The following is a 115343-nucleotide window of genomic DNA, read 5'->3' on the forward strand; positions in this document are numbered from 1 at the left end:
TGCGTTTGAAAAAGCACTGCAATACTCCAAGGAAAGAAAGCAGTTTGGCAAGACCTTATCAGAATTCCAGGTCACTCAGTTCAAGCTTGCCGATATGGCAATGAAGATCGAACTTGCCCGGAATATGGTCCACAAAGCTGCTTGGCTTAAAGATCAAGGCAGACCTTTCTCAAAAGAAGCGTCCATGTGTAAGCTTTATGCTTCAGAAATCAGCATGGAAGTAGCAGATGAAGCCATTCAGATTCATGGAGGATACGGCTACATGAAAGAATACCACGTAGAAAGATACCTGCGTGATGCAAAGCTTCTTGAGATAGGGGAAGGAACCTCAGAGGTACAACGCATGGTCATTTCCCGTCTCATCGGGGTTAATAATTAATTTTCTAACAAAAGAGCTTCAGGATGCGTAACAGCACTTGAAAGCTCTTTGTTTAATTTTTGGGTTAACAAGTACAAAACAAGACAGACTTGTTATTAACCGGCACCAGCTGTTGATTGGAGTGCAGGACGAAGACTCCTGCGGGAAAAGCGAGTTAGGTGAGACCCCGCAGGAGCTTTAGCGACGAGGAGGCTCACCAACCGCCCGCGGAAAGCGAAGTCCTGCACGGAAATCAACAACGGTGATTAATGGAAGTAATTTATATAATGTCGACAACAAATACAAACAAATGTGTCTAATTTGTGAGAAAGATGGAAAAGTTAATCTATAGGACTTTTCCTTTGTCGCTTTTTAAAGTAAAATATAAGTTGTTTACTAGCACTATTTTGGATGTTGTACATAAAGGAGGTTAAATCATGAATCGTAATCCAATTATTCCATTCATTCTGATCATGGCTATGGGGATCGGCCTTGTATTCTTCATGTCTTTAGAAGGCCTAAACAATGCTGATGAAAAAGCGAAAGAAGCGGAACACGGTGAAAAAGCAGGTGAGGAGGGCAAACAGCCTTCAAGCGGCGAGTTTGATCCGGAGCAAACTTACAAAGACAACTGTCTATCTTGTCACGGTGCAAACTATGAAGGCGGCATGGGTCCGGCTCTAAAAGGTACAGACAAGTCTGTTGATGAGATCAAAGAGACCATTAAAAATGGTAAAGGCGCAATGCCTGGAGGTCTGGTTCAAGACGAAAATCTTGATGCTATGGCTGAATGGATCAAATCACTTAAATAATGTATACGCTTAAAAAGGTTCTTTGTCTAATGGGGCAAAGGACTTTTTTTATTTAATAATAAAGAAGAAAATTATTTTGAGATTTGTCCAGCTCCAGCACCTAGCCCCTCGAGACGTTTCGGACCGCCCACCGAAGTCAAAGAGCGGCTTCACCGGTCGGTCCTCCAACTTGTCGGGGCTGAACAAGGCTCATCCGCTTTTCTTATTGGACAAAGTCAGATAGAATGAAAAACGTACATACTAAAAGTATCAAATCCATTAAAAAGGTGAAGACATGAATATTGAACAATTATCCAAACGTTTAGAAACAGTCGTTTCATATATCCCTGAAGGATCAAAGATAGCAGACATAGGTTCCGATCACGCATACCTGCCGTGTTTCGCGGTACGAAAAGGAATTGCAGAAAAAGCCATTGCGGGTGAGGTGGTGAAAGGTCCGTACCTTTCAGCTGAGAAGCAGGTGAAAGATGCCTGCCTTCAGGATAAAATTGAGGTTAGACTCGGCAATGGGCTTGAGGTCATCGCTCCTGGAGAAGTGGATTGTATTACCATCGCGGGAATGGGTGGCGCCTTGATTGCATCAATTTTAGAAGATGGCAAAGACAAGCTTACGGGTGTGGAAAGGTTGATCCTGCAACCTAATGTAAGTGCAAAATCAATCCGCATGTGGCTTCTCCAAAACGGCTGGGAGCTGACAAGCGAAGAGATCATAGAAGAAGATGGAAAAGTGTACGAGATTCTGACAGCTGATAGAGGGGAGCCGCAGCGTCCCTACTCCAATGAAGAGCAGCAAAAGGAACTTTTACTTGGTCCATTTTTAATGAAAACGAGAAATGAAGCATTCCGCAAGAAATGGATGCAGGAAAGTGCACAGTGGAAAAATATCCTGGCTAACATGGAGAAAGCGGCACAGACAGATGAATTGAATGAACGAAAAGATGAATTAAAGAATAAAATTCAAATGGTTGAGGAGGTTCTTTCCAAATGAAAACGGTAAATGGACATCAAATCATTCAACTCTTTGAAGAGTTTTCACCGAAATACCTGGCTGAAGATGGTGACCCCATCGGTTTGCAAATCGGCAAACTGAATGAAAAAGTAGAAAATGTCATGATTACATTGGATGTCCTTGAAAATGTTGTCGATGAAGCGATCAAGAACAATGTCAAATTAATCATTGCACATCATCCGCCTATATTCAGGCCTATCAAATCACTTAACACCGACACTTATCAGGGAAGAATGATCGAGAAACTGATCAAGAATGATATTGCTGTGTATGCTGCACATACAAATCTTGATGTTGCTACAGGAGGGGTGAATGATCTTCTGGCTGAAGCTTTGAACCTTCAAGACACTTCAATTTTACTTCCTACCTACTCAGAACAACTAAGTAAGCTTGTTGTTTACGTACCGAAGGAAAACAGTGAAGAGCTCCGGGAAGCATTAGGCAAGGCAGGTGCCGGCCATATCGGCAATTACTCGCACTGCAGCTTTTCGACAGAAGGAAAGGGAAGGTTTTTACCAGGAGACAAATCAGATCCCCATATCGGTCAGCAAGGAAAGCTGGAAGAGGTAGAAGAAGAAAAAATCGAAACCATTTATCCGCGATCACTTGAGAAAAAAGTGTTGAAAGCGATGTTCACCCATCATCCCTATGAAGAAGTGGCCTATGATATCTATACTCTTGAAAACCAAGGAGAACCTTTGGGACTTGGCAGGATCGGGAAGCTTGAGGAAGAAGTCACTCTGAAAGAGTTTGCGGAAACTGTGAAAAAGACCTTCGGCATGGACGGAATCCGGGTAATCGGAGACATGGATTCCAATGTCAGGAAAGTTGCAGTTCTTGGAGGGGACGGTAATAAATTTATTTCTGCAGCCAAAAGACAAGGGGCAGATGCCTTTGTTTCTGGTGATATTTACTATCACACCGCACACGATGCGATGATGATGGGGCTCAATGTTGTGGATGCAGGTCATCATATCGAAAAAGTCATGAAGGATGGCGTGACAAAGTATTTGGCAGAAAAATGTGCGGAAAAAGGGTATATCGTAAATATATTTGCTTCAAAAGCGGATACGAATCCATTTACTTTTATGTAATTTTAGGCGAAAGCGATCCGTTCCTTATGCAGAAAAGCCCCCTGGCAATTGCCAAGGGGGCTTTTCTTTCATTTAACTTAATTTGGACTTTTTCACCTTAGGAAGGATTTTGTTCAGTGGAACACTTTGTTCCCTGGTCCAAGTGGTTTCGTCTTCCGGATCGAAGTCCTGCAGAAACTTGATGACTTCTTTAACGATTGGAGTCGGGGTTGATGCACCTGCTGTAACCGCAGCGACTTTTGCCGATTTGATCCATTCGATATCCAGTTCGCTGATGTCTGAGATCCTGTAGGCAGGAGTACCTGCAATTTCTTTCGAGACCTGTGCAAGGCGATTTGAATTATTACTCTTAGGATCTCCGACTACAATGAGGACATCTGCGTCGCCTGCCTGCTCAGCAACAGCTTCCTGGCGTACTTGGGTAGCAAGGCAGATTTCCTTATGCAGTTCGACATGAGGGAACATCTCTTTTACTTTGTCCATCGTGTCCAGAACGTCCCACTGACTCATTGTCGTCTGATTCGTCACAATGATTTTGTCATTATCAATGGATAATTTCTCTACATCTTCGGCAGTTTCAACAAGATGTACGATATCCGGTGCAACACCTACTGCACCTTCAGGCTCAGGATGGCCTTTTTTACCGATGTAGATGACATCATATCCTTCTGCTTCCTTCGAGCGGATTAGGTCATGTGTCTTTGTTACATCAGGACAGGTGGCATCAAGTGTGACCAGCCCTTTTTTCCGGGCGATTTCTTTGACTTCTGGTGAGACACCGTGTGCGGTAAAGATGACCGTCCCTTCATTTACTTGTTCGATGATCTCTTTTCTATTTTTTCCGTCCAGCGTAATGATGCCTTCTTCTTCAAACGCATCGGTTACGTGCTTGTTGTGAACGATCATTCCTAAAATATAAATAGGGCGAGGCAGCGATTTATCGAGTGCCGCGTTACGGGCGATGACCATCGCATCCACTACACCATAACAATAGCCCCTCGGAGTTATCTTGATAATATCCATCTATGAAAATCCTCCTACATGAGAAAAGGTTGTGTCTCTATTATAAAGGAGAAAGGGATATCTGACAAAGAGTAGGGGTAAGCATATATGGATTTTATTATAAAAGAGAAGGAAAGAGGTGGTTATTTTGTTGGATTAGGGTGTTGAATTGATGAAAAAGGAAAACCCCTGCAAGTAAACACTTAGAGGGATTCGGATTAAATATATAATTTAGGCTTAGAACTTCCGGCAGAAGACTGTCTCTTTGGACGCCGTCCCTCTGCTTCTTCTTCAATAGTAACTTCCTTCTTAACTTTCTTTTTTTTCTTAGGCACCTTTACTTCTGTTTCCTCTAGTTCAGCCTTTTGTTCTGCTTCATCATTCTTTGTATCCCCTGAAGCAGCTTCATCAGCCGATAGATCCTTAAATCCACGGTAGAGCTTCCACAGTGCAGGAAGATTCTTTACCATCGGACCATATTGCTGAACCATCGGGCCGAATTGCTGGGCTGCATTCAGGACCTGCTGTGTATTGGAAAGAAAGGAGCTGATATTGCCGGGATTAAGTAAATTTCCGATAGTGGATGCACCTGCTGCTGCCGATCCTGGTCCACGTTCAAAACCAGCAGCTGCTCCTCTTGAATCACCTCTGCTGAATTGCTCAAGAATGCCTCCCTGTTGATTTCCCCTCTCACCTTTCTTTAATAATTTCGCAAGGAGTCCGCCACCGCGTCCTTTTCTCCTTCCTCCGGGCATTCCTTGCATATTCATGGGTGCGGGACCCTGCTGACCCATAAACCCGTTCATCTGCTGCTGGCCGATCTGAAATGGAGGAGCGGATTGGGATCTCATTCCGAATGGGTTTCTCATCTCACCCGGCTGCCTCAACCCGAATGGGCTTCTTCCGTGTCGGGGCATCATTCCAAAGGGATTTCCCTGCTGTTGATTCTGCATTCTCATACGTCCTCTAGGCGGCATGCTGCCTGCCTCCTTTCACTGCAAAATTCTTTGGTCTTTATAGAGTATGCAAGTTCTAGAAAAAAGGGTAATGTGTTAAATCGAGTAAATCCCTTTAAGTGTAACTAGATGTTTTGTGAAAAGTTTATTATAATGATTAGATGTTCTTTAAAAATAACGCCGACTACTTTCGTTTAAATAAAAGGATATTAAAAATAAGGAGATGAAACAGATGAAGAAGAATTTATTTTTAGATTATGACTTTCAACCTTTTATTGTCCAAGCAATAGAAGAGCTTGGTTTCTATGAGCCGACTGAAATTCAGAAGAAAATGATCCCGCTGATCCTAAAGGGACAAAGTGCGATTGGGCAATCACAGACAGGTACGGGTAAAACCCATTCATATTTACTGCCGATCATCGAAAAAGTGAATGCAGCATCCCAACAGGTACAAGCTGTTATCACAGCACCGACAAGAGAACTTGCTCAGCAGATTTATCACGAAATCCTAAAGCTCACTAAAAACAGTGACATCACTTCGCGCTGCTTTATCGGAGGGACCGATAAACAAAGAACGATTGAAAAGCTTAAAACACAGCCTCAGATCGTTGTCGGGACACCCGGCCGAGTCAATGATCTTGTAAAGGAACAAGCATTGTTTGTGCATACTTCTTCCATCCTGGTAGTGGATGAAGCAGACCTTATGCTTGATATGGGCTTTATCGAAGATGTGGATCAAATTGCCACAAAAATGCCGGAAAAGCTGCAAATGCTTGTTTTCTCTGCAACCATTCCGGAAAAATTGAAGCCATTCATGAAAAAGTATATGGAAAACCCACAGTTTGCTCATGTAGAGCCTGAGAGAATTTCGGCTAAAAATATTCAACACATCATTATTCCGAAGAAAAGCCGGGAAAAAGTGAGCGTCCTATATGATCTTTTAGTGGAAATCAACCCATATTTAGGAATTGTTTTTACAAATACAAAAGCGAATGCGGATGAAGTGGCGGATGCCTTGATTGCCAAAGGATTGAAGGTCGGCAGAATTCATGGAGATCTCTCACCGCGTGAGCGTAAGAAAATGATGAAGCAGACAAGAAACCTTGATTATCAATATATCGTGGCGACAGACCTTGCGGCAAGAGGGATTGATATCGAAGGAGTCAGCCATATCATCAACTTTGAACTTCCTCAGGACCTTGATTTTTATGTGCATAGATCTGGCCGTACAGCAAGAGCAGGAAATTCGGGAATCGCCTATACGATTTACGAGCCGTCTGATGAGGATGCATTGAATCGACTGGAAAAGATGGGGATTTCTTTCAGCCATATGGAGCTTAAGAAAGGTGAATGGATTGAGCTTCCTGCTTTGAATAAGCGAAAAAGCCGCCAAAAGACATCAGCCGATGAAATTGATGTAAAGGCAAAATCCCTTGTACGGAAACCAAAGAAGGTAAAGCCCGGTTATAAAAAGAAAATGAAATATAAAATGGAGCAAATCAAAAAGAAAGAAAGAAGAAAGAAAAACAGAAACAAGTAAGCCATATGACGTGATTCATTTTCACACATTCGATAAAATGGAGAAAGAGATTTTCTTAGGAGTTGAGGAGAATGGTCAAGATTGGATCCCACGTATCAATGAGCGGCAAAAAGATGCTGCTGGCTTCCAGTGAGGAAGCTGTTTCTTATGGTGCAAACACATTTATGATTTATACAGGAGCACCTCAAAACACAAGAAGAAAAAAGATTGAAGACTTAAATATTGAAGCAGGACGTCAACATATGAAGGAAAACAATATCGATGAGATTGTTGTACATGCTCCCTATATTATCAATATTGGGAATACAACCAATCCGGCGACCTTTGAATTGGGCGTTAATTTTCTAAGATCGGAAATCGAACGCACTGAAGCACTCGGCGCCAACCAGATCGTCCTTCACCCCGGAGCCCATGTAGGTGCAGGGACAGATAAAGGAATCGAAAAGATCATAGAAGGTTTGAATGAAGTCCTGACGAAAGATCATACAGCTCAGATTGCCCTCGAAACAATGGCAGGCAAAGGATCTGAATGCGGCAGGTCCTTCGAAGAACTGGCTCAGATCATCGAAGGAGTCGAATTGAATGACAGACTTTCTATCTGCTTTGATACGTGCCACACCCATGATGCAGGGTATAATATCATCGAAGATTTCGATGGGGTATTGGAAAAATTCGATAAGATCATCGGAATTGATCGACTTAAGGTCCTTCATATAAATGACAGCAAGAATCCAACCGGTGCAAGGAAAGACCGTCATGAAAATATCGGATTCGGTCATATCGGATTCAAAGCACTGAATTACATCGTTCATCATCCACAGCTGACAGAAGTGCCTAAGATCCTTGAAACACCATATGTAGGAGAAGATAAAAAGAACAAGAGGTCTCCTTATAAATTTGAAATCGATATGCTTCGCAGTCAACAATTTGATGAAGACGTATTAACGAAAATCGAGAATCAGTAATATGGAGGGAGGCTCTTCTGGAAATTGAAGAGGCCTCCTGTTTAGTAAGTATCTATCTGATCAGCTGCATGAAGAGCTGATTGATTTCCTTTGCTTTGGCAGGACCAATCGCTTTAGCCAGCTCTTTCACCAATTTGCTCCTGCTCCCGACATCAAAGATATTGATGTTTTTTCCCTTGACTTTGTCGACAATCGCATCGGCTTGCTTGGCGGTTAAAGAAATATTGTACTGATTGGCATACTTAAGCAATTCTGCACGGTTAATGGTGTTGATCTTGTGGTTAATCACATTTTGTAATAATTTCATCTATATCACTCCTCAAAAAATACATATGTGACTTCAGAGAAGAAAGTGACATTTTTTTGATGGGAGAAAGGGAGAATGATATGGCAAAACGAGTACATAAAAAAGAAAATCCCCTTCATTTTATTTACCGGCTGGTGTTTATCACCATCGGGGCAGCACTGGCAGGAATTTCAATTGAACTGTTTCTTATACCGAATAATATCATCGATGGAGGCATCATCGGTGTATCACTGATTCTGGATTATTTGGTCTCAGACCGCATACCCCTTCTGAACTTTTCTACATTATTGGTTCTGTTGAATCTGCCATTTCTATATTCAGGCTATAAACAAATAGGGAAAACGTTTGTTGTTTCTTCCTTGTTTGCCGTTGTGGCTTTGGCGGTCATAGAAGGATTTCTTCACCATTTCGATCCTTTTATTAAAGAAGAAATCCTCGCTACAGTCTTTGGAGGATTGATTCTCGGCACGGGTGTAGGGCTGGTCATCCGGCACGGAGGCTCTTTGGATGGAACTGAGATTCTCGGGATTCTGCTAACGAAGAAGCTTCCGTTTTCCGTCGGCGAATTTGTGATGTTCATCAATATCTTTATTTTTGGATGGGCTGCTTTTGTATTTGGAATCGAAGAAGCCATGTATTCCGTTATGACATACTACATTGCCTTTAAGACGATTGACACTGTCATTCAAGGAATGGATGAGACGAAGGCAGTCATCATCGTATCCGATGAGTATGCGGAAGTGTCAGACGCGATCCTGAACAGACTCGGACGCGGCACTACCATGTTAAAAGGCCGAGGAGGCTACACGGATCATGATAAAGAAGTGATTTATGTGGTCGTTACAAGGCTTGAAGTGACAAAGCTGAAATCGGTCGTATCTGATATCGATCCGAACGCGTTCATCACGATCATGAGTACACAGGAAACGAAAGGGGCCAGATTTAAATCTGCGATCCATTAGAAGTTCATCATGAAGAAAGCTGCTCGTTCTTATGGGCGGCTTTTTGTTTGGTAAACACAATAGTTTACAATCGATTTTCCATATTGTATACTTTCCTAAGTGCTTTAAATCGTAATGATTCTTAAAAAGAGAGTTGAGAACTATGAAACAAAATCAAGCTCCTATCATTAACATAGAAAATTTGAATTTCAGGTACGACCGGGAACGTGTACTTGAAGATATTAATCTTTCCATCCCAAAGGGCGCTTTTTTAGGTATTGTCGGTCCGAACGGTTCAGGTAAATCGACCTTATTGAAACTCATGCTGGGTTTATTGAAAATGAAACAGGGGAAAATCGAGCTGTTTGGAACCCCTCAGCAAAAATTCAGGGAGTGGGACCGAATCGGGTTCGTTTCTCAAAAAGCAAACAGTTTCAATACTGGTTTTCCTGCGACAGTGCATGAGGTGGTTGCTAGCGGATTGGCGAAAAAAGCCGGGTTGTTCAAAAGGATTTCTTCAAAGTATCGGAAAGATATACAAGATGCAATCGAATCGGTTGGAATGACCCCTTTTACCGGGAGGAATATCGGTGAATTATCCGGGGGGCAGCAGCAAAGGGTATTCATCGCCCGTGCTCTTGTCAGCAGGCCTGATGTTCTGATCCTGGATGAACCGACAGTCGGTGTGGACAGCAAAAATGTTCAAAATTTTTACGATATGCTTGATCATTTAAATAAGGATCTTGGCATTACGCTATTGCTGGTAACACATGATATCGGGTCCATTTCAAGCAAAGTGACACATGTGGCTTGTTTAAATAAACACCTGCATTTTCACGGAAGAACAGAAGAATTTGAAAAACTTAAAGAAGGTGAGATGTCTTCATTTTATGGTCATGATGTCCACTTCTTAAATCACGAACATCACTGATTGGAGGAAAAGCGGTTGCTCGAAGCTATTTTTCAATATGAATTTTTACAAAATGCTTTTCTTACAGGCATCCTTATCGGGATCATTGCTCCGCTTTTAGGAGCGTTTATCGTCGTGAGGAGACTTTCTCTTATAGCGGATGCACTGAGTCATGTAACTTTATCCGGGATTGCCGCAAGTTTATATTTGAGTAAGGCAGTTCCAGCATTCGGTGGACTCAATCCTTTGTACTTCGGAATGATTTTTTCCGTTACAGGCTCACTGTTCATTGAGAGGCTCCGCACATTGTATAAACATTATCAAGAATTGGCCATTCCAATCATACTCTCCGGAGGAATCGGGATTGGTGTTATCTTTATATCGCTAGCTGATGGTTTTACGACCGATCTATTCAGTTATTTATTTGGCAGTGTCAGTGCTGTAAGCAGAGGAGACCTTTATCTGATTGCTGCGATCAGCATCGTGGTAATCGGAGTGATCTTTTTACTGTATAAAGAATTATTCCTTCTTTCATTTGATGAAGATCATGCAAAGGCATCGGGGATCCCGGCTAAAGCGATTCATTTTATTTTCATGGTGATGGTGGCCTTGGTCATCGCTGCATCCATGAGGATTGTTGGAATCCTTCTGGTATCATCCCTGATGACTCTCCCGGTAGCGGCGAGCATCCGGATAGCAAGAGGATTTAAACAGACAATTGCCTTTTCATTAATATTCGGGGAGGTATCAGTGATCGTAGGATTAGTCAGTGCCTTTTATTTGGACCTTGCCCCTGGCGGAACCATCGTAGTCACTGCCATTCTCATACTATTGATCACAATTGCCGTCAAGAAGCTCAAATCATTCAGGCATACTGAAAAAGCAGAGGTGTAGAAAATGAATGTTACTCAAGCAATGGATCTTTTGAAATCTGAAGGATATAAACATACAGGTAAAAGAGAGGAATTACTTCAACTGTTTTCTGACTCCAATAAATATTTAACGGCAAAAGATGTCCTGGAACACATGAAAAGCGACTACCCGGGATTGAGCTTTGACACAATCTATAGAAATCTGAGCTTATTCGTGGATCTTGGAATTCTTGAAGAGACTGAGCTGTCAGGGGAGAGGCATTTCCGATTTACGTGTGAAAGCAACCATCACCACCATCATTTCATTTGCATGGACTGCGGCAAGACGAAGGAAATTCATACTTGTCCGATGGATGTCCTGAAAGAGAGCATAGAAGAGACGGGTTATGACATTTCAGGCCATAAATTTGAAATTTACGGAAAATGCCCTCAGTGCCAGTGATATACAATAGAAAAAGAGATCCTGATCGGGTCTCTTTTTTGTGTATTGTTATTGTCTCGAAAATGGTTAATTTCAAACCGTACACCTGCTAAAGTAAAAAATGACGCATGCCAATCCATGCGTCATCTGCTATGTTAAAACTTATTTCCCTTCACTCAGCCAGCCTTGAACCCACTGATTTGCTTCCATCCAGTCATTCACACGGATGACCCCTCGAGGGATAGGCTTCTGGTTGTAGGGTGTATTGAACAACACGACGGGGATGTCCAATTTTTCATGTATCATTACTGCATTATCGTGCTTATCTTCAAAAAAGATATCGACATCATATTTCTGTGCGGTCGATATTTTATTATGGGATCCAATCAATTCAATGTGATGATACATGAGATCCTTCGCGTCGAACCATTCTTTCGTCAATTGAAGCAGCTCTGAGGGACGAGCACTGATAAAATACAGTTCATGCTGTTCTTTCCAATCATCAAGGATTTTTTTTGCACCGGAAGCGAGCGGCGATTGCTTATATATAAGCGGTTCGGCTTCTTTGAACCAGGTGCCAAAGACTTTAGGGGAAATATCCAGCACTTCAGTCAACTCGTATTGCGTTATATCATTCAATGTCAGGTTCAATTTGAAATAATCATTTATGTGCGGCAGTAAAGACTCGGGGGACGTTACTGTTCCGTCAATATCGATTCCAAAGCGTTTCATGCGGTATCATGCTCCTCTTATCCAAACTTCTTCAAGTGTACCATATTACAGCTTATCCCATAAGGTTTTGTTTTGTGCAGAATAGGACAATGTTAAAGAACATGATAACAGAAATGACAAACATTAGCATAGTAAAATATGTGCGTCTACAAACAATAAGAAGGCTCCCAAACATCGAAAGTGAGGGATTGCTGTATGGCTGATGAACGACATCGAGATCGAGAAGAGATCGACGTATATTACGACAATCCGGAAGTGTTGGATAGAAATCAAGAATTCAAAGAAGAAACTGCTGCAGAAATCGCTGCTCCGGTTAACGTAAGCCGCGATTTTGAAGAAGATGCAGAAGAGGAAAACACGGCTTCGGGACGAGTACTGGGATATTCAGCACTTGCTCTGTCGATCCTTTCCTTATTCATTCTTCCAGTCATCATGGGGGCGGCCGGGATTGTAATCGGATTCGTTGCCAGAAGACGCGGCGCAGAAACACTTGGATCTTGGGCTATTGGGATTGGAGCAGTATCGATAATCGTAGGATTGTTTGTACTGCCCTTCTTTTAACAATTAAATCACTTTTTTAAAATGGGGAGCGTTTTAAAAAAGTAAAAAAAGAGGACTGAGTGATCAGTCCTCTTTGCTTTAGATTTGGGTTTCTTTCTTTTCTGCTTCTTGCTTATCATAATATTCCTGAGCGATTTTATCGATTTCCTTTTTCAGTTCTTCGACCATCGTTTCCTCAGGGACCTTACGGACGGTTTTACCCTTGCGGAACAAGAGTCCTTCACCGCGGGCACCGGCAATGCCGATATCCGCTTCACGGGCCTCTCCTGGTCCGTTGACTGCACAGCCGAGTACCGCCACCTTGATTGGTGCTTTGATGGTTTGAATATATTCTTCCACTTCATTTGCGATGGAGATCAAATCAATTTCGATTCGTCCACAAGTTGGACATGAGATCAATGTGGCCGCATTGGAAGCAAGGCCAAACGATTTCAATAGTTCACGTGCCACCTTCACTTCTTCAACAGGGTCTGCACTCAGGGAAATTCTCAGGGTGTTCCCGATACCCAGGCTCAGGATGGCACCTAGGCCGGCAGCACTTTTGACTGTACCTGCGAATAGGGTTCCTGATTCTGTGATTCCCAAATGAAGCGGATAATCAAAAGCCTGTGCTGCTTTCGTATACGCTTCGATCGCTAAATTGACATCGGAGGCCTTCATCGAAACGATGATGTCGTGAAAATCAAGATCTTCAAGGATCTTAATGTGATGAAGTGCACTTTCTACCATGCCGTCGGCAGTTGGATAACCGTATTTTTCAAGAATTTTTCTTTCGAGGCTTCCTGCGTTCACACCGATACGGATTGGAATCCCTTTTTCCTTTGCCGCCTTTACGACAGCTTCCACTTTTTCACGGCGTCCGATATTACCCGGGTTGATCCGGATCTTATCTGCTCCGCCTTCGATTGCTTTCAGCGCAAGCTTATAATCGAAGTGGATATCCACTACTAATGGGATATTGATTCTTTTCTTGATATCAGCGATTGCGTTGGCTGCCCGTTCATCTGGGCAGGCGACCCGCACAACCTGACAACCTGCTTCTTCCAGACGATGTATTTCTTTGACTGTCGCTTCTACGTCATGAGTCTTAGTGGTCGTCATGCTTTGTATAATTAATTCGTTGTTTCCGCCAATGGTTAAATCTCCGACTTTTACCGGACGAGTTTTTGAACGATGTATAATTTCACTCAAGTGTAATTCGCTCCTTTAGAAAGGTTCTTCAACTATACATTATAAATAATACGAAGCTATTGTAACAGTGTTTTGTATCAATTGACAAGAATTAGGTGCGGGAGGGTGATGAAGTCAGTCAGTATAGAGGGGGATTTTATACGTTTTCCCTATTTGGATCTTCCCGGGTGATACTTTGTTTAATTCTTCAAAGTCAGAGACGACCTGTTCAATCGAGACAGGAAGATTTCCTTGCAGAGAATCTTCTACAAGGCTTAATACGGTGTCACCAGGCTTGATTTCCCTTTCTATATAGGTTTGTGAGGATTCTGAAACGTCAGGTAAAGTAACCGTTTCGATCTTCTCTTTCTTCACGGTTTGGGGCTGGGCTGTTACGACTGTAGAGTTTGTTTTGGTCAATAGATTCAATGTACCCTTGTTTAAATCATAATAGACGCTGTAAAGAAGAATGATAATACCAAAGAAAATGATCATCCGTTTCATAAAAAAACCTCCTGTACATTTAATGGGATAAAGGAGACAAGGGCAATGGCGAATAAAAAGCTGGTGGGAGTGATCGGATTGCTCCCGATTCTCATGGTATTGGGTAACTCTATGCTGATTCCGATACTGCCCAGTATAGAGAAAGGGCTTCATATCGATGAAAGCTGGTCAGGGTGGATTTTAAGTTCATTTACGATTCCAGCTGCTGTCTGCATTCCGTTTATCGGGTTCTTATCAGATCGATTTGGCCGTAATCGTTTGATCCGTTATTCTTTATGGATCATTTTGCTTGGAAGTATTTTATGTGCAGTAAGTGCCTGGCTGAAGAACCCGGCCTTCCTCTTTATGGGAGGCAGGGGGTTGCAGGGCGTGGGAGCTGCTGGCACTACGCCGCTTGCTATTGCTTTAGCCGGTGACCTTTTCAACGGTGAAGAACGTTCAAAAGTTTTAGGGGCATTGGAAGTATTTAACGGCATGGGCAAGGTTTTTGCTCCAATCATTGGTGCAGGCCTGACCATTTATCTAAGCTGGAATAACGCATTTTGGATATTCCCATTACTCTGTCTTGTGATTTTGTTTGGATTAAAAAAATATAGCAAGATGACAGTAGATGAGAAAGGTTTAATGGGAGTAAGAAAATATGCAGGGGATCTTGCTGCTGTTTTTGCTTCTAAATGGCAGCTGCTTCTTCCGTTATTTACAATAGGTGGAATCGGTCTATTTTTATTATTCGGCATCCTGTTCTTCCTTTCCTACCATATTGAAAATACTTTTCATATTGATGGTTTTTTCAAGGGATTTTCTTTCATGTTTCCGCTTGGAGCCATGACGATTTCATCTACCTGGAGCGGCAAGAGGATAAAAACGGATGAAGAGCGGGGCTGGAACTATATCAAGTGGGGGATCGGGTTGATGACAGTTCCTCTTGGGGCATTGATTTTCTTTCATTCATTGGCTTCACTGCTTTTCTGCATTACAGTCTGTTTCGGTGGATTAGGGCTGATTCTGCCTGTACTCAATACGTTTATTACCGGTAGTGTCGATGAAGGAGAGAGAGGATTTGTCGTAAGTTTGTATGGTGCCGTCAGATTTCTGGGGGTTGCGTTAGGTCCAATTGCCTATTCGGTGTGGAAAGAAGATATAGTTGAGATGTATGGTCTCACTTTTATGTTTTCGGCATTGAATGTACTGTTATATCTTATAATAATGAAACGTAGAAATAGGGTCTTTTGGCCTGGGATTAACTAAAAACAAACACTGCATTTACACTTCCTTAACATTTTTTTGAGAAGATATCTTAGGAAATAGTTGGGAAGGATGTAGAAAAATGTCGAAAAAACCTATCTTGTTCATAAAGCGTAACGTGAATAAATCAAGCAGAATGATAAATTTTTCTTCTTTATCTTTAAAGCTCCGATTAATTATGATTATGCTGCTTACTGTTGTAGTTACGGGTGCCATCATAGGATCGATTTCGTATGTACAATCTGAAAAAAACGCCATCCATTTGATGGAGCAGCGCTTAGAGCGTGAGGTTACGTCGATCAATGATATTGCTCAAAGTTTGATGCTGTTATACATTGGAAACCCCGATCAATTCGATAAGCAGCTAAACAAAATAATAAAAAAACAGGATTCAGCCCTGATTCAGGATGATCTTAAGGGACAATATTTTCTGGTTCAGGATCAAAAAGCGATTCCATTTGCAGTCAGCAGGAATACGAAGCTTCAATTTCCTGAAGAACTCATCGAAGAAATTGAAAAGAAGGAAAAGGGTACTGCACAAACGACCATTAACGGGAAAAAATATACGCTGGCATATCACACCATTCAAGAATTACAAGGAGAATATGTCATTGTCATCCCTCAGGAGAATTATATGAAAGGGATTCACTCGATAGCGGTTTATACAATTTTTACAATCGTTTTGTGCGTATTAGCGGCATGTATCATCGTTATGATCATCGTGAATCGTTTGGTGTCTCCAATTACGGAACTAAGGGAAGCCATGAAAAAAATTCGTGATGGTGATCTGCATACAACAATCTCAATCAATACTTCAGTACCTGAAATTAAATCCCTTCAAAAAAGCTTTCAATTGATGATTGAAAAAATGAGAGGGCTTATTTTTAACATACATCAGACGACAGAGCATTTATATAACACAGGAAGTAAACTTCAATTATCTTCAGGTGAATTACTCGAAGAAAATGCCAGGATGATGGAAGTTGTCCGAATGGTTAAAAAAGGGGCTGAGGAGACAGCCGGAACGTCTGAAGAAAGTGTACATCATTTTTATGAAATGAAAGGATCTGTTGAGTCAGTATTTGCCCATATGGACAATGTACTGACGAATACGACAAACATGAACCGCTCAGCAGGTGAAGGAGAAAGACATGTTGACCAAATGGTGTATGGAATGAAGAACTTTTCGGAAGAGTTGACTTCGATGACACAAGTTATTGAAAATGTTCATCATCATTCCAAGTCCATCGTATCAGTTATTTCACTTATCCATCAGATAGCTGAACAAACGAAGCTTCTTGCACTGAACGCAACGATTGAGGCTGCCAGAGCTGGAGAAGCAGGAAGAGGGTTTGCTGTTGTAGCCAATGAAGTGAAAAAATTAGCGGATCAATCTGCGAATGCGACAGGAAATATTTCTGATACCATACATAAGATGAAAGCAATAACAGAACAGGCAGCTTCACAGTTTTCTCTCTTTTCAATAGAGTTTCATAAGCAAATAAATGAAGCAACGGGAACGAAAGAGTCGTTTGATTTAGTGAAAAAGGACATTGGAGAAGTAACACAGGTACTGGAAAGTATGAGAAATGATTTACGCTTTTTGCAAAATTCTTTGCCAAAAGTAGAAAATTCAACTGATGCTTTTTCCTCTGTCGCCCAAGAGACCCTGGCTGGTACTGAAGGGATGATGACCGCTTTTGATGAGCAGTTAAGAAAACTGAATGTCACCTTTAAAATAGGTGAGGAGCTATTAGGGAATTCCAATGATTTAAAGAAAATAAGTCAACAAATGAATGTTTAATGGAAAACCCCCTTACCCGGGAAAAGGTAAGGGGGTTTTTTTACGTTCTTTTCTGTGGCTGAGGTAATTCTTTAATGGCCAGGGCCATGATCACTGTAACCACAAACCAGTCCAATAAAGGAGCAGCAGCGATAGAGGTTTGCAAAAACTTCATCAGGGTAAAAAACAAGGTAGAAAGAGTTACGGAATACGCGGTAATCCGCCAGCTCTGGCGGTAATTCAATTTCCGCTTCATCAGGTTTGCCATCATTACACCTAACCATCCGAAAATGGTTACTTTCAAAAACATCAAACCGGAAGTGAACAGGTAAAGTATGAAAAGGGCAACAGGAAGCAGTATCCACTTTAAAGAAAGAATGGTATCGATCACATTGACCATCTTTGTTTTCGTAATGACCAAATCACTGAAAGCCGTATAAGAATTTGTCTGCATATTCCGTTCATTTATGACAACCAGGCTGTCTTCGAGGAAAGCCACTGTATTCTTATCTAATTCTAAATCGTCTCTTTGGACTTCACCCGTACTATCAAAAATGATAAGCAAATGATCTTTTTCCATTGTCAATGGCTGATCCTCTTCAGAAGAAAGCGAGCCATCTTCAATAGAGAATGAAGGAAGGTCATTGACCAAGGCGTCCTTGACTGCGTATAAAGAAGTGGAGGCGAACCCAATAAATTGTACAGCAGTCGGGATAATGGATATCAATGTTAGAAGAAAAACATAACTTATAGTTTTACCAATCCCCTGAAACCGGAATTTTACGATATCCTTCGGGGAATAAATACTCTTATACAATTGTTGGAACAGGTTCATCATCATATTCTCCTTTCAGTCAATCCCATATTAATACTAATCGCAGAACGAAACCTTATCAAGAATAATTAAAACGATAATAATTACAGTTTGTAATGTTTTTGTAACAAAAATGCACTTTTATTAACCTATTGTAAATTTGGGGTAAAAACTATTTACGAATACTCTAAAATATATTAATAATGGTATGGGGTTTTTGTTGTTTAATGTCGAAAATTTAAGTAGGGGTTGAAAAAATGGAATTAAATTGGCAAGAGATGTTGTTTCAGTTCTTTGGTGGACTGGGGATCTTCCTCTTTGGGATAAAGTACATGGGGGACGGTTTACAAAAATCTGCAGGAGAACGACTGAAGGATATACTTGATAAGTTCACAACGAATCCATTTATGGGTGTTCTGGCAGGTATTTTTGTAACGGTCTTGATTCAATCAAGTAGTGGTACAACCGTAATTGTCGTCGGGCTTGTAAGTGCAGGCTTCATGACGCTAAGACAGGCAATCGGAGTCATCATGGGTGCAAACATCGGTACGACAGTCACAGCTTTTATTATTGGTTTTGATATCGGTGCTTACGCGTTACCAATTATTGCATTAGGAACAATCTTACTGTTCTTCTTCAAGAATAAGAAGGTTCAAAACTATGGTCAATTGATCTTCGGTTTTGGTGCTCTGTTCTACGGACTTGAATTGATGGGCGGAGGAATGAAGCCGCTTCGTTCGTTGGAAGCATTTCATGACTTGACGGTCAGCATGAGTTCAAACCCGATCCTTGGAGTGGTCATCGGAACATTGTTTACGGTTATTGTACAAAGTTCTTCAGCAACAATCGGTATCCTTCAAGAACTGTACAGTTCAAATCTTGTTAATATAGATGCTGCCCTGCCGGTTTTATTCGGTGATAATATCGGTACGACGATCACGGCAGTACTTGCGGCACTAGGCGCATCAGTTGCAGCAAGAAGAGCGGCTGCGGTGCATGTTATGTTTAACTTGATCGGTACAACGATTTTCCTTATCATTTTGCCGTTCTTTGAAAAGTTCGTTTTATTCCTGCAAGCAGAGCTGAATTTAAACGAACCAATGACAATCGCTTTTGCGCATGGGACATTTAACCTGACGAATACAATTATCCAATTCCCATTCATTGCAATATTAGCGGTAATCGTTACGAAGTTGATTCCAGGTCAGGACACTTACGTAGACTCAAATTCAAAACATTTGGATCCAGTATTCATCGAGCAGTCTCCATCCATCGCGTTAGGACAGGCAAAAGAAGAAGTTCTGCGTATGGGTCAATTTGCTGTCAAAGGTTTACAGGAAACAAATGAATTCCTTAAGACTAAGAGCTCGAAAAATTCTGAGGCTGCTTATCAAATTGAAGGAGCCATCAACAACCTTGATAAGAAAATTACCAACTATCTAGTGGATCTTTCTTCTTCATCATTATCAGAAGGTGAATCAGAGCGCCATTCTATCTTAATGGACACTGTCCGCGACATTGAACGAATCGGGGATCACTTTGAGAACATTGTTGAGTTGATCGAATATCAGCAATCAAACAAAGTAAAGATCACAGATGATGCAATGCAGGACCTTGAGACGATGTTCAGCTTGACAATTGAAACGGTTGAAAAGTCTCTTAAGTCACTTGATCTCAATGACACAGACATTGCACGTGAAGTAGCTGAAAAAGAAGATCAAATTGATAAAATGGAAAGAAAGCTTCGCAAACAGCATATCCTTCGCCTGAATGAAGGCAAATGTTCAGGACAAGCGGGAATCGTATTTGTCGATATCATCAGTAACTTAGAACGTATTGGTGATCATGCGGTAAATATTGCAGAAGCAGTGTTAGGTGTAGAATAATAGAAGGTAGCAGAGTAAAGACTGACTCATAAGCTGAGTCAGTCTTTTTTTGGAAGGGAGGCAGTAAAGAATGGATGTGCTATATTGGACGATCATTATCGTTCTCATGGTTTTATCATTCGTCGGACTTGTTTATCCGATCATACCAAGTGTTCTATTTCTGTTGGCAAGCTTTTTACTTTATGGTGTCTTCTTTGACTTCTCACCATTCAATTGGCTTTTCTGGACCGTCCAGATTCTATTTGTAGTACTATTATTCGGTGCAGATTACTTAGCAAATTTAGTGGGTGTAAAAAGATTCGGCGGCACCAAAGCGGGGATATGGGGCAGCACCATCGGCCTATTGATCGGCCCATTCGTCATACCCGTCTTCGGTATCATCTTAGGGCCATTTCTCGGAGCGATCATCGGTGAATGGATCGTGCACCGTTCCTCATTCAAAAAAACCCTCAAAGTGGGAATCGGCTCAGTAGTAGGATTCATCTCGAGTGTCTTTACAAAAGGATTGATTCAGATTGTTATGGTGATTTACTTTTTTATGGTTATTTAATATCTTGTTTTAGTTTAATGGCTGTATTTGATTTTAGTTCATTCCAGCTGTTGATTGGAGTGCAAGACGAAGACTCCTGCGGGATGAGTAGCTTATAAGATAAGCGGAAGGGCTTTGCTCAGAGGCGTGTGGCATAAGACGAATCGGCCACGAAGGCGTTCTTTGCCTTCTTGGTCGGTTTGGCTTATGACATGTGCCTCTAAGCCCTGTAGCTGGACAAGTGAGACCCCGCAGGCGAAGCCGGGGAGCCTCACGGGCTACCCGCGGAAAGCGAGGTCTTGCACGGAAATCAACAGCGGCGTTCAGAACCGGATTTTAAATTGGTTAATTCCCCACAAAAAAGGGCATTTTATCTTTGTAAGAATAACCAATCAAAATATTTGAACAGATATAGGAGATTTGGTAATCTTATACTGAAACGACCTGAATTTTAGTTCAGGAAACTTACATAGGGAGGAATTTTATTATGGCTTACACATTACCTGAATTACCTTATGCATATGACGCTCTGGAGCCTCATATCGACAAGGAAACAATGAATATCCACCACACAAAACACCATAACGCATATGTAACAAAAGTAAATGATGCGCTTCAAGGACATGACGACCTTCTAAGCAAATCAATCGAAGACCTTGTATCCAACCTGGATGCAGTTCCTGAAGGAGCTCGTACAGCTGTACGCAACAATGGCGGCGGTCACGCTAACCACTCTTTATTCTGGACGATCCTTTCTCCTAACGGCGGAGGAGCTCCAAGCGGAGAATTAGCTGACGCAATCTCTTCCAAGTTCGGCAGCTTTGACAAGTTCAAAGAAGAATTCGCCAATGCCGGTGCAACTCGCTTCGGTTCAGGCTGGGCGTGGTTAGTAGTGAACAATGGTGAGTTGGAAGTAACAAGCACCCTAAACCAGGATAGCCCGTTAATGGAAGGTAAAACACCTGTCCTTGGACTTGACGTTTGGGAGCATGCTTACTACTTAAATTATCAAAACCGTCGTCCTGACTACATCAATGCTTTCTGGAATGTAGTTAACTGGGATGAAGTGGCAAAACGCTATTCTGCTGCAAAATAAATTTCATACCATTTGTTTGAAGAGAGAGGTTCTTTTTAGAACCTCTCTTTTTTCTGCATAACTTCCCGCCCTTTTTCAAAAGATAGGGGTACGTAAAAGGGGAGTTATAATGATGAGCAGCTTTAAAAAGATTTTAGGTGACATTGATTTAACAAGAGACCTTTCGTTGTTATTGCTGATTGGGGGATTATATTCACTCAGTATCGCTTTATCGAATACATTTGTGAATATCTATTTATGGAAACAATCAGGTGAATTTATCGACCTAGGGATCTACAACTTGACCGTTGTGATTTTTCAACCATTGACGTTTATTCTGGCCGGCAGGCTGGCAAAGAAAGTAGACCGTGTGATCGTCTTAAGATTCGGTGTCATTTTTTTGGCTGTCTTTTACATATCCGTCTTATCATTTGGTGAATCTGCCGAGAACTTCCTGGTTGTTCTTGGTGCCCTGCTGGGGATTGGGTATGGATTTTATTGGCTGGCATTTAACGTCCTGACATTTGAAATAACCGAACCCGAGACAAGGGATTTTTTTAATGGATTTTTAGGGACATTGACATCGGCTGGGGGGATGCTCGGCCCCATACTTGCCGGCTACATTATTTCAAGATTCACTTCTTTTAAGGGATATACAATTGTTTTCGGCATCTCCCTTACCTTATTCAGCGTTGCTGTTCTGTTAAGCTTTTTCTTGAAGAGACGCCCTGCTTCCGGCCGTTATCTGTTCATAAGGATATTCGAGGAAAGACAACATAACAATAACTGGCGGCTGATCACCAATGCCCATTTTTTTCAGGGGCTTCGTGAAGGAACCTTTGTGTTTATCATTTCCGTCTTTGTGTTTATCAGCACCGGAAGTGAATTTGCCATCGGTACTTTTGGACTGATCAATTCCGGTATTGCCTTTATCGGCTATTACGTCGCCTCGAGGGTCATAAAAAAACAATATCGTAAGCGGGCCATACTGCTTGGCGGGACGCTCCTCTATCTGTCAATCTTCCTCATCGTGTTTGATGTAACGTACACAAAGTTGTTGCTGTATGCTGCAATGATTGCGATCGCTTACCCAATCCTTTTGGTGCCCTATATCTCAACGACCTATGATGTAATCGGTACAGGGTGGAAAGCGGCGGAAATGAGAATTGAATATATAGTTGTACGGGAATTGTTTTTGAATCTTGGTAGAATTGTTTCTGTGGCAGCATTTATTGTGGCTGTGACTTACTTTGACCAGGAGCAGAGTATCCCGATTTTGCTTTTATTATTAGGAGCCGGACACACGCTGATTTACTTCTTTGTAAGAAAAGTGGAGCTGCCCATATCCTGAATATGTAAATGCATTCAAAGAGAGGGAATCATTTCCTCTCTTTGTTATGTGATTTCTGTTCCATGAGAGTAGAAAAAGCGATTTGTTTTCTATAAAATAAGGGATGGACAGAAGTTAATATGATATTTTTACATAGAGGAAGGACTGGAACGTTTGAAGAAAAGTAAGAAAAAGAAAAAGACACATGTCCCCGTAAGGATGAATTTGCTGTTTTTTGCGGTGTTCTTGTTATTTTCTCTTTTGGTTCTGAGATTGGGACTCGTTCAGATTGTGAATGGGGAAAGCTATAAAAAAGAAGTGGAACGAACAGAAGATGTGGTCGTGAAGACCAGTGTCCCCCGCGGGAAAATCTTTGACCGCTATGGGAATGTGATTGTTGATAACATCCCGTTAAATGCAATTACCTATACACGAACGAACAACACTTCGATCGAAGAGATGTTTGATGTTGCATCCAGGCTTTCAGATTACATCGATAAAGATACAAAAGAAGTAACGGAACGCGATAAAAAAGATTATTGGATCATTAAAAATAAGAAAGAAGCTGAGGCAAAGGTTTCTGAAGAAGAAATAAAAAAACTTCAAAGTAATGAAGAGTTATCAGAGGAAGAGGTAAACGCCAAGGTTTATAAAATGAGGCTGGACCGGATCACCGAAGAAGAACTTTCATCACTGACTGAAAAAGATATTGAAGTGATTGCCATCTATCGGGAATTTACGACCGGGTATGCGCTGAATCCTCAAATCGTTAAAAATGAAGGGGTGACACCCGAGGAGTTTGCAGTGGTCAGTGAACATTTAAGTGAGCTTCCAGGGGTGAACACCACAACGGATTGGAAACGGTCTTATGTATTTGATGACACGCTCCGAACAATACTCGGAAATGTCTCTTCTGCACGGGAAGGTCTTCCTAAGGATTTAGTAGATTCCTATTTAGCTAGGGACTATAACCGCAATGACCGGGTAGGGAAGAGCTATGTGGAATTGGAATATGAAGAAGTTTTGCAAGGACAGAAAGAACAGATTAAGAATGTCACCAAGGGCGGCAGTGTATTGGAGTCACTTCTGATCCAGGAAGGACAAAGAGGTAAAGACCTTGTTTTGACAATCGACATGGAACTTCAGCGTGAAGTCGAGAAAATTATCGAAGAAGAACTGATGAAGCAAGTGGTCAATCGCAGTGAGTCACCTGACCTTGACCGGGCATATGTCGTCATGATGGATCCGAACACAGGTGAAATCCTTGCAATGGCGGGTAAACAATATGTGAAAAACGCCGAAACAGGAAAATATGAGATGCGTGACGCAGCACTTGGCACCTTTACATCCACCTATGAAGTAGGTTCGGTAGTAAAGGGTGCAACCGTCCTGACTGGTTATATGACCGGAAACCTGACTCCGGGTGAAGTCCTGGTGGATGAACCGATCATCATTGGTCAAAAAGGGACACCTAAGACTTCATGGTTCAACCGATATGGCAGTATACCGATGTCAGACTTATTTGCCCTGGAGAAGTCTTCGAACTCTTATATGTTCAAAATAGCCATGAGAATAAATGGACAGAACTATGTTCCTCGTGCCACGATGAGTTTTAATCCGGACGCAATCAAAACGTTCCGCAACCATTTCTCTCAATTCGGTTTAGGTGTCTCGACAGGGATCGATTTGCCAGGTGAGGCAACCGGAATCGAAGGGAATCTGTCAAATCCCGGGCTGCTCCTGGATTTCGCGATCGGGCAGTTTGATACTTATTCAACGATGCAGCTCGCTCAATATATATCCACTATTGCCAATGACGGATACCGTGTGCAGCCGCATATCATGAAAGAAATCAGGGAGCCGACAGATGAAAAGGATAGACTGGGCCCTATTCTTTTCGAAAAAGAAACCAATGTATTGAATCGTATAGAAGCGACTCAGTCCCAGATTGAACATGTTCAAAAAGGGTTTTACCGTGTGTATCATTACCCGGATGGCACCGCCTATACACAGTTCAAGGATGCACCATATAATGCGGCAGGTAAATCAGGAACCGCCGAAACCTACATTGATGGAAAACTGAGCTACAATACAACACTGATTGGCTATGCACCTTTTGATCAGCCGGAGGTGGCCTATGCTACAATGGTTCCTGCCTCACATGTTCAGGCAAGCGGTGTCGCTGATCCTTATGTGAATAAATATATTTCCAAGCGCGTGATGGACAAATATTTTGAACTGAAGAAAGAGCGGGCAGAAGAAGTTGGCGATCCGACCTCTGTCGACAAAAAGATAGAAAATGCTGATGAAGCAGAAAAAAGGCAGGAAGAAGACCGCGAAGAAAATAACTAGGCAAAAAGATGTAAAAAGCAGATTCCAATTGGAATCTGCTTTTTTTTATAAGGATGCATAAATTGTTGGGCTTCAGAAATACTAACATCAATAAAGGTTTGAACATAGTATACTTACAGTTAAATGAGAAGATTGTCGAATTTACAAAACCTTTACAAACGGTTAAAACCCAATTAACACTCATCTATTAATCTAGTACTCGTAGGACAAAACAACCAAGTTTCTTAGGGGGAATTCAGGAATGAAAAGCTTTAAACGTTTAGCAATGACAGCAATGGTTGGATCAGCACTTCTATTAGGTGCATGTGGTGCCAACGGTGGAGCAGAAAGTAACGGAGAACAATTATCAGGAACTGTAAAAGTGGACGGTTCTTCTACAGTTGCACCAATCGCTGAAGCGATAAACGAAGAATATGCTGGAGTTCAACCAGATGTTAAAGTTTCAATCGGTGTTTCTGGTTCAGGCGGAGGATTTGAAAAGTTCATCGCAGGTGAAACAGATTTATCGAATGCATCCCGCCCAATCAAAGATGAAGAAAAGACAAGTCTTGAAGAAGCTGGAATTGATTTTACAGAGTTTAAAGTAGCAAACGATGGACTATCTGTCGTAGTAAATAAAGAAAACGACTGGGTTGAAGAGATGACAATGGATGATCTCAGAAAACTTTGGTTAGAAGATGGCAAGACGAAGAAATGGTCTGACATCAATCCTGAATGGCCGGATGAAGAAGTGAAATTCTACTCACCTGGAACAGATTCAGGAACATATGATTTCTTCCATGAAGAAGTACTGGAAGAAAAGGATATGGTGAGAGAAAACATCCAGCTATCAGAAGATGACAATGTTCTTGTAACAGGTGTGACTGGTGATAAAAATGCAATTGGGTTCTTTGGATATGCCCACTATCTAGCAAACAAAGACCAACTTAAAGTCGTTAAGATCGATGGTGTAGAACCAACAAATGAAACAGTTGAAAGTGGAGATTACCCACTATCACGCCCACTGTTCGTATATGCAAAAAATGAAGCGATGAAAAACAATGAAGCTGCATACGACTACATGAAGTACACGCTTGAAAATGCTGGTGAAATGGCAGAAGCAGTAGGGTATGTAAGCTTACAAGAAGACCAATACAAAGAAGCGTTAGAAACGTTGGAAGGTCTTAAGAAGTAATAAACGGTACTAAGTTTAATGATCAGGGGTGAGAAGCGTTGATCGCTTCTCACCTTGTCATGTGGATGAAAGGGGTTTGCAATTATGGCTTCAGGTTCAAAAAAATCATACTCGGTATCTGAGATGATTGAACAAAATAATAATAAAGGTTTTAATTTAAAAATCGAAAAAGCAATACCTTGGATATTATTTGCAATAGCAGGGGTTTCAGTATTAACAACACTCGGAATTGTTTTTACATTGATTTTTGAAACAATGACATTCTTTTCACGCGTTTCATTATTTGATTTTATCACTGGGACCAAATGGTACCCATTCTCAATCGAAAACCCAAACTATGGCATCCTGCCGTTGATTTCGGGTACATTGAAAATTACGGGGATTGCTGTTTTGGTGGCAGTACCGATAGGACTCGCATCTGCCATTTATTTGAGTGAGTATGCAACAGATCGTTCAAGAAGATTCATTAAGCCGATATTGGAGGTTTTGGCAGGGATCCCTACAATCGTATACGGATTCTTTGCGTTGACTTTCGTTACACCTTTTTTGAAAAATTTTATGCCTGAATTAAGTATTTTTAATGCTTTGAGCCCGGGGATCGTCGTAGGTGTCATGATCATCCCCATGATTGCATCCTTATCTGAAGATGCGATGTCGTCAGTACCAAACTCCATCCGGGAAGGGGCACTTGCGATGGGTGCAACGAAGCTTGAAGTGGCCATTAAAGTGGTACTTCCTGCTGCTGTTTCCGGTATTGTGGCTTCTGTTGTTCTTGCCATCTCTCGTGCGATCGGGGAAACGATGATTGTGACAGTGGCTGCTGGAGCAACACCAAGTCTCTCATGGAATCTGACAGATTCCATCCAGACGATGACATCCTATATTGTGCAGGTAAGTACTGGTGATGCCGGATATGGTACCACAATTTACTACAGTATCTATGCTGTCGGTTTCACACTGTTCTTATTTACGTTAGCAATGAACTTGCTTGCACAATACATCTCTAAGCGATTCAGAGAGGAGTATTAATTTATGAAGCATATCAATCAGGATAATGTTTTGAAAAAAATGTCTTCACGATTAGCTGTCAATCAGATATTCCGTGCACTATTCTTCCTGGCCACTTTATTTGGCCTGGTGGTATTAGCGGTATTACTATATCGGGTATTCACTCAAGGAATTGGCTATCTTGATCTTCAGTTCTTACAAAGTGTTGGGTCAAGATTCCCTGAAAAAGCAGGTATATACGCTGCATTGATCGGTTCGCTGTGGTTGATGGCAGTAGTGGTGGTCGTTTCGTTCATTCTAGCTGTCGGAACAGCCATTTATTTGGAAGAATACGCTAAGCAGAATAAAGTCAATAACTTTATCAAGGTGAACATTTCGAACCTGGCAGGGGTTCCTTCTGTTGTTTTTGGTCTGCTTGGATTGACGATCTTCGCCAGGATGTTTGCATTGGGCCAGAGCGTCCTTGCCGCAGGGTTAACGATGAGTTTATTAATTTTGCCGGTCATCATTGTAGCTGCACAGGAAGCGATCCGGGCAGTGCCGAAAGATCTGCGTGATGCTTCATATGCAATGGGTGCAACGAAATGGCAGACAATCATACGCGTTGTCTTACCTGCTGCAATCCCTGGTATTTTAACCGGGAGCATCCTCGCTTTCTCGCGTGCAATCGGAGAAACAGCTCCACTGGTTGTATTGGGCGTCCCAACGATCCTGTTATTTACACCTGCATCGATCATGGATACGTTCACAGCACTTCCTATGCAGATTTATGACTGGACGAGAAGACCACAGGCAGCCTTCCATGATGTAGCATCAGCAGGGATCATCATACTCTTGCTTCTGCTCTTATTCATGAACTCGGTTGCAGTATTCATACGCAATAAGTTTCAAAATCGCTTCTAATTTTTAAGGATGATAAGGTTTTAATTGGATGAAGGAGGCTTTCAACATGCAAACGATAAAAACAGAAATCAATGATAACATCGTTACTACAGGAACGAAAAAACCGGTCTATCAAACAAAACAATTGAATTTATGGTATGGGACACACCATGCTTTGAAAAATATCGACTTGGATATTATGGAAAATGAGGTTACTGCGATCATCGGTCCTTCAGGATGCGGGAAATCGACTTATATCAAAACATTGAATCGAATGATTGAATTGATTCCAACCGTGAAGACTTCCGGTGATATCATATATCGCGACCGCAATATCTTTGAAAAAAATTACCGTGTGGAAGAACTGCGGACAAAAGTGGGAATGGTCTTTCAGAAGCCAAATCCATTCCCTAAATCAATCTATGACAATATTGCTTACGGTCCCCGCACCCATGGCATCAAAAACAAAAAAGTTCTGGATGAAATCGTGGAAAAAAGCTTGCGCGGAGCGGCCATCTGGGATGAAGTGAAGGACCGTCTGAACACGAATGCTTACGGATTATCAGGCGGACAACAGCAGCGTATCTGTATTGCAAGATGTTTGGCGATCGAACCGGATGTCATCTTAATGGATGAGCCCACATCCGCACTTGACCCGATTTCCACGCTGAAGGTGGAAGAGCTGGTTCAGGAACTCAAGACGGACTACAGCATCATCATCGTGACTCATAACATGCAGCAGGCAGCACGTATCTCAGATCGCACGGCTTTCTTTTTAAACGGTGAAGTTGTAGAATTTGATAAAACGGACAAAATTTTCTCTACTCCTTCGGATAAGCGTACTGAAGATTATATTTCAGGAAGATTTGGATAATAAAATCAGTAATAAACAAGAAAAGTGGGAACAGGAAGGGGTATGACTATGTCAGTAAGAGGTCATTTTGATGCAAATTTAAAAGAACTTCAAACAAAGCTTATGGAACTTGGAAATATCGCGAAGGCAGCTCTTGAAAGAAGTATCAAAGCACTTGAAGAAAAAGATGTGGATACAGCACTTGCCATCATTGAAGGAGATCAGAAAGCGGATGATCTAGAAGAAGAAATCAATGACCTTGCCATTCTTCTGATTGCCAAGCAGCAGCCTGTGGCGACAGATTTAAGAAGGGTCATCGTCGCAATCAAAATTGCATCGGATTTGGAGCGGATCGCTGATTTCGCTGTAAATGTTGCGAAATCCACCATCCGTATCGGAAGTGAGCCATTGATCAAGCCCATACACCATGTCAAAGAAATGCACGGCATCACATCTGAAATGATTGGTTTGACACTTGAATCCTTTGTTGAAGAAGATGTTGTAAAAGCGAAGAAAATCGCGGAAATGGATGACAGGGTGGATGATTTATACGGCGAAACCATCCAGGAGCTTCTTGCGTTAAATAAAGAAAAGCCTGAGTTTACATCCCAGATTACACAATTGTCCTTCATTTGCCGCTACTTGGAAAGAGCGGCAGACCATACAACCAATATTGCTGAAGGTGTCTTTTATTTAGTCAAAGGACGCCGTTATGATTTGAATGAATAGAAAAAACAAGCTGTCCGGGTTTACGGGCAGCTTGTTTTCTGTATGTTTATTTCGTAATCAGTTCTGCGATTTCCTTAACTGTCATCTCAGAGTTAACAAGAAAATCACCGATTTGAATATTATCAGCATATTCATTGTCTACAATATATTGGACAAACTGTTCATCTTCACCAATGATCATTGCTTCTTGCAGTTTTCCTTCGATATCAGCAGGTGTCATTCCAGCTTTAATCGTTAATGTCAATTGATACTTTTCACTTTGAGATGGCGGTATTGTTGTGTCTTTTTCGGTCTTATATGCATCCAGCTGCTCTTTAAGTGCTGAAATTTCATCCTCTTTCGCTTTTATTTCCGATATTTTTACGAGTGTATGGCCTTCAGGTATGGAATCCGAAGATAAAAATGAAGCACTGTTAAAGTAAAAAATATATAAAAAAATGATAGCGGTGGTAAACAAAATGCCTGTTGAAAAAGCTCTGGTTGTTTGTCTGTTCATATGAGCTCCTTTCTAGAGGGTTGAAATGATGTTCTGAACATCCGATTTGGTAAGGGCTGATTGTTTGGCGATTTGTTCTAAAGGGATCCCCTGTTGATAGAGGGCGATGACTTGATTCCTTACGACTTCATGAATCGGTTTCCTAACCGGGGTAGTACGTCTCATGGAGGCATCTCCGTCCATCATAAGTTCTTCCTCCAAAACTCTCAGCCTTTTCTTCATTTGATAATTTTCCTGCAGGATTGTCATCGACAGATCTTCCACTTCTTTTTCAATTGACGCATACCGGTCTTTTTGAAAAAAAGAAAGAATGAATAATAGAATGGAGAAGCTTATTAACCCCAAAAGCAGTATTTCCAAAAATATCACCTCATGCTAGTTTGTTCTTTCTTATTTATAGCATAGAAAGGAATCGTTCTCTAGAGAAGGAAAGCATTATTTGTAAAATAACTATGTAATTTGTCAGATTGGTCACAGCTTTTCTGCTAAAAAATTGTCGTAACTCCAATGAAACCGCTTTATATGTGGTGTTTTGAATATGGTAAGTGATTTTTTGAAAGATTTTCTGCGTACATACCTCGTTGTAATCACCTTTAACAAGATACGACAAAATGCGTTTATTGTAGGTTTTTGAATAGGGTGTTACGATTAATTTAAGAATAATTGTCATAATATTTAGATGAATTCATATACTACTTGTTTAATGCTGGGAGGGTTATTTGTGTTAAATGAAATAATTAAAATGAGAGAGCAGGGAATTTCTTTCAGGAAAATTGCCAAAGAATTGGGTACGACTGTTGGAAAGGTACAATATCAATGGGTAAAGTACCAAAAAGTGATGGAAACAGGAGAGATGCAATCTGCGGAAATACAAACAGAGATAAAGCAATCGGGTAAACGAACGGGAAAGGTAAAGAAAAAGGCTGTCCTAAAAACGGGAAAACCAAAAACCAAACCGTTTATCCATGACTTCACGATTACATATTCAACAGGGTCACGAATTTATTGTTATTGGACGGTTTCAACAGAATGGCTCGATCATACGAAAGCCCACTTTAGCCTGGACGCGGCATCTCCATTCGTTCTCAGATTGTATGATATCACCTCGATCAACTTTAATGGCCACAACCATCATTCCCACATGGACACGTACGTTCCTTGTTCAGAATCTGACTGGTTCATCAATGGCCTTAAAGAAAATAGAAGTTATTGTATAGATTTAGGGCTGCGTTTACCTTCAGGCGAATTCATTGCCATCAGGCGTTCAAATGTCATTCATACGCCAAGGACTACTTGGGATGCGGAATATCATAGTTTGAGAGAATTAAAAGAGTTCGAACAAGGCAGGATGAATGAACCGAAATGGGTGGAACATGTAAGCACCTACTCTTATTATGTGATGAATCAGGAGGATAAAGCATGAGCGCCAGACAGACAGTGATGATATTACCCAAATTTCACGAACCTATTATGGATATGGAAGATAAAAAAGAATCTGAAGAAAGATGTACTGCCCTATTTAAAGAAAATTTAAATCTTATTACTCTACTGAAAGAAAATGATGGTGATCCCATACCTGTCATCATGGACCCATTGGTATTGTGTTTCTTTTCAACTGAAGAGTTCATCGATGCCGCAGATTCATTTATGCAGGGCATGCTCAGAAGGGAAGAAGAAAAAGAAAAGTGGGTCCACATTTACTCCCAATGGATGAGTTGGAACAAAAATCTTTCAGAGGCTTATAAAAACCTGATGGAGGAAGGAAGAACGATTCTCATTCCGACTGCTTTGAATTCAATTCCCATGACCCACTATCGGACATCGCGCGGAATGGAGGTCCAGGTGAAAGTGAGCATTGAGATTTTCAATAAATATTTGGGAGTAAGACCCGAATTTTTCTGGCTGCCACAAGCTGCATATTTGCCCGGGCTGGACCTTTACTTGATCAGGGAAGGTATAAAAGCCTCCTTTATCTCTATCTTTTCTTACAAGTTCAGTGAAAAAGAGAAGGAAGGTGCTGAAATTCTCCGAAGTCCAAGAGGGTTGAAATTGATACCGGTTTTTCCTAAGGATCCTCAAGAACCGTTGAGTAGAGAAACGGACAAAGGGATTTCTCTAGTCACTCTTGAACTGGCTGGCCGTGAAAGAACGGAGCTTAAAGAGCTTTCATCATCATCCATACAAAGATGGCTTAATGCCCCATCTTCGCTTGGGAGAATTGGATTCGGCTATTTAGGGATGGAAGACCAAGCTCCAATACTGCAAGACGCTGCGATGAAGAATATGAGAAAAGTACATGAAATGGAAGAAACATTGGATAAGGTGAATTCTGATGTCATAAACAGTTCTGGATTCCATCAGCTATTGAGGGAATTTATTTCTGCCCTTCAAGGATTGAATGAGAAAGAACTGGACACATCCCATTTTAATCGAATAGCCGCCATCATCTCTGATGGAAACACGGAAGATCATTTCTTTAACCATCGAAACAAAGTAAATCCACTACTTTCAGGAGAATTGCTGGACAATTGCTCTCGGGAACAAACGTCTGTTACAGGGGAGGAAAAGCGTGATGCCGTTTTGATCCTCAGCTGGGAATATCCACCTAATATAGTAGGAGGACTCTCCCGCCATGTATTTGATTTAGCTAATAACCTTGTCAAGAAAGGCAAACGGGTGCATGTTCTCACTGCAAGGTCCAAGGATTCCCTTTCTTATGAAACAGTTGAAGGGGTGACCATTCACCGTGTGCATCCATTACACCCATATGAAGAGAATTTCTTTAATTGGGTGTTCGATCTTAATCAATCTTTCATTCAGTACGCGCATGATTTGATCTCCCAGGAAAAAATCACTCATATTCATGCCCATGACTGGATTGTATCGACATCTGCAATCAAGCTGAAGGAATTTCACTCCCTGCCTTTAATCACGACCATACACGCCACCGAACATGGCAGAAATCAAGGGATCTTTACCGAGCTTCAGCAGAAGATTCATCGCGAAGAACAACATTTGATCACTGCTTCCGATCATCTGATTGTATGCAGTGATCATATGAAAGAAGAAGTAAAATCATTATTCACTTTTAAGGCACCAATCGAGGTGATCCCGAATGGGGTCGAGTTAGATAGACTTGAACATCTGCCTTCACATCATTCAATGGAGGCAAGCAGACCATACTTCTTTTCTATCGGAAGGATGGTGCATGAGAAAGGATTTGAAACGCTCATTCGCGCCGCTTCTCTTTTAAAAGGTGAAGGTCACGAGGTCTCATTCATCATTGCAGGCAAAGGACCGATGCTCGAGCAATACCGCCAGATGGTGAAGAATGAGAATCTCGACGATATGGTGTTCTTCACAGGGTTCATTTCTGATGAGAAGAGAAACAGCTATCTGGAACATTGCCAGGCAGTCATTTTCCCGAGTCTTTATGAACCCTTCGGAATTGTTGCCTTGGAGGCAATGGCTTTTAGAAAAGGGGTCGTTGCCTCAGACACAGGCGGTCTGAAAAGCATTGTAAAGCATGAACAAACAGGTTTAGTGTTTCAGCCTGACAATGAATTCAATCTATATACCCTGCTTCTTTCATTGATAAACGATCCAGGGAAATCCGAACGATTAGGTGAAATGGGTTTCAGGATGGCAAAATCCATGTTCAGCTGGGAGCGGATTGCCGATCAGACGATTCATGTGTATGAGGATGTGCTCCTCCAAACCAAAGTAGAAGGACTACGGTGATGAAGGCGGTCATTTTGGCGGGAGGAGAAGGAAAGAGGCTGAGACCTTACACGATTTCAGTCGCCAAGCCAATGGTGCCGATCCTTAATAAGCCCATCCTTGAGTACAGCATTAATCTGCTGCGTTCCTATGGTATCAAAGATATCCTCATTACGACATGCTATAAAAGCCATACCATCAAGGACTACTTCGGAGACGGAAGCAGGTTTCATGTGAATATCACCTATTTGGAGGAGAGGAGGCCGCTTGGAACCGCAGGCGGAATCTTTTTGGCAAAACATCTCCTGGAGGAGCCTTTCCTTGTACTCAGTGGAGATGCGTTTACCAATATTCCCATAGATCAGGTAATAAACTTTCACCACAGTAAAAAAGCGGCCATGACACTTGTGTCAAAAGAAGTTCCGGACCCAAGGGAATATGGAATCTGTTATACCAATGAAAGCAGAAAGCTTATTGATTTTGTGGAGAAACCTTCCATATGGGAAGGGAATGAAGTCAACACCGGAGTGTATATGGTCGAACCTTTCCTCCTTAAAAAATATTCACGGAAAGGTGCTCTGGATTTCAGTCAGGATCTTATCCCTTCCCTTCTGAAAAACGATGAAGCGGTATACGTGTTCAAAACAAATGCCTACTGGAGAGATATCGGCAACCCGGAAGAATATAAAAAAGCACGGGAAGATCTGATGAGAGGGCAGTTCACTCCGGAGAAGGCATCGAGCTTTGCAAAAAAGTCAGATACAGCCATTCTTGACCCATTCATCACCAGGGTGCAGGTAGCTTGCCCTAAAGTGAAAAAGCCATTCGTACTTGCCAAACTGTTGGAATCAATATCAGTCCCCGCCATGGATGAAGAAGAATTCATGATCGAGCACCGGGATGGCGGCTGGACAAAAATAATCAGTGATCCTGAAAGAGGCTTTATTATTTATTCAAAAGCGGATCGGAGAAATCTGGCGAGAGAGCTTGCCAGGTACTATGGGAAAAAAATAAAAACATGGCAAAAGGTGTAGAGGCTGATGAAAAATAATAATCGGAATAAGAAGTTTCATATTCAAGGAATCGCCTGGAAGGAAGCGGGTTTATATATACCACTTGGGAAAATGAGCACTCCGTTCAATGGAATAAAAGTCAATTTATCTGAAGGGAATGAGAATTGGGGGGAATCTTTATCGTTTGAATTTGAAAATGTGACGAAGGAAACCAGAAAGTTGAAAATATTCTTCCTGGTGGAATGGCTGTCCTGCTGTGAAGAGACGATAGGCGTTCTCTCCCTTTCGAAAAATGCTTTCTATAATTACAGTAAAAATGATATGGCCATGTCCAATGTCGTTTCAAGTGCAGATCATGTTAAAAAATCCGTATATCCTTTGAATTTAAAGGGTTTGCAGCTGTGGAAAAGGTCGTTGAAAAATGGCAGTCTCTCATATTATCCAATCACAAACGGTCTTCATATGATGGCTTATATGCTCGAGTATACATTCAAACCGTTTGAAGTAAAACAAGGGAAGCTTTTCGCTGTGGAAGGAACTGTGCACGGTGAAGGATTAAATTTCACCGATAGAATGAAAAACGGACTAGCATTTCAGCAGGAAAAGTGATATTATAGAAAAGTCGTATGAATAGATGAAGATTGTGAAGTTTGGAGGGAAATAATAATGCGAGTAAACATTACTTTAGCTTGCACAGAAACTGGTGAGCGTAACTATATTACTACAAAAAACAAGCGTAACAACCCAGACCGTCTTGAGCTAAAAAAATATTGCCCGAAATTAAAGCGTGTAACTCTACACCGCGAAACGAAATAAGCAGCCGGATTTTATCCGCTGCTTTTTTTTTATACATAAGTTGCTGCCTTTTAAGGAAAAACTTAATAGCCGGTTCCTCTGTTGCTATAATAGATAAAGAGGAGGAGGGATTTCATGGATAAAAAAGCAATGAGAAAAAATCAGCTTTCAGCATTAATGGCGATTTCTCCATTGGAATATGAACAGAAATGTTTTCGGATTGAACAAAGACTCTTTCAATCTGACGCATGGATAAACAGTGAAGTATTAGCGGTCACGGTTTCCAAGTCCCCTGAGGTCAATACGTGGAACATCATTAAGAGGGGCTGGGAAGAAGGAAAGAAGATTTGCGTTCCAAAATGCAAGCCTTCAACGAAAGAATTAACTTTCCATGAGTTGAATTCTTTTACTGATCTTGAAAAAGTTTATTATGATCTGTATGAACCGATTCCTTCGATTACAAATTCAGTACATAAAGAACTCATTCAGGCAGTGATTGTCCCTGGACTGGCATATACGGAAAAAGGGTACCGGCTCGGATTTGGAGGGGGTTATTATGACCGCTTTCTTTCAGGTTACAACGGACGGACACTATCTGTGGCATTCAATGAGCAAATGGTGGAGAGTCTGCCTGTTGAGTCATTTGATGTTCCAGTAGATGAAATCATCACAGAAAGTGATACGATTCAGTGTGGATAAATCGATGATGATTGCATTATTGATCGTTCTGCTTGTTTCCTATGGAGGATGGAAAACGAAGAACTTGAGTTTCTCAGGAGCACTGTCAGCCTTCCTTATGGGGTGCATCATCAGCTATTTCTATCATTGGAAAGGACTCCTGTTAATAGGGGCGTTTTTTCTGAGTTCCAGCATATGGTCAAAACTATTTTCAGCTTCAAAAGAAGGAATACAAGGGCGGCTGGCAAAAACTTCTGTTCGTGATTGGCAGCAAGTATGGGCCAATGGGGGACCGGCAGCCCTGTTTATCATTCTATTCCATGTCACAGGAAGTGAATGGTGGCTTTACTCATTTGCAGCGGCTGTCGCTGCTGCGAACTCCGATACGTGGGCTTCTGAGATCGGACCTTTGAGCAGGAAAGATCCTCTTTCAATACGATCTTTCAAGATGGTGGAAAAAGGAACTTCCGGTGCGGTCTCCGTGATTGGGACGGTCGCGGCATTAGCGGGTTCCATCTTTATATCCATGTTGTTTTTTATTTTTGAGGGATCTATTCAGTGGTCACATTTCATTCTCATCAGCGCGGCAGGGTTCCTTGGAAATATTTTTGATACAGTGGCAGGGGCATATTGGCAGGAGGAATTTACATGCTCCGTGTGTAAATCTTCCACTGAAGCTGCTCTGCACTGTGGTGCCCCTGCCGTCAGAAGCAAAGGATTTTCATGGGTGAATAATGAAAGTGTCAATTTTTTATCGAGTTTTCTGGCGGGGTTAGCCGCTCTCCTAATCATTCCCTTGTGATAATCTATGGATAAACTGAAGCCATCTGAACCAAACTATTCTCAGGAGGGATTAGTATGAACGGATGGACCAAATGGCTTGTTCTTGGCAGTTTGATTTTGTTCTTGATACCTAACCGCTATCGGATACTCAACCTGCTCCTCAGTAGTATCTTTATTCGCCGATTTGCTGTAAAAGGGGCAATGAGCATCCCGGGGATCCGCGCAAAATTCATGCAAAGTACATTCCGCTAGAAAAAGGCTGTACGGGAGGTTGTTTCCTTTCGTGCAGTCTTTTTTGCATGGAGTGCATTTAAAGGGGCCTTATAACTTTACATCATAAAAATGGAAAGGGTATAGTAGCATTAAATCAGGATGCAGTCAGAACCATCCTGCAACTTCAAAGAAAGTAGTGGATGTAGTGAATTTAAGGTATCATTACCTCTTTTGGAAAATAGCGCTTTTCCTTATTGAACAGAAACAGTATCGGATACTGACTCTATCCCAGGAACAGGACGAAATCTGGTTTGAGAACACTGCTCTGAAAGAGCCGGATATCATCAGGCTTCGCCTGAAAGATCTTGATTGGGGTTCATGGGTTGAAAGGGATATTGAACATACCGTCCAAAATGCAGAGAGAATCCGCAGAAAGAGACGTAAAAGACGTTTGAAGATGAAAAACTTGTACATAAGCACCTATCCGCCTGTAGATGGTGGGGATGGGGTTTTTAATGACCATGCCGCGGCAGAAAGTGATAAATTGATCGTAGTGTCCATGTTGATAGATGAAACGATGGGAAGAGAAAGGTTAAAGAGCGACCCTCTATTCGGCGATGGAGAATGGGACCTTCCTACAGAAGTACTCGAAGCCAACGTAGAATGGGTGAAAAGCAGGGCAGTGAATGCTTCTGCAAAACAGATTCAACGAGAAAGGCAATTGTTTGAGAAGGGGAAACCGTTTTTTACCTATCTATTCATAGCGGTGCAACTGATCATGTTTGCCGTCTTGGAGATGAATGGAGGAAGCCAGAATCCTCAAACGCTGATTGAATATGGGGCGAAATATAATCCGTTAATAATAGAGGGTGAATGGTGGAGACTCGTTACTCCGATTTTCTTACATATCGGGGTACTCCATCTACTCATGAATACTCTTGCTCTCTACTACTTGGGTAACGCGGTCGAAAAAATATATGGGCGCTTCCGTTTTGTTTTCGTCTATATGGGTTCAGGAATCGCCGGCTCCTTTGCCAGCTATCTTTTCACAGCCAATCTTTCAGCCGGTGCAAGTGGAGCGATCTTCGGGTGTTTCGGGGCCCTGCTTTATTTTGGTGTGCTGTACCCGAAAATTTTCTTTCGTACAATGGGCACCAATATCATTGCAGTCATTTTATTGAATCTGGCGTTCGGTTTTACCATTCCCGGGATTGACAACGCAGGTCACCTCGGTGGTTTGGCCGGTGGTTTTCTTGCTGCAGGAATCGTCAGTGTTCCGGGATTATTTCGCCCTTTCAGGCAGATGATCATTCTACTTGCCACCATTGTGCTGATCGGTATGATGTATGTAAGTGATCGGCAGTCTGCTCCTTCCGAGTGGGATATCACCACTGTAAACGGTGTTGCCCAGGAAAAAATCACAGCCGGGGAATGGACGGAGGCAGAAGAATTATTGAATGAAGTCATCGAAAAGGGTTCTCCGAATGCAGAGACCTATTTTTACCTTTCATATGCTGAAATCAAGCTTGGAAAAGCTAAAGAGGCCAAAGAGCATCTGTTGAGTGCCATTGAAAAAAGGGATGATTTTCACGAAGCACATTACAATTTGGCTCTAATCCTGTCTGACAGCGGCGAACGTGATGCGGCTCTTTCCCACTCCAAAAAGGCCTATAGCTTGAATGGATAGGAGGATAAATATAAAAAACTTGTCCAGGAATTAGAAGGAAACCTCTAGGAAAGTGCGATCCGCTGTCTAAGTAATGAAGGGTTTCCGTCTTTATCAATTAGAAGTACAAGAACTTCTTTCTTATCTTTTTTGACTAAAATAAGGGGGATGGTGCTGTCGAGCGAATCGATAATCGTACCATCTTCCTTTTTTATCCCTAAATAATAGTTCTTATATAAGCCTTCCCAAAGGTTTCCGACAAGTCTCTCCCATTCCACTTTGTCAAACCCCTCCAGCGGCTCTTCTTCCAGGCTTGGTAAATCCGTGAGTGGGAAAGCGGTATATTCCTCAATTGGAATACCAAGTGACTCTATCCCTTTCTCCCACAAAAAGTCCAATTGTTGAGATGAGACACGGTCCAGTATGGTCTTCCATTCTTTTTCTGCATCTGTTTCCGGCTGTCTGAAAGAGTTTAGCGGGCTGAAATTAGAATCTATTACATACAGCTTATCTTCCGTCATCTTTTGCGCACTCGTATACTTCTCATCGTTTTCATGAATTTCAGAGTAATGGAATGATAGTGCTTGTAAAAGGCTGCTCTCCTTCCCTTTGAATGATTCTTCCTGGACGATCTGATCAGTATCTTGTTCCCATTCATTCATTTTTCCTTTAAGTCTTCCATTGATAAAAAGAAATCCTACATCCTGCCGCAAGTAGGCTGGCGTATCGAGCTTGGAAGAGGTCTTCCATTTTACTTCATACACATTATCTTTTTTCTCAGGCACAAGCGTGAGAAGGGTTGATGCGGACTCATATGTAACATTTTCATTGATCGGGAAAAAAATAATGCTTTCCTTTGTCCGTGGCTGATAAATGAACTCGATTCCGATTGCTAGAATGAGCATGAGGATCAAGAATGGAATAGCATTCAGTAGCTTATGTTTCATATCGTTCACTCCAATGGTTTGTCCGGTTGTTAATTCATATGTCGCAAGCGGGGGTAATATGTTTCGATGTATGATTTGGCTGTGCATTGTCTAGTATGGTAAAGATGGTAAAACATGTTAACGGATGAGGAGTGAAGGCTCAGAATGACGAAGGAGAAAAAGCCTGTCTCTACGAGGATAGAAGAAAATACAAGTTATCTTAAAGAAGCTTTGGCTGTTGATAAAAGTTTTGATGTCATTCAACTGGATTTAGAATATGCCGAACGGAAAATGGCGATGTTTTTAGTGGATGGTTTCGTTAAAGATGATATTATGCATTATTTAATGAAGCTATTGTCAGGACTGAGTCCAGAGCAATTAGAAGAAGATGCGCTCCAGAAACTATTAAAAACATATATCCCTTATATCGAAATCGAGCAGGTAGACGATCTAAATCAAGTCATTGATTTGGTGCTGGCAGGACCTACTGCGCTCGTGGTGGACGGCATTGATAAAGTCATTATCATCGATGCCAGAACCTACCCGGTCAGAGGGCCGCAGGAACCGGATATCGAAAGGGTCGTCAGGGGATCGAGGGACGGTTATGTAGAGACGATTGTATTCAATACGGCACTAACGAGAAGAAGGGTGCGCGATCCGTCCCTCCGCATGGAATACATGCAGATAGGGAGAAGGTCGAAAACGGATATTGTCGTGTCATATCTTGAGGATATTGCAGATCCCGAATTAGTGAAAAAAATCAAGGATGCCATCTCTAAAATCGATACAGATGGACTTCCGATGGGAGAAAAAACACTGGAAGAGTACATTTCAGGGAGGCATTGGAACCCTTATCCCATGGTAAGGTATACGGAGAGGCCAGACACTGCTGCCGCTCATTTATATGAAGGGCATGTCATCATCATGGTCGACGGTTCCCCGAGTGTATTGATTACACCTACGACATTTTGGCATCATTTGCAGCATGCCGAGGAATACCGCAACAAGCCTTCAGTAGGGGCTTACCTGCGTTTTGTGAGATTTATCGCAGTGTGGAGTTCTGTTTTTTTACTTCCTCTCTACTATTTATTTGCTATCCAGCCCGAGTTGCTTCCAGATCAACTTAGTTACGTGGGGCCCAATGAAACTGGAGAGGTTCCATTATTCCTCCAGTTCTTACTGATTGAGATAGGGATTGATATCCTGAGGATGGCAGCCATCCACACACCATCCTCGCTCGCCACCGCATTAGGACTGGTAGCTGCGTTAATGATTGGGCAGGTGGCTGTTGAAGTCGGGCTCTTCATTAATGAAGTAATTTTATATCTTGCAATTGCGGCAATCGGTACGTTTGCTACACCGAGTTATGAGCTTAGCCTGGCAAACCGTCTCGTGCGTATCTTTTTGCTGGCCGCGACTTCCTTGTTCGGTGTTTATGGGTTCGTGATTGGCGTAATGGCCTGGTTAATTGCATTATCAAGAATGAAATCATTCGACATCCCCTATATGTGGCCGTTCATACCGTTCAATTTCAGGGCATTCAGGGACGTATTCCTGCGTTCGCCAATGCCCCTAAAAAACAGAAGACCGCGCTTCCTGCATCCTAAGGACCCGGATCGTTAGGTGCTTTAATTAAAAGAGGCTGAGACAAAATAGTTTAGTCGCAGGGAAATCCGAACTATTATCTTGAATTCTAGGATTCAAAATAGTTCGGATTCTTTTGTTTTTCTAAAGTATGCATTTAGTCTTTGGTCTGACCAGCGGTTGATTGGAGTGCAAGACGAAGACTCCTGCGGGAAAAGCGAGTTAGGTGAGACCTGTCCAGCTCCAGGGCTTAGAGGCACATGTCATAAGTCAACTCGTCCAAGAAGGCAAAGAACGCCTTCGTGGCCGTTTCGCCTTATGCCACCCGCCTCTGAGCAAAGCCCTTCTGCTTTTCTAACCCGCAGGAGCGAATGCGACGAGGAGGCTCACCAACCGCCCGCGGAAAGCGAAGTCTTGCACGGAAATCAATAGCTGTATTCACAGCCCTCACTTAAATTGTTCGTCTTTAGTTGTTCAAATTTTAGTTTTTCCAAAGCTGTTTGTATTCTCTATAAAATGGAATCCTTGATATTTAGGACGATTCCAGCTGTTGCATGGGATTATGCAGCGGTGGTTTAGAGTGGGTTTTATGAAGAAAGAATTGAGAACAGCCCGGATTTATCATATACTTTAGTGTGAAGAAAGAAAGCAGGTGTAAGAATGAAAACGATTTATGATATCCAGCAGTTTCTCAAATCTTATGGGACGATCATTTATGTTGGACATCGTCTTTCAGACCTGCAGCTAATGGAAGACGAGCTGAAAGAGCTGAATAAATCCCAGTTGATTGAAACGAAAGATTTCCAGACGGCTCTGTTATTATTAAGGCAGGAAATAGCGATAGAAAAAGAAAAACAAGACAAATAAGGGTGATACTATGACGGAAAAATGGCTGGTAGGGGTCGACTTAGGCGGCACCACGACCAAAATTGCATTCTTGAGCAAATACGGTGAACTGTTACATAAATGGGAAATCCCAACTGATAAATCCGATAATGGCAAAAACATCATCGTCGATATAGCCAAGGCGATCGACCGAAAGCTTGAAGAACTCGATCAGACCAAAGATAAACTAGTCGGGATCGGCATGGGTGCTCCGGGCCCGGTAGATATGGCAAAAGGTATTATTTATGAAGCAGTGAATCTGGGCTGGGATAAAAACACCCCATTGAAGGATCTTCTGGAAGTAGAAACAGGTTTGCCGGCTGTCATTGATAATGATGCAAATTGTGCAGCGCTCGGTGAAATGTGGAAAGGTGCAGGCGATGGGGCCAAAGATCTTGTCTGTGTCACGCTTGGAACCGGAGTAGGCGGAGGCGTCATTACAAATGGAGATATCGTGCATGGAGTAAGAGGGGCAGGCGGGGAAATCGGTCACATTACAGTCGTACCGCGTGGCGGGTTCCAGTGTAATTGCGGCAAGACCGGCTGTCTTGAAACGGTAGCATCGGCAACGGGTGTCGTACGTCTGGCGAATGAAACCTTGGATTCAACTTCCACTCATTCGGCATTAAGGGATCTTCGGAACGAAAATGATGTGATCAGTGCCAAGGATGTCTTTGATGCCGCCAGAAACAATGATGAATTAGCGAAAAGCGTTGTCGACCAGCTTGCTTTTTATCTTGGTCTGGCATTAGCGAATTTAGGCAACGTATTGAATCCTGAAAAAATCGTGCTCGGCGGAGGCGTCTCTAAAGCAGGTGATGTTTTATTGAACCCTGCCGCAAACTATTTTGAACAATTTTCTTTTCCGACAGTTAAAACATCTACAGGAATAAGCATCGCCACTCTCGGCAATGACGCAGGTGTGATAGGTGCAGCCTGGCTGGTGAAAAATAAAATTTAATTCATGAATAATAAGAAGCTCCCATATCGGGGGTTTTTTATTTGGATGAATGACTACTATTGTAGATGGAGTGGGACTCATGGCTTAAAAGGGTGTAAGTTCTATAGAAGTGAGATGTGGGCCAAAAGGTTCATTTTGAATAAAAATGGACAAATTGAAACTTTTAACTGTTTTAAACGTCTAATAGTATGGGTAAGAGAATAAGGTGTAAAATATCATTTTACACTAGTTGTATGAATTTGGGTTTGACGTTTTGTAAAAAAAGTATTAAGATAACTCATGGTTCTATTTTAAAAATCCCTTATTTTACCAGGGATAAATTTACATTAGGTGTTACATACGAAGGACCGGCGTAAGTAGCAAGGAGGTAACATAATGAACATAAATAAGATTCCAAAGGTTCCTTTAATCATCATTGCAGCAATACTCCTTTGGGTAAAAACGTATATTGTCTATAAAACTAGTTTTGATATAAAAATAGAAAACACGATTCAAGAAATTATTCTCTTCATGAATCCGTTAAGTTTCTTATTGTTTATATTTGGGATCGGACTATTGATGAAGAAAGATAAATCACGCACCCGCTATATCATCATCACAAGTTTCTTATTGTCCTTTATCCTCTATGGGAATGTTGTCTTTTATCGATTCTTCGATGACTTCTTAACACTTCCTGTACTATTCCAAACAAGTAACTTTTCAGATTTAGGAAGCAGCGCAAGTGCCATCATGGGCTGGAAAGACCTGTTTTACTTCCTGGATGTAATCGTATTAATCGCACTGATTAAATTCATGCCTTCATGGTTCTCAATTGGAAATTACAGCCGTGTGAGCAGAAGAGCCTATTTCTTAGTCGCTACAGCACTGGTATTCTTCAACCTTGGCCTGGCTGAGTCGGAAAGACCCCAGCTTCTTACACGAACATTTGACCGTGAAATGCTTGTTAAGAACATTGGAACATACAACTATCATATTTATGATATCTTCCTGCAATCGAAGTCTTCTGCTCAAAGAGCAATGGCAGACGGCAGTGAGCTTGCAGGTATCGACAACTATATCCGCGCAAGCTACATCAAGCCAGAAGATGAAATGTACGGAATCGGAAAAGACAAGAACCTGATCATCGTATCAATGGAATCTCTCCAAAACTTTGTAATCAATGAGAAAGTGAACGGGGAAGAAATCACACCGTTTTTAAATGACTTTATCGGTGAAAGCTACTACTTTGATAATTTCTACCATCAAACGCAGCAGGGTAAAACGTCAGATTCCGAGTTCCTCTTGGATAACTCTCTTTATCCGTTAAACCGGGGAGCAGTTTTCTTCACTCATTCAGGCAACCAGTTCGATTCAATGACGGAAAAGCTTGATGCGAACGGATACTATACAACTGCGATGCACGCCAATAATAAGAGCTTCTGGAATCGTGACATCATGTACGATTCTTTAGGATATGAGCGTTTCTACTCATTGCCGGATTATGAGGTAACAGATGAAAACTCCGTCAACTGGGGGATGAAAGATATCCCTTTCTTTGAACAATCGGTTGAACATATGAAAGAAATGCCGAAGCCTTTCAGTACGAAAATGATTACGTTAACGAACCATTATCCATTCACACTGGATGAAGAAGATAAATTAGTGGAGCCATACACGTCTAAAGACGGTACCGTAAACCGCTATTTCCAGACAGTACGTTATATGGATGAAGCATTGAAGAACTTTATTGCTGATCTGAAAGAATCAGGTTTGTATGAAGATTCCATCCTCGTCATGTATGGAGATCACTATGGAATCTCTGAAAACCACGATACCGCAATGGGTCAATATCTTGGCAAGGAAGTAACTCCTCTTGTGAGTACTCAACTGCAAAGGGTGCCGCTCATCATCCATATTCCTGGACAAGAAGGTAAAACGATTTCCAAGGTTTCTGGTCAAATCGACTTGAAACCAACGATATTACACTTGTTGGGGATTGATACAAAGAAAGACATTCAATTCGGTGGAGACCTTTTCTCCGAACAGCATGAAGATTTTGCGATCCTTCGTGACGGACGTTTCATCACAAAAGATTATGTTTATGCTGGGGAAAAATGCTGGGATAAGAATACAGAAGAAGTAACCGATATGAAATTCTGTAAACCATATCAGGAACGTGCGACAGAAGAACTCGAATACTCAGACAAGATTATTTACGGAGACCTGCTTCGCTTTTATGAAGAAACAGAGTACCGTGATGAAGACCAACAATAGCTTGTGAATTATATTCACAAGAGCTTGCGAATTATATTCACAAGAGCTTGCGAATTATATTCGCAAGCTCTTTTTTTGTCATGAAATAAAGAGTCCTTCATATGAGTAAGTAAGGATGGTATAGCAGGGAGGTTTCACAATGAAAATAAGGGTGAGAAATGGAGATACATTTTGGTATTACAGTCAGCTATTCTTTATTCCTATCGGGTTGGTCATTGATTCAAATCCCTCTCTCGACCCCAATGAATTAAAAATAGGGATGGAAGTGGAAATCCCGGGCTTTATAAGACAAAGCTATACAATCAAGCAGGGAGATACTTTCAGGAATCTCGCCGGACAGCAGAATATTCATGTAGATGCTCTTTTTTTGGTAAACGAAGAGATCGGCCCCAACACCCTGAATATCGGAACAACGATATATTTACCTTCTAGGGTCATCAACCCCATCGTAAATGGAAAACAGGGATATAGTTCAGATGTATTAGAAAGAGATCTAAAGAAACTAATAGAAATATATCCATTTATTAAATTGAATTCAATAGGTGAAAGTGTAATGGGGAAACCGATTGTTGAATTGAAAATCGGAAATGGGAGGAAAAAGGTGCACATGGATGCATCCTTTCACGCCAATGAATGGATCACGACTTCAATCCTGATGACTTTCCTGAATGATTACCTTCTTTCATTGACGAATGTGATGCCAATACGGGGTGTACAAACAATGCCGGTATACACTGGAGTGACATTGTCGATTGTACCTATGGTAAACCCGGATGGTGTCGATCTTGTCTTAAAAGGTCCTCCGCAAAAAATGAAGAAAGAACTGATGACCTTAAATAAAGGCAGCTCTGATTTTACCGGATGGAAAGCGAATATCCGTGGTGTCGACCTTAATAATCAATTTCCTGCAAAGTGGGAGGTCGAAAAAGAAAGGAAAGAAGAAAAGTCTCCAGTCCCACGGGATTTCCCAGGAGATAAGCCCCTTTCAGAACCTGAAACGATTGCAATGGCTGAGCTTGCCAAAGAAGAAGTCTTTGACCGGCTGCTTGCTTTACACACCCAGGGAAAAGAGTTTTACTGGGGATATGATGGACTGGAACCCCTTGAAGCAGAGTGGCTTGCAGAAGATTTCGAAAGGGTCAGCGGCTATAAATCTGTAAGATACGTGGACAGCTATGCGGGTTATAAGGACTGGTATATAAAAGAATTTCAGAAATCCGCTTTTACGTTAGAACTGGGAAAAGGTATAAATCCCCTTCCTCTCTCTCAGTTTGATGAGATCTACAGAGACACTTTAGGGATATTCCTCGTTACTGTTAACAGATGGTACTAAGTGAATGGGGATGGGCCAATAAATAGTTGTTTTTTCCTGTTTTTTTAGTTAAAACATAGTAGATTTTTAAGGGAAAGAGGAGTAAAATTAATCATCAAGTTCTTTACAGTGTAAGAATACCTATACCCAGATAAGCATAACGATCCTTTTAAAGGACCAGGTGATGACCCTTTGACAATGCTGTATGAGTAGTGTCAATTCAAGAGGTCATCATTTTTTGAATTTTTGTAATGTTTTTATCATATTATTGAAACATTTTCCGCGGTAATACGTACTAATTTATATGTGGATTACTGAGAGGGGGAGAGTCTATTGAAAAAACATAGCTTACTTTATCTATTCATCGTTTTTAATCTGATTATAATGGCGGCTTGTCAATCTCAGGTCACCAAAACTCCCCCTCCTGGAGAGAATAGTCAAGAAAAACAAGCATCCAAAGAGATTAAAGAAAACAGTATTCAATCAGAGGCGTTTATAGAAAATGTGGATTGGTTATCGGATACAGATGTGCTGACTGTTATAGAAGAAGAAGGGGAGACTGCCTTTTATGTCTCTGACGTTTTCGAGGGGGGCAGTGAAAAAATATACCAAATATCTTCTTCCTATGTCCATGCCGTTGTTTCCCCTGATAAAGACAAGGTCATGATTCACTCTGCACCTGCAACATATTCGGCCATGATTACCATCATCGACCTTAACGGAAAAGTGTTTTACCAGGATGAAATTCCTTCATATGAATTATCATATGAGTGGAATGAATTCAATACAGACAAACTTCTGATTACAAGCTTTGCTGAAGACTGGAGCTTTGAAGTATATGAACTGGATTTGAGTACTTCCAAATTTCAAAAGGTAGAGGTGGAACAGCCTTTTGTAAAATGGGATTCTGATGTTTCTGTTCTTTATCAGGACTGGAACAGTGAGGAAATCAGTGTTTCAGCTCCTCTCGTAAGTGAAAATATTCTGGATGGAAAAAAAGAGACTGTCGATTCATCAAGCATCCATTTTGAACGCTTCCCTGAATTTCTGCTTTCTGTTCATGAAAGTGAAGGTACAGATAATGAGTTCACATATCAGTTCATAAATGAAAACGGTGAAATCCTATCCACTTTCCAGGTGACATTGCTGAACCGTTATACTGATTGGTTCATACCTTTTTATGATATGATAGAAAACAATAATGAATTGATTACGATTCAAGCAAACGAGGCCGGTACCTTTGATACGTATTCTGGAAAATTCTCATTAAAGAAATGGGATATCGTGACGGGCAGTGAAGACATATTGGTTGAAGATCTTCCTTTAGAACCAATACAGTGTTCACCTAATGGGCCATATTGCTTGTATGGTAATCAGCTTGAAAAAGTCATTAATTTGAAAGATTCCACAATCATATCACTAGTAAAAGAGGAAGGGTAGATACAACATGGCAATTGTAGACGTAACAGTTATTCCAATTGGGACAGATACTCCAAGCGTCAGTTCTTATGTTGCTGACCTGCAGAAAATCCTTAAGAAACACCAAGATGAAGGGAATATCCGATTTCAGCTTACTCCCATGAATACCATTATTGAAGGAGAACTCCCGACATTGCTTTCGGTCATCCAGGAAATCCACGAGGCACCGTTTCAGAAAGGGATCAAGCGCGTTGCCACAAATATTAGAATCGATGATCGCAGAGATAAAAAAGGAACAATGGAAGGAAAGCTTGCATCTGTTCAAGGACATATGGAATAAGAAAATGGTGAGCAGATTGTCTGCTCACCATTTCAATTATCGTTTTTGTGAAAGTAAAAAGCCCTCACGAATGGAGGGCTTTTCCTTGTTCAATATTTTTTTAGTGACCACCTGGGTATCCAGAGTGAAGGACAGTCATAATTGTAAACCAGCCAAAAACACCAAGAGTAGCCAATGAAAATACGATTCCAAGAGCATTTTTGTTTTTGAATGTGCTTACTACTGCGAATAAAGCTAAAAGTGTAACCAATGCTGTAATAATTACAAGACCCATTTATATGACCCCTTTCATTAAAAATGCGTTTTCCTAACCGCTTACAAAAATACAAATAATCATATGTACATAAATGCACTCATTAACATTTTATATTTTTTTCCTCTGTTTGTCGAGGTCTAAAGTTTGACACTTCTATGGCAGCGTCACTTTCTATTTGTTTTTATCTCAACCAGCCTTCTGCTACAATAACAGTATCTTGTAGTTATTTAGGAGTGAAAAAATGAATTGGAAACAGATTCCTTTAGGCCCGCTGCAAACAAACTGCTATATCCTATGGAACGATAGGAAAAAATGTTTGATTATCGATCCTGGTGCTGAAGGTGAAAAATTAGTAAACTGGCTGAATGAAAATAATCTGGAGCCGCAGGCGATTTTATTGACTCATGCACATTTCGATCATATTGGCGCAGTCGATACTGTCAGGAATACATATAAAATACCGGTATATATCCATGAGAAAGAGTCTGATTGGCTGACAGATCCCGGTTTGAATGGTTCCGGCTTGTTCGGAATGGGAAGTATTCAATGCAACCCAGCAGAGAAAGTATTCACTTCTGAAAAAACGGTCACCATTGAGGATTTTACGCTTAAACTTTTTGAAACACCTGGGCACTCGCCGGGAAGTCTCTCCTATTATGTGCAAAGTGAAGGAATAGTATTTGCCGGGGATACACTTTTTATGGGAAGCATCGGACGGAGTGATCTGCCTGGCGGTAGCCATGAACAGCTGCTGTCGAGTATCCATGATCATCTCCTTACTCTTCCGGAAGAAACAGTCGTCCTTCCCGGGCATGGTCCAACGACTACCGTGGGAGATGAGATGGACGGCAATCCATTTTTGAACGGGTTTTAATTAATTGAAAGAAAAAAATTCCCTTTAGCATTGAGCTAAAGGGAATTTTTTTTAGTGTCCTCCTGCACCCGGAGTCATCATAAAGGTCGTCCAGTAAGTAAACCCAGCGAAGAACACAGTCAGATAGGCACCGAAAATATAAATATACATACGTTCGGATAATTTTAAATAGCTTAACATAATGAAGAATCCTGTTTGGCCTAAAAAGATTAATGATGTCGTTGTCATATCGCCAAGATAAAACATTACAGCAAAAATTCCAGTCCAGAATCCAAGAACTCTGTACATACGATCCATATGTAACCCTCCTTTGCACCCTAAGTCCATCATTCAATATTATAAATGAACATTACTACAAAAGTAAATATCTGTTTGATGATAGTTTGTGACGATTACGTGATATCTACTCTGAGAACTTTAAAACGTGCCCCGGTTCTTTCGGGCATGGAACTGTAGAGATTTTTGAGCTTAATTATATGATACCCTCGTTTTTTTGATATAAGCCTGGTGAAACAGATAGATTTCTTTTTTGTATAACTTTTTTATAGTTAAGAAAAAAATGTAAAACCCTAAAAACCAGGCACTGTTTGATTTGCGCCCCGGTTTTGTTTAGTTTTGAAATAAAAAAACAAATTGCTAAGTTAAAATGGTGTACAAATGCTATACAAAGGGTATACAATGCATGTAATTAATAATAGTAACTTGCTTATAGACAATAAAAGGAGGATATATAATGGAAAACCTAACGTTCTTTACTTATCCAAGCTGCACCTCTTGTAGAAAAGCAAAGAAATGGCTTAATGCAAATTCGATTGACTTCGATGAACGTCACCTATTCAGAGATACTCCTACTCATGATGAGCTGGTCCGATTACTTTCCCTTACTACGGAAGGACTTGATGAAATTCTGGCCACCCGAAGCCAGACATTCAAAAAGCTTGGAAAAGATGTGAACGACCTCCCGCTTTCCCAGGTGATTGACTTAATTGTTAAGGAACCGAAACTTCTTCGCCGCCCGTTATTAACCGATGGAAAAAAGCTGGTGGTAGGTTATAATCCTGATGGACTGAAAAGCTTTTCCGGCAAAAAGCCCAGTTTGAAAAAGAGCAGTTGATCGTCGTGAATATGAATGCAATTACAAAGGCAGGCATCTTATAGGATGACCTGCCTTTTTTTAAGCTTGTCGTCTCAGGGTAAAACCCTTCCGCTTATAATTGTGACCAGCTCCAGGGCTTAGAGGCTCGAGGTCATAAGTCAAGCCACCCAAAAAGGCAAAGAACGCCTTTCCGGGTGGCTCGCCTTATGCTTGTCGCCTCTGAGCAAAGCCCTTCCGCTTTTAATTGTGTCCAGCTCCGGCGGCTAGGAGCTCGAGGTCATAAGCCAAAAACCCCAAAAAGGCAAAGAACGCCTTTCCGAGGTATCCGTCTTATGCTTGTCGTCTCTAAACGAGCCGCCTCCGCTTTTCTTTTATCCAGCTCCAGGGCTTAGAGGCTCGAGGTCATAAGTCAAGCCACCCAAAAAGGCAAAGAACGCCTTTCCGGGTGGCTCGCCTTATGCTTGTCGCCTCTGAGCAAAGCCCTTCCGCTTATAATTGTGTCCAGCTCCGGCGGCTAGGAGCTCGAGGTCATAAGCTAAACTTACCAAAAAGGCAAAGAGCGCCTTTCCGGTAAGTTCATCTTATGCTTGTCGCTCCTGAACGAGCCGCCTCCGCTTTTCGTACTGGGCTAGCTGGATTCGAACCAACGCATGTCGCAGTCAAAGTGCGATGCCTTACCGCTTGGCTATAGCCCATTGATGTTACTACATTGGATAGTATGAGAAGACAGGCGGAGAAATATACAATGTTTTTACAAAGTTTTTTTTAGCTGCGTCCTTGAATGATGGGTAAATACTCTAGGGTTAATTAGAATAATTCTTAAAAGATCATAAAATCTGCAAATGGAACATATTTTTTGTCGAACGGATCGTATTTTCTTGAAATGGATCATAAATCACTGAAATGGCTCATAAAACTTCAGAATGGATCATAAACCGATAATCACATGTTTAATCAAAGCTCTTTAGCCTTTATATGATGTGTATTTGCAGCTCAATGACTGATTCCTCACCAGACCTGGTTAATATTATCTTTTTACAATCAATTTCTCTTAAGCTTTCGTTCATTTTCATCTAAGTATACTGATCCGCTAACCAGCCAGAAAAAAAACCATAAAGAACTAAGCTATAAAACATAAAAAAATAAAGGGTTTTGTAAACTTTTGTCGTATATATTATTTATAGAAAAAGAAAGGTGGTGCCAATCACGATATATCAATCTGTAGAATCTCTTTCAGAAGTCATGCTCAAAGATGCAATCAAGAATGATGCATCCGATATTCACCTGATTCCTAGACTCAATGATTACAACATTCAGTTTCGTAAAACTGGGGTGTTGTCTCCATTCCAATCAATTCCTCTTGAACAGGGGGAAAGGCTCATCGCCCATCTAAAGTTCATGGCGTCAATGGATATCGGGGAAAAACGCAAACCTCAAAGCGGTTCCTTCAACACGACCATCAAAAACTCACCCGTCTCCCTCAGAATTTCGACCTTGCCAACCAATCACCTCAAAGAAAGCCTGGTCATTCGGATACTCCCAACAAAGCTCCATATCCCGTTTGAAAAAATGTCGCTTTACCCTTCTTCAGCCAAAAAACTTCTTGCCCTTCTCATGTATTCTCATGGCCTCATCATTTTCACAGGACCGACCGGCAGCGGAAAAACCACTACCTTATATTCGCTTGTCCATCACTGTTCATCCGCCCTTAACCGCAATGTCATCACACTGGAAGATCCCATTGAAAAAGATCATGAGAATATGGTACAGATTCAAGTGAATGAAAAAGCGGGGATCACGTATTCAACAGGATTGAAAGCGATTCTGAGGCATGACCCCGACATCATCATGGTAGGTGAGATACGTGACAGGGAAACTGCTGAGATTGCTATCCGTGCCTCTCTCACGGGACATTTGGTTCTCACAACATTACACACCAAAGACGCAAAAAGCGCTGTTTACAGATTGATGGAATTGGGGATCCACTGGCATGATATCCAGCAGACATTGATTGCGGTATCGGCTCAACGGCTGCTGAAACTCAGGTGTCCAGTCTGTGAGCCGGATTGCAATGGTGACTGCAAAGGGCAGGAAGCAATGAAACGGGCATCTGTGTATGAAATAGTGACGGGGAGCGCTCTTAAAGAAGTCATTAAAGAAGCAAGAGGAGAAGAGGCAAACTATCACTATCCTACACTTCGCACATTGATAAACAAGGGGGTGGCATTGGGATTTGTTCCAGAAGCTGAGTTCCGGAAATGGATTCATGAAGAAAACGGATGAACAGGGGAAGTTTCTGAAACGAATAGGTGATCTTCTCCTGAAAGGATACACGTTTTCAGAAGCGATTGATTTTTTGCTTGTGCCTGGGAGGACCGGCCCAAAGAAATTAAAGAAGAGGATCACCTTGTCCCTTCAAAAAGGAGAATCACTTTCCTCCATCTTTGACCGGCAGCTGAGACTGCCCAAACAGGTCTCAGCTCAAATTTTCTTCGCTGAGCATCATGGACAGATGGGGATTACACTTATCGAAGCCGGCAACTACCTTCTGAAAAAGAATGAGGAGAAACAAAAGGTTCTCCGGGTCATTCAATATCCTGTTTTTCTGGTACTGATTGCGATTATGCTAATGGTGCTCCTTCGAAGAATCCTGTTTCCCCGCTTTCAAGCATTATACAGTTCACTTGGGTACGATCAGTCAAGCAGCATGAATTATCTACTTTGGTTTATTGAAAGCTTCCCCACTTATTTTTTTGGATTAATTCTGATTCTGGCAATCGCAGCCCCTTTCCTATATTTCTTCAAAAATAAACTCTTTCAAGTGAAGCATATCGTTATTCTTACCAAGTTTCCGCTGCTTTCCTTTTTCATAAAGCATCATCATACTCATTTTTTTGCGAGGGAACTGAGTTTTCTTCTCACAAACGGTGTGTCTATAACAGAATCATTGACAATTATTGAAAAACAGTCATTCCGTCCTTCCATGCAATACATCTCGAAAAAGCTCCTCAATGGATTGAAAGAAGGTAAACCGCTACATGAATGCGCTTCGAAGATAGCATTTTTTCAGCAAGAGTTTTCTTATGTGGTCGCTCATGGCCAAAAAAACGGGAGGCTAGCCGATGAATTGAAATTGTACAGTGAAATTTGCTTTGCGGAACTCGAAGAGAAAGGAAATCAATTATTGAAGTACATCCAGCCAACGATCTTTGTCTTTGTCGGGCTATTCATCATGGCCATTTATTTTTCAATCATGATGCCGTTATTCCAGATGATGCAAGGGATCTAATGAGAAACATTAAGGAGGAACACTCGATGCTGAATAATGAAAAAGGATTTACGATGATTGAAATGATGATTGTCCTGCTTGTCATTTCGGTGCTGTTATTTGTGACGATCCCAAACGTCACCAGCCAAAGCAATAAGATTAATTCAAAAGGGTGTGAAGCCTTCAAAAATATGGTGGAAGGACAGGTTGAAGCTTACAAAATGGATGGGAATACAGAACCTGTCAGCATGACTGAATTAGTCACAAAAGAGTACTTGAATCCAGAGTACCAAAAATGTCCTGATGGAACTGCCCTTACAATCGATGCTGAAGGAAACGTGTTAGAAGAAGTTGCGGGGAATTAAAAGCTGCCTCCACACACAAAATGGTTTCACATTCATTGAAATGCTGATTGTCTTACTTGTCTTCTCCATCCTGATAACATTCGCTGCTTTTTCAACAGAACCATTAAAAAAACAGACTGAAAAAAGTCTGTTCATTTCACAGCTCCAATCAGATCTCTACCTGATACAAAGCCACAGCATTTTCTCACAATCTTCTCTCACTTTAGTATTTTATCCTTATGCTAATAAATATGTCGCCAAAGATTATTTCGGGACGACGCTGGTTTCCAGAGAGCTCCCAGACGGTATTGAGCTTTCTGAGTTGAACAGGTTGAATGAAATCGTGTTTAACTCCTCAGGAAATACGAATCGGTTCGGTCCAGTGTATTTCAATTGTGAAGGTTCTACCATTAAACTATCATTTCAAATCGGACAAGGGAGATTTTATGTACAGGAACTCTAATGGATTTTCAATGGCTGAGAGTTTGATCGCTTTCAGCTGCTTTATGATGATAATGGCTTTTTTCCTTCCTTTCTGTATCCGGATGATCGTGACTCTGCAGGAGAAACAGCATAGGGTGGAAGCGCTGAAGTTTCTGCAGGAAGGAATGGAACAGGCGATTGTCACGAATGAATTTAAATCTGATAACCGTAAGTTTGAAGGTATCGACTACTTCTTCAGCTGGGAGGATGCCAGCGGCAAAAATGCTTGTGTCTCTTACGCAAAGGGGAGTGTCACTCATGAAGTCTGTGCTTCAGAATAATAAGGGATTTACGCTTTTGGATGCACTCTTGTCCTTATTGGTATTCTCGATTATTTCACTCACCCTTCCTATGATCATGAAGGGATTCGAATCACTTAAAACAGAGAGCGTACCGCCGCGTTATTATGAATGGAATTTGTTCAGCGAAAGTCTTAGGAATGAGGTGTGGGGTAGCGGGAAAATCATGATTTCACCTGAGCAGATCTCATTTGAGAAAGAAGGGGACAGAATTACCTATGAACGATACCAAAACTCCATCCGCCGGAAAGTGAATGAAAAAGGACATGAAGTGGTGCTGCAATCGATTCATTCGCTTGCTTTTTCACAGGTGCCTCAAGGGGTGAAGGTGGAAATCGATTTTGAAAAAGGGGAGAGGATGGAAAGTGAGTTTTATTACTTTTACAAGGAGAATTCTCCGGAAGCTCCTGGATGATGAAGGATTTATTTTGCCTTATTCTTTTCTTCTCTTAATCCTGGTGATGATGGCAGGCGTAGCTTCGACAAGTTTGTTTCTAAGCAAGTATCAATATTTAACCAATATGGGGAAAGTATATGAGAGGAAAGTAAGCATAGCGCATGGCGTGCTGCTTGGAATGGAACGCGGAACTGAGGGAACGGTTCAGCATATTGGACCTTATGGACAAACCGAATCGACGACCTCTCAACTGACTGAACAGGAAATGGCAATGGAAATCACCTATCAATCTAGTGATAAGGTTTTTAAGCCTGTCTCCGTTGTGTATAATAAGGAAACAAAACACATTATAGATTGGAAGTAATTCGGATGACGATTTTTTTGGTAGGTTTTATGGGGGTCGGTAAGACCACTGTTGGTAAAGAACTTGGGGAGCTGCAGGAGCTTCCGGTCATCGATATGGACCACTTCATAGAAGAGAAAGAAGGCAGGACCATCAAAGACATCTTCAGGGAAGATGGTGAGGATCACTTTCGTTCAATTGAAACAGAAGCATTGAAAGAACTGATCAAGAAAAAAGCGGTCATTACAACAGGGGGAGGAATTGTTGAAAGAAAAGAGAACAGAGAGATACTTGCATCCGTGGAGACCGTGTTTCATCTCTTCTGTTCTTATGAGGTTTTGTGGGAACGGCTGAAGGGAGACTCCGAACGTCCGCTGGTACAAAAAAATTCCATGAACGGCTTGCTTGAGTTATACAATCGCCGCCTCCCCCTTTATAGGAGTGTCAGTAAGATCGAAATTGATACTACGTACCAAACGATTGATGAAACGATAAACGAATTCAAGCGTTATCTCGCTTTTGATTAAATTAAGAAGCGGTGGATATACTGATAGAAGCGGAAGGTGGTGCGTTTATGTCAGTAAATGATTACGTAAAATTCATAACCCAGACATTTGTCCAGCATTATGATAAATCTCCCCATGAACGAAAATCACTCAAACATCAAAGGAAGAATCAACGCCCCCCATTTTTATTCAGATGGTTCGGGATCGTGCCTTATGCGTTTATGGTATTGTTTAAAAAACATAAAAAATAGGAACCGCCTCTGTTGATTGCAGGGCGGTTTCCTTATTGTGGGGTTAATGTGAATGCTGTAAGTAGAAAATCCCTCCATTGATGATATCAATCGATATTTTTGGTTCATATTGTTCCTTCAATGCCTGTTTTTCGAGATGATATGATTCAGGCTTTTCCTCGTGATCCCCATAGAAATGACTTAACAGCTCCAGATCCTCTTCCCATCTTTTCCGGGCATCATCCGCCCATGTGAATGATTCTTGTTCGAGCCCCTGCAGCAGATAACTTTGAATACGATTTATCCCGCTTTTAGGTTTAATGATGGGTGTCAATGTAAAAGAGAAATCGGGTATTTTAGGCGTCAGTTTTTTCGATAACAAAAAGGTATGGAAGTCTTCCTGGATATGGCCATTGATCAAATTGAGCCCGATGCTCCGAATACTGTCTTTCTTCAAATTTGTTACATGGGAGACCTTTATATTCAATCCGAGCCATGGATGAAGCGGTACTTGCTGTCCATTGACATTCATTCGCTCTTCATAAAGCCGGATGTACCCTGCCAGATTCCTCGTGGAACGGAATATCTGGTGTAAACGGGGAGAGCCGAAGTGAATGAGCTCCCCTTTGAAGTCTTCAGGTGCCCTTTCACCATTTGTCACCAATGACAGTTTCATCGGATTGGGGATACCGCCTGTCTTCTCGAGATAGTGCCAATAAAAAGGCCGATTCATCAGCTCTTTATCCAAGTCGATCGTCAGCTGGACGGTCATATAACCGTCCCCGTTTGCAACCAGCTCGCAGCCGTTTGCTGTAAAATAACGTTCAAGAAATCGATGAATTTCGTGCTGCTGCATTAGCTTGTTCCTCCTTTAGTTCTTCTGCAAATTGAATCATGCTGGTGAGGTTTTCCATTTTTATTTTTAGCTCACCTTCTGTCTTGGATGAGGAAAGGATATCTGCAACATGCTCTTCAAAATCTGCAAAATCGAGTCGTGTCAAAATCTCATCCAGCTGGCCGATCACTCTTTCGAATAGGTTTATTTTTTCATATAACAGTTTCAGAATGTGTTCTTCTACAGTATCTCTCGTGGCAAAATTATAGATATGCACATCCTCGGTCTGACCCAGACGGTGAACACGGCCGATCCGTTGTTCTAAGCGCATTGGATTCCATGGCAGATCGAAATTGATGACATGGTGACAGAATTGCAGGTTGATGCCTTCTCCTCCTGCTTCAGTTGCAATCAGCACTTGGGCGTGATTTTGGAAAAGCTGCCGCATCCAATCTTTTTTACCGCGTTTGAATCCGCCCCTGAACGGAACGGAAGAAATGCCATGCTGCTTTAAAAACCATTGCAAGTATAATTGGGTCGCCCGGTATTCCGTGAAAATGATCACTTTGTCATTTATTTTCTGAATCAGCTCCAATGCTTTCTGTGCCTTAGAATTCATCGTCACATTTTCTACTTTTTTCATAAGCGTTCCAATCGTATTCTCAAATGCTGCAGATGGATTTTCTTTTTTCTCAAGCATGTTTTTAAGTGTATAAAATACTGATTCCCTGCTGCTGCATGCTTCCCGCTGCAAGGTGAGAAGGGAAAATGAACTGGATGAGACCCAGTCATCATAGCTGCCTTTTAACAAATTGATACTGTTGTATAGATCCCGTTCCTGTTCATTGAAGTCAATGAGTATCGTTTTGACATGGCGCTTTGTCCACTCTATCCCTGTATCGCTCCTTCTATTACGAATCATGACTTTATTGATAAGATGGTTTAAGCTTTCATCATCATGAACCGTTCGGTCACCTTTTTTATACCGGTCGGTAAAACCGGATTCGTTTCCAAGGTGACCTGGTTTTAAAAGTGAAACAAGATGGAAAATTTCTTCGACCTTGTTTTGAATCGGAGTGGCTGTAAGCAATAAACAAAACTTTTTCTTCAGGTTTTGGACAAATTCATAGTTTTTGGTTTTATGATTTTTTAGTTTGTGAGCTTCATCAATGATGACGAGATCATAGTCTTGTTCATATACTTTTTCACGGTGAGGGCTCCGCTTGGCTGTGTCCATGGAAGAAACGACAATGTCACACTGATCCCAGACATAGCTTTTACGCTGTTGTACGGCGGGGATGAAGAACTTGCTGTTCAGTTCATAAGCCCACTGTGAGACGAGTGAAGCAGGTACGAGTATCAACACTTTTTTCACGAGGCCGCGTATCATATATTCTTTCAATATCAGACCTGCTTCGATGGTTTTCCCGAGACCCACCTCATCAGCCAGAATGGCTTTTCCATTCATTGATTCCACAACCTGCCTTGCAGCTTCGAGCTGATGGGGGAGAGGAGTCACATTTGCCAAATGTTTTGGTGCCTGAAGCCCTTCAAAGTTCGGAATTGCGAGATGCTGCTCGCATTCCACAGCAAGCTTATACAGCTCCCAATTCCCCCACGGACCATCATTGCTAATCAAAGTGTCAAGACCTTCGCCCCACTCCTCATTAAATAGAACATCAACATTCATGTGAAAAACATCTCCTTATTTAATAGAAAAATGATTGCCGGGAACTCATGTTTAATGGTAGGATGAGAGTAGATTACCTAATGTTTTGAAAACTACAATAATCCGAACATTCACATCAATAACATTTCTACTGTATATACTTCTAGTATGACCAAATGTTGCAAGGAATATTGGCGAATGATGGCAAGGGGAGAGACTGTAACATACAGCGCCGAAGGAGCAAACATCTTAAGTGTGAATCTCTCAGGCAAAAAGACTCTTGCCGGACGCAGCTCTGGAGAGTGTTTCCATATGGAAACCACCAAAGGGGAAAGCCGTTTACCGGTAAACTTTCAGGTGAAAGGACAGAGAAACTTCTTTTGAAAAAAGGGGTTTTTCTGTCCTTTTTTCATGCGCGGAAACTGAGTGGTAATAACTTGGCAAATGAGGCGCAGATATTTGGGGACAGGAAGCGAGCAGTAGGAAGACTTGATGAAAATAAGGGGGAAGTCTAATGGCAGATTTAAAGCAAACACCTCTATATGAAGTGTATAAAGAGTATGGGGGAAAAACGATCGACTTCGGAGGCTGGGCTTTACCGGTTCAATTCTCAAGTATTAAAGAAGAGCACGAAGCTGTCAGAACTCGGGCCGGGCTTTTTGATGTGTCCCATATGGGAGAAATAGAAGTCAAGGGCGAAGGGGCTCTCGAATACTTACAAAAAATGATGACCAACGATGTATCCAAGATCAAAGACGGTGGTGCTCAATATACTGCAATGTGCTATGACGACGGAGGCACCGTGGATGATCTCCTGATTTATAAAATAAAAGATAATGATTATTTATTGGTGGTCAATGCAGCAAACATCGATAAAGATTATGAATGGCTGAAACAGCATGAGACGGATGGGGTGGAGATCGATAATATCTCCGAGCATATGGCTCAGCTGGCTTTGCAGGGGCCGCTTGCTGAAGGTGTTTTGCAAAGATTGACAGACGAACATTCTTTACGTGACATCGGATTCTTTAAATTCCAGACCGAGGTGAATATAAACGGCCGTCATGCCCTTGTTTCCCGCACAGGTTATACAGGAGAAGACGGGTTTGAAATTTATTGTGATGCAAAGGATGCAGTCGAAATTTGGAAAGATATCCTGAAGGAGGGTGAAAAAGACGGGGTGCTTCCTTGTGGACTAGGCGCCAGGGATACACTTCGCTTCGAAGCCAATCTTGCATTATATGGACAGGAGCTTTCTAAAAATATCTCTCCAATTGAAGCCGGAATCGGTTTCGCGGTTAAAGTGAATAAGGAAATACCATTTAACGGGCAAGAGGTTCTCAAAAAGCAGAAAGAAGAAGGGGCATCAAGAAAGATTGTCGGCATTGAAATGATCGACCGGGGAATCCCGCGCCATGGATATAAAGTATTTTCCGGCGAAGAAGAAATCGGGGAAGTGACTACCGGGACGCAATCTCCGACCTTAAAGAAGAATGTAGGCCTTGCTCTATTGAAAAAAGAATTCACTTCAGTAGATACAGAAGTTCAGGTGGAAATCAGAGGGAAGAAATTAAACGCAAAAGTAGTGCAGACACCATTTTATAAGAGAACAAAATAATAGGGAGGAATGACGGTCATGAAGCATCGTTATTTACCGATGACAGAGCAAGATCAACGGGAAATGTTAGACAGCATTGGAGTAAACAGCATCGACGATTTATTTGAAGATATCCCTGAGAAGGTCCGCTTCAAAGGTGAGTACAATATTAAACCGGCCAAATCTGAAACCGGACTGGTTAAAGAATTGACTAAAATGGCTGCAAAAAATGCAGACTTGAGAAGTCATACATCCTTCCTGGGAGCGGGCGTATATGATCATTATGCTCCGATCATCGTTGATCATGTTCTTTCACGCTCTGAGTTCTATACAGCGTATACACCGTATCAGCCTGAAATATCACAAGGTGAACTGCAAGCCATCTTTGAATTTCAGACGATGATCTGCGAGCTGACAGGAATGGATGTAGCGAACTCTTCCATGTACGATGGGGGGACGGCATTAGCCGAAGCGGCCATGTTGAGCGCAGGGCAGACACGCCGCAAGAAAGTCCTCGTGTCGAGCACGGTTCATCCTGAATCACGTGATGTATTGAGAACCTACGCGAAAGGTCAATACATCGATGTCGTGGAAATCCCGCATAACAACGGAGTGACAGATGTAGAAGAACTGAAGAAATTAATGAGCAGTGAAATTGCAGCCGTTATCGTGCAATATCCTAATTTCTTCGGCAGAGTCGAAGAGTTGAAAGCGATTGAAGAGGTTGCGCACAGTGAGAAAGCGATGTTTGTAGTCTCCTCCAACCCCCTTGCGTTAGGTGCCCTGACACCTCCTGGGAAACTGGGAGCTGATATTGTAGTCGGTGATGCACAGCCGTTTGGAATTCCAAGTGCTTTTGGAGGACCACACTGCGGTTATTTTGCAGTAAGTAAAAAACTGATGCGTAAAGTACCTGGCCGTCTGGTTGGTCAAACGGTTGATGAAGAAGGGCGAAGAGGGTTTGTTTTAACTCTGCAGGCACGTGAACAGCATATCCGCCGTGATAAGGCGACTTCAAATATCTGTTCGAACCAGGCGTTGAATGCTCTTGCAGCATCAGTTGCCATGACTGCCCTCGGTAAGCAAGGTGTGAAAGAGATTGCGCTTCAAAATATCCAAAAAGCTCACTATGCGAGAGAAACACTCAAGAAAAAAGGATTTGAGATTGCATTTGATGGTCCTTCATTTAATGAATTCATCGTGAAAGTGAATGCTCCAGTAAAAGAAATCAACAAAAAGCTTCTAGGGAAAGAAATGATTGGCGGGTATGATCTGGGTCTTGTCGATGAAAGTCTGAAGAATCACATGTTGGTTGCCGTCACAGAACTTCGCAGCAAAGAAGAAATTGATGCATTTGCACAAGAATTGGGGGATTGTCATGAATAACAAACAAGATCAGCCTCTTATCTTTGAATTATCGAAAGAAGGACGGACCGGCTACAGCCTGCCAGAACTCGATATCCCGGAAGTGGATGTTTCCGAATTGATTCCTTCTGATTATATCCGTACGGAGGAGCCGGAGTTACCGGAAGTATCAGAACTGGATATCATGCGCCATTATACAGCATTATCCAAGCGCAACCATGGTGTCGATTCCGGGTTCTATCCACTTGGGTCATGTACTATGAAATACAACCCTAAGGTAAATGAAAATGTCGCGCGATTAAATGGCTTTGCTCATATCAATCCGCTGCAGGAACCTGAAAGTGTCCAAGGAGCTCTTGAATTGATGTATGATCTTCAGGAACACCTGAAAGAAATCACGGGTATGGATGAAGTGACACTTCAGCCGGCTGCCGGAGCTCACGGTGAATGGACCGGTCTGATGATGATCCGTGCATATCATGAAGCAAACGGCGATGCGAAACGCACAAAAGTCATCGTGCCTGATTCCGCCCACGGAACAAACCCGGCAAGCGCGACCGTTGCTGGATTTGAAACGGTTACAGTTAAATCGGATGAAAATGGCCTGGTGGACTTGGATGATCTGAAGCGCGTGGTAGGTGAAGATACTGCCGCACTGATGCTCACAAACCCGAATACATTGGGACTATTCGAGGAAAATATCCTCGAGATGGCTGCCATCATTCATGAAGCAGGCGGCAAGCTGTATTACGATGGAGCGAACCTGAATGCGGTATTATCGAAGGCAAGACCCGGAGATATGGGCTTTGATGTCGTTCATTTAAATCTCCATAAAACCTTTACGGGTCCACACGGCGGCGGAGGACCTGGAAGCGGTCCGGTCGGAGTGAAAGAAGATCTGATCCGTTATCTGCCTAAACCGGTTCTAGTGAAAAACGGCGATCAGTTTGAATTTGACTACAATCGCCCGGATTCAATCGGCCGAGTGAAGCCTTACTACGGAAATTTTGGCATCAACGTCCGTGCCTATACGTATATTCGTACGATGGGGCCTGATGGGCTAAAGGCGGTAACAGAAAATGCCGTCCTTAATGCAAACTATATGATGAGAAGATTGGCGCCTCATTTTGATCTTCCTTATGACCGTCACTGCAAACATGAATTCGTCATCAGCGGAAAGCGTCAGAAAAAGCTTGGCGTCCGCACGCTCGATATAGCGAAAAGGCTGCTCGACTTCGGTTACCATCCGCCAACGATCTACTTCCCGTTGAATGTAGAGGAATGTATGATGATCGAGCCGACTGAAACAGAGTCCAAAGAAACGCTGGATTCATTCATTGACGCCATGATCCAAATCGCTAAAGAGGCTGAAGAAACACCTGAAATCGTCCAGGAAGCACCACATACAACTGTAGTCAAAAGAATGGACGAAACCCTTGCAGCAAGAAAACCAATCCTGCGATACACTCCGGAAGCGGCGCAGTAACACATTAAAGCACCGCGGGACGGGCGTTTAGCGCAGTAAAGTGTGAAACAAAGAAAGGATTGCCGAATCGGCAATCCTTTTTCTTCTAATAAAAATGAATAAATTTCAGTCTGGGAATTGTCCAGCTCCGGCGGCTAGCCCCTCGAGGTCATAAGCTAAATGGACCAAGAAGGCAAAAAACGCCTTCCCGGCCCATTCATCTTACGCTTGTCGGGGCTGATCAAGCCGCCTCCGCTTTTCTTTATTTTTTATGCTTAATCTTACCTGTCCACTTCTTGAATCCGCCTTGCAGCTGGTGAAGATCACGGTAGCCTTTGCGGTGAAGCATCTGTGCTGCACGTGCACTTCTCATTCCGCTCTGGCAGTACAAGTATACAGGCTGATCATTGCGGATCTCTTTTTGTCTCATTTTCATTTGGGAAAGAGGGATATTGCGGGCTCCAAGAATATGACCATTGTCAAACTCATTGGATTCGCGCACATCGATCAGCTGAGCCTTTCGGTAGCCGGCTTTGAACTCTTCCTCTGTCAATGTGTTGACGACTCTTTTTTGATTGAAGTACGTAAATAGGGAATAAGCGATGATTCCGCCAAGTACGACTAAAAGTATAAATAAACCATCCATCTTGCTTTCATGCTCCTTTCTTCAAATGCACTATCTACTATTATATTCATCATTTAAGTCAGAATCAAAAGAAATTTACTATTTAAAGCAAAGACTTTCCAATCTGTTTTTCTTTGTTTTTGGAAGAGGATTTGGTAGACTAGTAACGGATTGAATACATAGTGATGATAGAAGCTGATAAATAAAAGAGGTATGTAAAATGTCAAAAGAAATTTGGAGATTTATCGATTCAGGCAATTGCTCCCCTTCATATAATATGGCGCTGGATGAAGCGCTCCTTGATTGGCACAGTGAAGGGAAAATTCCTCCGACGATCCGTTTTTATGGATGGGATCCGGCGACACTTTCTGTAGGTTATTTCCAGAAAGTCGAAAAGGAAATCAATATGGATGCCGTGAAGGAACATGGACTGGGCTTTGTAAGGCGGCCGACCGGAGGAAGAGGCGTTCTTCACGATGAGGAGCTCACTTACAGTGTCATTGTGTCCGAGGAACATCCGGAAATGCCTAAAACCGTAACGGAGGCATATAGAGTCATTTCGGAAGGGATTCTAAAGGGATTCCAAGGCCTTGGACTTGAAGCCTACTTTGCTGTCCCTAAAACAGCTGAAGAGAGGGAAGGACTGAAAAACCCGCGCTCCGCCGTCTGCTTTGATGCACCGAGCTGGTATGAACTTGTAGTGGAAGGCAGAAAGGTTGCGGGGAGTGCACAGACACGTCAAAAAGGGGTCATCCTTCAGCACGGATCCATCCTGCTGGACCTGGATGAAGATAAGCTTTTCAGCCTGTTTAAGTACCCTTCCGAACGGGTAAAGGAGCGTATGCAAAAAGCGTTCAAAAATAAAGCCGTTGCCATGAATGAGATTTCATCAGAAAGAATCACGATGGACATGGCAAAAGAAGCATTCAAGAGAGGTTTTGAAGATGGCCTGGATATACATCTTGAGCCCTATGTCCTCTCGGAGGAAGAAACACAATATGTAGAGAACCTGGCCAAAACCCGATATGAATCAGATGAGTGGAATTTTAAACGTTAAAAAATTTTGTTTCGAAAAAAGCGATGCGTGTCGCTTTTTTCCTATTTTACCAACTATTTCTGAATATGAAAGTTTGGCAACTCTCAAATTAATAGATTTCCGTTTAAAATAAGAATATTATCTATGAGATTCTCCGGTTTTCTATTATTTTCTGCTTATTGGGAGTTTGACAAATAAATAAAAATCTGACCTCAACACAATATATGGTGTGTCGAAAAATATATTACACACCATATATTGTGTTTATTTATTGATTTTGGAATGAGCCTGTGATAACGTATTAATTGTTAAAGTAAAACAAGCTAAAAAATGATACATGAAATATTGAAGGTAGAAGGAGCTGTCTATATGACTGTTGCGTCGAAGAAAACGATGAAATTGAACAAAGAAAGATTGAATCAGGATATCGGATTGTTCCCCCAAGTACATCCCATCACCCCGGATATGAAAACCACACATAAAGGTGTATCCCGACTGGTTATGATTGACCGCTATTCTTTCAAAGATACTGAGAAGATCACTCTATCAGCAGGCGACTTTGTCGTATTGACAATCAAGGAAGATCCAAAATTCCCTGCCAGGGGGCTGGGCTTCATTACAGCCATTGATTGGGAAAACAAAAAAGCGGACGTCTGGATCGAAGAGGAATACAGAAGTGCGATCGATAAACCGCATGAAATTGAAACGGGCGTAGTGACACGTACACTGGATGTCATTGAAAAACCATTGGAAGTCTACTATGAACAAATTGCAAAGCGAAACGCAACAGGCCTGGCAGAAGTAGAACAAACTCCTGAAAAGAAACAAGAATGGTTCGAAAAGTTTTATCATGAACTTGTCAATCTGCATTTCGTACCTGCAGGACGTGTGTTATACGGAGCAGGCGCAGGGACGGACGTTACCTATTTCAATTGTTATGTGATGCCATTCGTGCAGGATTCCCGCGAAGGGATCTCAGAGCACCGCAAACAGGTCATGGAAATCATGAGCCGAGGCGGCGGTGTCGGAACGAACGGATCGACTCTTCGTCCCCGCAACACACTGGCAAAAGGGGTCAACGGTAAATCCTCGGGTTCTGTATCCTGGCTGGATGATATTGCAAAATTGACTCATTTGGTTGAGCAGGGCGGATCAAGACGTGGGGCACAAATGATCATGTTATCAGATTGGCACCCTGATATTATCGAATTCATCATCTCTAAAATGCAAAATCCGCGCATCCTGCGTTATCTGTTAGAAAACACAGAAGATGAAAATATCAAAAAGGCTGCAGAAGATAAATTGAAATTCACTCCGCTGACAGAGCAGGAAGAAGCGATGTATCAGGGAATCATCAACTATAAGCAAATACCAGGCTACGGTGGTTTCAACGAGAAAATCATTAAAAATGCCGAGGAAAAGCTGCGGACGGGTGGTACATACAGTGTACACAACCCTGAATTCCTGACAGGAGCAAATATCTCAGTCTGCCTGACAAGTGATTTCATGGAGGCAGTAGAGAAAGATGAGGTATACGAACTGCGCTTCCCTGACGTAGAAAGCTATGATGCCGAACAAATGAAATACTATAACGAGGAATGGCATAATATCGGCGATGTACGAGAATGGGAAAAGCTCGGTTATAAAGTAAGGACATACAGGAAAATCAAAGCAAAAGAACTTTGGAATCTGATTAATGTATGCGCAACGTACTCTGCAGAACCGGGAATCTTCTTTATCGATAATGCGAACGATATGACAAACGCTAAAGCTTACGGTCAAAAGGTTGTTGCAACAAACCCATGTGGAGAACAACCCCTCGCACCATTTTCCGTCTGCAACTTGGCAGCCGTTAATCTTGCTCAATTCGCAGATAAGGAAACGAAAACAGTCGATTTTGAAAAACTGAAGAAAACGGTTGAAGTCGGCGTGCGTATGCAGGATAACGTCATCGATGCAACGCCTTACTTCCTGGAAGAAAACAAAAAGCAGGCACTCGGTGAACGCCGTGTCGGACTGGGTGTCATGGGTCTTGCGGATCTTCTTATCTATTGTGAAAAAGAATACGGATCCGAAGAAGGAAACCAGCTGGTAGATGAGGTCTTCGAGGTCATCGCTACAACGGCTTACCGCGCTTCCGTTGAACTTTCGAAGGAAAAAGGAAGCTTCCCGTTCCTGACAGGTGAAACGGAAGAAGAGACAGAAAGACTCAGAAAAGCCTTTACCAACACAGGCTTCATGAAAAAGATGCCTGAGGATGTAAGGAAAGATATTCTAACTTACGGTATCCGCAATTCTCACCTATTGACGGTTGCGCCTACTGGATCTACTGGAACGATGGTTGGCGTTTCTACCGGACTTGAGCCGTACTTCTCGTTCACGTACTACAGAAGCGGACGCCTTGGTAAATTTATTGAGGTAAAAGCGGATATCGTGGAAGATTATCTGAAACGTAATCCTGACGCCGATGCAAATGACCTGCCGGAATGGTTCATTTCTTCAATGAATCTTGCACCGGAAGCACATGCCGATGTTCAGTGCGTCATACAGAACTGGATCGACAGCTCCATTTCCAAAACGGTAAATGCTCCAAGAGGATATACTGTCGAAGAGGTACAAAAAGTGTATGAGCGCCTATATAAAGGCGGAGCGAAAGGCGGTACCGTTTACGTTGATGGCAGCCGCGACTCGCAGGTCCTAACGCTGAAAGCAGAAGAAAACAGTTTTGACGAAGAGGATGTCCAAGAGGAAGTAAAAACAGAAAACAAACCAATCGTGCTGTTGGATACTATACAGGATGTGCGTTCAACAGATGTGACCATCGGGTCTGAAGTTGGGAATACATGCCCTGTCTGCCGTAAAGGTACCGTAAAGGACATGGGCGGCTGCAATACATGTACCAACTGTGGTGCACAGCTGAAATGCGGCCTGTAAGCTGATTTTGAAAAGGAAGGGGACTTGTTCCTCTTCTTTTTTTTGTGCGTGGATACCGGCTAGCCCTTCCGGGCTTTTCTAGTGTCCAGCTCCGGCGGCTAGTCCCTCGAGGTCATAAGCTAAATTGTCCAAGAAGGCAAAAGACGCCTTCCTGGCCAATTCATCTTATGCTTGTCGGGCCTGAGCAAGCCGCCTCCGCTTTTCTAATGTCCAGCTGCAGGGCATTAGAGGCACATGTCATAAGCCAAACCGCCCAAGAAGGCAAAGAACGCCTTCATGGCCGATTCGTCTTATGCCAACCGCCTCTGAGCAAAGCCCTTCCGCTTTTCTAATGTCCAGCTCTGGCGGCTAGTCCCTCGAGGTCATAAGATAAATTGACCAAGAAGGCAAAAGGCGCCTTCCTGGCCAATTCATCTTATGCTTGTCGGGCCTGAGCGAGCCGCCTCCGCTTTTCTAGTGTCCAGCTCCAGTGTCTGCTCCCGTTTGAAAATTAACCTTCGTCTTTTGAGGCAAAAAGCGCCTCTAAAGCCGAAGAATATTTTTCAAAGGGAGCAAAACGCCCACTTCCGCTTTTCTTGTTCTAAATTCCACTTATCCAAATTAAAGATGTATAAACAGCTTTGAAGGAGTGGAGCCTGTGGACATCGATGGAGTATTTTCTGGCGGAGGGGTAAAAGGGCTCGCTTTGATAGGTGCTTACCAGGCAATTGAAGAAAGAGGGTTACGGTTCAAGAGGGTGGCAGGAACAAGTGCCGGCGCCATTATAGCAGCCTTTATTGCAGCTGGATACTCAAGCAATGAGTTGAAAGATATTATGGTAGAAATGGATATCAAGAAGGTATTGGATACCAATGCAGTCGTTTCAATTCCCGTTATTAAGTGGTTTAGAATCTATTATCGGTTAGGATTGTACAAAGGAATAGCTCTTGAGAATTGGATCGAACAAAAACTTAAAGCACGAGGGATCTACACTTTCGCTGACCTTCCTGAAAAATCTCTGAGAGTCATCGCCTCCGATTTATCAAACGGAAGGCTTCTTGTATTGCCTGATGATTTGGAGAAGTACGGGATTTCCCCTCAAACATTCCCGGTTGCCAGGGCCATCAGGATGAGTGCAAGTCTACCGTACTTTTTTGAGCCTGTGAAACTGCGTTCACTCGAGGGCACAAGTTTACTTGTGGATGGAGGGGTCCTCAGTAACTTTCCGATGTGGCTGTTTGACAGAGAAAATGTAAAAAAAGTCCGGCCGGTCATCGGAGTGAAACTGAGTCATAATTCACTCGAACGGCCAAAGAATAAAATTAAAAATGCTATCGAGTTATACAGTGCCCTTTTCCAGACAATGAAAGACGCTCATGATTCACGTTATATTTCAAGAAAGCATGAGAAGAATATTATTTTTATACCAACAGAAGGGGTACAGACGACTGAGTTTGAATTATCTAAAGAAAGAAGGAGTGAGTTGTTTCAAATGGGGAAATTTCAGGGAGAACTTTTTTTGAAACAATGGACTTATTAAGATTTCTCAGGTAAAAAACAATCGGGCGCTCATTTTAAAAGGAGGCCCGATTGTTTTTTTTATTCTTTTTTCCTTCAATGACCGTTAAGTTCGCACTTGATTTTTTTCGGTGGGCACGCTTTTTTGAAAGCGGAGAAACAGTGGGTTTTTGGGTCTTAGCGGTCGATTTTTTCTTTAGTCTCTTTTTTGATTGTTTGGCTGCTTTAAGAAACGCTCTTTGTTCGTTGCTGCCAGCACCACGTCTATGGCTGAACCATCTGCGGTAAATAAAGTAAATGATGCCGATAACGGCTGCAGTGACGAGTATTTTTCGAAGAAGTCCAAGGGGATTTCCAATCAGCCATGATCCCAATCCTACAATCGCTAATACAATCAAGGTGAATACCAAGATATTGCGAGCGTTCAACAAAGCCACCTCCTTACGATTCAATCGTTCTTTAAACCTTTATATTATTATTTTAGACAATATATATTGTTTTTAATCGTCGTTTTGGATAGATTTTCAGGTGTGGGGATTCTAGGGTTATAGGTAACATATTCACTTAATCATATTCCAATAAACATGGTGAATGATATAACCATCCTTATAAAGTATTTTACTAAAAATTCTCAAAAAGAGCCAGACTGCGGATTGGAAATGTTGAAAAATGAATTTTTACTTGAAAAGGAATTTTATGCAAGTGTTTGGTTCATTGGGACATACTATGAACGGAGGTGTTCAAGATGTCCGAAGATAATAATCAACCGGAGAAAGTGAAAGGTGACCAATCCAACCCTGAACTGGAACAGAATAAAAGTGAAAAACCAATGTCGTTCATAGGGATGGTGGTGGTGACAGGCTTTATTGGAGGTTTATTATGGAGTGCCATTGCGTATCTTTGTTATTATTTTTCCTTTACCAAGATCGAACCCAATATTATTTTCGAGCCTTGGGCGGTTGGAGATTGGAAGGATCGCTGGATAGGGATTGCTTTATCCATTTTAGCCTATGGCATCATTTCCATCGGTGCAGCACTGGTCTATTACGGGGTCCTGCGGAAGTTTAAGTCGATGTGGGTAGGCGCTGGGTATGGGATTGTATTGTTTTTAGCCGTATTTTTATTGTTAAAACCTCTTTTCCCGAGCATGAAGGCCTTGACGGCAATCGATTATCATACTCTGATTACAACAGTGTGTATCTATATTCTATATGGAGTGTTCACCGGATATTCGATATCGTATGAAGAGAATGAGCTGAGACATCAGGAACAAAAGGAAAAGACGGGGGAAGTAGTTCCATAACCTTCTTGTTATCAGATAATTTAGTAGGTATAGGTAAAAGGTTTATGTTAGAATGTTCATGTTGAACATTCTATTTTTTTAGGGGTTATCTATGAAAAAAATATTATTATTAAACGGCCCGAATTTAAACAGATTAGGAAAACGTGAACCTGAAATCTATGGTCACACCACACTTCAGGAATTAGAAACGAAACTGAAGGGACAAGCAGAAGAGAAAGGCTATCAGTTACTATCCGCTCAATCGAATCATGAGGGTGAAATAATTGATTATATCCATAAAGCTGAGGATGAAGGGTATGGAGGCATCATCTTGAATCCAGGTGCTTATACTCATTACTCATACGCTTTAAGAGATGGGGTAGCTTCTGTATCAGTACCTGTCGTTGAGGTCCACATTTCGAATATCCATCAGCGTGAAAGTTTCAGGCATCATTCCGTCATCGCGGCGGAAACGATCGGTCAAATCGTCGGTTTGGGACTTTACGGATATGAATTAGCCTTGGACGCAATCATTAATTACATAAAAGGGAGAGTGTAAGGGGATGAAGATTGAACGATTACGTAAAACATTTTCTGAAAGCGGTATAGACGGGATGTTGATTACAAGTACATACAACCGTCGTTATATGACGAACTTCACCGGTTCGTCAGGTGTGGTCCTATTATCACAGGACAAGGCATTATTCATCACTGATTTCCGATATACCGAGCAGGCAGCGGAACAGGCAGCGGGTTATGAAATTGTCCAGCACACGGGTCCGATTCAGGAAGAAGTGGCAAAACAAGTCAAGGAATTGGGAATTGAAAAACTCGGTTTTGAAAAAAACTATATGACATACAGTGCATTTGAGAGCTATCAGAAAGTACTAGAGGCTGAACTCGTCCCTGTAGCTGGTACGATTGAAAAGTTACGCTTGATTAAGACACCTGAAGAGCTTAAGATAATTAAGGATGCGGCTGACATAGCGGATGCAGCATTCAAGCACATATTAGATTTTATCAAACCGGGCGTTACAGAACTGGAAGTGTCTAATGAATTGGAATTTTTCATGAGGAAAGCGGGTGCCGCTTCTTCATCTTTTGATATCATAGTGGCATCAGGAAACCGCTCTGCTCTGCCTCATGGAGTAGCAAGTGATAAAGTCATTGAAAAAGGTGATTTTGTTACATTGGATTATGGTGCATACTATAAAGGATATTGTTCTGACATGACTCGTACTATATCTGTAGGTGAGCCAAGTGAAAAGCTTAAGGAGATTTATGATGTCGTCCTTCAATCACAGCTCCTGGCTATGGAGAAAATCAAGCCTGGAATGACAGGTAAAGAAGCAGATGCGATTGCCCGCGATTACATAACAGAAAAAGGTTATGGTGACTGCTTCGGACATTCTTTAGGACATGGAATCGGTCTTGAGGTTCATGAGGGACCTGGTCTTTCTTCACGTTCTGAAGTAGTACTTGAGCCTGGTATGATTGTAACGGTTGAACCGGGAGTGTATGTACCTGGAGTCGGCGGTGTACGTATTGAAGACGATACACTCATCACCGAGGATTCCAATGAAACATTAACTCACTCAACTAAAGATCTAATCATTCTACCATTTTAGTCCTTGCAAGAGGTCTAATTGACAATAGGAGGAACAAACATGATTTCAGTAAATGATTTTCGTACAGGTTTAACAATTGAAGTGGATAATGGGATTTGGAGAGTTATGGACTTCCAACATGTTAAACCGGGAAAAGGAGCAGCATTCGTCCGCTCTAAACTTCGTAACCTTCGCACAGGCGCAGTTCAGGAAAAGACTTTCCGCGCTGGTGAGAAAGTAGCAAAAGCCCAGATTGATAACCGCAGAATGCAGTACCTTTATGCGAACGGCGATATGCACGTATTCATGGATAACGAAAGCTACGAGCAAATCGAATTACCGGCAGGTTCAATCGAGTATGAGTTGAAGTTCCTAAAAGAAAACATGGAAGTTCAAATCATGATGTATGAAGGAGAGACTCTTGGAGTTGAACTTCCGAATACAGTTGAACTGAGTGTAACGGAAACTGAGCCAGGGATCAAAGGGGACACTGCTTCTGGTGGATCTAAACCTGCAACAGTGGAAACAGGATTAGTTGTAAACGTACCATTCTTCGTAAACGAAGGAGATGTACTCGTCATCAATACGACTGACGGTTCGTACGTTTCCCGCGGTTAATAACATACATGAAAACATAATCCAAAAGCCTAAACAGATACCACTCTGTTTAGGCTTTTTATTATTCCTTATTCTTTACCGCTTTAAATCATCGAGGGACGGGCCTTTAACTTATTGTCATATTCTATTTTCAGCAGAATACATTGTATTATCTAGGGGCTTGTACGCTCTTAATGACCCAAGCCCGGTGGAAATAGATGAGGAGGTACATTCATGCAAGAAGTTCTAGCCCTGCTACCCAGCACAATATCTGAAAGAATCCTGTCCCTTCCACAAGCCGTTCTGGATACAACCGAAGAAATCAGAGTCCGTACCAACAGGGTATTGGAAGTCACGGCAAGAGGTAAACCTTACTTTCTTCCATACAATGTCACGCCGGAAGACTCTGAACAACTGATAAATAAACTATCCCATCATTCTTTTTATACACTTGAGGAAGAACTCAAGAGAGGCTACATCACTATAGATGGGGGACATCGGGTGGGACTTGCCGGAAAAGTCATTCTAGAGTCCGGTACTGTGAAAGGGATCCGCCACCTGTCATCCTTCAATATCCGGATTGCCAGGCAAAAAATCGGAATCGCTCAGCCGCTCCTGCCGTTCGTTTATAAAGGGAACTGGAAGCACACGATGATCATCGGCTCTCCCCAAACAGGAAAAACCACTCTGTTAAGAGACCTTGCGAGAATCATATCAACAGGTGACCGTGAATGGAATATCCCTCCCTATAAAGTAGGGATCGTAGATGAACGTTCCGAAATTGCAGGCTGTGTGAACGGGGTTCCGCAGCTTTTATTTGGTCCGAGAGTCGATGTCCTTGATGCTTGTCCAAAAGCCGAAGGCATGATGATGCTGATACGTTCCATGAGCCCTGATGTCCTGATCATCGATGAAATAGGCCGTACAGAAGACGGCCAGGCCATTCAAGAAGCGGTCAATGCAGGCATTACATTGATGATGACAACACACGGGGCTTCTTTGGAGGAAGTGAAAAAGAGACCTGTCATCAGAGATATTATCGGAATGCAGAGTATTGAACGATTCATTGAGCTTAATAGAGAAACAGATCCTGGACAAGTGTCTGAAGTTTGGAATGAGCATGGAGAATCTCTATTGAACAAAGTGAGTGTGACGTAAATGATAAAAATTTTAGGTGCGATTTTCATTCTTCTCTCTACTTCATGGGCAGGTTTTGAGGTCTCGAAGTATCTGACAGAAAGACCGCGGCAGCTCCGTATGCTTAAAGTGGCACTTCAATCCCTGGAGGCTGAAATAACCTACAGCCACACACCTCTTCATGAAGCCACAAGAAAAATATCTAAACAGCTCCAGAAGCCGGTCTCTTGGTTTTTCGAAAATTTTTCAAAGAAGTTGACTGAACAGGAAATCTCAGTGAAAAAAGCATGGGAAGACAGTCTGGATGAAGTATGGAAGCTTACGGCATTTAAATCAGGAGAATATGAAATTCTTAAGCAGTTCGGTGAAAACCTAGGAAAACATGATTTAATCACGCAGCAAAAACACATTCACTTGGCTTTGAAACACTTGGAAAGAGAAGAGGCAGAAGCAGTGGAAAGACAAAGAAAATATGAAAAAATGACGAAGAGCCTTGGATTTTTATCAGGTCTTCTTCTTATCATCCTGCTGCTTTAAAGAATAGACGGCCCTGTCCGTGTTTAACCCACAATGTGCGAGTCAATTAGATCAGGAGGGAAATTTATGGGAATCGATGTGGATATTATTTTTAAAATAGCGGGGGTGGGTATCGTCGTCGCATTTTTGCACACCATCTTAGATCAAGTCGGCAAAAAAGAATACGCACAATGGGTCACACTTTTTGGCTTTATCTATATCCTCTTTATGGTCGCATCCATCGTGGATGATTTGTTCCAAAAGATCAAATCCGTCTTTTTATTCCAAGGGTAAAGGGGGAGTCAGCGATTGAGATCATCCAAATTGTCGGTATCGCCCTTGTATCCACTTTTCTTGCATTAATAGTAAAAGAACAAAAGCCAAACTTTGCCTTTTTGCTGATCGTATTTGTCGGCTGCTCCATATTCCTGTTTTTAATCGACCAGATTTATACCATCATCCATATGCTGGAGAAGCTTGCGGCAAACGCAAACGTAAATCTTGTCTATGTTGAAACGATCCTGAAAATAATCGGCATCGCTTACATAGCGGAATTTGCTTCTCATATCACGAAAGATGCGGGTCAGGGTGCGATTGCTGCAAAGGTAGAGCTTGCAGGCAAGATTTTGATTCTGGCAATGGCCGTGCCGATCCTGACAGTGATCATTGAAACAATCATCAATATGATTCCAACCGGATAAGAGAGGATGAAGAGGTGGGATACTTGCAGCAATTAAATCGAATACTCGTCGTGGCACTATTTTTCTTTTTCATTGGAAGCTCTGTAGGACAAGCCGAGGGAAACAAAGAACAGGATGATCCCGGTCTGCAGCAGCAGGTCATCAACCAGCAGCTTGAAGACTTGGGAATCGATGAACTTAAGAGCTTTTGGACAAGCATCGTGGATCAATATGGTGGATATCTTCCTGAGAGTCAAAAAGGGAGCTTAATGGATTTCATCCAGGGAGAGAAGGAGTTTTCTTTAAAAGCCTGGTTCAGCGGGGTGCTTAGATTTGCGTTTCAAGAGTTGGTTATGAACGGAAAGCTTTTGGGGACATTGATCCTGCTTACGATTTTCAGTATGTTCCTTCAATCTCTGCAAAACGCATTTGAAGGCGGGAATGTAAGTAAGGTGGCATATGGAATCATTTTTATGGTGTTGATCATCATCGCCTTGAACAGCTTTCATGTTGCGATTGATTACACACAGGAAGCGATTTCCACTATGATCAATTTCATTATCGCACTCATTCCATTGCTGCTTGCATTGATTGCAGCATCTGGAGGAGTCGTATCTGCTGCGTTCTTTCATCCAGTCATCCTATTTTTGATGAACACAAGCGGCCTGCTGATTCAAAATGTGGTCCTTCCGCTTTTATTCCTTTCCGCCCTGCTGAGCATTGTCAGTACCCTGTCGCCGCACTACAAAGTGACACAGCTTGCTCAATTATTACGCACATGGAGTATTGGACTCCTCGGCGTGTTCATGACAGTCTTTCTCGGCGTCATCTCGGTGCAAGGCGCGACAACAGCAGTCACCGACGGCATCACGATTCGTACCGCTAAATTTATTACCGGTAACTTTGTCCCAGTTATTGGAAGGATGTTTACCGATGCAACCGATACCGTCATCAGTGCCTCCGTGCTTTTAAAGAACACTGTTGGAATTGCGGGTGTGGCAATCGTCCTTATCATCGCCGCATTTCCCGCCATAAAGATCCTGATGATCGCCTTTATTTACAAGTTGGCTGCAGCCCTTCTTCAGCCGCTTGGAGGAGGCCCGGTCATTGAGTGTCTCGATACAATCGCGAAAAGTGTCATCTATGTATTTGCAGCACTGGCGATTGTATCATTCATGTTCTTCTTGAGCATTACCGTCATCATTGCAGCAGGCAATATAACCATGATGGTTCGTTGAAGGAGGATTACCATGTCATTTTTAACTGAATGGATCACTAATATTATCGTATTTGTCCTGTTGGCAACCGTCATAGACATGCTTCTTCCAAGCTCTAACATGCAAAAGTACGTAAAAATCGTGACAGGGTTATTATTGATCACCATCATCCTTACACCATTATTGAAGCTGATGACCACAGATGTTGATGCTGTCATGGATTCGTTTCGTATAAATGGGACTTCACAGAATAATTCTGTAGAAAATTTAATAGAAATGAAGAAAAAAGAAATACAAGCCTCACAACGTGCATATATTTTAGAACAGATGGCTGTCCAAATGAAACAACAAGCGGAAAAGGAGTTGATGGAGAAAAGCGGAAAAGTCATTGAGAAAGTCAGTATAGCAGCATCTGATTTGGAGAACATCCCAGATAGCATCACAGAAGTGACGGTATATCTTTCTTCGGGAGAAGAGGAAAACGCAATAGAAGCCGTCAAAAATGTGGAGATCGATACGGGAGATAAGACTAGAGTGCAGAAGACAGATGAGAATGTGTCCCTGGTGACCTCCTTACTAGCGGAAGAGTGGAACCTTTCACCTGAAAAAATAATCATAGCCGAAGGAGGGACTGGAAGCGACAATGAACTTTAGCAAAGGACCTGTAAATCTAATAAAAGAGTGGCTGTCAAAGGAAAATGCTCACACACCTCCGGAGAACAAAAAAGGAAAAAAGTTTCAGTACTTTCTGATCGTCCTTCTACTTGGAGTCGCCTTCATGCTGATCAGCGACCTTTGGAAAAACGAACCCAGTGTAGCGGTTGATCAGAATCTTCAGGAAGATGAGAAAGAAAATGTACCTGCATTCGGGACGAATCAAAACAAAGATTCTTCCATGCGGAGCTATGAAGATCAGTATGAAAACCAACTGAAAGAAGCACTTGATCAAATCGTCGGAGTAAGCGAAGCCCTCGTGGTCGTCAATGTTGAAGCCTCTGAGCAGAAAGTGTATGAAAAAGATGGGAAAACTCAGTCCCAGCATACTACCGAAGAGGACAAAGCAGGTGGAAAAAGATCGATAGAAGAAAAATCCAGCGAAGAACAGGTGGTCATCATACAGGACGGTGAAAATGAAGTGCCCGTCATCAGTGAAACCAGAAAACCTAAAGTCAGCGGAGTCCTTGTGGTAGCAAAAGGAGCCGATAACATACAAATCAAAAAATGGATTTTGGAAGCTGTTACCCGTGTTCTGGATGTACCGGTTCACAGGGTATCGGTTCTACCTAAAGATTAAGGGGGAAATGATAGATGTTATTAAAAAAACAAACTGTTTGGCTTTTAACGATGTTAAGTCTTGTGATTGTTCTTTCGGTTTATTACATTACTTCACCTACTCAGCAGGTATCTGATATGGCAGCCGAGCAAAACGAGGGAGGCGAACAAGCAAAAGATGGTGAAAATAAAGAAACAATGACAAACGGTGATGTGGAAGTCGTAACAGATTCAGCCGGTAATGAAATGTTCGAAGCGATGAGAATGGAAGTGGAAGATCAGCGAGCTCAGCTCCGCGAAGAACTTGAGGCGAAAGTAGGAGATTCTGAGTTGTCTGCAGAAGAGAAGAGTGCAGCCTATGAACAAATGGAAAATCTTCGTGAACTGGCAATGACAGAATCTGTACTGGAAACGACGATCAAGACGATTGGTTATGACGATGCACTGGTGAGAGCGAATGGAGACAGCATCCGTATCACGGTCAAAACAGATAAAGAGCACACCACGGCAAACGCCAATGAAATCATCCGCCTGGTCATGAGCGAAGTAGGAAACGTCAAGCCTGTAGCGGTTGAATTCCAGCCGTCAAATTAATAAAAATAGAAGGACCGGCCTTTATTGTGATAATGGCCGGTCCTTCTTTGTTGTATGAAAAAATAAAATACCAGTTTGATAGTAGAGAAAACCAATAGCCCCGATGAACAAAGGCGTTGAAAAATGAACCGATTCGGCACCCTTTGACAAAAATCATCTTCAATTATTTTATTTTTTTGAATAAAAGAGATAAAATAGAAGGGGAGTATGTATGCGCTTCATAGAATAGCTCGAAACACATATTGAATTTATACGAGGTGTTATCGTATGATATTAGTAGCTAGTCATAATTTTTCAAACTATAAGAGGGGTGTCCAAAGTGTTAAAAATTCAAGAAATTCGTGAAATAATAAAGCTTGTCGATAATTCAAGCGTGGATGAGTTTTCATATGAGGTTGAAGGATCAAAAATTGAACTTAAGAAAAATACGGGAGCTGCTGCAGCACCGCAATTCGTCCAAGCTGTAGAAGAAGTAAAGCAGCCGGCTCAACAAGCGGTTCAGCAAGCACCTGCCCCTGCTCAGACAGAAGCGGCGCCTGCACCTGCAGAAGAAAATAAACCCGCTGAAGCAAAAGCGGATGATGCAAACTTACATAAAATCACATCTCCAATGGTAGGAACCTTCTATAAATCTTCTTCACCTGATGCGGATGCATATGTGAAAGTCGGGTCAAAAGTAGATGACAGCACAGTTGTCTGTATCGTGGAAGCGATGAAGCTTTTCAACGAAATTGAAGCGGAAGTAAAAGGTGAAATTGTAGAAATCTTGGTGAAAGACGGTCAACTTGTTGAATATGGACAGCCGTTATTCTTAGTCAAACCTGAATAAGGAGCGATAAACTTTATGATTAAAAAGGTATTGGTTGCCAATAGAGGAGAAATAGCGGTTCGAATTATACGTGCTTGCCGCGAATTGAACGTAGAAAGTGTAGCTGTCTATTCTGAAGCGGATAAAGAAGCTTTGCATGTCCAGCTTGCAGATGAAGCCTATTGTATTGGGCCCACATCTTCAAAGGACAGTTACTTAAACTTTACTAATATTATTTCAGTAGCAAAATTGACAGACTGTGACGCAATTCATCCCGGATACGGCTTCCTGGCTGAGAACTCAGACTTTGCAGAGCTGTGCCGTGAGTGTAATATCACATTCATAGGGCCTTCTCCTGAAGCCATTTCAAAAATGGGGACAAAGGATGTCGCCCGTGAAACGATGCGTGAAGCGGGGGTTCCGATCGTACCAGGTTCGAAAGGAATCGTCAAAGACGCAGATGAAGCTGTGAAACTTGCGGAATCAATGGGATACCCTGTCATCATCAAAGCCACTGCCGGCGGAGGCGGTAAAGGGATCCGTGTTGCTAAGAGCGAGGAAGACCTTGTGAAGGGTGTCAACATCACCCAGCAGGAAGCAATGACCGCCTTCGGTAATCCAGGCGTGTATATTGAAAAGTTCATTGAGGACTTCAGACACGTGGAAATCCAAGTCATGGCTGACAATTTTGGCAACGTGATTCACCTTGGAGAGCGCGATTGCACAATCCAGCGCCGTCTCCAAAAACTTATCGAAGAAACACCATCCCCTGCACTTAACGAAGAAATTCGCGCCCAAATGGGAGAAGCTGCAGTAAAAGCAGCCCAAGCGGTTGATTATACAGGTGCAGGCACGGTAGAATTTATATATGACTACAACAATCAGTCGTTCTATTTCATGGAGATGAATACCCGTATCCAGGTAGAGCACCCTGTCACGGAACAGGTTACCGGTGTCGATTTGATCAAAGAACAGATCAAAGTGGCTTCAGGTGAAAAACTGTCTCTTACCCAGGAAGAAGTAACCTTCACAGGATGGGCGATGGAGTGCCGGATCAATGCAGAAAACCCTGAAAAGAATTTCATGCCGTCAGCAGGAAGAATAGAAATGTATCTTCCACCCGGCGGTCTTGGCGTAAGAATTGATTCAGCCGCATATCCTGGTTATATGATCCCTCCTTACTATGATAGTATGATTGCAAAGGTCATCACTTATGGAGCGACACGTGAAGAGGCAATCTCCCGTATGAAACGTGCTCTAAGTGAATTCGTTGTAGAAGGGGTGCATACGACCATCCCGTTCCATTTAAGAGTATTAGAACATGAAACCTTTGTAGGCGGAGAGTTTAATACGAAGTTCTTAGAAAAATATGATGTAATGAAATCCTAGTGTGAATTCAGGAGGTGCCTTACATGGCGGAAAATCAAAACCTTTTACAAATGTCTCACGGTAAAGACGGCCTTGGGAAAATAGAAATCGCACCTGAAGTGATCGAAGTCATCGCTGGAATTGCTGCTTCAGAAGTAGAAGGTGTATCACAGATGCGCGGAAGCTTTGCAACAGGTGTAGTCGAACGTCTTGGTAAGAAGAACCACGGTAAAGGTGTAAAGGTTGAGCTGGCGGAAGAAGGAATCATCATCGATGTTTACTGCATCATGAAGTTTGGCGTCTCAATCCCGACCGTTGCCCAAAAAATCCAGGATAATATCCGTCAAGCCCTATTGAACATGACGGCATTAGAAGCAGATGAAGTCAATGTTCATATCGTGGGTGTCCAGTTTGAAAATCAGACACTCGAAGCTGAAATTGATGAAGAGATGTAAGTTTGAATAGCAGGGGAGAACGGCCTTTTTATGGGTCGTTCTTTTTTGTTGCGAGAAAAACGTGCGTACAGGCATTGATTTGTGCTATTATCAAAGGTATGAAAAATTGACAAACGTTAAAAGGAGTAATTAGAAGATATGAAGAGAAGAGTTGCCCGTGAGAAAGCTCTGCAAGCATTGTTTCAAATAGATATGAGTGGTATGGAACCGGAAGAAGCGTTGAATAATGTGGTTGATGGAGAAGAAGTAGACGCATTTTTGAAAGATCTTGTACTTGGTTTTGTTAAGAACCAGGATATGATTGACGGAAAGATCAGGGAGAATTTAGAAAAGTGGTCTTTTGACCGCCTGGCGAAAGTGGACCGGAATATTTTGAGGATCGGCGCGTATGAGTTATTATTTGTTGAAGATGTTCCGGATAAAGTCGTCATCAATGAAGCCGTTGAAATTGCAAAAACCTTTGGTGATGATCAATCAAGCAAGTTCGTCAATGGTGTACTCTCCAAGGTAAGTCAATCTTAACAATGATAGGGGGCTGGTTGTATGTCAGCTGATCTTATTGATGGCAAGCTCATTGCAAATTATTATCGTGAACAACTGAAAGAAACAATCTCTGAATTAAAAGCAAATGATGTGATACCCGGATTGGCTGTCATTCTGGTTGGGGATAACCATGCCTCCCACACATATGTAAGAATGAAGAGAAAAGCCTGCAGTAAGTTGGGAATCCATTCAGAGCTTTATCAGTTTGATGAATCGTTAACACAGGAAGAACTGGTCGATAAAATAGAAGAATTAAATCGAATGGATCATATACATGGTATCTTGGTTCAATTGCCTTTGCCTATGCATATTAATCCGATTACGATCATTGAAACCATTTCTCCCTCTAAGGACGTGGATGGATTTCACCCGGTTTCGATCGGAAAGATGGTTACGAATCAAGATACTTTCTATTCATGCACCCCTCTGGGCATCATCAAGATGCTTGAGTATGAGAATATTGATATCAAAGGGAAGCATGTTGTGATCTTAGGCAGAAGCAATATCGTAGGAAAGCCTGCCGGTCAACTTTTCCTGAATCGTGATGCAACTGTCACGTATTGTCATTCTAAAACAACCAACCTCTCCGACTATATGAGAAAAGCGGATATTCTCGTTTCGGCTGTCGGGAAGGCGAATTTGATACGGGCAGAAGATATCAAAAAAGGTGCAGTCGTCATCGACGTAGGAATGAACCGGGATGAAGAAGGGCAATTATGCGGTGACGTCGATTTTAATGGAGTGAAGGAAGTTGCAGGGAAAATTACACCTGTTCCAGGTGGAGTCGGACCGATGACCATTACCATGCTTCTTTATAACACAGTAAAATCAGCCCGATGGTGGCTGGTTGATCGCCAAAACCGATAAAAGATAGTACACTATATACAACAACTCAGAAGGGACGGCATATCAGCTTGTCCCTTTACGTATTCCTGCATGATAAAATAAGTGCACGAAGTTGTTTAGGGAGCTATTTTCGCTGCCATCAACACAGATTGTTATTAAAGAAAATGCACGGTCAAAGGAGTCAGGTGAGCATGGAACAGGATCAGTCGCGTTATTTAACGGTACAAGCTCTGACAAAATACATAAAACGAAAATTCGATAGGGATCCTCATTTGTCGGATATTTTTGTAAGAGGAGAAATTTCAAATTTCAAGCAGCATTCGAGCGGTCACATGTATTTCACTTTAAAAGATGACCGTGCAAGGATACTCTCAGTCATGTTTTCGAGTAATAATCAGAATCTCAAGTTCCGGCCTGAAAGCGGAATGAATGTATTGGTACGAGGAGACATATCCGTCTATGAATCAGGCGGGCAGTATCAAATCTATGTGAAAGAAATGCAGCCGGACGGAATCGGTGAACTTTATCTTGCGTATGAACAATTAAAGGAAAAGCTTGAGAAAGCAGGTTACTTCGATCAAAGCAGAAAAAGAATGATTCCGAAGTTCCCAGCTAGGATCGCAGTTGTGACATCCCCGACGGGTGCTGCCATACGGGATATTATTACAACGATCAAGAGAAGGTATCCAATAGGGGAAATCCTTATCTTTCCTGCTCTTGTACAAGGGGACCGGGCTGCCGGCTCGATTTCTGAAGCCATCAGGAAAGCGAATGAATATGGGGGAATAGATGTACTGATCGCGGGACGGGGCGGCGGTTCAATCGAAGAACTTTGGGCATTCAATGAGGAAGTAGTGGCAAAAGCAATCGTCGATTCGAATATTCCGGTCATATCTGCTGTCGGACATGAGACAGACTTTACGATTGCGGATTTTGTTGCAGACATGCGGGCACCGACCCCCACTGGTGCGGGTGAGCTGGCAGTCCCTCATATCGATGACCTGCTTGAACGGATTATGAACCGTAAACTAAGGATGATTAAGTCATTCAAGACAAAGATTCAAAGTGAGCGGAATCGACTGAACAGTTTATCAAAATCTTATGCGTTAAGAAACCCGCATACCCTGTACCAACAAAAAGTTGAACATGTAGATAGGCTGACGGATCAGCTGCAAAAAAATATTACACTGCTTGTAAGGCAGCAAAAGGATACTCTTAACGGACTGCATTCCAGACTTCAGCGTGTTCATCCTTCACAGCTCCTTAAAATTCAGGAAGAACGGGTGAAATTTCTACAGGAACAAGTGAAGAAGCAGTTTAGGGCAGTGCTGAAAGAAAAGGGACATCGTTTTCAATCGGTCATATCCACCTTGGATGCGCTCAGTCCATTGAAAATCATGGACAGGGGTTACAGCCTTGTATATGGTTCAGAAGGGGAATTGATAAAATCCTCCCGGCAGGTAACGAAAGGTGATAAACTCGAAATAGATGTAAAAGACGGAACAATACAATGTGAAGTAGATCTGGTAAAGGAGCGGGATGAAAGTGGCAAAAACTAAAGAAGAACTGTCATTTGAAGATGCAATGGAGCAATTGGAAGGCATTGTTGAGAAATTGGAAGAAGGCGAAGTGCCTTTGGAAAAGGCATTGCAGTTTTATCAAAAAGGAATGGAACTTTCAAAGTATTGTCATGATACCCTGAACAAAGCAGAAAAACAATTGACGAAAATGATCACGGATGAAGGAGAAAAAACCTTCGATATCAAAGAGGAGGAATAGTGGGTGAGCCTTCATGACGATCTAGGGAACTTTCAGCAAAAGTATAAACGTAAGATTGAAGAAGCGATGATTGGCTTTGTTCAGGAGAAAGCCATGCCTTCTACAATAAAAGATGCCATGGTTTACTCTTTGGAAGCCGGGGGAAAAAGAATCAGGCCGATCCTTTTATTGGCTGTCATACATGGATATGGAAAGGATCCGCAGCTTGGAATGAAGACAGCGGCGGCACTTGAAATGATTCATACATATTCTTTGATCCACGATGATCTTCCATCAATGGATGATGATGATTTAAGAAGGGGAAAACCGACAAATCATAAGGTATTCGGTGAAGCGATGGCAATCCTCGCCGGTGATGGACTGCTGACTCATAGTTTTCAGATTATTGCTGAAGACAATCATCTTTCCAGCGATCGAAAAATCAAGTTAATGGGCCTCTTAGGTCGCTGTGCAGGGCCTGAAGGTATGGTTGGGGGACAGGTAGCTGATATCGAAGGTGAAAATAAGAAGCTGTCTGTTGCAGAATTGGAAGCGATACATGTTCATAAAACAGGGAAGTTGCTCATATTCAGTGTACTGGCGGGAGCCATCATTGCAGGTGCTATTGAAGAGGAACAAAGCAAACTTGAAAAATTTGCTTATCATATCGGGCTGGCATTTCAAATCCAGGATGATATCCTCGATATAGAAGGAGCAGAAGAATTGATCGGCAAGCGGACCGGGAGCGATGAATCCAAACAAAAAAGCACCTATCCAGGGCTCTTGTCCATGGAAGGCGCCAAGGAAAAACTCAAGTATCATTTTGATGAAGCATCGAATTCCCTGACGGGGCTCAGCATGGATACGACATTGCTTAAGCAAATTGCCCGTCTCATAGTCAACCGCAACCATTAAGGTTCTTTATTATTTGAGGAAATCATAAAATATGATATAATGTGATTATAAACATTTGGGTGGTGCAGTATTCTAGTCAACCCACCAATCCTGAAGGTGGGCCTAAAAATCCACTAAAGGGCACATCGATGAAGTTCCTGGACTTGGCTTGAGGCGCCCAGCTTTGGGTCATATCTGGGAGTAAGGCTTGAGGGCGATCCACAATGGCATGTGGGCGTTGACCCGCAAGCCGCGGAGGCTCTGTATCTTACGCTGGCATAAAGCATGTGCAATAAGTGCAGAGTATGAACCTGCGATTGTGATTCAATTGATCACTAGCAGCGTAGCCTGCCTTGAGTGAAGAGAGAGGGGATTATGGTTACAAAGTACACATCAGTTGGCCATTGATATGTGCTTTTTCGTCCATATGAAATCCTTTTTGCAAAAGAGGCTAAGGATTGTGTTAAGGGTTGTTGAGGAAAACTCCTAGACTGTTCATTGGACATATATCGGGGATTATAGTGCGGACTAAGTGGTAATCCAGTCTAGCTTGTGGTGACGCGGCTAAGTCGGGTTTAAAGGGAAACCGCCGGTATGGCAACATCCGGTACCTGATTGGGAAAACCTACTGGACCTAAGCTGCAATTTTTACCCTATATATGACCATCCAATTACATAGAATTCGAACGACATATTTACACAGTAGAAACGGTGTGTGTAGACGATAATGAATGATACATTGAAAAACTCAATAAAATGGAGTGTCAGTATTGCCGTTATCACATTCGTGTTAGCGGCTATTTTTTCAGTTACATCCAATATGGTACTAAATGGTGTTGCGTGGGGTACAGGATTATTCGTGGTGCTACTCATTGTATGTATCGGGATCTTTTTTGATATGCTTGGGATAGCCTCCACTGCTGCGGATGAAACGCCTTTTCATGCAATGGCAGCCAAGAAAGTATACGGTGCGAAATATTCAATCAAAATCGTGAGAAATGCAGATCGATTTGCAAGTTTCTGTAATGATGTTATCGGGGATATCTCAGGAATCATAAGTGGTACAGCCTCTGCCATCGTGATCATTCAATTAGCGGTTTCCTTCCAGCTGGAAGGCGGATCGATCAAGGAATATATAGTAAGTGTAACATTGACAAGTATCATAGCCTCTTTGACCGTTGGCGGAAAAGCGCTTGGGAAAACGTTTGCGATTACGTATTCAAAGGATATAATATTTAGAGTTGGTACCGTATTGCAATTTATCGAAGATCGATTCCATATCGTTCTGATTAAAGATAAAAAAGAGCAAAAAAAGAAAAAGCGCAAAACCGAGAAACAAAATATATAGTCATGAAAGTGAGTGTACCCAATGGATTTACTATCAATAAAAGAGCCTTCTTTTTTGAAAAAGATGAGTAATGAGCAATTAGAAGAGCTCAGTCAAGAGATACGCCGGTTTTTAATTGAGAATTTATCGAAAACTGGAGGTCATATTGGTCCAAACTTGGGTGTCGTGGAACTGACGGTTTCCCTTCATAAACATTTTAACAGCCCCGTCGATAAAATCATCTGGGATGTAGGGCATCAATCTTATGTACATAAGATTTTAACAGGTCGTGCCTGTCAGTTTGATACATTAAGACAGTATAAAGGATTATGCGGTTTCCCGAAAAGAAATGAAAGTGAGCATGATGTCTGGGAAACCGGCCATAGTTCAACATCTCTTTCTGCAGCTATGGGAATGGCGATTGCGCGAGATGTGAAAAAAGAAAAATCATTCATCATTCCTGTAATTGGAGATGGTGCATTGACTGGAGGAATGGCTTTAGAGGCATTGAACCATATCGGCCATGAAAAGAAAGATATGATCGTGGTTTTGAATGATAATGAAATGTCGATTGCCCCTAATGTTGGAGCACTTCATAGTGTACTTGGAAGGCTGCGCACTGCAGGTAAATACAATTGGGTGAAAGATGAACTCGAGTATATCCTAAAACGTATTCCTGCAGTCGGCGGAAAACTTGCAAGTACGGCAGAAAGAGTGAAGGACAGCCTGAAGTACCTGTTTGTATCCGGTATGTTCTTCGAAGAACTTGGATTCACTTACCTTGGTCCGATTGACGGTCATGACTTTGAGGAGCTGGATGAAAACATCCAGTATGCCAAGAAGACGAAAGGACCTGTATTGCTGCACGTCATTACGAAAAAAGGGAAGGGATTCCATCCTGCCGAGTCTGACAAAAAGGGAGACTGGCATGGTACCGGTCCTTATAAAATTGATACAGGTGATATTATTAAACCGGTCAATGCACCCCCTTCATGGAGCGGTCTTGTGAGCGAAACGGTGAGAAAGATTGCAAGGATTGACGAACGTGTAGTGGCGATTACTCCGGCAATGCCTGTCGGATCGAAACTTCTAGGATTTGCTGAAGAATTTCCTGACCGCATGTTTGATGTAGGAATTGCAGAGCAGCATGCAGCGACAGTGGCTGCAGGTCTTGCAACCCAGAATATGAAGCCGTTTCTAGCCATTTACTCTACATTCCTGCAAAGAGCATATGATCAGGTCGTGCATGATATTTGCAGGCAAAACCTGAATGTTTTCATCGGAATAGACCGTGCCGGGCTGGTTGGGGCTGATGGAGAAACCCATCAAGGTGTGTTTGATATCGCATTCTTGAGACATCTGCCGAATATTGTCATCATGATGCCGAAAGATGAAAATGAAGGCCAACACCTGGTCAATACGGCAATGAACTATGATGATGGTCCGATTGCATTAAGATACCCTAGAGGAAACGGATATGGAGTTCCGATGGATTCTGAATTAAAAACCATCCCAATCGGGACATGGGAAGTGTTGAAGAAGGGGAATGACGTCGCAGTCCTTACTTTTGGCACTACGATCCCGATGGCGCTCCAAGCAGCAAACGAACTGGAAGAACAAGGAGTTTCAGTACGTGTCGTCAATGCAAGATTCATCAAACCGGTGGATGAAAGGATGCTGAAATCCATCTTTGATGAAGACATTCCGGTCCTTACCGTTGAAGAGGCTGTCCTGCAAGGCGGATTCGGCAGCTCTGTGCTTGAATATGCTCAGGAAAACGGCTACCGAAAAGCGGTAATTGAACGAATCGGAATTCCTGATTATTTCATCGAGCATGGCAGTGTGAAAGAATTATTAAGCGAGATCGGTATGACGAAAGAGAACATCATGGATCGGATCCTTACAATCACTCCAAAAAAACAAAAAAGGGCTTAATTTATGAAGGCAAAAAAACAACGATTAGACATACTCTTAGTTGAAAGAGGACTTATTGAAACAAGAGAAAAAGCAAAAAGAGCAATTATGGCAGGACTTGTCTATTCAAACGAAGAGAGATTGGATAAGCCCGGTGAGAAAGTAAGTGAAGATGCCCAGCTAACTATCAAAGGGAAAATGATGCCGTATGTGAGCAGAGGCGGACTGAAGCTTGAAAAGGCATTGAAGGTGTTTGATATTGACGTACAAGATAAAGTCATCATCGATATCGGTTCTTCTACAGGAGGATTTACGGACTGCGCTCTTCAAAATGGCGCGAAGATGTCTTATGCCATCGATGTCGGGTACAACCAGTTAGCCTGGAAGTTAAGGCAGGATGAGAGGGTTGTTGTAATGGAAAGAACCAATTTCCGTTACGTAACACCTGCTGATTTGCCAGGTGCTATGCCGTCTTTTGCATCGATTGATGTCTCGTTCATATCACTTTCATTAATTTTGCCGGTCCTAAGAACACTTCTGGTTCCCGGCGGAGATTGTATCGCACTGATCAAGCCTCAATTCGAAGCAGGTAAAGAACAAGTCGGTAAGAAAGGCATCGTACGCGATCCCAAAATTCATCATGCTGTTATTGAAAAAATCATAAGCTTAGCTGTGAGCGAAGGATATAACATCCATGGGTTGTCATATTCCCCTATTACCGGCGGAGACGGCAACATAGAATTTCTTATCCACATCCGTTGGCCAGGTGATGAAAGCGAAGGAAAATCCCTTCTCGCAGTCACTCCTCAACAAGTCATCGATGAAGCGCACAGTCAGTTTAAAGCTAATAATCAATAAATCGCGCAGGCTGCTCCAGGATGGGGCAGTCTGTTTTTATGGATTTTTTCACAATTTTTCACTTTGTAGAATGATTCAAGTTACATAAAGGGAACGCTTTTAAACAAATTAAAACCACAGAGTGAATTGGAGCTGCAGGCACTTGACTCCTGGAGGATAAGAGGAAAAGTCGAGACCCCGCAGACGGAACGTTGAGGAGGCTCGACTTCCTCCCCGGGGAATCTTGTGCCTGCAGCGGAAAGGAACGGTCTATGTTGCCCCTCCGCTTTTCATTGTCCAGCTCCGGGGCTTAGAGTCTCGAGACATAAGCCATAGCAGCCAAAAAGGCAAAAAGCGCCTTTATGGCTGCCCCGTCTTATGCTTGTCGCCTCTGAGCGAAGCCCCTCCGCTTTTCTTATTGTCCAGCTCCGGGGCTTAGAGTCTCGAGACATAAGCCGTGCCATCCAAAAAGGCAAAAAGCGCCTTTATGGCTGCCCCGTCTTATGCTTGTCGCCTCTGAGCGAAGCCCCTCCGCTTTTCTTATTGTCCAGCTCCGGGGCTTAGAGGCACGAGACATAAGCCGTGCCATCCAAAAAGGCAAAAAGCGCCTTTATGGCTGCCCCGTCATATGCTTGTCGCCTCTGGCAAGCCGCCTCCGCTTTTCTGTTGTACTTATCCATAAAATAGGCTACTATAAGCGTAGAGGTATAAATATACAGGTTTAATTCTAGGTAAGAGGTGTGAGTTCTATGATGAACAAAGGACAAAGACATATAAAAATAAGGGAAATCATTACAAATAGAGATGTTGAAACACAGGATGAGCTCGTTGACAGCCTTAAGAGCGCAGGCTTCAATGTGACGCAGGCCACGGTTTCGAGAGATATCAAAGAATTGCATTTAGTCAAAGTTCCATTGATGGATGGGAGATACAAATACAGCCTCCCAGCTGATCAGCGGTTTAATCCTCTTCAAAAACTGAAAAGAACCTTGACGGATGCATTTGTCAAGATTGATACCGCAGGCCACATGCTGGTCATGAAAACCCTGCCTGGTAACGCCAATGCGATCGGTGCTCTAATTGACAACCTGGACTGGGAGGAAATCCTGGGTACGATTTGCGGGGATGACACATGCCTGATCATTTGCAGAACAGAAGACGAAACGAAGGTCATAACAGAACGTTTTCTTGATATGTTATAAGACGCAGTTTTCATTATTGAAAATTAATCACATTCATTATACACGGGACGGGTGGAATCAATTTCACCCGCTTTTCAGCTTTTTAAAAGTAAATCGGTTTACAATAGCGGAAAAAAGGTTAGAACTCCATAAACCACATTTTTACACGATCACACAACTATAAATAAATACCTTATTAACTGAGGTGAATGTTACTTGTTACAAGAATTATCCATTAAAAATTTTGCCATCATCGACGCTTTGGCTCTGTCGTTTGAAGAAGGGTTGACTGTACTGTCTGGAGAAACAGGTGCAGGTAAATCCATCATCATCGACGCGATCCATTTACTTGTAGGAGGAAGAGGATCTGCAGAGTATGTACGTCATGGAGAGAAAAAAGCAGAGATAGAAGGTTTATTTATTCTCGATGAGGATACGCATCCTTGTTATGAAAAAGCTTCAAGTTTCGGCATCGAGATTGAAGAAGGAATGATTGTTCTCAGGAGAGAGATATCGAATAGCGGAAAAAGTGTCTGCAGAGTAAATGGTAAGTTAGTCACTATCGCCATCATGAGAGAAATTGGCGGGTCGTTAATTGATATACACGGGCAGCATGAGCATCAGGAATTGATGAATGAACATCTGCATTTGTCCCTTCTTGATCAATTCGGAGGTAAAGAAATACATGCTAATTTAGTCTCTTACCGGGAAATCTATAAAGAATACAGCACACTCTTCAAGCAATTGACCAGATTGAATGAAAATGAACAAGAGATGGCACACCGGTTGGATCTCATTACGTTTCAGCTGAGAGAAATTCAGGAAGCTGATTTGAAGCTGAACGAAGACGAAGAGCTATTAGAAGAAAAACGGAAGCTAATGAATTTCGAGAAGTTGTATGAAGCGCTTCAAACCTCATATAACAGTATCCAGGGGGAAGGAAAAGGGCTGGACTGGACAGGTCTGGCGATGAGTCATCTGGAAACAGCTGCCGATCTTGACAACCAGTATAAAAAAACGCTCGAGGCGGTATCAAATGCGTTTTATGTATTGGAAGATGCTGTTCATCAAATAAGGGGAGAGTTGGATCAGCTTGAATTTGAGCCAGATCGCTTAGACCTTATCGAAACCAGGTTAAATGAAATCAATGGTTTGAAGAGGAAATACGGGTCATCGGTCGAGGAAATTCTTGCATACGGTTCCAAGATCGAAGAAGAAATCGAAACGATCTTGAACAAGGATTCACATATTGCAGAACTGCAAAATAATTTACAGTCACTTGAGAAAGACTTAACCATAGAAGCAAAAAACCTGACACAGTCCAGGAAGAAATGGGCCAAGAAATTAACTGTAAGCATCCATGAACAATTAAAGCAGCTCTATATGGATAAAACAAAATTTGAAGTTCGTTTCAGCCGCAAAGAAGAATCATCATTCTCCTTCTCCCATTTCAAAAAAGAAGGATGGGATCAGGTGGAGTTTTATATTTCCACAAACCCAGGAGAACCATTGAAGCCACTTTCCAAGGTTGCTTCAGGAGGAGAACTTTCAAGAATCATGCTCGCACTTAAGACTATCTTTTCCAAACATCAAGGAATTACATCCATTATTTTTGACGAAGTGGATACCGGTGTAAGCGGAAGAGTGGCACAGGCCATTGCCGAGAAGATTTACCAGGTTGCTACCCATTCACAGGTAATGTGCATCTCCCATTTACCGCAGGTTGCTGCTATGGCTGACAGTCATTTGTTTATTTCCAAGAAATTGATTAAAGGCCGCACAAGCACATCTGTCAAGCGTTTGGAGGAAGGTGAAAAGGTAAAAGAAATTTCCCGGATGATTTCGGGTGTGGAAATTACCGATTTGACACAGGAACATGCAAAAGAGCTGCTGCAATTGGCAAGCTCCATAAAAGATACATGAAAAGCTATCCATACAGGGTAGCTTTTTTTCTTTATTACCAGTTATAAATACAGCTTTTAAAGGCAAAATTAAAACTGTAGCCAAGTAAGTGAGTGTGCAATTGAAGCGAGGAGAGTGAAAATAGTGAATTTAGACTGGTTAAGGAAATGTATAGGTGGAATTCTCCTTGTTTCGCTTTGTTTTTTTGGTTTTTATGAACCTGTTCAACAATTAGTCAAGATACCGAATTCGATCAGAGTAATGGAAGGGGATCAAGTTGCTCTCCCCAAGACTGCATCCGTTACTGCGATGAGTTCGTTTACCAATAAGAATGTACAAGTCGGTGAAGAGAAGGGACTACTGTCCATCCAGGGGAAATCGGTTGGGAAAGATGAAGTAGTCCTTGAATTGGCGGGACTACCCATCAAGAAAGTCAATGTGGAAGTACTGAAGGATTTCAAAGTCATTCCTGGCGGGCAATCAATCGGGGTCAAATTAAATACTGTCGGGGTGCTGGTGGTGGGCCACCATTTGGTAGACACTGCAGAAGGTAAAGTATCTCCCGGTGAAAAGGCCGGAATTCAGGTTGGAGATATGATCACTGAAATAAATGGCAAGAAAATTGAGCAGCTTGCAGATGTTGCTCCTTTTGTTCAGAAAGCGGGCGAAGATGCCAAAAGTATGGAAGTCGTCATCAAACGTGAAGATGAAATTGTAAAAACGTCATTGCTGCCCATGAAAGAAAAAGGGGAGGACGCGTATAAACTCGGATTGTATATCCGTGATTCTGCAGCCGGTATCGGAACGATGACATTTTTTGATCCTCAGTCCAAAAAATATGGAGCCCTGGGACATGTGATTTCGGATATGGATACGAAAAAGCCGATTGTTGTGGAAGATGGCGAAATCGTTCATTCCGAAGTGACTTCCATCGAGAAAGGCAGCGGGGGGAAGCCGGGAGAGAAACTTGCCCGATTTTCGGCAGACAGAAATGTGATTGGAAACATTACACGCAATAGTCCTTTTGGAATCTTCGGGGAGCTTAATCAATCGGTGGAAAATAATATTTTGGATAAGCCGATGCAGATTGCGCTGTCTCATCAGGTAAAAGAAGGACGTGCACAGATTCTTACGGTTGTGGATGGAAATAAAGTGGAGAAGTACGATGTTGAAATTGTCAGTACGATTCCTCAAAAATTCCCTGCCACAAAAGGGATGGTCATCAAAGTCACCGACCCTGAGTTATTAGAAAAAACCGGCGGGATTGTACAAGGGATGAGCGGGAGTCCGATCATTCAAAATGGAAAGCTAATCGGAGCGGTCACCCATGTATTTGTCAACGACCCGACAAGCGGGTATGGTGTTCACATCGAATGGATGCTGAGCGAGGCTGGGATCGATATCTATAAACAAAACCACGAAAGAGCAAGTTAACTTTTTCAAACCCTTGTATAGTGCCGGTACAAACGGTGCTCTAGAGGGTTCTTTTTTTATTTTACCAAGGCTCTTTAAGCATACTTTATGATTAAGGTTCAAAAGAAAGTGGGGATCTTTTTTAATTCTTCTCGCATGACTATGCATGAACTAGTTCTAGCTGTTAATTGGAATGCAAGACGAAGACTCCTGCGGGAGAAGTGCCTGATGTGAGATCCCACAGGAGCGCAGCGACGAGGAGGCTCACGGGGCACCCGCGGAAAGCGAAGTCTTGCATGGAAATTAACAGCGGTGATTTAAAGGATCTAAAATATCGTTACAAGCATTTGTAAGAACCCCGCAATATTGATAAAATAAAGATTATTCGACAAAAGTTCACTTGAATAGCGAAAGAGGTCGAAAAATAAAGGAAAACAAAGTAAATGAGAGAAAATAATATATTTTTTGGTATTTTTTAAAAAATAAAAGGATTTTTGGTTGCATTGTCGAAAAAGTAATTTAGAATAAAAATATAGACATGAATAATATTCACATGAATTAAAATGGATTCGAGGAGGAAACCTGTAGTGAAATCAATTAAAGTATGTGTCGTGGATGATAACCGGGAATTAACTTCTTTATTGGAAGATTACATTGCTTCACAGGACGATATGGAAGTAGTGGGAATCGCCCATAATGGTCAGGAGTGTCTGGACTTATTGGAAGAAGTGGATCCGGATGTATTGGTGCTCGATATAATCATGCCTCATTTGGACGGTCTGGCTGTACTTGAACGTATTCGTGAAAAGAAGAAGATCCCAAATGTGATCATGCTTACCGCATTCGGGCAGGAAGATGTAACGAAAAAGGCTGTTGACCTTGGTGCGTCATATTTTATCCTGAAGCCGTTTGATATGGAAAATCTCGTCAGTCATATTAGACAAGTGAGCGGAAAATCAAATCCAATCATCAAAAAACATTCCTCATCCAGATTAACTACAGAATCAAAACCTAGAAATTTAGATGCAAGCATTACAAGTATCATTCATGAAATTGGTGTCCCTGCACATATTAAAGGTTACCTTTACTTGAGAGAAGCCATTTCGATGGTATACAACGATATCGAGCTGCTTGGGTCCATCACAAAAGTTCTTTATCCTGATATTGCAAAGAAATACAATACTACGGCATCCCGTGTGGAACGTGCAATCCGCCATGCCATTGAAGTCGCATGGAGCCGCGGGAACATAGATTCGATTTCTTCATTGTTCGGTTATACAGTAAGCATGTCTAAAGCGAAGCCAACCAATAGTGAGTTTATTGCCATGGTAGCGGATAAGCTGAGGCTTGAGCACAAAGCTTCCTGAAAGGATAAGTAACTAAATAGAACGAATGAACCCGATGAATCCATGATTTATTGGGTTTTTTATTTCTTTCCGCCTATGTTTATACATATAATGAAGAGGAAATAGGGTAGTCATAGTAACAAAAACTAACACGGGAAGTGAAGCGCGTGACGTTAATATTTGCACACAGGGGATCAGCTGGGACCCATCCTGAAAATACAATGGATGCTTTCTTGGAAGCCGATAGAGTGGGTGCGGACGGAATAGAACTCGATGTTCAATTGACCAAAGATGGTGAAATCGTGGTCATTCATGATGAAACTGTTGACCGTACTACAAATGGTAAAGGATATATAAAAGATTACCATTTTAAGGACCTCAGAAAATTACATGCGAATTATACATTTAAAAAGAAATTCTTCAATAAACAAAAAATCCCGACGCTTAATGAAGTGTTTGACTGGATGAAGGATAACAGCCTTATTTGTAATATAGAGTTGAAAAACAGCATCATGGATTATCAAGGACTGGAAGAGAAGGTCATTCAATTGATCAACAGATATAACTATTCAAACCGTGTCATTATATCTTCTTTCAATCATTATTCCATAGTGGCATGCAGACGTCTTGATCCGTCGATAGAAATTGCACCTTTGTACTCCACTGGTCTATATATGCCATGGGTCTATGCCAGGTCCCTCGGAGCAAAGGCGATACACCCTAATCAGAAAGTGGCAACGGATGATATCATTGCAGAGTCGATGAAAAATGGAATCGCGGTCAGACCCTATACTGTCAATAAAGCACATCAGCTTGAGCGGCTGTTCAATGTCGGCTGCTCGGCAATCGTCACCGATTATCCTGAAAAGGCAATCAAAATGAGAGCAGAGCTCTAATAAAAAGCTAGCGTGAAATTCACGCTAGCTTTTTTTATTGAAACGGTCCTGCACTTTGTTTCGTTTCCTGTCTCGATGGAGCACAAATCCTGCGATGAACCCCAGACCTGCTAAAAAGAATACCAACCCTATAATAAATTGCAGTCCCAAAAATGGAATGGGAGGCTGCAGAATGCCGAATAGCATATCTCTCATTAACTTGATACCGAGTGCTGCCAGTGCACCAGGGATCAGCATGATAATTAATGCAATAATACGTACCATTATGGACATATCTCCTTTTTTTCTCACTACTAAAAATTCTAACTTCATCTAGAAAATTGTCAAGTTGTACAACAGTGTTGTAAAATATACATTGGATATGAAATAAATTGCAGATATCCAATGATGGGGTGAAAAAAATTGCAAAAGGTTCTAATCATCGGTGGAGGTAAAGGTGGTACCGCCATTTTGAAAATCCTCCATGAAGTCTCCTTGATGAAAGTGGTTGCCATAACGGATCTGAACGAAGATGCGATGGGGCTTCGTCTGGCAAAAGAATGGGGAATTCCGAACGGCAGCGATTGGAGAGAATTCCTGCATGATTCTGTTGATATCGTGATTGAAGTCACTGGGGATCGAAAAGTTTTTGAAGACGTTAGAGAAGTAAGAGGGAAAAACACTGTTCTCATACCAGGCAGCGTCGCATTTCTAATATCTAAACTTCTGGAAGAAAAAGAAGATCTCATCCATCAATTGACGAGTGAGTCATTTAAACGGGATTTGATTTTTAATTCGACTGATGATGGAATGGTCGGCATAGATGCTAAAGGAATTGTCATGCTGTTCAATAAAAGTGCTGAACGTATGATAGGTAAAAATAATGAAAATGTAATTGGGAAACATATCAATGACGTGATACCTGAAAGTAAGCTCACCACGACCCTTGAAACCAGACGAACCGAGATTAATCAGGAAGTGGTACTGGAGAATGGATTGAAAATCATTTCCAATCGTATCCCGATGATTACGGAAAATGAAGAGGTAATCGGGGCATTCACTGTCTTCAAGGATATTACAGAAGTCGTGAATCTGGCAGAAGAAATAACGAATCTGAAAGAAATCCAGACCATGCTTGAAGCCATCATACATTCAAGTGATGATGCGATTTCAGTGGTTGACGAAGAAGGAAAAGGCATCATGATCAATCCTGCTTATACGAGGATTACCGGGCTGACCCGGGATGAAGTCATAGGAAAGCCTGCTACCACAGATATTTCAGAAGGTGAAAGTATACACTTGAAAGTACTCCAGACAAGAAGGGCAATCCGTGGAACGAAGATGAGAGTGGGACCGAAACGTAAAGAGGTCATCGTGAATGTCGCTCCAATCATAGTAAACGGTAAGTTGAAAGGGAGTGTCGGTGTTATACATGACATGTCGGAAATTCAGTCCCTGACACAGGAACTGGACAGGGCCAGGAGGATCATCCGTACTCTTGAAGCCAAATATATGTTTGAGGATATCATTGGGGATTCCGAGGAGATGCAGATTGCAATCGAACAAGCGAAACTGGGAGCGAAAACCCCTGCAACGGTCTTATTGAGAGGGGAGTCGGGAACGGGAAAGGAATTATTTGCACACGCCATACATAATGCAAGTAACCGTAAATTCAATAAGTTCTTGCGTGTGAACTGTGCTGCCTTATCAGAAAGCTTGCTTGAAAGTGAATTGTTCGGATATGAAGAAGGTGCTTTTTCAGGTGCAAAGCGCGGAGGGAAACGGGGGTTATTCGAAGAAGCTGACAAAGGCAGTATTTTTTTGGATGAAATCGGTGAACTCAGTGCCAATACCCAGGCAAAATTATTAAGGGTGCTGCAGGAAAATGAAATCGTCCGAGTCGGCGGGACGAAATCCATCAGCATAAATGTACGTGTGATTGCTGCAACAAATGTCAATTTGGAAAAAGGGATTGCTGACGGATCCTTCAGGGAGGACCTGTATTACCGTCTGAACCGGATGCCGATTCAAATCCCTCCGCTCAGAAACAGAAAGAGGGACATCCCTCTTATTACTGAAAGTCTGATCACCAAGCTCAATCAGGATTACGGAAGAAATGTAGATGGAATTACTGATAGTGCAGTAAACAGGCTGATGGAATATCACTGGCCAGGAAATGTAAGGGAACTTGAGAACGTTCTTGGCCGGGCGATGATTTTTATGAAATATAATGAAACGACAATAGACTTGCATCACCTTCCCCCGCTGGAAAGAACTGCAAAAGACGATGCAGGTAAAAAGACCGGAACTGTCCAGGTTGCAATGGATTTAAATTCTCAGCTTGAAAAATATGAAAAAAAGATAATTCAAGAAGTTTTAGAGCAGAATAATGGTAACAAAACAGCTGCTGCAAAAAAATTGAATGTTTCAGTCAGGAATTTGTATTACAAGCTTGAAAAATATAACATTGAAATAAATAGCATGAAATAAATTGCATGGTGTGAAAAAAAATGCACAGTCGTGTAACTTAAAATGAAGCGTTTTCAAGGATTAAAAAGTTGGCACGATTCTTGCATGTATTTAAAGTGGGAACAAATTTTTATTGAAGGGGTTGAAATATACATTCATGAATCTACAGTCTTTAGTGGAAAAAGCAACCCAAAAAGAACACTCTGTTGTAGCTGTAGCGGCGGCAGAAGATAAAGAAGTGCTTGGGGCTGTCGGTATGGCAGTAGACAGAGATATGGCAGAATTTATTTTATTTGGAGATAAAGAAAAGATTGAAGCCATAATAGAAGAAAATGTACCGCATTTAAAGTCGAACGGTGCGGTGAAAATTAAACATGCAGCTTCACCTCTGAAAGCAGCTGAACTGGCTGTGAAAGCTGTCAGGGAAAACGAAGCAGGTGCCTTGATGAAAGGAAATGTCCCTACTGCAGTTATTTTAAAAGCTGTATTGAATAAAGAATGGGGTCTTCGCACTGGAAATGTGCTTTCGCATGTAGCGGCTTTTGAAGTGTCTGGCTTTGATAAACTGGTGTTTGTGACAGATGCCGCAATGAATATCACACCTGATTTGAATCAAAAGACTCAAATCATTGAAAATGCAGTCAGTGTTGCATCTTCAATAGGTGTTGCGCTGCCTAAAGTGGCGCCGCTTGCTGCAGTGGAATTAGTGAATCCAGCCATGCAGGCGACTCTGGATGCTGCCTCACTTACGATGATGAGTAAAAGAGGTCAAATTAAAGGTTGTCTAGTTGATGGTCCGCTTGCTCTTGATAATGCCATCTCTCACCATGCAGCAGAACATAAAGGGATTCAGAGTGAAGTAGCTGGACAAGCAGATATTTTACTTGTCCCGAATATTGAAACGGGAAATGCTTTATACAAATCACTCATTTACTTTGCCAAAGCAAAAGTAGGGGCTGTGATTGCCGGGGCAAAAGCACCGATTGTGTTAACATCCAGAGCGGACAGTGCCGAAAGTAAATTATATTCACTCGCACTGGCAATATGCTCTGCCGATAATTAATTGTTTAAACAATACTTAATGATCCTGGGGAGGAATTCAAAATGAAAATTTTTAGCTATATGGAAAACTACGATTATGAGCAATTAGTATTTTGTCAAGACGAAGTATCTGGTTTAAAAGCAATCATCGCGATTCATGATACGACTCTTGGACCTGCACTTGGCGGAACACGCATGTGGACGTATGAATCAGAAGAGGCGGCCATTGAAGACGCTCTTCGCCTAGCAAGAGGAATGACTTACAAGAATGCTGCTGCCGGCCTTAACCTTGGCGGAGGGAAAACAGTTATCATCGGTGATCCGCGCAAAGACAAAAATGAAGAAATGTTCCGTGCATTCGGACGTTATATCCAAGGTCTGAATGGCCGCTACATTACAGCTGAAGACGTAGGTACCACTGTGGCTGATATGGACCTGATCCATGAGGAAACGGATTATGTAACTGGTATTTCACCGGCATTCGGTTCATCAGGAAACCCTTCTCCTGTAACGGCATACGGCGTATACCGCGGTATGAAGGCTGCTGCTAAAGAAGCGTTCGGAACGGATTCACTTGAAGGTAAGACGATTGCCGTTCAAGGTGTTGGGAACGTTGCATACAACATGTGTAAACATCTTCATGAAGAGGGTGCAAACCTGATCGTGACAGATATCCATAAAGAGTCTGTAGACCGTGCAGTAAACGACTTTGGTGCAAAAGCAGTTGATCCATCTGACATTTACAGTGTAGAGTGTGACATTTTCGCACCATGTGCCTTAGGTGCAATCATCAACGACGATACAATTTCTCAAATCAAGGCTAAAGTAATTGCCGGGGCTGCAAATAACCAATTAAAAGAAACCCGCCATGGAGATGCCATTCATGAGATGGGCATCGTTTATGCTCCAGATTATGTCATCAATGCCGGGGGCGTAATCAATGTAGCTGACGAACTATACGGTTATAACAGCGAAAGAGCAATGAAAAAAGTAGAACAAGTGTATAACAACGTTGAGCGAGTAATTGAAATTGCAAAACGTGATAACATCCCAACTTATGTAGCTGCAGATCGTATGGCAGAAGAAAGAATTGAAAAAATGCGCCGTTCAAGAAGCCAATTCTTACAAAACGGACAACATATTTTAAGCAGACGCGGATAAAAATACAGGACGCTTGACTTCTTCGAAGTGAAGCGTTTCTTACCTGGTAACAAGGTATAGATGGGAACAAGGGGTTATCTGTCATAGGGGGAAATTTCAATACAGAACAACACAATTACAGCTACCCAAATGGAGGTAACAGCAGTGCAGGAAACGAAACATCGAATATTAGTCATAAATCCCGGATCGACATCAACAAAGATTGGTGTGTTCGATGATGATCGATCCATTTTTGAAAAAACGATCCGTCATGAAACGGAAAAGATAAATGAATTTCCAAATATCATCGATCAATATGAGTTCCGTAAAAATACGATTCTTCAAACGCTGGATGAAGAAGGCATCAACATCAGTAAATTAAGTGCAGTCTGCGGCCGCGGCGGTTTGTTAAGACCGATTGAAGGCGGGACATATTTAGTGAACGATGAAATGCTTAAAGATCTCAGAGAGGGTTTTTCAGGTCAACACGCTTCCAATCTTGGCGGCATTTTGGCTTTTGAAATTGCATCTGGCCTGAATATCCCTTCCTATATTGTCGATCCCGTCGTGGTAGACGAGCTTCAGCCTTTGGCGAGGATATCAGGTTTTTCTTTGATCGAAAGAAAAAGTATCTTTCATGCATTAAACCAAAAAGCTGTAGCAAGAAGAGTCGCGAAGCAATTAAGTAAAAAATATGAAGATCTTAATTTAATCATTACTCATATGGGCGGCGGTATCACTGTCGGTACTCATCAAAATGGAAAAGTGGTCGATGTGAACAATGGTTTGCATGGAGACGGTCCATTCAGTCCTGAAAGAGCAGGTACAGTACCTGCAGGGGATCTGGTCGATCTATGTTTCTCTGGAGATTATTATCGTGACGAAATCATGAAGAAGCTGGTCGGACAAGGCGGACTGGTGGGGTATCTCGGTACAAGTGATGCTGTAAAAGTAGAGAAAATGATTGAAAACGGTGATGAAAAAGCGAAAAAAGTATACGATGCAATGGCTTATCAAATTGCGAAGGAAATCGGCTCCGCAAGTGCGGTGTTGAACGGTAAGGTCGATGCCATCGTGTTAACTGGCGGACTAGCATATGGTAAAGAATTCGTCAAGGCAATCAGTGAACGTATCAATTGGATAGCAGATGTGATTATTCATCCTGGGGAGAATGAACTGCAGGCATTGGCTGAAGGTGCACTAAGAGTCCTGAAAGAGGAAGAAAGCTATAAGGTATATCCAGGTACGGTAAAAGAAGAAGCAACAGTATAAGATTGAGGAGGATGCAGCATTGTCACAAGAATATGATTTAGTCATTCTAGGCGGGGGAACAGGCGGTTATGTTGCCGCTATCCGCGCATCACAATTAGGTTTAAAGACAGCAATCGTTGAAAAAGGAAAGCTTGGGGGGACATGTCTCCACAGAGGGTGCATTCCGAGTAAAGCGCTTTTACGAAGTGCGGAGGTTTATGCAACTGCGAAGCACAGTGACAGCTTCGGTGTGAAAATCAACGGAGTGGAGCTTGATTTCGAAAAAGTTCAATCCCGAAAGGATGGGATTGTTGAACAGCTTCATAAAGGTGTTCAGCACTTAATGAAACAAGGAAAGATCGATGTATATGAGGGGATCGGCCGCATCCTTGGCCCTTCTATTTTCTCTCCGATGCCAGGTACGATTTCAGTTGAGATGAACAACGGTGAAGAGAATGAAATGCTGATTCCGAAAAACGTCATCGTAGCAACAGGTTCACGGCCTCGTTCGCTGCCAGGTCTTGAGATTGACGGAGAATACGTCTTATCTTCAGACGAGGCACTGTCACTTGAACAGCTGCCGAAATCAATCATCATTGTCGGAGGCGGTGTGATCGGTATCGAGTGGGCATCCATGTTATCGGACTTTGACGTCGAAGTGACAGTGGTTGAGTATGCAGACAAAATCGTACCGACGGAAGATCATGAAATTTCAAAAGAAATGCAGCGTTTAATGAAGAAAAAAGGTGTGAAAATCGTAACGGGTGCAAAAGTGCTTCCGGAATCCTTACAAAAAGGTGATGGAACTGTAACGATCAATGCTGAACATAAAGGCGAAGAGAAATCATTCACTGCTGACAAGATCCTTGTTTCAGTTGGGAGACAAGCAAATGTAGAGGGAATTGGCCTTGAAAACACCGATATCAAAGTGGAAAAGGGCTTTATCGAAGTAAATGATTTCTTCCAAACAAAAGAATCGCATATTTACGCCATTGGTGATGTCATTGGCGGTCTTCAATTGGCCCATGTCGCTTCTCATGAAGGTATTACAGCTGTCGAGCACTTGGCAAATGAAAACCCGCATCCAATTGATTACTCACTTATTTCAAAGTGTATTTACAGCAGCCCGGAAATTGCCAGCGTAGGAATGACCGAACAAGAGGCGAAGGAAAAAGGCTTCGAACTCAAGGTAGGAAAATTCAGCTTCAGAGCCATCGGGAAAGCACTTGTATTCGGTGAATCTGATGGATTCGTAAAGATCATTGCCGATAAGGAAACTGACGATATCCTTGGCGTCCACATGATAGGTCCTCATGTAACAGATATGATTTCTGAAGCAGGACTTGCACGTGTTCTGGATGCAACACCATGGGAAATCGGTCATACCATTCACCCGCACCCATCTCTATCAGAAGCTATTGGAGAAGCTGCACTAGCAGTAGATGGAAAAGCGATTCATTCATAATTAATCACAACTTATTCAGGGGGAGAACCCTACTCCCCCATATAAAGACTTTAACCCGCAGGAGGTAAAAAGATATGGCAGAGAATCGTCATGAAGAATTAGGTCTCTCGAATGAAAAAGTTTTAGAAATGTATGAAACGATGCTACTTGCAAGAAAAATTGATGAGCGTATGTGGTTATTGAACCGTTCCGGGAAAATTCCTTTCGTCATCTCCTGTCAAGGGCAGGAAGCTGCACAAATAGGGGCAGCATTTGCATTAGACAAAGAAAAGGATTATGTCCTTCCGTACTACCGCGATATGGGGGTAGTGTTGACTTTCGGTATGACCGCTCAAGAGTTAATGCTTTCAGGCTTTGCTAAAGCAGAAGATCCAAACTCAGGCGGACGTCAGATGCCTGGTCACTTCGGTCAGAAGAAGAATAATATCGTGACCGGTTCTTCACCTGTAACAACTCAGGTACCACACGCAGTCGGGATTGCTCTTGCTGGAAAAATGGAAAAGAAAGATCTCGTCACGTTCGTGACCTTTGGGGAAGGATCTTCAAACCAAGGTGACTTCCATGAAGGCGCTAACTTCGCAGGTGTACATAAACTTCCGGTTATCTTTATGTGTGAAAACAATAAGTACGCGATCTCTGTTCCGATTGAAAAACAATTGGCGTGCGAAAATGTATCAGACCGCGCAATCGGATACGGAATGCCTGGATATACAGTGGATGGAAATGATCCTCTTGAAGTATATAAAGCAGTTAAAGAAGCAGCAGACCGCGGCCGCCGCGGAGAAGGTCCTACTTTGATCGAAACGATTTCTTACCGTTTGACTCCTCACTCTTCAGACGATGATGACCGAAGCTATCGTTCACCGGATGAAGTGGCAAAAGCGAAAACGAACGATCCGATCATAACATTCGGCGCTTACTTGAAAGAAACGGGCGTAATGAATGATGAGCTTGAAAAAGATATAAACGATCGTGTGATGAAGCAAGTGAACGAAGCAACAGACTATGCAGAAAACGCTCCATATGCTGAACCTGAATCAGCCATGAAGTATGTATACGCAGAAGAGAAGTAAGGGGGAATAGATTATGCCAGTAATTTCATACATTGATGCCGTAACAATGGCTATTAGAGAAGAAATGGAACGAGATGAGAAAGTATTCGTGCTTGGAGAAGATGTCGGAAAAAAAGGCGGAGTATTCAAAGCGACTCACGGATTGTATGATCAATTCGGGGAGGAGCGTGTCATCGATACTCCACTGGCTGAATCTGCAATCGCAGGGGTTGGAATCGGTGCTGCAATGTACGGGTTGAGACCAATCGCTGAAATGCAGTTTGCAGACTTCATCATGCCTGCAGTTAACCAGATCATTTCTGAAGCGGCACGTATCCGTTATCGTTCAAACAATGACTGGAGCTGCCCGATGGTCATCCGTGCACCTTACGGCGGTGGAGTCCACGGGGCACTATATCACTCTCAATCGGTTGAAGCTGTATTTGCCAATCAGCCAGGATTGAAGATCGTGATGCCTTCCACTCCTTATGATGTAAAAGGTTTGTTAAAAGCGGCTATCCGTGATGAAGATCCGGTTTTATTCTTTGAACATAAACGTGCATACCGTTTGATCAAAGGAGAAGTTCCTGAAGACGATTACACGCTCCCAATCGGCAAAGCAGACGTAAAACGTGAAGGTGAGGACATCACTGTCATCACATACGGATTATCCGTCCACTTCGCTCTTCAAGCGGCAGAAAAGCTTGCCCAGGATGGAATTGAAGCACATATTCTTGACTTAAGAACGATTTATCCATTAGATAAAGAAGCAATCATCGAAGCAGCTTCTAAAACAGGTAAAGTACTTCTGGTTACTGAAGATAATAAAGAAGGCAGCATCATGGGTGAGGTATCAGCAATCATTGCAGAGAACTGCCTATTCGAACTTGACGCTCCAGTCAAACGTCTTGCGGGACCTGATGTTCCTGCAATGCCTTATGCACCGACAATGGAAAAATACTTTATGATCAACCCGGACAAAGTAGAAAAGGCTATGCGTGAGCTGGCAGAATTTTAATCCATCAAACACACTGAATGCAAAACGTTAGGAGGGTTCCTCATGGGTATGGAAAATATGAAGATGCCGCAGTTAGGGGAAAGTGTTACAGAAGGTACAATTAGTAAATGGCTGGTATCGCCCGGTGATACTGTAAATAAATACGATCCGATTGCAGAAGTGCAGACGGATAAAGTGAATGCTGAAGTTCCATCTTCTTTTACAGGGACGATCAAAGAATTGATCGCTGAAGAAGGAGATACATTGGAAGTCGGCGAAATTATCTGTTCAATCGAAGTGGAAGGTGCCGGCTCTGCTCCTTCAGAGGAAGCTCCTAAAGAAGAAAAGAAGGAAACTGCAGGTGAGAAACCTTCTGCAGCACCTGTGAAATCTTCACAGGCACCTGTGAAATCTTCACAGGCACCTGCGAAATCTTCGCAGTCACCTAAAAAAGACGCCGGAAATAAAGCAAGATACTCCCCGGCTGTATTGAAGCTTTCTCAAGAGCATGATATCGACTTGAATCAGGTGGAAGGTACCGGTAACGGCGGCCGCATCACTAGAAAAGATCTTAAGAAAATCATCGAGTCAGGCAACATCCCTAAAGCAGCAGACGCACCTGCATCACAACAAGCGGAAGCAGCACCTGCCCCTCAGCAGGTACCAGTCAAAGAACAAGCACAGCCGGCTGCAGCACAGAAGCAGGCAGCACCTGCACCGAATGTACCAGTTATGCCGGGAGATATCGAAATCCCTGTAACTGGGATCCGCAAGGCGATCGCTTCCAATATGGTAAGAAGCAAGCACGAAGCTCCACACGCTTGGACAATGATGGAAGTGGATGTTACAAACCTTGTGGAATACAGGAATTCACTCAAGTCCGAATTCAAGCAGCGCGAAGGCTTTAACCTGACATTCTTTGCTTTCTTCGTTAAAGCTGTATCACAAGCTCTTAAAGAATTCCCGCAAATCAATTCGATGTGGGCAGGGGATAAAATCATTCAGAAGAAAGACATCAATATCTCAATCGCTGTTGCCACAGACGATGCCTTATTCGTTCCTGTTATCAAAAATGCAGATGAAAAAACGATCAAAGGCATTGCCCGTGAAATCACTGACCTGGCTGGAAAAGTCCGAAGCGGCAAGCTGAAGTCAGAAGATATGCAGGGTGGGACCTTTACAGTGAATAATACCGGGTCTTTCGGCTCTGTCCAATCGATGGGTATTATCAACTATCCGCAGGCTGCGATCCTTCAGGTTGAATCAATCGTTAAACGTCCAGTTGTCATGAATAACGGCATGATTGCCGTACGTGATATGGTGAATCTGTGTATGTCACTCGATCACCGTGTGCTTGACGGCCTGGTTTGCGGCAGATTCCTGCAGCGAATCAAAGAAATCTTAGAGAATACTTCTAAGGAAAACACTTCTGTATATTAATAATCGGACCTTACCTTGTAAATGAGGTAATCAGGGTTTGAAAAAGGACTAACCTGAGAGGTTAGTCCTTTTTCTGTTTTTCTTAAATGGTTATTTTTACCTTAATGGAGTTTACACTGCCCTTATATCCCGGGATAAAGTGCCGGATTATTCCCAGAAGAATAATCGTCATTGAAAACTACTTTTTCACGTAGTACTTTATTTACGATAGGATTTCCTGAATAAACAGACTTAACCCCTATTTCTTATTTTTTAAAAATAAATTTTTAGCGTTGCAGAATCCCCTCCTATTTACCCCTGTTTTTTTACCTGAAATCAAAGAATATTCCTAAAATTATGGAATATACGTGACTTTCGACCTTTCATGAAAATATTGAAATCCGACCATTCGTTCATTTTCTGAATATTCAGATTAAAATTGACAAAAAGTTACAACATTTTACAATTGCACTTGGTTATCTTTGGTGTAACACCTACATTTTACCAGGTGAATCCAAATAAGGAGGTGAATCTTGAAAGGAAACATCATTTAAATTTGGGAGGGAATTAAATGAGGGGAAGAAATAAGAGAAAGTGGTTTTCAATCGTATTGACCCTAGTAATGTTCATTCCACTAATGTTTCCATTTAACTCAAACGCAGCAAGTACATCAATGCCAAGTCTGGCAAAAGAAAAAGCTTCTACTTCAGTAAATGATACTGCAAAAGTAAGTCCACAATCGAAGATCACCACTAAACTGCAGGAGCAGTTCAAGAAAGAAAAGCACGTCACATACTTAGTGAAGTTCAAGGAGCAGGTGGACACTAAGGGCGTAGCGAAGAAAGCAGCTGAAAAAGCCGAGAAACAAAAGCTTACAGCAAACGATAAAAAGCTGCTGAAGCGGAATATGGTTGTTTCAGAGCTGCGTGCCACTGCACTTGAAACTCAAGCAGAAGTGAAAAAATACTTAAACAAAGAGAAAAAGAGCGGTGCCGTTAAAAATGTAAAAGACTTTTACGTAGTAAATGGTATGGCTGTTACAAGTACAAAAGAAGTCATGGAGAAAATCGCTAACTTCCCTGAAGTGGCGAAAATATTACCGAATGAAACACGTCAGCTCATCCAGCCGGTTAAAGCAGAAGGTTCTGCAGCAGCCCTGGATATAAAGAAGGCGGAAAAGGCGGATAATAATCCAGCTTCCATCGAGTGGAACCTTGAGCAGATCGGTGCACCGGCAGTATGGGATATGGGAATTGACGGTGCTGGTACAGTTGTAGCTTCCATCGATACCGGTGTTCAATGGAATCACCCGGCATTGAAAGAAAAATACAGAGGGTATGATCCACAGAACCCGGATACTCCGGACAATGAGTTCAACTGGTTCGATGCAACAGCAGGTCAGGGCACTCCATACGATGATCAAGGGCATGGTACCCATGTAACGGGTACAATGGTAGGTTCAGAACCGGATGGGAATAACCAGATCGGTGTAGCCCCGGGAGCGAAGTGGATCGCGGTTAAAGCATTCACTGCCAATGGAGGAACAGATGTGGACTTACTGGAGGCAGGACAATGGATTCTTGCACCAACTGATGCAGAAGGGAATCCACATCCTGAAATGGCTCCCGATGTAGTCAACAACTCTTGGGGAGGCGGACCAGGTTTAGATGAATGGTACCGCGAAATGGTTGCTGCATGGAGAGCGGCGGAGATCTTCCCTGAATTCTCTGCAGGAAACACTACCCTATTCAATCCTGGAGGACCAGGTTCGGTTGCAACACCAGCAAACTACCCAGAGTCGTTTGCAACTGGTGCGACTGACAGCAGTAATAATCTTGCAGGGTTCTCTCTGCAAGGGCCGTCTCCTTACGATGAGGTGAAGCCTGAAATTTCAGCACCTGGCGTTAACATCCGTTCATCCGTTCCAGGCAGTAATTATGAAGGCGGCTGGAATGGCACATCGATGGCTGGCCCTCACGTATCGGCGGTTGCCGCACTTTTAAGACAGGTCAATTCAGATTTGACTGTTGACGATATTGAAGAAATATTAATGGCGACGGCAATCCCATTGACTGATGGTACATTCCCTGAGTCTCCTAATAATGGATATGGCCATGGGCTAGTTAACGCATTTGATGCAGTATCGTCAGTCATGAGCGGTATCGGTAAGATTGAAGGTAACGTATCGAAAGAAGGGGATGATACTGAAGCACCTTCCATTTCACATGCTGCCCCTGCAGAAGCATTTAAAGAAATGAATTTACCGCTTCAAGCGGATGTCAGCGATAATGTCAGTGTAACGAGTGTATCACTGAACTATCAAAAGGCGGATGGTGAGTGGGTTTCTGTTGAGGCTTCAAGAACATCCGGCGACTATACAGAAGGTTCCTACGATGCTGCCATTCCTGGTGAAGATTTAACCGGCGACAGTGTGAATTACAAGTGGAGTGCGTTGGACTTCGGCGGGAACGAAGTTGAAAGTGACACATACACGGTTCCTTTATTACCTGGAATCACAGTAGGGTATGAGCAGGACTTTGAATCTTCCCCTGCAGGCTGGACTTCCTATGGAGAAGCAAACAGCTGGGAATGGGGTGTCCCTACTACAGGTCCAGAGAGCGCAGTTTCCGGAGAGAAAGTGTATGCCACTAATCTAGATGGAAATTACGATAATAGAGCGAATATGTCCCTGCAGATGCCTCCGATCGATCTGCCGGAAGGAAACAGCTACCTGCAGTTCAAGCAGTGGCATGAACTAGAACGAAATTACGATTATGGTCATGTATTTGTTTCTACGGATGGAGAGAACTGGACACAGGCTCTTCGCGTAAACAATGTGACAGACGGCTGGGTGGATGGCGAGGTTGACTTAAGTGCCTATGCTGGCCAGCGTGTCTACGTAGCATTCAATGTGACAACCGATGGAAGTGTCGTCAAAAAAGGTTGGTATCTGGATGATGTTAAACTGAGTGCAGAATCCATTATGCCTTCTGGTAAAGCCCAGTTAGGATTAAAGTCGAAGAGTGACAGCTCTTCATCGGTTTCCAAGAAACCAAGTGTGAACCCTAACAAGATTGAAATGGTGAAACCTGTTAAGAAAGAAGCACCTGTGGATGGAACTTCACCTGCACCGGTGTTGTTACCTTTACAGGCTGAGGTTACAGTACTTGAGACGGGACGCTCTGCTTACACGAATCCTGCAGACGGTTCTTATCAAATGACACATGCAGCGGGTGAATTCACGCTTCAAGCTTCAACATACGGCTTCAGATCACAGACACAAAGTGTAATGGTGGAAGCAGATTCAATTTCGACCGCTAACTTCACGCTGGAGGAAATCCCACGTGGAACGGTGTCGGGAGTCGTAACGAATCAAGTAACAGGGGAACCTGTTGAAGGGGCTACGGTATTCTTAATGGAAGATGCCGTTGTGACACCGGTAGAAACAAATGCAGAAGGTGAATATGAACTCGAAGCCTATGAAGGTGAATATACGCTTAAAGTCGTTGCTCCTTATTACTACAGTCAAGAAGTGACAGTGACAATCGATGGAGGGGAAGCTGCGACAGCGGATATCTCAATGGAACCATTCATCGGCTACCCTGGAGAAATCGGATATGATGACGGAACGGCAGAAAACGCACGTGCATTCTATGATGCAGGTAATGGGTGGGCCGTTAAAATGTCACTTGAAGAAGGAAATGATTCAGCGATGGTAACCGGAGGTCTATTCCGATTCTGGGATACCGAATGGCCGGTGCCGGGCGGAACAGATTTCAAAGTGGCCGTCTATGACGCTTCCGGAACTGACGGGGCGCCAGGTAAGAAAATTGCAGGTCCATTTGATGCAACTGCCCTGAGAAATGGCGAATGGACACATGTAGATCTTAGTGAACACGGAATCATGGTCGATGGAGACTTCTATATGGTCTACATCCAATCAGCACCAAACCCTAACGCACCTGGATTGGGTACAGATGAAGACGGCGAATATGCTGCGCGCAGCTGGCAATTCGTTGGGGGTGCATGGTCTCCTTCTCCTGAGGATGAAGGGAACTATATGATCCGTGCCACAGTAAATTATGAAGTGACTGCACCGGTCATCACATCACCAAAAGATGGTTCATACACGAAACATGAAACAGTCACTGTGGAAGGAACATCAGCACCAACGACCACTGTTCACCTCTATAATGGTGAAGAGGAAGTGGCTACAGCAGAAACAATGGAAGACGGAACGTTCACTGCAGATGTTTCCTTGAATGCAGGAGAAAATACAATTACAGCGAAAGCAGCTACTGAGCAAGGTATGACGGGTGCTTCTGAACCTATTACGATTACACTCGATCAAGTGAAACCGGAACTTGCGATCACTTCTCCTGAAGAAGGACTGAAAACAAATCGTGAGGCAATCACGGTAAAAGGAACCATTGCCGAGGATCATCTTGCTTGGGTAAAAGTGAATGGTGAAAAAGCTTCTGTGAACAACGGCGAATTCAGCCACAGACTTCTCCTGAGCGAAGGGGAAAATATCATCCAGGTCGTCGCAAAAGACAAAGCTGGAAATAAAAAGAAGAAAACTGTAACAGTCTATGCCAAGTTTGGTGATATTGAAATCGAAAATCTTCTTCCAGCTGAAGATAAAGAATTGAAAAAAGGTGAATCTGTTAAAATCGAATTTGACAGCGAACCTGGTTTGGATGCTACGTTCGTCATCCATATGCCACTGACTAATGCAGGAGGGCAATTGACTAACGCGACTGAACTTCCGATGATGGAAACATCCGAAGGTCATTATGAGGGATACTACACAGCCACTTCCAATGTTAAAGCACCTGGAGCAGTGGTTGAAGTGAAAATCTCAGACGATTTTGGAAATGTATCTACTAAACGGGCAGAAGGAAAGCTATATATCAACACCAAAAAATAACAGATTTAGAAAGGGAAGAGCCGGCATGCCGGCTCTTCTTTTTTTGCCTGAATTCAGAGAAGAATTGAAGAAAAGAGAGTTTTTTTATATACTGAAATAGTATTAGAATAAAAATTTCGAATTTTCATCAAAAAGATCAGGCGAAAAAAAGAATCAAAGGGATGAGTAAACATTATTTTGTAAACGATTTCAAAAATGCGAAGTGAAAGAGGGGTACTATGAAGCTTAGTGAGATGAAAGATCAAACATTCAATCCTCCCAGTCTGCAAGAATGGCAGGAAGCGGCTGAAAAAGCCTTGAAAGGAAGAAGCATAGAAACGTTACATACTAAAACCTATGAGGGAATCGACCTCAAACCTTTATTTACAAATGAAGATCTTCCGGCTATCAACCGTGTGGATTCTTATATACCGGATGCAAATCAAAAAATATCGACCCTTAACGAGTGGAGAATCGCTCAGAAACTAAAAAGAGGCACGTGGGAAGAATTATCCCAGGCACTGCACCAGGCGGTCTCAAGGGGACAAAACTGCTTGTCATTTTCAATGGAAGGAATGGAAATCGGAGAAGGATTTGACACCTTTATCAAAGGATTTGCAGGTGAAGACCTGCCGATTTTTAACATCGAGAAAAATAATTCTGAGGTAATCGATCGAATGGCCACTCTTGCGGAAAGAGATAAGTCCTTCAAAGAAATTAGAGGGGTCATCGGATTTGATCCACTCTCAGAAATCGGATTTCAACAAGGCGAATACCAGCTTGATGATTGGGTGGAAGCGGCCGCTGCAGCAGCCTCTCATATTCCGGAAATCAAAACCATCGTAATAAATACGTCCCCGTATCATGAAAAGGGGGCAAATGCCGTACAGGAACTGGCCTATGCTTTGAGTACAGGAGTCTATTATATTGAAAGATTTCAAGAGAAGGGCTGGTCACCAGAAGAAATTTCCAGGAAGATGCATGTTCATTTTTCAGTGGGAAGTCATTTCTTTATGGAAGTGGCCAAGTTAAGAGCATTCAAAAAGTTATGGAAGGATATTCTTTCCTCTTATGGCGTCAATAAAGAGGTGTGTGATGATTGCATCAGTATAAGTGCAGAAACCTCACAATTTAATAAATCAGGACTGGATCAGCATGTGAATTTGATCCGGTCGGGCGGTGAGGCATTTTCTGCTGTACTTGGCGGCGTCAATTACCTGGTTGTCCATCCTTTTGACAGTATAAAAGGTGAAACTACTCCTTTTTCTGAGAGGGTGGCACGTAATATACAGTTGATTCTTGGCGAAGAAGCCCATTTAAATAAAGTTTTCGATCCTGCAGGGGGGTCATATTATTTAGAGTGGCTGACGGAAGAGGCTGGCAGAAAAGCCTGGCAGGAATTTCAGCACATCGATCGCGAAGGCGGGATCGATGCTCTATTGAAGGAAGGGAAAATCCAGGAGAGCGTGAGTAAGGTGCTGGAAGAGAGAGTAGCTGATTCATCCACCCGTTCCCAGTCCATGATTGGTACCAACATTTATGCCAATCTGGAAGATTCACTATCTGGTGTGGTAACGATGAATGGAAACAGACTCTCCCTGCCATTTGAAAAGCTTAGAAGAAGAGCTGAAGAAATGGTGATGTCAGGCAGAAAACCTGTCGCCGGCATTATTGGATTGGGAGAATTGAAGAGCCATAAGGTCCGCGCAGACTTTGTAAGTGGATTCTTATCCACTGGGGGCATTCACTCTCAACTGAGTCAAGGATGTTTCACGAAAGAGGATATCCTTACATTCATTGAAGAGACCAATTTCCCTTATTATGTTGTTTGCGGAAAAGATGAAGAATATGATGCATGGCTTCCGTTGATTGTGGAGACAGCAGCCAATTATCATCCACAAATAAAAGTCGACATCGCAGGTAAACTGAACGAAGAGAGAATGAATGAATGGTTACAGCTTGGGTTGAACGGCTGTATCCATCAGAAGCAAAATATGCTCCATAAGCTAAATGATTTGCTTTCAATCTGGGAGGAGGAAAAGAAAAATGATTAAACCCGACTGGCAGGGAATGGATCCATACTCACAATCGAAGGCGGCGGGGAGTTTTTCTGCTCCTGGCAACACATATGAAACAAATGAGAATGTAACGGTCAAATCCCTCTATACAGAGGAAGATACAAAGGACATCCCCCATCGTGATGATCTGCCGGGGTTAGCCCCTTTCACCAGAGGTCCATATCCGACCATGTATGTGAACAGGCCTTGGACGGTGCGCCAATATGCAGGTTTTTCAACGGCAGAAGAAAGTAATGCTTTTTATCGAAGAAATTTAAGCATGGGGCAAAAAGGCCTCTCGGTAGCGTTCGACCTTGCGACTCACAGGGGCTATGACTCCGATCATCCAAGGGTGGTGGGAGATGTCGGGAAAGCAGGGGTGGCAATCGATTCTATCCTTGATATGAAAATACTGTTTGACGGTATCCCACTTGACCAAATGTCGGTATCGATGACGATGAACGGGGCCGTCCTGCCGATTCTTGCCTTTTATATTGTGACGGCAGAAGAGCAGGGGGTTTCCCAGGAACAACTTTCTGGAACCATTCAAAATGACATTTTGAAAGAATACATGGTGAGGAATACGTATATTTATCCACCTGGAACATCGATGAAGATCATTGCGGATATCTTTGAATATACATCCCGGAATATGCCTAAATTCAATAGCATCAGTATCTCTGGTTATCATATGCAGGAAGCGGGGGCGCCTGCCGATATCGAGCTTGCATACACCCTTGCAGATGGCCTTGAATACGTGAGAACCGGGTTGAAGGCAGGTATTGATATCGATTCTTTCGCCCCAAGGCTTTCATTCTTTTGGGCGATTGGAATGAATTATTTTATGGAAGTTGCGAAAATGCGTGCCGCAAGAAGGATCTGGGCGCAAATGATGAAATCCTTTGCTCCTGAAAATGTTAAGTCAATGGCGCTGCGCACGCATTCTCAAACATCGGGATGGAGCCTGACCGAGCAGGATCCTTTTAACAACGTGACCCGTACCTTGATTGAAGCGCATGCTGCGGCGATGGGCCATACCCAGTCGCTTCATACAAACGCACTGGATGAGGCGATAGCGCTGCCGACCGATTTTTCAGCCCGTATTGCCCGTAATACTCAGCTTTACCTCCAGGAAGAGACGTTAATTACAAAAGTCATCGATCCTTGGGCAGGATCCCATTATGTTGAATCCTTGAC

General features: G+C 42.4%; 112 protein-coding genes, 1 tRNA gene, 1 pseudogene and 2 riboswitches (2 of these 116 only partly in view). Of the genes and pseudogenes, 96 read left to right on the forward strand and 18 right to left on the reverse strand.

What is annotated here, in order from left to right; all coding sequences use genetic code 11:
- The 5 genes and pseudogenes from ACXAFV_RS08310 to ACXAFV_RS08330 form a co-directional block, all read left to right on the forward strand.
- Window positions 1–379, forward strand: the final stretch of a protein-coding gene (locus tag ACXAFV_RS08310; RefSeq protein ID WP_475125668.1) for an acyl-CoA dehydrogenase family protein. Its footprint begins 767 nt before the window's first position; 379 of the gene's 1146 nt are visible here — the last part of the coding sequence; its start codon lies off the left edge, out of view; its stop codon occupies window positions 377–379.
- 112 nt (window positions 380–491) lie between these two features.
- Window positions 492–710, forward strand: a pseudogene (locus tag ACXAFV_RS08315) (hypothetical protein).
- A gap of 85 nt (window positions 711–795) precedes the next feature.
- Window positions 796–1170, forward strand: coding sequence for a cytochrome c550 (gene cccA, locus ACXAFV_RS08320; RefSeq protein ID WP_475125670.1), 375 nt, complete (start codon window positions 796–798; stop codon window positions 1168–1170).
- Window positions 1171–1444: 274 nt separating this feature from the next.
- Complete coding sequence (locus ACXAFV_RS08325) at window positions 1445–2158, forward strand: tRNA (adenine(22)-N(1))-methyltransferase (RefSeq protein WP_475125672.1); 714 nt, start codon at window positions 1445–1447, stop codon at window positions 2156–2158.
- Window positions 2155–3273, forward strand: coding sequence for a Nif3-like dinuclear metal center hexameric protein (locus ACXAFV_RS08330; protein WP_475125673.1), 1119 nt, complete (start codon window positions 2155–2157; stop codon window positions 3271–3273). The genes ACXAFV_RS08325 and ACXAFV_RS08330 overlap by 4 nt, the downstream gene beginning before the upstream one ends.
- Before the next feature lie 72 nt (window positions 3274–3345).
- Here ACXAFV_RS08330 and ACXAFV_RS08335 read toward each other — a convergent pair whose 3' ends face one another.
- Both ACXAFV_RS08335 and vrrA read right to left on the reverse strand, forming a co-directional pair.
- Window positions 3346–4296 (reverse strand): 4-hydroxy-3-methylbut-2-enyl diphosphate reductase, encoded by a 951-nt coding sequence (locus ACXAFV_RS08335; protein WP_475125674.1) that lies wholly within the window; start codon window positions 4294–4296, stop codon window positions 3346–3348.
- 197 nt (window positions 4297–4493) lie between these two features.
- Window positions 4494–5252 carry a VrrA/YqfQ family protein gene (gene vrrA / locus ACXAFV_RS08340; protein WP_475125675.1) on the reverse strand — a complete coding sequence of 253 codons (759 nt, stop codon included), beginning with the start codon at window positions 5250–5252 and terminating at the stop codon, window positions 4494–4496.
- A 211-nt stretch (window positions 5253–5463) separates the two neighbouring features.
- Between vrrA and ACXAFV_RS08345 the strand changes: the two genes are divergently transcribed.
- Both ACXAFV_RS08345 and ACXAFV_RS08350 read left to right on the forward strand, forming a co-directional pair.
- The gene (locus tag ACXAFV_RS08345) at window positions 5464–6771 is read left to right on the forward strand and encodes a DEAD/DEAH box helicase (RefSeq protein WP_475125676.1); all 1308 of its coding nucleotides are present in this window, start codon (window positions 5464–5466) and stop codon (window positions 6769–6771) included.
- Between the two features lie 71 nt (window positions 6772–6842).
- Entirely contained in the window at window positions 6843–7736 is an 894-nt protein-coding gene (locus ACXAFV_RS08350; RefSeq protein WP_475125677.1) for a deoxyribonuclease IV, read from the forward strand.
- 52 nt (window positions 7737–7788) lie between these two features.
- Here the strand turns inward: ACXAFV_RS08350 and ACXAFV_RS08355 are convergent, their stop codons facing one another.
- Entirely contained in the window at window positions 7789–8043 is a 255-nt protein-coding gene (locus ACXAFV_RS08355; RefSeq protein WP_475125678.1) for a DUF2624 domain-containing protein, read from the reverse strand.
- Window positions 8044–8123: 80 nt separating this feature from the next.
- On the opposite strand from ACXAFV_RS08355, the gene ACXAFV_RS08360 reads away from it, so the two are divergent.
- The 4 genes from ACXAFV_RS08360 to ACXAFV_RS08375 all read left to right on the forward strand — a co-directional run bounded on the left by ACXAFV_RS08360 (window position 8124) and on the right by ACXAFV_RS08375 (window position 11208).
- Window positions 8124–9005, forward strand: a complete 882-nt coding sequence (locus ACXAFV_RS08360; RefSeq protein ID WP_475125679.1) for a YitT family protein — start codon at window positions 8124–8126, stop codon at window positions 9003–9005.
- A 142-nt stretch (window positions 9006–9147) separates the two neighbouring features.
- A complete protein-coding gene (locus tag ACXAFV_RS08365) occupies window positions 9148–9915 on the forward strand; it encodes a metal ABC transporter ATP-binding protein (RefSeq protein ID WP_475125680.1) in 768 nt (255 codons plus the stop codon).
- Between the two features lie 15 nt (window positions 9916–9930).
- Window positions 9931–10788: a metal ABC transporter permease gene (locus ACXAFV_RS08370; RefSeq protein ID WP_475125681.1), complete on the forward strand. Its 858-nt coding sequence runs from the start codon at window positions 9931–9933 to the stop codon at window positions 10786–10788.
- Window positions 10789–10791: 3 nt separating this feature from the next.
- Window positions 10792–11208: a Fur family transcriptional regulator gene (locus ACXAFV_RS08375; RefSeq protein WP_475125682.1), complete on the forward strand. Its 417-nt coding sequence runs from the start codon at window positions 10792–10794 to the stop codon at window positions 11206–11208.
- Window positions 11209–11349: 141 nt separating this feature from the next.
- Here ACXAFV_RS08375 and ACXAFV_RS08380 read toward each other — a convergent pair whose 3' ends face one another.
- Window positions 11350–11919 carry a hypothetical protein gene (locus ACXAFV_RS08380; RefSeq protein WP_475125683.1) on the reverse strand — a complete coding sequence of 190 codons (570 nt, stop codon included), beginning with the start codon at window positions 11917–11919 and terminating at the stop codon, window positions 11350–11352.
- A gap of 195 nt (window positions 11920–12114) precedes the next feature.
- Between ACXAFV_RS08380 and ACXAFV_RS08385 the strand changes: the two genes are divergently transcribed.
- Complete coding sequence (locus ACXAFV_RS08385) at window positions 12115–12480, forward strand: DUF4190 domain-containing protein (RefSeq protein WP_475125685.1); 366 nt, start codon at window positions 12115–12117, stop codon at window positions 12478–12480.
- A gap of 78 nt (window positions 12481–12558) precedes the next feature.
- Here ACXAFV_RS08385 and ispG read toward each other — a convergent pair whose 3' ends face one another.
- Both ispG and ACXAFV_RS08395 read right to left on the reverse strand, forming a co-directional pair.
- On the reverse strand, window positions 12559–13662 hold the full coding sequence (ispG, locus tag ACXAFV_RS08390; RefSeq protein WP_175991591.1) for a flavodoxin-dependent (E)-4-hydroxy-3-methylbut-2-enyl-diphosphate synthase: 1104 nt from the start codon (window positions 13660–13662) through the stop codon (window positions 12559–12561).
- A gap of 123 nt (window positions 13663–13785) precedes the next feature.
- On the reverse strand, window positions 13786–14154 hold the full coding sequence (locus tag ACXAFV_RS08395) for a hypothetical protein (protein WP_475125687.1): 369 nt from the start codon (window positions 14152–14154) through the stop codon (window positions 13786–13788).
- Between the two features lie 45 nt (window positions 14155–14199).
- Here ACXAFV_RS08395 and ACXAFV_RS08400 point away from each other — a divergent pair, with 45 nt between their 5' ends.
- Both ACXAFV_RS08400 and ACXAFV_RS08405 read left to right on the forward strand, forming a co-directional pair.
- On the forward strand, window positions 14200–15402 hold the full coding sequence (locus ACXAFV_RS08400; protein ID WP_475125689.1) for an MFS transporter: 1203 nt from the start codon (window positions 14200–14202) through the stop codon (window positions 15400–15402).
- Window positions 15403–15481: 79 nt separating this feature from the next.
- Window positions 15482–17203 (forward strand): methyl-accepting chemotaxis protein, encoded by a 1722-nt coding sequence (locus tag ACXAFV_RS08405; protein ID WP_475125691.1) that lies wholly within the window; start codon window positions 15482–15484, stop codon window positions 17201–17203.
- 40 nt (window positions 17204–17243) lie between these two features.
- Here the strand turns inward: ACXAFV_RS08405 and ACXAFV_RS08410 are convergent, their stop codons facing one another.
- The gene (locus ACXAFV_RS08410; RefSeq protein WP_475125692.1) at window positions 17244–18017 is read right to left on the reverse strand and encodes a DUF1189 domain-containing protein; all 774 of its coding nucleotides are present in this window, start codon (window positions 18015–18017) and stop codon (window positions 17244–17246) included.
- 236 nt (window positions 18018–18253) lie between these two features.
- On the opposite strand from ACXAFV_RS08410, the gene ACXAFV_RS08415 reads away from it, so the two are divergent.
- The 10 genes from ACXAFV_RS08415 to phoU all read left to right on the forward strand — a co-directional run bounded on the left by ACXAFV_RS08415 (window position 18254) and on the right by phoU (window position 29814).
- A complete protein-coding gene (locus ACXAFV_RS08415) occupies window positions 18254–19882 on the forward strand; it encodes a Na/Pi cotransporter family protein (RefSeq protein ID WP_475125694.1) in 1629 nt (542 codons plus the stop codon).
- A 70-nt stretch (window positions 19883–19952) separates the two neighbouring features.
- Window positions 19953–20432: a DUF456 domain-containing protein gene (locus ACXAFV_RS08420; RefSeq protein ID WP_475125696.1), complete on the forward strand. Its 480-nt coding sequence runs from the start codon at window positions 19953–19955 to the stop codon at window positions 20430–20432.
- A 466-nt stretch (window positions 20433–20898) separates the two neighbouring features.
- Complete coding sequence (locus tag ACXAFV_RS08425) at window positions 20899–21507, forward strand: superoxide dismutase (RefSeq protein WP_475125698.1); 609 nt, start codon at window positions 20899–20901, stop codon at window positions 21505–21507.
- Window positions 21508–21619: 112 nt separating this feature from the next.
- Entirely contained in the window at window positions 21620–22837 is a 1218-nt protein-coding gene (locus ACXAFV_RS08430) for an MFS transporter (protein ID WP_475125699.1), read from the forward strand.
- 198 nt (window positions 22838–23035) lie between these two features.
- Complete coding sequence (locus ACXAFV_RS08435) at window positions 23036–25168, forward strand: peptidoglycan D,D-transpeptidase FtsI family protein (RefSeq protein WP_475126102.1); 2133 nt, start codon at window positions 23036–23038, stop codon at window positions 25166–25168.
- A gap of 241 nt (window positions 25169–25409) precedes the next feature.
- Window positions 25410–26342: a PstS family phosphate ABC transporter substrate-binding protein gene (locus tag ACXAFV_RS08440; protein WP_475125701.1), complete on the forward strand. Its 933-nt coding sequence runs from the start codon at window positions 25410–25412 to the stop codon at window positions 26340–26342.
- A gap of 123 nt (window positions 26343–26465) precedes the next feature.
- Window positions 26466–27371, forward strand: coding sequence for a phosphate ABC transporter permease subunit PstC (gene pstC, locus ACXAFV_RS08445; RefSeq protein ID WP_475126103.1), 906 nt, complete (start codon window positions 26466–26468; stop codon window positions 27369–27371).
- Between the two features lie 3 nt (window positions 27372–27374).
- Window positions 27375–28253, forward strand: coding sequence for a phosphate ABC transporter permease PstA (gene pstA / locus ACXAFV_RS08450; protein ID WP_341983510.1), 879 nt, complete (start codon window positions 27375–27377; stop codon window positions 28251–28253).
- A gap of 46 nt (window positions 28254–28299) precedes the next feature.
- Entirely contained in the window at window positions 28300–29106 is an 807-nt protein-coding gene (pstB, locus tag ACXAFV_RS08455) for a phosphate ABC transporter ATP-binding protein PstB (RefSeq protein ID WP_475125703.1), read from the forward strand.
- A gap of 48 nt (window positions 29107–29154) precedes the next feature.
- A complete protein-coding gene (phoU, locus tag ACXAFV_RS08460; protein WP_475125704.1) occupies window positions 29155–29814 on the forward strand; it encodes a phosphate signaling complex protein PhoU in 660 nt (219 codons plus the stop codon).
- A 46-nt stretch (window positions 29815–29860) separates the two neighbouring features.
- On the opposite strand, the gene ACXAFV_RS08465 is transcribed toward phoU, so the two are convergent.
- On the reverse strand, window positions 29861–30310 hold the full coding sequence (locus ACXAFV_RS08465) for a hypothetical protein (protein ID WP_475125706.1): 450 nt from the start codon (window positions 30308–30310) through the stop codon (window positions 29861–29863).
- A gap of 12 nt (window positions 30311–30322) precedes the next feature.
- Window positions 30323–30670, reverse strand: coding sequence for a hypothetical protein (locus tag ACXAFV_RS08470; RefSeq protein WP_475125708.1), 348 nt, complete (start codon window positions 30668–30670; stop codon window positions 30323–30325).
- A gap of 361 nt (window positions 30671–31031) precedes the next feature.
- On the opposite strand from ACXAFV_RS08470, the gene ACXAFV_RS08475 reads away from it, so the two are divergent.
- The 9 genes from ACXAFV_RS08475 to ACXAFV_RS08515 all read left to right on the forward strand — a co-directional run bounded on the left by ACXAFV_RS08475 (window position 31032) and on the right by ACXAFV_RS08515 (window position 39199).
- A complete protein-coding gene (locus ACXAFV_RS08475; RefSeq protein WP_475125709.1) occupies window positions 31032–31733 on the forward strand; it encodes a DUF4912 domain-containing protein in 702 nt (233 codons plus the stop codon).
- Window positions 31730–34051, forward strand: a complete 2322-nt coding sequence (locus tag ACXAFV_RS08480; RefSeq protein WP_475125711.1) for a glycosyltransferase family 4 protein — start codon at window positions 31730–31732, stop codon at window positions 34049–34051. Before ACXAFV_RS08475 ends, ACXAFV_RS08480 begins: the two co-directional genes overlap by 4 nt.
- On the forward strand, window positions 34051–35064 hold the full coding sequence (locus ACXAFV_RS08485) for a nucleotidyltransferase family protein (protein WP_475125712.1): 1014 nt from the start codon (window positions 34051–34053) through the stop codon (window positions 35062–35064). The genes ACXAFV_RS08480 and ACXAFV_RS08485 overlap by 1 nt, the downstream gene beginning before the upstream one ends.
- 6 nt (window positions 35065–35070) lie before the next feature.
- Window positions 35071–35652 carry a hypothetical protein gene (locus ACXAFV_RS08490; RefSeq protein ID WP_475125713.1) on the forward strand — a complete coding sequence of 194 codons (582 nt, stop codon included), beginning with the start codon at window positions 35071–35073 and terminating at the stop codon, window positions 35650–35652.
- A 57-nt stretch (window positions 35653–35709) separates the two neighbouring features.
- Window positions 35710–35859 (forward strand): 50S ribosomal protein L33, encoded by a 150-nt coding sequence (rpmG, locus tag ACXAFV_RS08495; protein WP_064091498.1) that lies wholly within the window; start codon window positions 35710–35712, stop codon window positions 35857–35859.
- Window positions 35860–35973: 114 nt separating this feature from the next.
- Entirely contained in the window at window positions 35974–36537 is a 564-nt protein-coding gene (locus ACXAFV_RS08500) for a 5-formyltetrahydrofolate cyclo-ligase (RefSeq protein WP_475125715.1), read from the forward strand.
- Entirely contained in the window at window positions 36497–37318 is an 822-nt protein-coding gene (locus tag ACXAFV_RS08505; RefSeq protein WP_475125717.1) for a DUF92 domain-containing protein, read from the forward strand. The genes ACXAFV_RS08500 and ACXAFV_RS08505 overlap by 41 nt, the downstream gene beginning before the upstream one ends.
- Before the next feature lie 56 nt (window positions 37319–37374).
- The gene (locus ACXAFV_RS08510; RefSeq protein WP_475125719.1) at window positions 37375–37551 is read left to right on the forward strand and encodes a hypothetical protein; all 177 of its coding nucleotides are present in this window, start codon (window positions 37375–37377) and stop codon (window positions 37549–37551) included.
- Window positions 37552–37717: 166 nt separating this feature from the next.
- Complete coding sequence (locus tag ACXAFV_RS08515) at window positions 37718–39199, forward strand: rhomboid family intramembrane serine protease (RefSeq protein ID WP_475125721.1); 1482 nt, start codon at window positions 37718–37720, stop codon at window positions 39197–39199.
- A 44-nt stretch (window positions 39200–39243) separates the two neighbouring features.
- On the opposite strand, the gene ACXAFV_RS08520 is transcribed toward ACXAFV_RS08515, so the two are convergent.
- Complete coding sequence (locus ACXAFV_RS08520; protein WP_475125722.1) at window positions 39244–40125, reverse strand: hypothetical protein; 882 nt, start codon at window positions 40123–40125, stop codon at window positions 39244–39246.
- Window positions 40126–40269: 144 nt separating this feature from the next.
- On the opposite strand from ACXAFV_RS08520, the gene ACXAFV_RS08525 reads away from it, so the two are divergent.
- The 7 genes from ACXAFV_RS08525 to ACXAFV_RS08555 all read left to right on the forward strand — a co-directional run bounded on the left by ACXAFV_RS08525 (window position 40270) and on the right by ACXAFV_RS08555 (window position 48858).
- Window positions 40270–41727 (forward strand): spore germination protein, encoded by a 1458-nt coding sequence (locus ACXAFV_RS08525; RefSeq protein ID WP_475125723.1) that lies wholly within the window; start codon window positions 40270–40272, stop codon window positions 41725–41727.
- 621 nt (window positions 41728–42348) lie between these two features.
- Window positions 42349–42555, forward strand: coding sequence for a YqgQ family protein (locus ACXAFV_RS08530; protein ID WP_475125725.1), 207 nt, complete (start codon window positions 42349–42351; stop codon window positions 42553–42555).
- Window positions 42556–42565: 10 nt separating this feature from the next.
- Complete coding sequence (locus ACXAFV_RS08535) at window positions 42566–43534, forward strand: ROK family glucokinase (RefSeq protein ID WP_475125727.1); 969 nt, start codon at window positions 42566–42568, stop codon at window positions 43532–43534.
- 375 nt (window positions 43535–43909) lie between these two features.
- Complete coding sequence (locus ACXAFV_RS08540) at window positions 43910–45787, forward strand: LTA synthase family protein (protein ID WP_475125728.1); 1878 nt, start codon at window positions 43910–43912, stop codon at window positions 45785–45787.
- A 139-nt stretch (window positions 45788–45926) separates the two neighbouring features.
- Window positions 45927–47120, forward strand: coding sequence for a M14 family metallopeptidase (locus ACXAFV_RS08545; protein ID WP_475125730.1), 1194 nt, complete (start codon window positions 45927–45929; stop codon window positions 47118–47120).
- A 312-nt stretch (window positions 47121–47432) separates the two neighbouring features.
- Window positions 47433–48539, forward strand: coding sequence for a YqgU-like beta propeller domain-containing protein (locus ACXAFV_RS08550; protein WP_475125732.1), 1107 nt, complete (start codon window positions 47433–47435; stop codon window positions 48537–48539).
- Between the two features lie 7 nt (window positions 48540–48546).
- Window positions 48547–48858 carry an MTH1187 family thiamine-binding protein gene (locus ACXAFV_RS08555; protein ID WP_475125733.1) on the forward strand — a complete coding sequence of 104 codons (312 nt, stop codon included), beginning with the start codon at window positions 48547–48549 and terminating at the stop codon, window positions 48856–48858.
- A 100-nt stretch (window positions 48859–48958) separates the two neighbouring features.
- Here the strand turns inward: ACXAFV_RS08555 and ACXAFV_RS08560 are convergent, their stop codons facing one another.
- The gene (locus ACXAFV_RS08560; RefSeq protein ID WP_172253483.1) at window positions 48959–49132 is read right to left on the reverse strand and encodes a DUF2759 domain-containing protein; all 174 of its coding nucleotides are present in this window, start codon (window positions 49130–49132) and stop codon (window positions 48959–48961) included.
- A gap of 223 nt (window positions 49133–49355) precedes the next feature.
- Between ACXAFV_RS08560 and ACXAFV_RS08565 the strand changes: the two genes are divergently transcribed.
- Window positions 49356–49988: an MBL fold metallo-hydrolase gene (locus ACXAFV_RS08565; RefSeq protein ID WP_475125734.1), complete on the forward strand. Its 633-nt coding sequence runs from the start codon at window positions 49356–49358 to the stop codon at window positions 49986–49988.
- A 51-nt stretch (window positions 49989–50039) separates the two neighbouring features.
- On the opposite strand, the gene ACXAFV_RS08570 is transcribed toward ACXAFV_RS08565, so the two are convergent.
- Window positions 50040–50285, reverse strand: coding sequence for a DUF2626 domain-containing protein (locus ACXAFV_RS08570; protein WP_032087678.1), 246 nt, complete (start codon window positions 50283–50285; stop codon window positions 50040–50042).
- Between the two features lie 436 nt (window positions 50286–50721).
- Between ACXAFV_RS08570 and ACXAFV_RS08575 the strand changes: the two genes are divergently transcribed.
- The gene (locus tag ACXAFV_RS08575; RefSeq protein WP_475125735.1) at window positions 50722–51102 is read left to right on the forward strand and encodes a Spx/MgsR family RNA polymerase-binding regulatory protein; all 381 of its coding nucleotides are present in this window, start codon (window positions 50722–50724) and stop codon (window positions 51100–51102) included.
- A 605-nt stretch (window positions 51103–51707) separates the two neighbouring features.
- Here the strand turns inward: ACXAFV_RS08575 and ACXAFV_RS08580 are convergent.
- A tRNA-Gln gene (locus ACXAFV_RS08580) sits at window positions 51708–51779 on the reverse strand.
- 547 nt (window positions 51780–52326) lie between these two features.
- On the opposite strand from ACXAFV_RS08580, the gene comGA reads away from it, so the two are divergent.
- Genes comGA through ACXAFV_RS08625 form a run of 9 tightly spaced genes read left to right on the forward strand, consistent with a single transcriptional unit; the run spans window position 52327 to window position 56975 of the window.
- The gene (comGA, locus tag ACXAFV_RS08585) at window positions 52327–53367 is read left to right on the forward strand and encodes a competence type IV pilus ATPase ComGA (protein ID WP_475126104.1); all 1041 of its coding nucleotides are present in this window, start codon (window positions 52327–52329) and stop codon (window positions 53365–53367) included.
- Window positions 53318–54373, forward strand: coding sequence for a competence type IV pilus assembly protein ComGB (comGB, locus tag ACXAFV_RS08590; RefSeq protein WP_475125737.1), 1056 nt, complete (start codon window positions 53318–53320; stop codon window positions 54371–54373). The genes comGA and comGB overlap by 50 nt, the downstream gene beginning before the upstream one ends.
- A gap of 26 nt (window positions 54374–54399) precedes the next feature.
- A complete protein-coding gene (gene comGC, locus ACXAFV_RS08595) occupies window positions 54400–54717 on the forward strand; it encodes a competence type IV pilus major pilin ComGC (RefSeq protein WP_475125739.1) in 318 nt (105 codons plus the stop codon).
- Window positions 54704–55159 carry a competence type IV pilus minor pilin ComGD gene (gene comGD / locus ACXAFV_RS08600; RefSeq protein ID WP_475125740.1) on the forward strand — a complete coding sequence of 152 codons (456 nt, stop codon included), beginning with the start codon at window positions 54704–54706 and terminating at the stop codon, window positions 55157–55159. Before comGC ends, comGD begins: the two co-directional genes overlap by 14 nt.
- Window positions 55143–55460, forward strand: a complete 318-nt coding sequence (locus ACXAFV_RS08605) for a hypothetical protein (protein ID WP_475125741.1) — start codon at window positions 55143–55145, stop codon at window positions 55458–55460. Before comGD ends, ACXAFV_RS08605 begins: the two co-directional genes overlap by 17 nt.
- Window positions 55438–55893, forward strand: a complete 456-nt coding sequence (comGF, locus tag ACXAFV_RS08610) for a competence type IV pilus minor pilin ComGF (RefSeq protein ID WP_475125742.1) — start codon at window positions 55438–55440, stop codon at window positions 55891–55893. Before ACXAFV_RS08605 ends, comGF begins: the two co-directional genes overlap by 23 nt.
- A 13-nt stretch (window positions 55894–55906) precedes the next feature.
- On the forward strand, window positions 55907–56239 hold the full coding sequence (locus tag ACXAFV_RS08615; RefSeq protein ID WP_475125744.1) for a hypothetical protein: 333 nt from the start codon (window positions 55907–55909) through the stop codon (window positions 56237–56239).
- A gap of 5 nt (window positions 56240–56244) precedes the next feature.
- Window positions 56245–56745 carry a shikimate kinase gene (locus ACXAFV_RS08620; RefSeq protein ID WP_475125745.1) on the forward strand — a complete coding sequence of 167 codons (501 nt, stop codon included), beginning with the start codon at window positions 56245–56247 and terminating at the stop codon, window positions 56743–56745.
- 47 nt (window positions 56746–56792) lie between these two features.
- Window positions 56793–56975, forward strand: coding sequence for a YqzE family protein (locus ACXAFV_RS08625; protein ID WP_475125747.1), 183 nt, complete (start codon window positions 56793–56795; stop codon window positions 56973–56975).
- A 43-nt stretch (window positions 56976–57018) separates the two neighbouring features.
- On the opposite strand, the gene ACXAFV_RS08630 is transcribed toward ACXAFV_RS08625, so the two are convergent.
- Window positions 57019–57810: a YqhG family protein gene (locus ACXAFV_RS08630; protein WP_475125749.1), complete on the reverse strand. Its 792-nt coding sequence runs from the start codon at window positions 57808–57810 to the stop codon at window positions 57019–57021.
- Window positions 57779–59479 (reverse strand): DEAD/DEAH box helicase, encoded by a 1701-nt coding sequence (locus tag ACXAFV_RS08635; protein WP_475125751.1) that lies wholly within the window; start codon window positions 59477–59479, stop codon window positions 57779–57781. The genes ACXAFV_RS08630 and ACXAFV_RS08635 overlap by 32 nt, the downstream gene beginning before the upstream one ends.
- A 177-nt stretch (window positions 59480–59656) precedes the next feature.
- A riboswitch (glycine riboswitch) is annotated at window positions 59657–59748 on the forward strand.
- Window positions 59749–59751: 3 nt separating this feature from the next.
- Window positions 59752–59829: riboswitch (glycine riboswitch) on the forward strand.
- A gap of 143 nt (window positions 59830–59972) precedes the next feature.
- Between ACXAFV_RS08635 and gcvT the strand changes: the two genes are divergently transcribed.
- From gcvT to gcvPB, 3 genes are read left to right on the forward strand one after another with little or no spacing between them, the layout of a single operon-like run.
- Window positions 59973–61076: a glycine cleavage system aminomethyltransferase GcvT gene (gcvT, locus tag ACXAFV_RS08640; RefSeq protein ID WP_475125752.1), complete on the forward strand. Its 1104-nt coding sequence runs from the start codon at window positions 59973–59975 to the stop codon at window positions 61074–61076.
- An 18-nt stretch (window positions 61077–61094) separates the two neighbouring features.
- A complete protein-coding gene (gcvPA, locus tag ACXAFV_RS08645; protein WP_475125754.1) occupies window positions 61095–62441 on the forward strand; it encodes an aminomethyl-transferring glycine dehydrogenase subunit GcvPA in 1347 nt (448 codons plus the stop codon).
- Window positions 62434–63906, forward strand: coding sequence for an aminomethyl-transferring glycine dehydrogenase subunit GcvPB (gcvPB, locus tag ACXAFV_RS08650; protein WP_475125756.1), 1473 nt, complete (start codon window positions 62434–62436; stop codon window positions 63904–63906). Before gcvPA ends, gcvPB begins: the two co-directional genes overlap by 8 nt.
- Before the next feature lie 241 nt (window positions 63907–64147).
- Here gcvPB and ACXAFV_RS08655 read toward each other — a convergent pair whose 3' ends face one another.
- Window positions 64148–64531, reverse strand: a complete 384-nt coding sequence (locus ACXAFV_RS08655; RefSeq protein WP_446243577.1) for a rhodanese-like domain-containing protein — start codon at window positions 64529–64531, stop codon at window positions 64148–64150.
- 199 nt (window positions 64532–64730) lie between these two features.
- Here ACXAFV_RS08655 and ACXAFV_RS08660 point away from each other — a divergent pair, with 199 nt between their 5' ends.
- The 3 genes from ACXAFV_RS08660 to ACXAFV_RS08670 all read left to right on the forward strand — a co-directional run bounded on the left by ACXAFV_RS08660 (window position 64731) and on the right by ACXAFV_RS08670 (window position 69999).
- Window positions 64731–65567 carry a lipoate--protein ligase family protein gene (locus tag ACXAFV_RS08660; protein WP_475125758.1) on the forward strand — a complete coding sequence of 279 codons (837 nt, stop codon included), beginning with the start codon at window positions 64731–64733 and terminating at the stop codon, window positions 65565–65567.
- A gap of 348 nt (window positions 65568–65915) precedes the next feature.
- Window positions 65916–68480, forward strand: a complete 2565-nt coding sequence (locus ACXAFV_RS08665; RefSeq protein WP_475125760.1) for a vitamin B12-dependent ribonucleotide reductase — start codon at window positions 65916–65918, stop codon at window positions 68478–68480.
- A 637-nt stretch (window positions 68481–69117) separates the two neighbouring features.
- Window positions 69118–69999 (forward strand): patatin-like phospholipase family protein, encoded by an 882-nt coding sequence (locus ACXAFV_RS08670; RefSeq protein ID WP_475125761.1) that lies wholly within the window; start codon window positions 69118–69120, stop codon window positions 69997–69999.
- A 34-nt stretch (window positions 70000–70033) separates the two neighbouring features.
- Here the strand turns inward: ACXAFV_RS08670 and ACXAFV_RS08675 are convergent, their stop codons facing one another.
- Entirely contained in the window at window positions 70034–70414 is a 381-nt protein-coding gene (locus ACXAFV_RS08675; protein ID WP_475126105.1) for an SA1362 family protein, read from the reverse strand.
- Window positions 70415–70722: 308 nt separating this feature from the next.
- Between ACXAFV_RS08675 and ACXAFV_RS08680 the strand changes: the two genes are divergently transcribed.
- The 28 genes from ACXAFV_RS08680 to ACXAFV_RS08815 all read left to right on the forward strand — a co-directional run bounded on the left by ACXAFV_RS08680 (window position 70723) and on the right by ACXAFV_RS08815 (window position 96367).
- Entirely contained in the window at window positions 70723–71280 is a 558-nt protein-coding gene (locus ACXAFV_RS08680) for a YqhR family membrane protein (RefSeq protein ID WP_475125763.1), read from the forward strand.
- Between the two features lie 91 nt (window positions 71281–71371).
- Window positions 71372–71818, forward strand: coding sequence for a type II 3-dehydroquinate dehydratase (gene aroQ / locus ACXAFV_RS08685; RefSeq protein ID WP_475125764.1), 447 nt, complete (start codon window positions 71372–71374; stop codon window positions 71816–71818).
- Between the two features lie 4 nt (window positions 71819–71822).
- Complete coding sequence (locus tag ACXAFV_RS08690) at window positions 71823–72887, forward strand: M24 family metallopeptidase (protein ID WP_475125765.1); 1065 nt, start codon at window positions 71823–71825, stop codon at window positions 72885–72887.
- Between the two features lie 39 nt (window positions 72888–72926).
- Complete coding sequence (efp, locus tag ACXAFV_RS08695) at window positions 72927–73484, forward strand: elongation factor P (protein WP_475125767.1); 558 nt, start codon at window positions 72927–72929, stop codon at window positions 73482–73484.
- 213 nt (window positions 73485–73697) lie between these two features.
- Window positions 73698–74621, forward strand: coding sequence for a stage III sporulation protein AA (spoIIIAA, locus tag ACXAFV_RS08700; RefSeq protein ID WP_475125769.1), 924 nt, complete (start codon window positions 73698–73700; stop codon window positions 74619–74621).
- Window positions 74622–75137, forward strand: a complete 516-nt coding sequence (gene spoIIIAB / locus ACXAFV_RS08705) for a stage III sporulation protein SpoIIIAB (RefSeq protein ID WP_475125770.1) — start codon at window positions 74622–74624, stop codon at window positions 75135–75137. It abuts the gene before it with no gap.
- Window positions 75138–75203: 66 nt separating this feature from the next.
- Window positions 75204–75410, forward strand: coding sequence for a stage III sporulation protein AC (gene spoIIIAC, locus ACXAFV_RS08710; protein ID WP_006838772.1), 207 nt, complete (start codon window positions 75204–75206; stop codon window positions 75408–75410).
- A gap of 14 nt (window positions 75411–75424) precedes the next feature.
- On the forward strand, window positions 75425–75817 hold the full coding sequence (spoIIIAD, locus tag ACXAFV_RS08715; RefSeq protein ID WP_098151200.1) for a stage III sporulation protein AD: 393 nt from the start codon (window positions 75425–75427) through the stop codon (window positions 75815–75817).
- A gap of 23 nt (window positions 75818–75840) precedes the next feature.
- On the forward strand, window positions 75841–77034 hold the full coding sequence (gene spoIIIAE, locus ACXAFV_RS08720; protein ID WP_475125772.1) for a stage III sporulation protein AE: 1194 nt from the start codon (window positions 75841–75843) through the stop codon (window positions 77032–77034).
- Between the two features lie 12 nt (window positions 77035–77046).
- On the forward strand, window positions 77047–77667 hold the full coding sequence (gene spoIIIAF, locus ACXAFV_RS08725; protein WP_475125773.1) for a stage III sporulation protein AF: 621 nt from the start codon (window positions 77047–77049) through the stop codon (window positions 77665–77667).
- A complete protein-coding gene (gene spoIIIAG / locus ACXAFV_RS08730) occupies window positions 77657–78307 on the forward strand; it encodes a stage III sporulation protein AG (protein WP_475125775.1) in 651 nt (216 codons plus the stop codon). The genes spoIIIAF and spoIIIAG overlap by 11 nt, the downstream gene beginning before the upstream one ends.
- Window positions 78308–78321: 14 nt before the next feature.
- Window positions 78322–78879, forward strand: coding sequence for a SpoIIIAH-like family protein (locus tag ACXAFV_RS08735; protein WP_475125777.1), 558 nt, complete (start codon window positions 78322–78324; stop codon window positions 78877–78879).
- Window positions 78880–79198: 319 nt separating this feature from the next.
- A complete protein-coding gene (gene accB / locus ACXAFV_RS08740) occupies window positions 79199–79708 on the forward strand; it encodes an acetyl-CoA carboxylase biotin carboxyl carrier protein (RefSeq protein WP_475125778.1) in 510 nt (169 codons plus the stop codon).
- A 15-nt stretch (window positions 79709–79723) separates the two neighbouring features.
- On the forward strand, window positions 79724–81076 hold the full coding sequence (gene accC, locus ACXAFV_RS08745) for an acetyl-CoA carboxylase biotin carboxylase subunit (RefSeq protein WP_475125780.1): 1353 nt from the start codon (window positions 79724–79726) through the stop codon (window positions 81074–81076).
- A 23-nt stretch (window positions 81077–81099) separates the two neighbouring features.
- Window positions 81100–81510: an Asp23/Gls24 family envelope stress response protein gene (locus ACXAFV_RS08750; protein WP_446243562.1), complete on the forward strand. Its 411-nt coding sequence runs from the start codon at window positions 81100–81102 to the stop codon at window positions 81508–81510.
- Window positions 81511–81648: 138 nt separating this feature from the next.
- Window positions 81649–82032, forward strand: coding sequence for a transcription antitermination factor NusB (nusB, locus tag ACXAFV_RS08755; RefSeq protein WP_475125781.1), 384 nt, complete (start codon window positions 81649–81651; stop codon window positions 82030–82032).
- 21 nt (window positions 82033–82053) lie between these two features.
- A complete protein-coding gene (folD, locus tag ACXAFV_RS08760; RefSeq protein WP_475125783.1) occupies window positions 82054–82920 on the forward strand; it encodes a bifunctional methylenetetrahydrofolate dehydrogenase/methenyltetrahydrofolate cyclohydrolase FolD in 867 nt (288 codons plus the stop codon).
- 170 nt (window positions 82921–83090) lie between these two features.
- Window positions 83091–84458: an exodeoxyribonuclease VII large subunit gene (xseA, locus tag ACXAFV_RS08765; RefSeq protein WP_475125784.1), complete on the forward strand. Its 1368-nt coding sequence runs from the start codon at window positions 83091–83093 to the stop codon at window positions 84456–84458.
- Window positions 84439–84678 (forward strand): exodeoxyribonuclease VII small subunit, encoded by a 240-nt coding sequence (gene xseB / locus ACXAFV_RS08770; protein WP_475125786.1) that lies wholly within the window; start codon window positions 84439–84441, stop codon window positions 84676–84678. The genes xseA and xseB overlap by 20 nt, the downstream gene beginning before the upstream one ends.
- A 3-nt stretch (window positions 84679–84681) precedes the next feature.
- On the forward strand, window positions 84682–85572 hold the full coding sequence (locus tag ACXAFV_RS08775) for a polyprenyl synthetase family protein (RefSeq protein ID WP_475125787.1): 891 nt from the start codon (window positions 84682–84684) through the stop codon (window positions 85570–85572).
- Window positions 85573–86278: 706 nt separating this feature from the next.
- Window positions 86279–86899, forward strand: coding sequence for a hypothetical protein (locus ACXAFV_RS08780; protein ID WP_475125788.1), 621 nt, complete (start codon window positions 86279–86281; stop codon window positions 86897–86899).
- 21 nt (window positions 86900–86920) lie between these two features.
- Window positions 86921–88813, forward strand: coding sequence for a 1-deoxy-D-xylulose-5-phosphate synthase (gene dxs, locus ACXAFV_RS08785; RefSeq protein ID WP_475125789.1), 1893 nt, complete (start codon window positions 86921–86923; stop codon window positions 88811–88813).
- 3 nt (window positions 88814–88816) lie between these two features.
- Window positions 88817–89650, forward strand: coding sequence for a TlyA family RNA methyltransferase (locus tag ACXAFV_RS08790; protein WP_475125791.1), 834 nt, complete (start codon window positions 88817–88819; stop codon window positions 89648–89650).
- 731 nt (window positions 89651–90381) lie between these two features.
- Entirely contained in the window at window positions 90382–90831 is a 450-nt protein-coding gene (gene ahrC, locus ACXAFV_RS08795; RefSeq protein WP_475126106.1) for a transcriptional regulator AhrC/ArgR, read from the forward strand.
- Window positions 90832–91026: 195 nt separating this feature from the next.
- Window positions 91027–92733: a DNA repair protein RecN gene (gene recN / locus ACXAFV_RS08800; RefSeq protein WP_475125792.1), complete on the forward strand. Its 1707-nt coding sequence runs from the start codon at window positions 91027–91029 to the stop codon at window positions 92731–92733.
- Window positions 92734–92856: 123 nt separating this feature from the next.
- Window positions 92857–94146, forward strand: a complete 1290-nt coding sequence (gene spoIVB / locus ACXAFV_RS08805; RefSeq protein ID WP_475125794.1) for a SpoIVB peptidase — start codon at window positions 92857–92859, stop codon at window positions 94144–94146.
- Between the two features lie 566 nt (window positions 94147–94712).
- Window positions 94713–95492 carry a sporulation transcription factor Spo0A gene (gene spo0A / locus ACXAFV_RS08810; protein ID WP_446243551.1) on the forward strand — a complete coding sequence of 260 codons (780 nt, stop codon included), beginning with the start codon at window positions 94713–94715 and terminating at the stop codon, window positions 95490–95492.
- A gap of 146 nt (window positions 95493–95638) precedes the next feature.
- Window positions 95639–96367 carry a glycerophosphodiester phosphodiesterase gene (locus ACXAFV_RS08815; protein ID WP_475125795.1) on the forward strand — a complete coding sequence of 243 codons (729 nt, stop codon included), beginning with the start codon at window positions 95639–95641 and terminating at the stop codon, window positions 96365–96367.
- Between the two features lie 24 nt (window positions 96368–96391).
- Here ACXAFV_RS08815 and ACXAFV_RS08820 read toward each other — a convergent pair whose 3' ends face one another.
- Window positions 96392–96631 (reverse strand): DUF2627 domain-containing protein, encoded by a 240-nt coding sequence (locus tag ACXAFV_RS08820; protein WP_475125796.1) that lies wholly within the window; start codon window positions 96629–96631, stop codon window positions 96392–96394.
- Between the two features lie 138 nt (window positions 96632–96769).
- Between ACXAFV_RS08820 and ACXAFV_RS08825 the strand changes: the two genes are divergently transcribed.
- The 11 genes from ACXAFV_RS08825 to scpA form a co-directional block, all read left to right on the forward strand.
- Window positions 96770–98836 (forward strand): sigma 54-interacting transcriptional regulator, encoded by a 2067-nt coding sequence (locus ACXAFV_RS08825; protein WP_475125798.1) that lies wholly within the window; start codon window positions 96770–96772, stop codon window positions 98834–98836.
- A gap of 136 nt (window positions 98837–98972) precedes the next feature.
- On the forward strand, window positions 98973–99878 hold the full coding sequence (gene yqiS, locus ACXAFV_RS08830) for a phosphate butyryltransferase (RefSeq protein ID WP_475125799.1): 906 nt from the start codon (window positions 98973–98975) through the stop codon (window positions 99876–99878).
- A gap of 41 nt (window positions 99879–99919) precedes the next feature.
- Entirely contained in the window at window positions 99920–101017 is a 1098-nt protein-coding gene (gene bcd / locus ACXAFV_RS08835; protein WP_475125801.1) for a branched-chain amino acid dehydrogenase, read from the forward strand.
- A gap of 144 nt (window positions 101018–101161) precedes the next feature.
- Window positions 101162–102268, forward strand: coding sequence for a butyrate kinase (buk, locus tag ACXAFV_RS08840; protein WP_475125802.1), 1107 nt, complete (start codon window positions 101162–101164; stop codon window positions 102266–102268).
- Between the two features lie 19 nt (window positions 102269–102287).
- On the forward strand, window positions 102288–103712 hold the full coding sequence (gene lpdA, locus ACXAFV_RS08845; protein ID WP_475125804.1) for a dihydrolipoyl dehydrogenase: 1425 nt from the start codon (window positions 102288–102290) through the stop codon (window positions 103710–103712).
- A 74-nt stretch (window positions 103713–103786) separates the two neighbouring features.
- Window positions 103787–104785 carry a thiamine pyrophosphate-dependent dehydrogenase E1 component subunit alpha gene (locus ACXAFV_RS08850; protein WP_475125805.1) on the forward strand — a complete coding sequence of 333 codons (999 nt, stop codon included), beginning with the start codon at window positions 103787–103789 and terminating at the stop codon, window positions 104783–104785.
- A 13-nt stretch (window positions 104786–104798) separates the two neighbouring features.
- Window positions 104799–105782 (forward strand): alpha-ketoacid dehydrogenase subunit beta, encoded by a 984-nt coding sequence (locus ACXAFV_RS08855; protein ID WP_475125807.1) that lies wholly within the window; start codon window positions 104799–104801, stop codon window positions 105780–105782.
- Window positions 105783–105824: 42 nt separating this feature from the next.
- Window positions 105825–107201: a dihydrolipoamide acetyltransferase family protein gene (locus ACXAFV_RS08860; RefSeq protein ID WP_475125808.1), complete on the forward strand. Its 1377-nt coding sequence runs from the start codon at window positions 105825–105827 to the stop codon at window positions 107199–107201.
- A 550-nt stretch (window positions 107202–107751) separates the two neighbouring features.
- A complete protein-coding gene (locus ACXAFV_RS08865; protein ID WP_475125810.1) occupies window positions 107752–112110 on the forward strand; it encodes a S8 family serine peptidase in 4359 nt (1452 codons plus the stop codon).
- A 218-nt stretch (window positions 112111–112328) separates the two neighbouring features.
- On the forward strand, window positions 112329–114143 hold the full coding sequence (locus ACXAFV_RS08870) for a methylmalonyl-CoA mutase family protein (protein WP_475125812.1): 1815 nt from the start codon (window positions 112329–112331) through the stop codon (window positions 114141–114143).
- Window positions 114144–114159: 16 nt separating this feature from the next.
- Window positions 114160–115343 carry the 5' portion of a methylmalonyl-CoA mutase gene (gene scpA / locus ACXAFV_RS08875; RefSeq protein ID WP_475126109.1) on the forward strand. Its footprint extends 949 nt past the window's final position, so only the first 1184 of its 2133 coding nucleotides appear in the window; its start codon is at window positions 114160–114162; its stop codon lies beyond the right edge, outside the window.

This window comes from Rossellomorea sp. ABR4_012 (assembly GCF_056159545.1).

Coding starts and splice junctions, on each gene's coding strand:
- cccA (WP_475125670.1), top strand. CDS start 796: ATGAATCGTAATCCAATTATTCCATTCATTCTGATCATGGCTATGGGG.
- ACXAFV_RS08325 (WP_475125672.1), top strand. CDS start 1,445: ATGAATATTGAACAATTATCCAAACGTTTAGAAACAGTCGTTTCATAT.
- ACXAFV_RS08330 (WP_475125673.1), top strand. CDS start 2,155: ATGAAAACGGTAAATGGACATCAAATCATTCAACTCTTTGAAGAGTTT.
- ACXAFV_RS08335 (WP_475125674.1), bottom strand. CDS start 4,296: ATGGATATTATCAAGATAACTCCGAGGGGCTATTGTTATGGTGTAGTG.
- vrrA (WP_475125675.1), bottom strand. CDS start 5,252: ATGCCGCCTAGAGGACGTATGAGAATGCAGAATCAACAGCAGGGAAAT.
- ACXAFV_RS08345 (WP_475125676.1), top strand. CDS start 5,464: ATGAAGAAGAATTTATTTTTAGATTATGACTTTCAACCTTTTATTGTC.
- ACXAFV_RS08350 (WP_475125677.1), top strand. CDS start 6,843: ATGGTCAAGATTGGATCCCACGTATCAATGAGCGGCAAAAAGATGCTG.
- ACXAFV_RS08355 (WP_475125678.1), bottom strand. CDS start 8,043: ATGAAATTATTACAAAATGTGATTAACCACAAGATCAACACCATTAAC.
- ACXAFV_RS08360 (WP_475125679.1), top strand. CDS start 8,124: ATGGCAAAACGAGTACATAAAAAAGAAAATCCCCTTCATTTTATTTAC.
- ACXAFV_RS08365 (WP_475125680.1), top strand. CDS start 9,148: ATGAAACAAAATCAAGCTCCTATCATTAACATAGAAAATTTGAATTTC.
- ACXAFV_RS08375 (WP_475125682.1), top strand. CDS start 10,792: ATGAATGTTACTCAAGCAATGGATCTTTTGAAATCTGAAGGATATAAA.
- ACXAFV_RS08380 (WP_475125683.1), bottom strand. CDS start 11,919: ATGAAACGCTTTGGAATCGATATTGACGGAACAGTAACGTCCCCCGAG.
- ACXAFV_RS08385 (WP_475125685.1), top strand. CDS start 12,115: ATGGCTGATGAACGACATCGAGATCGAGAAGAGATCGACGTATATTAC.
- ACXAFV_RS08395 (WP_475125687.1), bottom strand. CDS start 14,154: ATGAAACGGATGATCATTTTCTTTGGTATTATCATTCTTCTTTACAGC.
- ACXAFV_RS08400 (WP_475125689.1), top strand. CDS start 14,200: ATGGCGAATAAAAAGCTGGTGGGAGTGATCGGATTGCTCCCGATTCTC.
- ACXAFV_RS08405 (WP_475125691.1), top strand. CDS start 15,482: ATGTCGAAAAAACCTATCTTGTTCATAAAGCGTAACGTGAATAAATCA.
- ACXAFV_RS08410 (WP_475125692.1), bottom strand. CDS start 18,017: ATGAACCTGTTCCAACAATTGTATAAGAGTATTTATTCCCCGAAGGAT.
- ACXAFV_RS08415 (WP_475125694.1), top strand. CDS start 18,254: ATGGAATTAAATTGGCAAGAGATGTTGTTTCAGTTCTTTGGTGGACTG.
- ACXAFV_RS08420 (WP_475125696.1), top strand. CDS start 19,953: ATGGATGTGCTATATTGGACGATCATTATCGTTCTCATGGTTTTATCA.
- ACXAFV_RS08425 (WP_475125698.1), top strand. CDS start 20,899: ATGGCTTACACATTACCTGAATTACCTTATGCATATGACGCTCTGGAG.
- ACXAFV_RS08430 (WP_475125699.1), top strand. CDS start 21,620: ATGAGCAGCTTTAAAAAGATTTTAGGTGACATTGATTTAACAAGAGAC.
- ACXAFV_RS08435 (WP_475126102.1), top strand. CDS start 23,036: ATGAATTTGCTGTTTTTTGCGGTGTTCTTGTTATTTTCTCTTTTGGTT.
- ACXAFV_RS08440 (WP_475125701.1), top strand. CDS start 25,410: ATGAAAAGCTTTAAACGTTTAGCAATGACAGCAATGGTTGGATCAGCA.
- pstC (WP_475126103.1), top strand. CDS start 26,466: ATGATTGAACAAAATAATAATAAAGGTTTTAATTTAAAAATCGAAAAA.
- pstA (WP_341983510.1), top strand. CDS start 27,375: ATGAAGCATATCAATCAGGATAATGTTTTGAAAAAAATGTCTTCACGA.
- pstB (WP_475125703.1), top strand. CDS start 28,300: ATGCAAACGATAAAAACAGAAATCAATGATAACATCGTTACTACAGGA.
- phoU (WP_475125704.1), top strand. CDS start 29,155: ATGTCAGTAAGAGGTCATTTTGATGCAAATTTAAAAGAACTTCAAACA.
- ACXAFV_RS08465 (WP_475125706.1), bottom strand. CDS start 30,310: ATGAACAGACAAACAACCAGAGCTTTTTCAACAGGCATTTTGTTTACC.
- ACXAFV_RS08480 (WP_475125711.1), top strand. CDS start 31,730: ATGAGCGCCAGACAGACAGTGATGATATTACCCAAATTTCACGAACCT.
- ACXAFV_RS08485 (WP_475125712.1), top strand. CDS start 34,051: ATGAAGGCGGTCATTTTGGCGGGAGGAGAAGGAAAGAGGCTGAGACCT.
- ACXAFV_RS08490 (WP_475125713.1), top strand. CDS start 35,071: ATGAAAAATAATAATCGGAATAAGAAGTTTCATATTCAAGGAATCGCC.
- rpmG (WP_064091498.1), top strand. CDS start 35,710: ATGCGAGTAAACATTACTTTAGCTTGCACAGAAACTGGTGAGCGTAAC.
- ACXAFV_RS08500 (WP_475125715.1), top strand. CDS start 35,974: ATGGATAAAAAAGCAATGAGAAAAAATCAGCTTTCAGCATTAATGGCG.
- ACXAFV_RS08505 (WP_475125717.1), top strand. CDS start 36,497: ATGAAATCATCACAGAAAGTGATACGATTCAGTGTGGATAAATCGATG.
- ACXAFV_RS08510 (WP_475125719.1), top strand. CDS start 37,375: ATGAACGGATGGACCAAATGGCTTGTTCTTGGCAGTTTGATTTTGTTC.
- ACXAFV_RS08520 (WP_475125722.1), bottom strand. CDS start 40,125: ATGAAACATAAGCTACTGAATGCTATTCCATTCTTGATCCTCATGCTC.
- ACXAFV_RS08525 (WP_475125723.1), top strand. CDS start 40,270: ATGACGAAGGAGAAAAAGCCTGTCTCTACGAGGATAGAAGAAAATACA.
- ACXAFV_RS08530 (WP_475125725.1), top strand. CDS start 42,349: ATGAAAACGATTTATGATATCCAGCAGTTTCTCAAATCTTATGGGACG.
- ACXAFV_RS08535 (WP_475125727.1), top strand. CDS start 42,566: ATGACGGAAAAATGGCTGGTAGGGGTCGACTTAGGCGGCACCACGACC.
- ACXAFV_RS08540 (WP_475125728.1), top strand. CDS start 43,910: ATGAACATAAATAAGATTCCAAAGGTTCCTTTAATCATCATTGCAGCA.
- ACXAFV_RS08545 (WP_475125730.1), top strand. CDS start 45,927: ATGAAAATAAGGGTGAGAAATGGAGATACATTTTGGTATTACAGTCAG.
- ACXAFV_RS08555 (WP_475125733.1), top strand. CDS start 48,547: ATGGCAATTGTAGACGTAACAGTTATTCCAATTGGGACAGATACTCCA.
- ACXAFV_RS08560 (WP_172253483.1), bottom strand. CDS start 49,132: ATGGGTCTTGTAATTATTACAGCATTGGTTACACTTTTAGCTTTATTC.
- ACXAFV_RS08565 (WP_475125734.1), top strand. CDS start 49,356: ATGAATTGGAAACAGATTCCTTTAGGCCCGCTGCAAACAAACTGCTAT.
- ACXAFV_RS08570 (WP_032087678.1), bottom strand. CDS start 50,285: ATGGATCGTATGTACAGAGTTCTTGGATTCTGGACTGGAATTTTTGCT.
- ACXAFV_RS08575 (WP_475125735.1), top strand. CDS start 50,722: ATGGAAAACCTAACGTTCTTTACTTATCCAAGCTGCACCTCTTGTAGA.
- comGA (WP_475126104.1), top strand. CDS start 52,327: ATGCTCAAAGATGCAATCAAGAATGATGCATCCGATATTCACCTGATT.
- comGC (WP_475125739.1), top strand. CDS start 54,400: ATGCTGAATAATGAAAAAGGATTTACGATGATTGAAATGATGATTGTC.
- ACXAFV_RS08605 (WP_475125741.1), top strand. CDS start 55,143: ATGTACAGGAACTCTAATGGATTTTCAATGGCTGAGAGTTTGATCGCT.
- comGF (WP_475125742.1), top strand. CDS start 55,438: ATGAAGTCTGTGCTTCAGAATAATAAGGGATTTACGCTTTTGGATGCA.
- ACXAFV_RS08620 (WP_475125745.1), top strand. CDS start 56,245: ATGACGATTTTTTTGGTAGGTTTTATGGGGGTCGGTAAGACCACTGTT.
- ACXAFV_RS08625 (WP_475125747.1), top strand. CDS start 56,793: ATGTCAGTAAATGATTACGTAAAATTCATAACCCAGACATTTGTCCAG.
- ACXAFV_RS08630 (WP_475125749.1), bottom strand. CDS start 57,810: ATGCAGCAGCACGAAATTCATCGATTTCTTGAACGTTATTTTACAGCA.
- ACXAFV_RS08635 (WP_475125751.1), bottom strand. CDS start 59,479: ATGAATGTTGATGTTCTATTTAATGAGGAGTGGGGCGAAGGTCTTGAC.
- gcvT (WP_475125752.1), top strand. CDS start 59,973: ATGGCAGATTTAAAGCAAACACCTCTATATGAAGTGTATAAAGAGTAT.
- gcvPA (WP_475125754.1), top strand. CDS start 61,095: ATGAAGCATCGTTATTTACCGATGACAGAGCAAGATCAACGGGAAATG.
- gcvPB (WP_475125756.1), top strand. CDS start 62,434: ATGAATAACAAACAAGATCAGCCTCTTATCTTTGAATTATCGAAAGAA.
- ACXAFV_RS08655 (WP_446243577.1), bottom strand. CDS start 64,531: ATGGATGGTTTATTTATACTTTTAGTCGTACTTGGCGGAATCATCGCT.
- ACXAFV_RS08660 (WP_475125758.1), top strand. CDS start 64,731: ATGTCAAAAGAAATTTGGAGATTTATCGATTCAGGCAATTGCTCCCCT.
- ACXAFV_RS08665 (WP_475125760.1), top strand. CDS start 65,916: ATGACTGTTGCGTCGAAGAAAACGATGAAATTGAACAAAGAAAGATTG.
- ACXAFV_RS08680 (WP_475125763.1), top strand. CDS start 70,723: ATGTCCGAAGATAATAATCAACCGGAGAAAGTGAAAGGTGACCAATCC.
- aroQ (WP_475125764.1), top strand. CDS start 71,372: ATGAAAAAAATATTATTATTAAACGGCCCGAATTTAAACAGATTAGGA.
- ACXAFV_RS08690 (WP_475125765.1), top strand. CDS start 71,823: ATGAAGATTGAACGATTACGTAAAACATTTTCTGAAAGCGGTATAGAC.
- efp (WP_475125767.1), top strand. CDS start 72,927: ATGATTTCAGTAAATGATTTTCGTACAGGTTTAACAATTGAAGTGGAT.
- spoIIIAA (WP_475125769.1), top strand. CDS start 73,698: ATGCAAGAAGTTCTAGCCCTGCTACCCAGCACAATATCTGAAAGAATC.
- spoIIIAB (WP_475125770.1), top strand. CDS start 74,622: ATGATAAAAATTTTAGGTGCGATTTTCATTCTTCTCTCTACTTCATGG.
- spoIIIAC (WP_006838772.1), top strand. CDS start 75,204: ATGGGAATCGATGTGGATATTATTTTTAAAATAGCGGGGGTGGGTATC.
- spoIIIAF (WP_475125773.1), top strand. CDS start 77,047: ATGTCATTTTTAACTGAATGGATCACTAATATTATCGTATTTGTCCTG.
- spoIIIAG (WP_475125775.1), top strand. CDS start 77,657: ATGAACTTTAGCAAAGGACCTGTAAATCTAATAAAAGAGTGGCTGTCA.
- ACXAFV_RS08735 (WP_475125777.1), top strand. CDS start 78,322: ATGTTATTAAAAAAACAAACTGTTTGGCTTTTAACGATGTTAAGTCTT.
- accC (WP_475125780.1), top strand. CDS start 79,724: ATGATTAAAAAGGTATTGGTTGCCAATAGAGGAGAAATAGCGGTTCGA.
- ACXAFV_RS08750 (WP_446243562.1), top strand. CDS start 81,100: ATGGCGGAAAATCAAAACCTTTTACAAATGTCTCACGGTAAAGACGGC.
- nusB (WP_475125781.1), top strand. CDS start 81,649: ATGAAGAGAAGAGTTGCCCGTGAGAAAGCTCTGCAAGCATTGTTTCAA.
- folD (WP_475125783.1), top strand. CDS start 82,054: ATGTCAGCTGATCTTATTGATGGCAAGCTCATTGCAAATTATTATCGT.
- xseA (WP_475125784.1), top strand. CDS start 83,091: ATGGAACAGGATCAGTCGCGTTATTTAACGGTACAAGCTCTGACAAAA.
- xseB (WP_475125786.1), top strand. CDS start 84,439: ATGAAAGTGGCAAAAACTAAAGAAGAACTGTCATTTGAAGATGCAATG.
- ACXAFV_RS08780 (WP_475125788.1), top strand. CDS start 86,279: ATGAATGATACATTGAAAAACTCAATAAAATGGAGTGTCAGTATTGCC.
- dxs (WP_475125789.1), top strand. CDS start 86,921: ATGGATTTACTATCAATAAAAGAGCCTTCTTTTTTGAAAAAGATGAGT.
- ACXAFV_RS08790 (WP_475125791.1), top strand. CDS start 88,817: ATGAAGGCAAAAAAACAACGATTAGACATACTCTTAGTTGAAAGAGGA.
- ahrC (WP_475126106.1), top strand. CDS start 90,382: ATGAACAAAGGACAAAGACATATAAAAATAAGGGAAATCATTACAAAT.
- ACXAFV_RS08820 (WP_475125796.1), bottom strand. CDS start 96,631: ATGGTACGTATTATTGCATTAATTATCATGCTGATCCCTGGTGCACTG.
- yqiS (WP_475125799.1), top strand. CDS start 98,973: ATGAATCTACAGTCTTTAGTGGAAAAAGCAACCCAAAAAGAACACTCT.
- bcd (WP_475125801.1), top strand. CDS start 99,920: ATGAAAATTTTTAGCTATATGGAAAACTACGATTATGAGCAATTAGTA.
- ACXAFV_RS08850 (WP_475125805.1), top strand. CDS start 103,787: ATGGCAGAGAATCGTCATGAAGAATTAGGTCTCTCGAATGAAAAAGTT.
- ACXAFV_RS08855 (WP_475125807.1), top strand. CDS start 104,799: ATGCCAGTAATTTCATACATTGATGCCGTAACAATGGCTATTAGAGAA.
- ACXAFV_RS08860 (WP_475125808.1), top strand. CDS start 105,825: ATGGGTATGGAAAATATGAAGATGCCGCAGTTAGGGGAAAGTGTTACA.
- ACXAFV_RS08865 (WP_475125810.1), top strand. CDS start 107,752: ATGAGGGGAAGAAATAAGAGAAAGTGGTTTTCAATCGTATTGACCCTA.
- ACXAFV_RS08870 (WP_475125812.1), top strand. CDS start 112,329: ATGAAGCTTAGTGAGATGAAAGATCAAACATTCAATCCTCCCAGTCTG.